Origin of the sequence: Pseudonocardia halophobica, assembly GCF_027922425.1 — a bacterium.
Classification (GTDB): domain Bacteria; phylum Actinomycetota; class Actinomycetes; order Mycobacteriales; family Pseudonocardiaceae; genus Pseudonocardia; species Pseudonocardia halophobica.
The window spans coordinates 1-87,396 of sequence record NZ_BSFQ01000032.1; the positions used below are offsets into that span (position 1 = coordinate 1).

Below are 87,396 nucleotides of genomic sequence, written 5' to 3' on the forward strand. Positions count from 1 at the left end.
CGGAACTCCGGCGGGTGAGGAGCGGGCACGGACGACATCCTTCCCGGCGGACGGCGTCCGCCTCAGGGCAGGTGTCCGGCGTCAGGGGCCAAGCTCAACCCGGTGTTGGTGTACGTGGTCTGGGCATGTGGGCACTGTCGGCCATGCGTGGAGGGACGGGACAACGTCTGCTCGACCGTCGGCGGCCGAAACGGCTACCCCACGACCCCGGGTCTCGGCCCGCAGGGCGGAATGGCAGAGTTCATCAAGGTGGAAGCTCGCTTCCTGGAGCCCCTTGGCGATCTTGCCCCGGTTCGCGTGGCCCCGCTAGCCGACGCCGGGCTCACCCCGATGCACGCGATCAACGGGGCGCGACACCGCCTCACACCCGGAGCAACCGCCGTCGTGATTGGCCTCGGCGGGCTCGGACACCTCGGACTGCAGATCCTCACTGCCACAACCGGGACTCGGATCATCGCCTTGGACACCGACGCGGAGAAGCTCAAATCCGCCTCCCGGTATGGCGCCGACGTGGTGCTGGCGAGCGACGCCACGGCGGCCGAGCAGATCCTCGAGCTCACCCAGGGATACGGTGCTGACGCGGTGTTCGACTTCGTTGGCGTGCAGCCGACAGTCGACCTGGCGGCTCAGGTGATAGCCCCGGACGGTGCGCTCCGCCTGGTTGGCCTGGGGGGCGGGTCACTTACTTACGCAGCAGAACCCTCCACAGTTCCTCTCCCCTGGGGGGTTGACGTGCGCCGCTCCTTTGCAGGCACTCGGTCCGACCAGCGACAGGTCATCGACCTCGCGCGTCACGGGAAGATCGATATCGAGGTGGTGCCGTACACCCTCGAAGACGGGGTGCAGGCGTTCGATGACCTAGAGGCAGGTCGGATCGTCGGTCGTATCGTCCTGACGCCGTAAGGTCCAGGGCTGCGCTCGTACTGCTTGAGGGTGGGCCGCAGATGGGTGGCTGCTGTGCTGTGCCTCGTCACCAGGCAGCCGTTCATCTCCGGCCTACACGGTCGAACGATCGACAGTTCGCTCGGCGTCTGCGCACGGACCCTGACCTGATTTCCTGGCGGGCACCCGGAATCGGGCAAGGGCTGGCAGCCGGGTGTGGGTTGCGTCCGATCCGGTAGAGCGCGCTCGCGCACCGTTCTTCCTGTGCAGGCGCGGGGCCCCGCGCAGCGCTCGCGGTCCTGGATCCGCGACGTCAGGAGGTGAAGCACGAGGCTAGGAGCGTTCCGAGCTACCGCTGAGCAGCGGTCAGCATTCCGCGACGCAGCGCGATGCAGCAGCAGGCGTCGTTGTGGCACCAGCTCGAACCGGCAGTGCCCGGACGTGCGTCAGCTTCGCCCCAGGCCCACGATGTTGAGAGCGAACTCGGTGTACTCGCGGGCGACTTGATCAGGGCCGATCGGGCCGTCGTCGTGGTACCAGCGTGCGATGCTGACGCACATCTCGCGGATTGCGAACGAGGCCAGGGCGGGGGAGTCGACGGTGAACCGGCCGGCCGCGACGCCGTCGCTGATGATCGCGCGGAGCGCGTGTTCGTGCTCGCGCCGCAGCGCCTGCATCTGTGAACGAAAGGGCTCGTCCAGGCTTGAGGTGTCCCGGTTGACCACGATCGCCTCCCGCCGGTGGGTGGCATGCCGCCGGGCGTAGACCAGTACGGCGTGGTAAAGCCGGTCAACGGGGTCGGTACGGCCCTCCGTGGCTGTGCGGAAGTCGTTCAGTACCCCGCGGACGGTGTCGGCGACGATCGTCTGCAGCAGCTCCTGCTTGGAGCGCATGTGGTTGTACAGGCTCGGGGTACGGACCTCGAGTGTGTCGGCGATCTGGCTTAGGGCTGTGCCGTGGTAGCCGCGTTCCGCGAACAGGGTCAGGGCGGTGTCGAGGACGGCGCGACTGGTCACTGTGTCACGGGTGGCGGCGCTGGTCACGGGCGATACCTCACGATTCGGAGAGCGAACTCGGCATACTCGTCGGCGACCTGCGTGGCGGTGCGGGGGCCGTCTTCTCGGAACCAGCGAGCAATGCTGACGCTCATCTCCAGGATGGCGAAGGAGGCGAGGGCGGCGTTGCCGACCGCAAAGGCTCCACACTCGATGCCTCGGGCGATGATCGAGCGGACGGCGCGCTCGTGGTCGCGCCGCAGCTGCCGCATGGCGGAAAGTGCGGGCTCCGGCAGGCTGGTGGTGTCCCGGTTGACGATCAGCGCCTCGCGGCGGTGGGTCGCATGGCGTAGCGCGTAGACCCTTGTGGCTTCGCGAAGCAGAACGACGGGGTCGTCCGCCCCCGCAGTCGCGGCGTGGAAGTCAGCCAAGACATGGTTGAGCGTCTGCTCGACGATGGTCTCGAGGAGCTCCTGTTTCGAGCGCATGTGGTTGTAGAGGCTGGGGGTGCGGATGCCGAGCCTCTCCGCGATCTGGCTCAGTGCCGTGCCGTGGTACCCGCGCTGGGCAAACAAGGTGAGCGCAGCGTCGAGCACGGCCTCACTTGTCACCGCGGGCCGGACCGCCGACTCGGCAGTGCGGACATCTGCTGACGGCATGCGATACAACCTCTATTTCAGCACGGCTCTGACAGCCTACCTGCACACCAGACGGTCAAGCCCGCTGGCGTCGGTCGACGCGAGCTCCGCGGTGGTGGCCAGGCGGTTGGAGGGGGCCGAGCGCAAGTCCGTGTTCGCGGCCCCTGCTGTCGATGACGGCCACCGGACGGTGCATCACCAGTCGGCCTCGGCGTAGCGGACGACGCCGCGCAGGTTCTTCCCGTCGCGCATGTCCTGGTAGCCCTGGTTGATCTCCTCCAGGGTGTACGTGCGGGTCACCAGCTCGTCGAGCTTGAGCCGGCCGGCGCGGTACTCGTCGAGCAGCCGGGGGATCTGGGTACGCGGACTGATCCCGCCGAAGATCGCGCCCTGGATCCGCTTCTGCAGCAGGGCCAGCTCGAACAGCCCGACCTTGGCGTCGACCTGCTGCATGTCCGCGATCGCCGTGACGACGACCTGACCGCCCTTCGCCGTGAGGTCCAGCGCCGGCTGGATCATGTCGCCCTCCAGCTCACCGACGGTGAGCGCCACGGTGTCGGCCATGGTGCCCCAGGTGAGGTCGCGCAGCGGCTCGAGCGCCTCGGACATGGAGGAGAAGGTGTGGGTGGCACCGAACTCCTGGGCCCACTCGCGCTTGTAGGCCACCGGGTCCACGGCGACGACCATCCGGGCGCCCGCCGCCGCGGCGCCCTGCACCGCGTTGATCCCGACGCCGCCCACGCCGACGACCACCACGACGTCGCCCGCCTTCGTGCCGCCGATCGAGGCCGTGGAGCCCCAGCCGGTGGATACGCCGCAGCCCAGCAGGGCCGCGGTGGCCAGGTCGACGTCCTTCTCGATCTTGATGACGGACGACTGGTTCACGCAGACGTACGGCGAGAACGTGCCGAGCAGGCACATCGGCGACACCGGGTTGCCGGATGCGGTGATCCGGAACGTGTCGTCGGCGATCGCCTTGCCGGTCAGCAGGTTCGCGCCCTGGTCGCACAGGTTCTGCATGCCCTTCGAACAGGGCTTGCAGACGCCGCAGGCGGGGATGAAACCGAGGACGACGTGGTCGCCCTCCTCCAGCCCGACGACGCCCGGGCCCACCCGGGTCACCACGCCGGCGCCCTCGTGCCCGCCCAGCACCGGGTAGACCGGCAGCTCATTGGCCCCGGTGCGGACGTGCTCGTCGGAGTGGCAGAGGCCGGTGGCGGCGAGCCGGACCTGCACCTCGCCCGCGACCGGATCCCCGATCTCGATCTCCTCGACCTTCCAGTCGGTGTTCGGCTCGTACAGCAGGGCACCCTTGGTCTTCATGAATCCTCTGACGTCGGAGTAGCGATGTTCCTGGTGAGCAGGGGCTGGTCCGAGGCCCGGGACCGCTCGCTAGGCCGTTAGCCAGCTCCATCGGCCCCGACCTCGCCAGCTGTTGCGCCGCTGATAGCAGACCCTGCCTCGGCAGCGAGCAGCGCGGTAGAACGGTTTCCTCGCCCCGGGGATCACCGGGAGGCCCCGGGTGCCGGTGCAGATGAGTGCGTGGCATGGCCGGGTAAGCGGGCCGGTGTCAGCCACAGGCGGTCCGAGTGGGCGCACCGGGCTGCAGTCGACGGACGACCGCAGCCCGGTGTCGCTCAGGAACCCGTGCCGCCTAGCCCTGGAGTCCAGGGGCGGCTGAGGCGAAGGAGAACCCGCGGAAGTCATCAGCGACGACCTCGCGCCAGATCTGCTCGTAGGTTCCGACGCCGCCCGCGTAAGGCATGAAGACGACCTTCTTGCCGGGCACGTTCCGACCGGTGTACCAGGCGTTGGCCTTCCATGCTTCGCGGTAGAGCGACCGTTGGGCGACCTCGGCGACGTGCTCCATCCACGACTTCTCAGCAGTGGAGTCCGCCTCGACAACCTGGTGACCGCTCAGCTCCGCGTGTCGAATGAGCGTGCTGATGAAGTCGACAGATTGCTCGCCGGTCACCACGGCGTTAGAGAGCACCGACGGGCCTCCGGGGCCGGTGACCAGGAACAGGTTCGGGTAGCCGGATACGAGTACGCCTAGGTAGGTGGACGGCCCCTCGCTCCAGGTCTCACGCAGGAGCCCAGATCGGCCGGTGATGTCGATCGAGGTGAGAGCACCGGTCATCGCGTCATAGCCCGTCGCAAAGATCAAGTCGTCCACCGCGTAATGGCCGCGCGAGGTCTGGAAGCCCTCAGGGGTGATCCCCACGATCGGCTCCTCGCGGGCGTCGACGAGGCTGACGTTGTCCCGGTTGAACGTCTCGTAGAAGTTTGTCCCAATGCAGAGCCTGTTGACCCCAATGGGGTAGCCGTGCGGAGTCAGCGTCTCCGCAGTGCGGGAATCCTTGACGATCTCGCGGATCTTTGCGCGAGCGAACTCGGCGAGGATGTCGTTCACGGCGGGGTTCATGATGCCGCTGTTCGACCGGTAGGACGTGACGAACAGAATGAACGTCCCGGCCTGCCAGTGCTCTTCGAGGATCGCGGTCCGCTCCTCCTCGGAGATCTTGTCCAGCTCGACCTCCGGAGAGTCCAGCGGAGTACCGAAGTCCGCGTACCGCGCCTTGGCTCGAAGAAGCGGGTAGTTGACCCTCGTGGTGAGCCACTCTTCCGCCGTCAGCGGGCGATTTGCCGCCGGCACCACAAATTTCGGAGTTCGCTGGACCACGGTAAGCGACTCGGCAGCGTCGGCGACCACCGGAATTGCCTGTACGGCCGTCGAGCCCGTGCCGATGATGGCGACCCGTCGACCGCGGAAGTCGACCTCCTCATGCGGCCAGCGTCCGGTGTGGAACCATCGTCCCTCGAACGTGTCGAGGCCCGGGACCTCCGGGGTCTTCGCCGCGGTGAGCGTTCCGGTCGCCATGACGACATACCGCGCGACAATGCGTTCCCCGCTGTCCGTTCGCACGGTCCAGCGGCCGGAGTCGTCGTCCCACTCCGCAGCTACCACGGAGGTGTTGAACGTGATCTGCGGGTACAGGTTCTCGCGCTCGGCGATATGCTCGAGGTATTCGAGAATCTTCGGCTGGCGCGGGTAGATCTCAGGCCATTTCCACTCTTGGTCGAGATCCGGGAGGTAGGACGCCGAGTAGAAGATGCTCGGCGTATCGCAGCGAGCGCCGGGATAGCGGTTCCAGTACCAGGTCCCCCCGACTCCGGAACCACGCTCGATCACTCGAGCTGACAGGCCGAGTTTCCGCGCCTTCGTGAGCTGGTAGAGGCCAGCGAAACCAGCGCCGACGATCAGGACGTCGACGTCGTTGGAATTGTCCACCTGTTCTTCCTTGAATGATAGTGGCCCCGACTGGGGTCGCGCGGTCAGTTGGAGAGCGCAGAGCGCAGGCGCCGGCCGATCTCAGCGGCGACACCGTGCGCTTCGGTGATGAGAGCAGGGAACCAGTAGAAACCGTGGATCAGCGACGGGTACGAAAGGTGCTCAGCCGGAACGCCCGATCCCTGCAGCGCGTCGACATAGGCAGCGCCTTCGTCACGCAACGGATCAAAGCCGGCTGTGATCACGGTCGCCGCCGGAAGGCCTGCGTGGCTCGTTGCCAGAAGCGGCGACGCGTACGCCTCGCCCGCTCTCGCTGGATCAGTGAGGTAGTGCGAGTAGAACCAGTCGATGTCCTCCTTCTCGAGCATGTACCCCTTGGCGTTCTCGACGTCCTTCGACGGATACTCGTTGTTCGTGAGGTCGACGTTGGGATACAGCAGGACCTGATGTGCGATCTCGGGGCCGCCGCGATCTCTCGCCATGATCGAGACGACTGCCGCCAGGTTGGCACCTGCGCTGTCGCCGGCGACCACGAGTCGCTGTGGATCTCCTGCAAGTTCCGGCGCGTGCGCCGCCACCCACTTCACCGCTGCGTAGCAGTCCTCGGGCGCTGCCGGGTACGGGTGCTCCGGGGCAAGGCGATACCCGACCGAGATGACGACGGCGCCTGCTTCCCGAGCAATTAGCCGACACCCCTGGTCAGCCGTCGCGATCGAACCGATCACGAAGCCCCCGCCGTGGAAGTAGACGACGAGGGGGAACGGACCGTCTCCCTCCGGGGTGTAGATCCGCACTGGGAGCTCGCCGGCCGGACCGGGGATTGCGCGGTCGACAACTGCGGCCAGCGGGAGAGGAGGACCCTGGGCAAAGCTCGGATCGGGAACCCTCAGCCGCGCGTCAGCGACACTTCCTTCGGCGAGCGGGGGGAGATTCTGCTCGGTGATCGCGGCCAGCAGAGCAGCTGCTTCATGATCCAACATCCTGATGGCTACTCCTCGTTGAGATTGACCTGAGCTGCCGAGATCGTCACCCTCAGGTCGGCGATGTCGTGAGGACACGGGGCTGCGCCGACCCTGCCGAGCTATTCCGACAGACGACAGGTGCTCGCCGGGTCTCCAGCCTTCGCGGCCGACGGGACGCAGTGCGGCTTGCCTGCCGTTTCGGGGCTCACTAGCGGTCGTTAGTAGCTTCCCGGTGAAGGAGTGAATCAGCACCTCGTATGGATGTCAACGTCTCGTTGCGCGCTGACGTGCAGCCAGGTGGTCGTACTGAACTCGTAGGCGCGACGCGACGGGTCGACCGTGCGTGAATCGGGGTTCCCGGCTCAGCCGCTCCCTGGCGGGAGGCTCCCGTAGTTGGGCCCGGAGCTGCGGCATCCCGAGCGTTCTCGCAGGTGGCCTGGTTTCAGGGCGCAGCCGCCGCCCGCGCCGGACACCTGTCCCTGCCTGGTCGGCTGGGCATCGCAAAGACATTCCTTCAGGTGGAGCGGCGCAACCCCTTGCCAGGGCTCGCAAGCGGCACTACGTTTCCGACCCAGACTTATGAGCGTTAGCTAGTCTAGCGTGGCCGTTCCAACGTCGGAGGACCTCGATGACGAGATCGCAGGAAGTCGACTGGACGACCCTCCGGGCGTCCGAGCCGTTCCAAGAACTGCTGGCACACCGGAGCCGGTTCGTTCGAGCAGCCAGCACTGTCCTGCTCTGCTGGTTCGTGGTGTTCCTCGCCGTCATCGGCGCAGCTCCCGACTTCGCGGGCACGGTGGTGTTCGCGGGGCTCAGCGTCGGGTTCCTGCTCGGCCTGAGCCAGTTCGTGCTGGCGTGGTTTTTGACTTGGCTCTACCTGCGCGCTGCCAACACCCGGTTCGCGCCGCTGGAGGACCAGGTGCGGGCCCTCACCGAGGCCGCGGCGACGGAGGGACCGGAGGTGGCGCGGTGAACGCCACCCGCCTGATTGCTTTCGCGGTGCTGGTCGGCGTCACGCTCGCGGTGACCGTCTGGGCGTCGCGGCGCACCCGCTCGGCGACCGAGTTCTTCGCCGCCGGCCGGAGCATCTCCGGGCCCCAGAACGGCCTGGCCATCGCGGGCGACCTGATGTCGGCGGCGACCTTCCTCGGGTTCACCGGGCTGATGTACCTGTCGGGCTTCGACGGCTGGATCATGCCGTCGGTCACCCTGGTCGCGTTCGTGCTGATCCTGTTGCTGTTCGCCGAGCGGATGCGCAACGCCGGCCGGTTCACCGTGGCCGACGTGCTGTCCTTCCGGCTGCGCGACCGCCCGGTGCGGGCGGCCACCGCGGCCTCGACCGTCCTGGTCGCGGTCATCTACCTCGTGGCGCAGCTCGTCGGTGCCGGCGTGCTGATCCGCGCGCTGACCGGGCTGTCCTTCGTCCCCGCGGTGATCCTGACCGGGCTGGCGATGCTCGCCTACGTGGTCTTCGGCGGAATGCTCGCCACGACCTGGGTACAGATCATCAAGGCTGTGCTGCTGCTGGTGGCGGGCGCGGCCCTGACGCTCGGCGTGCTGATGCGCACCGGGTTCGACCTCGGCTTGCTGTTCACGACCGCGGCGGCGAACAGCCCCGCCGGGGACGCCTTCCTCGCCCCGGGTGGTTCTGGGCGCTCGTTCCTGGACACCGTCTCCGTCGCCCTGGCCTTCGCCATTGGCACCGCGGCGCTGCCGCACATCCTGATCCGTTTCTTCACCGTCCCCGACGCCCGCCAGGCGCGCAGTTCGGCGGGCTGGGCCACCGGTCTGATCGGCGTCTTCTTCGTCATGACCGCCGTCATCGGGTTCGGCGCCCGCGCCCTGTTGCCGGCCGAGGCCGGCCCGGCGGTCGGCAAGAGCGGCAACCTCGCCGCGCCCCTGCTCGCGGAGTTCCTCGGCGGCGGGCCGGGCACCTTCGGCGGCGATCTGTTCGTCGCGTTCGTGTCCGCGGTGGCGTTCGCGACGATCCTCGCCGTGGTCGCCGGCCTGGTGCTCTCGGCCTCCGGCGCGGTCGCGCACGACCTGTGGGCCAACGTCGTGCGCCGCGGATCGGACACCGGTGGGGAGACGGCCGTGGCCCGTGTGGCCGCCGCCGGGATCGGGATCGTCGCGATCGTGATCACGCTGCTGATGGGCCCGAACTTCAACGTGGCATTCCTGGTCGGGCTGGCTTTGTCGGTCGCCGCCGGGGCCAACTTCCCCGCCCTGCTCCTGGCCCTGACCTGGCGGAGGTTCACCACGACCGGCGCGATCGCCGGGATTGTCGCCGGGCTCGTCACCTCAGTGGTGTGCATCGTGCTGGGCCCGTCGGTATGGCCGGGCGGCCCCGAGACGGCGCCCTACCCCGTCGAGTACCCGACGCTGCTCGCAATCCCGCTCGGCTTCCTGGCCTGCTGGATCGGCACGCTGCTGTCCTCGGAGCGCGGCGCACAGCGGACTTTCGACGAGTTGCAGGTCCGCGCCCAGACCGGGATCGGGTCCGAGCCGACTCCGACTACGCACTAGCCGCCCCGGGGCGACGGACATCCGAGACATCCACACCAACCCACTCGAGGAGGAACGGTGCTGCGCACGGAGTACATCGCCACCGTGCCCGAACTCCTGGCCGGCCATGCCGAGACCAGGCCCGACCAGATTGCTTACATCGACGACCAGCGCAGCCTCACCTACGGCGACCTCGCCGGGACCACCGCCCAGATCGCCGGGCATCTGCAACGCATGGGTGTCCGGCCCGGCGACCGCGTCCTGCTCTACCTGGACAACCGGGTCGAGGTCGCCGAGTCCTACCTGGCCGTCCCGCGGGCGGGCGCAGTGGCTGTGTGTGCCAACCCGCAGGCTGCCACCGCCGAGGTCGCGCACATCCTGACCGACAGCGGCTCCAGAGTCGTGATCACCGACGCGGCGCACCTGGCGATCGTGCGTGAGCTCGCACGGGGCGCGGACCTGCTCGCCGTGGTCGTCGTTGGCGACGCCGAGGGTGCACCAGGCCCGGTGGAGGAGGTCGCCTACGCGGATCTGCTCGCCGCCCTGCCGATCGAAGCTCCGCGGGACTGCCTCGGGCTCGACGACACTGCCTGGATGCTGTACACGTCCGGCACCACCGGCCGGCCGAAGGGTGTCTACCTCACCCAGCGCGGCTGCTTCTGGGTGGTCGCGGCCTGCTGGGCGCCCATCCTCGGACTCGGGCCCGACGACGTCGTGCTCAGCGCCCTGCCGCTGTTCCACTCCTACGCCCTGGTGCTCTGTGTGCTGGGGGTGTTCGCGGTCGGTGCGACGACGCGGCTCCTGTCGCGGTTCTCGGTGACCGACACCGCGTCGCGCTTCACGGGTGGACCGGAAGGCGACGTCACTGTCTTCCCCGGCGTCCCGACGATGTTCCACTATCTGCTCGACCGCGTCGGCGACCAGGGCTTCAGCGCGCCCGCCCTGCGTGCCTGTGTGTCCGCCGGGGCGATCCTGCCGGCCGCGGTCAACGAGAAGTTCGAGGCGGCCTTCGGCATCCGCCTGCTCGACGGCTACGGCATCACCGAGACTTCGACGATGGTCACGATGAACTGGCCCACCGGGACCCGGGTGATGGGGTCGTGCGGGCTGCCGCTGCCGGGGCTGTCGGTGCGGTTGGTCGACCCGCAGTCCGGCAAGGACGTCATGCCGGGGGAGGAGGGCGAGCTGTGGGTACAGGGCCCCAACGTCACCCCCGGCTACCACAACCTGCCTGAGGCCACCGCAGCGGTCCTGGTCGACGGCTGGTACCGCACCGGTGACCTCGCGCGCCGCGACGCCCACGGCTACCTGCGGATCAGCGGCCGCACCAAGGAGCTGATCATCCGCGGCGGGGAGAACATCTACCCGGCCGAGGTCGAGGACGCGCTCATCGCTTCCGATCAGGTCAAGGACGCTGCGGTCGTGGGCATGCCGCATCTGCACCTCGGCGAGATACCGGTCGCGTTCGTGGTGCCCATCACGCCGGGCCATCTCGACCACGAGGCAGTCCTGGCTGTCGCGCGGGCCCGCCTGTCGTCGTTCAAGCTGCCCGAGCGTCTGATCGAGTGCGAGGACATTCCTCGCACCGGCTCCGGAAAAATCCTGCGCTTCCGGCTCCAGGAGCAACTCGCCGAGGAAGACGGCACCACGAACGGGGAGATGGCCCGAGACTCGCACGCTCGTGAGCCGGCGCCAAGCTCGACAGCCGGGTGACCGAGCGCACCTGTCGTTTGGCTGGAGGCCCTCGTCGGCCTATAGTAACTAAGGAGCGTTAGTTAGTGAGGAGCGCGGAGAAGCAATGGAGCTGACGAACACGTTCAGCGTGGCCGAGCCGGTCGACCGCGCCTGGGCAGTCATCACCGACCTCGAGCGGGTGGCCCCGTGTCTGCCCGGTGCGGCCCTTCTGGGGATCGACGGCGAGGACTACAAGGGTGCGGTCAAGATCAAGGTCGGCCCGGTCACCGCCCAGTACGAGGGCGTGGCCAGGTTCGCCCAGCGCGACGACGACAAGCACCACGCCGTGCTGCGCGCCGAGGGTCGCGACGTGCGCGGCCAGGGCAACGCCGCGGCGACCATCGACCTGCAGCTCAACCCGCAGGGCAACGGTACCGAGGTCGTGGTGGTGACCGAGCTCGAGCTGGCCGGCAGGGTCGCCCAGTTCGGGCGCGGGGTCATCGCCGACGTCAGCGGCAAACTGATCGGGCAGTTCGCCCGTCGCCTCGAGGAGGAGATGGGTCGCGAGCCCGGCGAGGAGCCCGGGCAGGGATCCGCGGCGGCCGGAGGCGGCGCTGCACGGCCCGCTGCGCGGCCCGCGGCACCGGTCGCGACGCAGACGCCGACCGTGGCGCGACCCCGGTCGGTCGACGACGTCGAGCCGCTGGACCTGATGGCGACCGGCGGCGGTGCCGTACTCGGCCTGCTGAGGCAGCAGGCGCTGCCGCTCGGCGCGGGCCTGGTCGGGCTGCTGCTCGGCTGGCTGCTGGCGCGCGTGAGCCGGCGCTCGCCCGCGGGCGGCGTGCCGGTCGCCGGTGTTGGGCCGGCCGCGGCCGCCGGCGCGGCGCCCCTGGTGCTGCAGCTGGTGCTGCCGCCGACCCGCAACACGACCGTGCACGACGTGGAGGGAGACCGATGAGCGACGGGACCGTGGAGCTGATCCACGAGCCGAAGCTGTACATCGACGGCCGCTGGGCCCCGGGCGGCGGCGCCGACCTGGACGTGGAGAACCCGGTCACCGAGGAGGTGACCGGCCGGATCACGCAGGCCTCGACCGACGACGTCGAGGCGGCGGTGGCCGCGGCGAAGAAGGCGTTCCCCGCCTGGGCCGCGACGCCGGTGGCCGAGCGGGCCGCGTTCCTGCGCCGGTTCAGTGAGGTGCTCAAGGGGCGGGCGGACACGTTCGCAGACATCGTCAACCGCGAGCAGGGCTCGCCGCCCAGAGTCGCCAGGGCGCTGCACGTCGACACCCCGATCGCCGTCGTGGACGCCACCATCGACGCCCTCGAGCAGTTCCCGTTCACCGCCGAGCTCGGCAACTCGATCATCCGGCGCGAGCCGGTCGGCGTCGTCGCCGCGATCACGCCGTGGAACCTGCCCCTGCACCAGGTCGTGGTGAAGGTCGTGCCCGCCATCGCCGCGGGCGCCACCGTCGTCCTCAAGCCCGCGGGTCTGACCCCGCTCGCTGCGTTCGAGCTGGCCCGAGCCTTCGACGCCGCCAGGCTGCCCGCGGGCGTGTTCAACCTCGTCCCGGGAAGCGGCCGGGTGGTGGGGGACCTGCTCACCCGGCACCCGGACGTCGACCAGGTCTCGTTCACCGGGTCCACGCCCGTGGGCCGCACCATCGCTGCCACGGCGGCGCAGACCCTCAAGCGGGTCACCCTGGAGCTCGGCGGGAAGTCTCCGAGTGTGGTGCTGTCCGGGGCCTCCGACGACCAGCTGGCGACCGCGGTCAAGGTCACCGTGGCGAACTGTTTCCTCAACGGCGGCCAGACCTGCACCGCTCTGTCCCGGTTGATCGTGCCGGCGGACCGGCTCGCGCAGGTCGAGGAGCTCGCCGCCGCGGCCGCCGCGAAGTACGTCCCCGGCGCCCGGCTGGGCCCGCTGATCTCCGCGGAGCAGCGCAAGGAGGTCCAGTCGTTCCTGGAGCCGGGCGCCGGCGGAGCGCAAGCGGTGACCGTGACGTCACAGGTCGAGCTGCCGGAACGGGGCTACTACGTCAGCCCCACCGTGGTCTCCCGGGTCGACCCGAACTCCCGCCTCGCGCAGGAGGAGGTGTTCGGTCCGGTGCTGTCGATCCTCGCCGCCGGCTCCGACGATGACGCGGTCGCCCTGGCCAACAACAGCATCTACGGCCTGGGTGGAGCGGTGTGGGGTCCGGACGACGCGGCGTTGGACGTCGCGGCGCGGCTGCAGACCGGGCAGGTCGACGTGAACGGTGGCGCGTTCAACCCGGGCGCGCCGTTCGGCGGGTACAAGCAGTCCGGCACCGGGCGGGAGATCGGCGAGTACGGCATCGCCGACGTGTGCGAGATCAAGGCGGTGCAGCGATGAGCGTGGAAACCCAGCACACCACGGACACCGCGGGCGACTATCCCCACGAGGTCCGCGCCGCGGTGCTGCGCGAGGCCGGGGCGCCGATGTCGGTGGAGACGATCCGGCTCAAGGCCGTCGGGCCGACGGACGTGCGGGTGCGGATCGAACGCACCGGCGTGTGCCACTCCGATCTCTCGCTGGCCACCGGCAAGCTGGCCCAGCCGCTGCCCGCCGTGCTCGGGCACGAGGCCTGCGGCACCGTCGTCGAAACCGGCCCCAAGGTCACCGACCTCCAGGCCGGGCAGCGGGTGATCCTGTTGTGGATCACGCCCTGCCGCGGCTGCTACCCGTGCACCCACGGCCAGCCGCACTTGTGTGAGAACGGGTCGAGCCGCTCGACCGAGCCCTACGCTGTGACGGCCGACGGGGAGCCGGTCTACCCGGGTCTGACCGTCGGGTCCTTCGCCGAGGAGACGGTCGTGCCGCGCGGCGCGCTGGTCCCGGTGCCCGATGACATCGACACCGCCGACGCCGCGCTGCTCGGCTGCGCGGTCATGACCGGTGTCGGCGCGGTCACCCACACCGCGAAGGTCACCGAGGGCGCGTCCGTGCTCGTCGTCGGGCTGGGTGGTGTCGGGCTGTCGGTGCTGCAGGGCGCGCGGCTGGCCGGGGCCTCGACGGTCATCGCCGTGGACCGCAACGTGGACAAGGCCGCGCAGGCCACCGCGGCAGGGGCGACCCACTTCGTGCCCGCCGACGAGGGCACCAAGAAGGCCGTGCGAGGCCTGACCGGCGGCCGCGGAGCCGACTTCACCTTCGACTGCGTGGGCTCGTCGCGGACCATCCGCGACATCTGGGGCCTCACCCGGCGCGGCGGCACGGCCGTCGTCGTCGGCATCGGGGGCAAGGACGACACGGTCAGCTTCTCCGCGCTCGAGCTCTTCCACTTCGCCCGCACCCTGCAGGGCTGTGTGGCCGGCTCAGTCGACGCCGAGGCCGACATGCCCCGATTCTTCGACTGGGTCCGCTCCGGCGAACTCGACCTGCGCGGCCTGGTGACCGGACACGGCAGCCTTGCCGACGTCAATCACGCCCTCGACGAGCTCGCCGCGGGCCGCGGTGTTCGCACCCTACTCACCCCCGGCGGGCCGTCGTGAAGATCGGCGCCATCGAGATCGTGCCCCTGCTCGACGGGGTCGGCCGCGAAAAGGCCGACGAGGTCCTGACCCGCCCAGGGGTCCCTGACGCCTGGGCGTGCCATTCCGAGCATCTGGACGAGCACGGATCCCTGCATCTCGACCTGGGTGGGTTCCTCGTCGCCACCGGTCACCGGCTCGTGCTGGTCGACACAGGCGTCGGCACCATCAACAACGGCAAGTACTCCGGTGGGGCCTTCCTGGACTCGCTGCGCGCTGTGGGCGTGGGACCGGAGCAGGTGACCGACGTCGTGTTCACCCACCTGCACTTCGACCACGTCGGCTGGGCGACGAAGAAGGGCCAGGTCGTCTTCCCCAACGCGACCTACCGGGTGCACACAGCCGACTGGGCGCACTTCGTCGAGTCCGCCGATGCAGATCCCGGTGCGGTGCGCAAGCTGAGCCCCTTGGAGAGCCGGCTGGAGACCTTCGACGCCGACCGAGCGATCGCCCCCGGCCTGAGCACTCGGCACACCCCCGGCCACACGCCCGGCTCCACCGTCTACGTCGTCTCGGACGGCGACGAGCGGGCGTTGCTGCTCGGCGACGTTGTGCATTCGGTGGTGGAGTTGCACGAGCGGGACTGGGAGGCGGTCTTCGACGTCGACCCGGTCGCCGCGAGTGCGGTGCGCAACGCCCTCGCCGACGAGGTGGCCGACTCGACCGACCTCGTCGTCGGTGCCCACTTCCCCGGGCTGCGCTTCGGCCGGGTGATCACGACATTCGGCAACCGCCGCTTCCAGCAGATCGTCTAGGAGACACCACGTCATGGATCTTCAGCTTTCCGGAACGAACGTCCTGGTCACCGGTGCCGGGCAGGGCCTGGGCCGGGCGCTCGGGCTCGGTTTCGCCCGCGAGGGCGCCAACGTCGCGTTCCACTACAACTCCTCCGCCGACGGCGCCGAGAAGGCCGCCGCCGAAGCCGCCGAGCTGGGCGTCAAGGCCATCGCCGTCGGCGGTGACCTGCGCGATGTCGACGCCGTGGCCGGCATCGTCGAGCGCGTCGAGACCGAGCTCGGGCCGATCGAGGTGCTGGTCAACAACTCGGCGGTGACCAAGAAGCAGCGCTTTCTCGAGTCGACCCCCCAGGACTGGGCACCGCAGATCGACGTCACCGTCACCGGGACGCTGCAGCTGACCCACGCCGTCGCCACGCGGATGGCCGAGCGCAGGTCCGGGTCGATCGTGAACCTCATGGGCGACTCGGGCCGGGTGGGGGAGTCCGGTCTGCTGGTCACCGCCACCGCTCGCTCCACCACGGTGGGGCTCACCCGTTCGCTGGCCAAGGAGCTGGCCCGGTTCGGGATCCGCGCCAACGCCGTGTCCCTCGCGCTGGTCCGCACCGACAACTTCGACGCCCACGCCGGCACGCCCGAGGCCGAGCAGATGAAGAAGATCCTCGCCCAGTACCCCCTGCGGCGGGTCGGGCATCCGGACGACATCACCCCGATGGTGCTGCTGCTCGCCTCGCCGCTGTCGTCCTGGACCACCGGGCAGGTCGTCTCGGTCAACGGCGGCTACGCGATGCCCTGAGCAGTCCGGGTCGGCCACACTGCAGCAAGGAGGACAGATGAGCGTGGACAGGGCGGACGGCACCGCGGCCGCGCCGCAGGCGACAGCGGCGGCTCCGGCGGGCGCGACGGAAGACAAGTCCGGCTCGCTCGGCCGCAACGTCCGGCGCAAGGAGGACCGGCGGCTGATCACCGGGCACGGCCGCTACGTCACCGACATCGAGCTGCCGCGTATGCGGCACGTGGCGTTCCTGCGCAGTCCCTACGGCCACGCCCGGATCACCGGCGTGGACGTCACAGCGGCCCGCGATGCCGGGTACCGGGTGTTCACCGGCCAGGACTTTTCGCACGTCGTGCTGCGAGCCCAGTCGGCGCTGCCCTCCTACGTCGAGACCGACCAGCCCGTCCTCGCCCACGAGAAGGTCTGCTTCTCCGGGGAGCCGGTCGCCGCCGTCGTCGCGAAGGACCGCTACCGCGCCGAGGACGGACTGGAGTTCGTCGACATCGACTACGAGGCGCTACCGGCCACCGTCTGCGCCTGGCAGGAGCCCGAGGTACCGGTGCACCCGGAGGCCCCGGACAACGTGCTCCTGCAGCGCACCTTCGACGCCGGCTCGGTGACCGACGCCTTCACCGCGGCCGACCTGATCGTGGAGCGTGAGCTCGTCACCAACCGGCACGCCGGCAATCCCATGGAGTGCCGTGCCGGGGTGGCGCTGTGGGACGCCGCCGACGGGAAGCTGACCTTCTACAACGGCACCCAGGTGCCGCACATCGTGCGGAACATGATCGCCGAGCTGATGGGCGTGCCGGAGGGCAAGGTCCGGGTCGTCGCCCCGGACGTCGGCGGCGGGTTCGGGGTCAAGGCCGTGCTCTACCCCGAGGACGTCGCGCTGTGCCTGATGGCGCGGGAGATGCCGGGGATCCCGCTGAAGTGGGTGGAGGACCGGGCCGAGCACCTGCTCGCGGCCGCCCACGCCCGCGACCACCGCTACCTGATCAAGGCCGGGTTCGCCTCCGACGGCACGCTGCTGGCCCTGGAGGCCGACGTCACGTGCAACGTCGGCGCCTACTCGGTCTATCCGTGGACGGCCGGCATCGAGCCGCTGATGGCCGGTGGGCTGCTCTCGGGCCCCTACAAGCTCGACAACTACCGGTGCACCGTGCGCGGTGTCGCCACCAACACCGCCCCGGCCGGCCCGTACCGCGGCGTCGCCCGCCCGGCCAGCGTGTTCGCGATGGAGGCGATGTTCGACGACGCCGCCGCGCGACTCGGGATCGACGCCATCGAGATCCGCCGCCGAAACGTCATCACCCCCGAGGACATCCCGTACAAGATGCCCTCCCGTCTCGTGGACGACTCCGGTCACTACGGGGAGTGTCTCGACAAGGCCCTCGACGCCCTGGACTACCCCGCGTTCCGCACCGAGCAGGCCCGCCGCCGCGAGGCCGGGGACAACCCGATCGGGATCGGGGTGGCGCTCTACAACGAGCTCACCGGGCTCGGGCGCGCCGCCAGCGCCGGGCCCCGGATGCCCTTCCGCACCGGGCACGACGCCTGCACCGTGCGGATCAACCCGGACGGGCGGGTCACCGTGATCTCCGGCATCACCTCCCAGGGCCAGGGCTCGGAGACCATGATCGCGCAGATCGTGTCCGACGCGATCGGTGTCGGCTACGACGACGTCGACGTCCGCATCGGCGACACCGACGAGGCCCTCTGGGGCTTCGGCGCGTTCTCCTCCCGCCAAGCCGTCATCGGCGGGGGCGCGGCCCACAACACCGCGGTCGCGGTGAAGGAGAAGCTGGTCAAGCTGGCCGCCGAGCTCATCGAGGCGGCCGAGGCCGACCTGCGCGTCGTCGACGGCGAGGTCTACGTGGTCGGCGAGCCCAAGGCCCAGATCTCGGTCGCCGAGCTCGCTCGGGTCGCCTACCTGGAGTCCAACCGGCTACCCGACGGTATCGACCCCGGGCTGGACGCCACCACCTTCTTCGACCCCATCCGCGGCGCCTTCGCCGCCGGCGCCCAGGCCGCGGCCGTGGAGGTCGACCGGACCACCGGCGAGCTGCGCATCCTGAAGTACGTCTGCGTCGAGGACGCCGGCCGGGCCATGCACCCGCAGATCGTCGACGGACAGATCGCCGGCGCCATCGCCCAGGGCCTCGGCGGGGCGCTCTACGAGCACCTCGTCTATGACGACGCCGGGAACCTGTCCACCGGCACGCTGCTGGACTACCTGATGCCCACCAGCGCCGAGGTACCCGACATGGTCATCGGCCACGTCTCGCACCCGGCCGCGAACCCGATCGGGGTCCGCGGCGTGGGGGAGGGCGGCACACTCGGCCCGAACGCGGTCCTCGCCGGCGCGCTGCGCGACGCGCTCGGCATCGACGTGAACACCCTGCCGATCAGCCCGGCGAGCGTGTGGAAGGAGCTGCACCCGTGATCGAGCTGACCTGGCATGACCGCGTCGCGGTCATCACCCTCGACCGGCCGGAGAAGCACAACGCGCTCAACATCGAGCTCTGCCACCGCATCCGCACCACGCTCGGCGACGCCCGTGCGGCCCGTGCGATTGTCCTCACCGGCAACGGCCGCAGCTTCTGCTCCGGGGCGGACCTCGACGAGGTCTACACCGCGGACTTCCGGGATGCGCTGTACAGCATGCTGCACGCCGTCACCGACGCCCCGGTCCCCGTGGTGGCGGCAGTCAACGGCGCCGCCATCGGGGCGGGCACCCAGTTCGCCATCGCTGCCGACTTCCGCGTGGTCGCCGCGCCTGCCCGCTTCGCAGTGCCAACGGCACGGATCGGGCTGGCCGTCGATCCGTGGACCATCCGCCGGCTCGCGCTCCTGGCTGGCAACGGAGTGGCACGGCGGCTGCTGGTGGCCTGCGATCAGATCGACGCCGACACCGCTCTGGCATGCGGGTTAGCTGATCTGTCCGGCACGCTCGAACAGGCTCTGACCTGGGCGCAGGGAATGATCTCGTTGGCCCCACTCACGCAGGCCTACTCCAAGCGCGTGCTCAACGAGATCTTCGAGCCCGAGTTCGACGAGCTCCTGGGCAAGCAGTTGAACGCGGCGTTCGAGGGGTGCTGGGCGAGCGAGGACTTCGCCGAGGGCCGCCTCGCCCGCACCGAGAAGCGTCCGCCCGTCTTCCGAGGGAAGTGAGCGCATGAAGTGCGCCCCGTTCGACTACGTCTGCGCCAACAGTGTCGAGGAGGTCGTCAAGGTCCTCGGCGAGGCCGACGGCGACGGCAAGATCCTGGCGGGTGGGCAGAGCCTGGTGCCCGTGCTCGCCCTACGGATGGCCCGGCCCAGCGTGCTCGTCGACGTCAACCGGGTCCCGGGCATGGGCCGAATCCGCCCCGTGGAGGGCGCGGTCGAGGTCGGTGCCCTCGTGCGGCACAGCCAGCTCGTGGAGCAGACCCACCACCCGCTGCTCGCTGAGGCCGCGCGCTGGATCGGGCACACCGCGATCCGGACCCGCGGCACGACCGGCGGGAGCATCGCTCACGCTGACCCGTCCGCGGAGCTACCGGTCGTCGCAGTCGGTGTCGGGGCGAGCGCGACGGTGGCCGGCCCGACCGGAGAGCGCACAGTCGCCGCCGACGAGCTCTTCGTGAGCGCCCTGGTGACCTCGCTCGACGACGACGAGATGATCGTCGGGGTTCGCTTTCCGCTGCCGACGCGGTGGGGCTTTGCCGAGTTCTCCCGCCGGCACGGCGACTTTGCGCTGGTCACGGCAGTTGTCGCCGAGGTCGACGGCCGGGTGAGGATCACCCTCGGTGGCGTCGCGGCCGTTCCGCAGAGGGCCCTTGCTGCCGAGCAGGTCCTTGCCGATGAGGGCACTGCCCATGACGCCGCCCGCGCGGCCGCCGCCGAGATCGATCCGACCGCGGACCTGCACGGCTCGGCCCCCTTCCGTCGCGCAATCGCGGGAGAGATGGTGCGCCGCGCCCTCGTCCGCGCCGGAATCGAGTAGGAGACACTGATGGACATCAGCTTCAGCGTCAACGGCGAAATAACGTATCTGCAGGTCGAGCCCCGCCGGACCCTGGCCGACGCTCTCCGTGAGGACTGCGGTCTCACCGGCACGCACCTCGGCTGCGAACACGGGGTGTGCGGCGCCTGCACCGTCCTCGTCGATGGGGAGCCGGCCCGTGCCTGCCTGATGTTCGCCGTGCAGGCCGACGGGACCTCGGTCACCACGATCGAGGGCCTGGAGGGAACCGACGGCCAGCTGCATCCGCTGCAGGAGGCGTTCGTCGCCCACCACGGCCTGCAGTGCGGCTTCTGCACACCCGGCATGCTGATGAGCGCCCTGCACCTGCTCGACACCGACCCCGACGCCGACCGGGAGACCATCCGCGACGAGATGTCGGGCAACATCTGTCGCTGCACCGGCTACCAAGGCATTGTCGACGCGATCGAGGCGGCATCATCGGCGATGAAGCAACACTGACGAACGCACGCCCGCGCTCGACGTCGCGATCCGGCCAGGTGTCAGCGCTTACAGGGGACTGTTGCCTCGTCGGGGGAGGTCCGGGCTGGAGGACCGGCAAAGGTGACCCGAAGGCGTTCGGGCTTACTTCGCCGCGTTATGGACGGGCCCGGCCTTCCTCTGATGTAGCCGATCGCCCGCGGCGTGACCACCTAGCGGTCTGACAACATGCTCACACGCTGACGATCACTGATACGCGCCCAGGCAATGACGCCAGGAGGGCCTCATGACTGGACAGCAGGAACTCGACGAATCGGGCGGGTACGGGCGCGCCCCGTCGGTGTCGATCACCTCGCCGTTCCTGCTGACCGAGGACCCCACCATCGCTCAGCAAATCGCCGCGCTCGGTCAGCCGCGCAGGTACCGGGCGGGGCAGTTCGTCTACCGGCAGGGCTCCCTGTCCGACTATTTCTTCCAGGTGGTCAGGGGGCGCCTGCGGATCTATCTCACTCGTGCCGACGGGACCGAGCGTGTGCTCTCCTACGCCGAGCCCGGCGCGGGGATCGGGGAGTCGACCTGCTTCGACGGGCTGCCGCGCTACGCCTCATGTGTCGCGATGGTGGACAGCGAACTGCTGGCGGTCAGCAAGCGCGCGGTGCTCGACGCGGGCCGGCTCGAGCCGGAGATCCTCGTGGAGATGACCCGACGGATCTCCCGCAAGGCCCGACTCTTCGCCATGCACATCGCGGCTGACGGCCTCCCGGCCTGCGGCCGCGTCGCCCTCATACTCGACCACCTTGTCGAGGCCTACGGGATCCCCTGCCCGGAAGGCGTGCGCCTGCGGGTCCAGTACTCGCTCGACGAGCTCGCACTCATGATCGGCGTGACCCGGGTGACCATGAGTCGGGAGCTCGCTCGTCTGATCGACGACGGGCTGGTGATCCGCCGTGGACGGGAGATCGTCGTCCCGGACGTCGCGGCCCTGCGTGTTGTTGCCGGGGATTACCGGCCCTGAGCCGGTTGCTGCTGCACTTTCTCGGCGGTCCGTATCACGTGTTACCGACGGTGTGCGGCACTCCTTGCCAGGCTTCGCCGGTCATCACTGACGAGGACGTGGAGCATTCATGACGACAGTCGAAGCCCGGCGTGTCGAGGAGCCTCGCCCGGCGAGCACGGTCTCGCTCGGCGACCGGTTCCGGCTCGACGAGGGCCGGGTCTTCCTCACTGGGGTTCAGGCGCTCGTGCGGGCGCCCCTCGACCAGGTGCGCCGCGACCGTCGAGCCGGCCTGCGCACCGGTGGCTTCATCACCGGCTTCCCGGGCTCGCCGCTCGGCGGTTACGACCTTTCGCTCAAGCAGAACCGCACGCTGCTCGGCGAGCACGGCATCGTCCACCAGATGGGCCAGAACGAGGAGCTCGCCGCCTCCGCCCTGATGGGCACCCAGCTGCTGGAGCGCTACCCGCACAGCCGCTACGACGGCGTCACGGGCTTCTGGTACGGCAAGGGCCCCGGTCTCGACCGTGCGGGCGACTCGCTGCGGCACGGCAACTTCGCGGGCACCACCATGCACGGCGCGGTGGTCGTGCTCTCCGGCGAGGACCACGAGGCGAAGAGTTCGTCGTTGCCGTACGAGCAGGAGTACGCCTTCGCCCATGCCGGGATCCCGGTGTTGTACCCCTCGTCGGTCGAGGAGTTCCTGACCTACTCGGCGCACGCGATCGGTATGTCCCGCTACTCGGGGTGCTGGGTGGCGATGAAGCTGATCGGCCAGCTGTGCGACGGGGGCCAGACGATCGACCTCGATCCCGAGCGGCTGAAGATCGTGGTGCCCGAGTTCGAGATCGACGGGCGCCCGTTCCGTAAGTGGCAGGACCACGCGTTCTTCCCCGGCAAGGTCGTGGAGACCGAGCGGCACGTCTTCACCGAGCGGCACCCGGCGGCCGTGGCCTACGCGAAGGTCAACGGGCTCAATGAGATCAAGATCCGGGGCCCGCACGACACGCTCGGCCTGGTCACCGCGGGCAAGAGCTACGCCGACACCTTGCAGGCGCTGCGTGACCTCGGCATCGGAGAGGACGACCTGCGTGCGGCCGGGGTCCGGCTGGTCAAGATCGGCGCGATCTACCCGCTGGACGCGGAGTTCGTCCGTGAGTCCACCCGCGACCTCGACGAGGTCGTGGTCGTGGAGGAGAAGCGGCCGATCCTCGAGGACGCGATCAAGGTCGTCCTCTGCAACGTGGCCTCTGGTCCGCGGGTGCACGGCAAGCGCGACCTCGAGGGCCGGGTGCGCTTCGCCGAGTACGGCAGCCTCGACGCCGACGCGGTCGCGCGCGGGCTCGCTCCGGTGCTGCGCCCGCGACTGCGCGAGCAGATCATCCTGGACCGGCGCACCGAGCAGCTCGAAGCCGTCAAGGCCCGCGACTACTCATCGAACCTCAAGCGCTCACCGAACTATTGCTCCGGCTGCCCGCACAACGTGTCCACGATCGTGCCCGAGGGCCGGGTTGCCTGGGGCGCACCGGGTTGCCACATCTTCGCGGCGGTCATGGACCAGCCCGAGCGGCAGATCGACGCCACCTTCCCGCTCGGCGGCGAGGGCGTCGCGTGGATCGGGCTCAGCCCGTTCACCGACCTGGAGCACGTCATCCAGAACCAGGGTGACGGCAGCCTGTTCCACTCCAGCTACCTGAGCATCCGCTGGTCGGTCGCCGCCGGCGTGAAGATGACCTATCGGATCCTCTACAACGGCGCGGTCGCCAACACCGGTGCTCAGGAGCCGATCGGCCAGGCCGAGGTCCCGAAGCTGGCCAGCCTGCTCGCCCTCGAGGGCGTGAAGAAGATCGGCATCATCGCCGAGGACCCGGCGGTCTACCGCAGGGCGGACCTGCCCTCGATCGCCTCGGTGCACGGTGCTGGGGACGTGCAGAAGGTCCTGAAGGACCTCGAGCAGGTCGACGGCGTCACGGTTTTCCTCTACGACGGCGAGTGCGCCAACGAGCGCCGCCGCCGCCGCAAGCGGGGCACCGCGCCCAAGGCCACCACGTTCGTGGTGATCAACGAGGATGTCTGCGAGAACTGCGGGGACTGCGGCGAGGTCACGAACTGCATGTCGCTGCACAAGAACGACACCGAGTTCGGGCCCAAGACGGCGATCCACCAGTCGTCCTGCAACCAGGACCACTCGTGCCTCAAGGGCGATTGCCCGTCCTTCCTCACCGTGCACAGCGAGGAGGGCTTCGCGGCGCCGGTCTACACCCCGCTCGAGGTCGACGCGGTGGCCGAGCCGAAGCGCCCCTCGCTCGACCGGCCCTACCACGTGTTCGTGCCCGGCGTCGGTGGCACCGGCGTGCTCACCCTGAACTCGATGCTGGCCTGGGCCGCGCTCGTGGACGGGGCCGAGGCGGTCAGCTACGACCAGACCGGGGCCGCCCAGAAGTGGGGCGCCGTGCTGAGCAGCCTGGTGCTGAGCCCCCGCGGCGAGCGGGCGGACTCGAACAAGGTCGGCATCGGCTGCGCGGACCTCTACCTGGCCGTCGACGCGATGGCCGCTGCCGACCCGGTCAACCTGGACCGCTGCTCGCCCGAGCACACCACGGCGCTGGTGAACACCGGCCTGCTGCCCAGTGGCGAGATGATCCGCAACAGCCACCTCGACGTGTCGGTCGACCCGATGATCGACTCGATCTCCCGGTTCACCGCCCGCACGGTCGCCGTGGACGCCCGGGCGATCGCCGAGACCCTGTTCGGCGACTACATGGCGACGAACATGGTGGCCGTGGGCGCGGCGTACCAGGCGGGCCTGCTGCCGATCTCGTCGGCCGCGATCGAGGAAGCCATTCGCCTCAACGGCACGGCCAGGGTGCAGAACCAGCAGGCGTTCCGCTACGGGCGGCTCGCCGTGGCCGACCCGGCCCGGGTCGCCGCGCTGATCTCGCCGCCGCCGCGCGACGCCGAGCAGGAGCGCGAGCACGTCCGCGGCCAGCTGGCGGAGAAGGAGCGCGCCGGCTACGACGCGCTCGTCGCGAAGGTCGCGGACCTGGCCGCGGAGGACCGGCGCCTGCTGGCCGTCCGGATCGGCGAGCTGATCGCCTTCCAGGACGCCGAGTACGCCGGGCGCTACGTCGATGTCGTGCTGGACGTGGCCCGCTGCGAGCGGGCGCGCCTGGGGGACAAGGCGGGCCTGCCGATCACCCGCGAGGTGATCCGCAACCTCTACAAGCTCATGGCCTACAAGGACGAGTACGAGGTGGCCCGCCTGCACCTGCGCGCCAGCCGCGAGCACCGCGTGTCGAGCCAGTTCGCCGGCAAGGTGAAGGTCACCTACAACCTGCACCCGCCGATGCTGCGCTCGATGGGCATGAAGAACAAGCTCAAGCTGCCCGCGCGCGTGCTCGACCCGGTCTTCGCCGTGCTGAGCGGGATGAAGAAGGTCCGTGGCACCAAGCTGGACGTCTTCGGCCGCGACCGGATACGCGTCGAGGAGCGCCGCCTCATCGACTGGTACATCGACCTCGTCCGCACCTCGATGGACGAGCTCAAGCTGCAGAACAAGGCCGCTGTGCTGGACATCGCCCGGCTGCCCGACGGCATCCGCGGCTACGAGGACATCAAGCTGCGGTCGGCGGCCGAGGCCATCGAGCGCGCGGAGGTCCTGCGCGGCCGGCTCAAGAACACCCTTTCCCTGCCCCTGCTGACGACGACGGAGAGCTGACATGGTCGACACCTCTCACAGCCCGATCGAGCTGACCCGCGATTTCGACAAGGACGCCGCGCTCGTCTCGGAACTGTTCGCCGGCCTGGACGCCGAGCTGGCGAAGCTGCCCGCCAAGGCGGATCGCACCGAGGAGCAGGACGCGGCGGCGTCGGCGATCCTGGACCGTGGCCGCGCCGCCCGCGAGGACTTCCTCGCGGTGCACGTCGCGACCCTGTACGACACCCTGACCGAAAACCGCACCCGGCTGCTGCGGGTGGCCGAGCTGGCCTACGCCGCCGCAGGCCTGATTCCCGGCCTGGTGCCCACCCGGGAGCGGATCGCCGAGGAGCGCACGCACCCGCAGAAGCACAAGGAGGGCTGGGAGTACGACCAGGGCATCCTGATCTCCCGCGTCCTCGACAACCCGGTCGCCGGCTACCACCTCATGCACGCCATGGCGCAGCCGCTGCCGGAGGCCCTCGAGCTGCTCGACGAGCTGCGGCGCACCGACCGCGTGGACCTCGGCACCAGCCTGGTGGAGCGCAAGGGCAACGTCGGGCACCTGACCATCCAGCACCACAAGTACCTCAACGCCGAGGACGACGAGTCCACCCGGGCGATGGAGATCGCCACGGACCTCATCCTGCTCGACGACCGGATCGACGTCGGGCTGCTGCGCGGCGCGGAGGCGCAGCACCCGAAGTATCTGGGCCGCCGGGTATTCGACGCGGGCGTCAACCTCACCCGGCTCTACCACGGCGAGGTCTCGCTCATCGAGTTCTTCATCGAGCGGGAGCTGGGCCTGATCAACAAGTGGTTCCGCGGGCACTCGATCGGCAACGGCGAGGTGTCGGTCGTGGAGCGCCGCCACGAGAAGCCGTGGATCGCGGCGGTGGACTCCTTCGCCATCGGCGGCGGCTGCCAGTACCTGCTGGTCATGGACCGGGTCATCGCCCGCTCCGGCGCCTACGTCAACCTGCCGGCCCGCCGCGAGGGCTTCCTGCCCGGCTGCGGCAACATGCGCCTGCCGCGCTTCGTCGGCGAGAAGGTGGCCCGCCAGGGCATCTTCTTCAACCGCGACATCTACGTCGACTCGCCCGAGGGCCGCCAGATCGTCGACGACCTGGTCGTCGACGAGGCGGGCATGCAGGCGGCCATCGCCAATGCCGTGGACGCGCTGACCGCCACCGGTACGGTGGGCATCAACGCCAACCGCACCCAGGTCCGCGTCGGCGCCGAGCCGCTGGAGACCTTCCGCGCCTACATGGCGAACCTGTCCATCGGCCAGGCCAAGTGCATGTACTCGCCGGCGATCATCCGTAATCTCGAGCTGGCCTGGGACCCTAAGCGCCGCGGTGGTGTGAAGTGAGCGCCCCGAACACCACCGTGCCCGCCGCCCTCAAGCCCGGCACGATCGAACACCGAGTCGACGCCGGGGACTGCGTGCACCGCGGCGGGTACGACGTCCTCGCGACCCCATCGGTCGTACGGCTCCTCGAGGAGGCCGCGATGATCGCGATCGAGCCGCTGCTGGCGTCGGGTCAGAGCTCGGTCGGATCCACCGTCGACATCGTCCATGTTCGCCCGACACTGCGCGGCCAACTGGTCACGGCCACAGCGACCGTGGTCGAGGTCGACCGGCGCCGAGTCGCGACGAGAATTGAGGTGTTCGACGACGTCGAGCGCATCGCGCACGGCCGCCACGAGCGGTTCGTGGTGGACGAGGACGACTTCGGGGCCCGCCTGGCGCAGAAGGCCGGGCACGCAACCGCAGCCGGGGAGTGAGCCGGTGAACCTCCCCTCCTACGCCTGCGGCCGGGCGGACCTGCCACTGCTCGGCGAGACCATCGGTGAGAACCTGCGGCGGATCGTCGAGCGCTGCGGCGAGCGCACGGCGCTCGTCGACGTGACACTCGGCGTCCGCGCGACCTACGCCGAGCTGTGGGAACGCGCCGGGCGGATCGCGGGCGCGCTGCTGGCCCGGGGCGTCGCCAACGGCGACCGAGTCGGCGTGTGGGCGGCGAACCGGTACGAGTGGATCGTCCTGCAGTTCGCCACGGCGCGGATCGGCGCGGTGCTCGTCGCGCTCAACCCGACCTACGAGAGCGCGGAGCTCGCCTACACCCTGCGGCACTCGGGGACCTCGGTGTTGTTCCACTCCGCGTGGTACCGCAAGACCGACTGCGCCGCGGTCGTCGCCGAGATCGCGGGGGAGTGCCCGCAGCTGCGCGAGGCCGTTGTGTTCGAAGACGGCTGGGCGCAGTTCGAGGCCGGAGACCCCGGTCCGGTCGCCGAGGCCGAGCGCCGAGTCCACATCGACGACCCGGTGGCGATCCAGTACACCTCCGGCACCACGGGCCGCCCGAAGGGCGCCACCCTGACCCACCACAACCTGCTCAACAACGGCTACCTCATCGGCGCACAGGCCGGCTTCACCGAGCAGGACCGCATCTGCGTGCCGGTACCGCTGTTCCACTGCTTCGGGATGGTGCTCGGCACCCTCGGGGCCAGCACGCACGGGGCCACGCTCGTCCTCCCAGGAGGCGCTTTCGACGCGCTCTGCACCCTGGAGGCCGTCGCGAGCGAGCGGTGCACAGCCGTCTACGGAGTGCCGACGATGTACCTGGCGATGCTCGAGCACCCCGAACTGCAGCGCATCGACCTGAGCTCGCTGCGAGCCGGACTGATCGGCGGGGCGCCGTGCCCCCCGGACCTGCTCGAGTCGATCCGCACGCGCCTACACGTCCCGGACCTGTCCACGGTGTGCGGCATGACGGAGACCTCCCCGATCTCCACCCAGACGTTGCCCTCGGACCCTCCCGAAATCCGAGACCACACAGTCGGCAGGCCGACCCCACACGTCGAGGTCAAGATCGCCGACCCAGCGACGGGTCAGATCGTGCCCATCGGAACGCCCGGCGAGCAGTGCACCCGAGGCTACAGCGTCATGCGCGGCTACTGGGAGAACGCCGAGGCGACCGCCGAGGCCATCAGCTCCACGGGATGGATGCGCACCGGTGACCTGGCTGTGATGGACGAGCAGGGCACGGTCCGGATCGTCGGCCGCATCAAGGACGTGATCATCCGCGGGGGCGAAAACATCTACCCCCGAGAGGTCGAGGAGCTCCTGCGCAGCCACCCGAACGTCGGCGACGCCCACGTGATCGGGGTCCCGCACGAGCGCTACGGAGAGCAGGTGATGGCCTGGGTACGACCGAAGGACGGAACACAGCTCGACGCCACCGAGCTGACCTCGTTCTGCCGAGGGCGGATCAGCCGCTCCAAGATCCCGGCGCTATGGCGCTTCACGGACACCTTCCCCACCACCGCAAGCGGGAAGATCCAGAAGTTCCGCATGCGGCAGATCATCATCGAAGAGCTGACCGGCAGTGCCGGCCCGGAGGACGAGAACCGGCCGGAGATCGGCTTACCCGCGCCGGTGAAGGCCTGACGGCATGATCGAGACTGACAAGCCCTCGGCCAGGATGACCGTCACGAGTGTGATGCTCGACGACGACGGCATCGTGTTGAGCGGATATCTCTTGGTCCTCACCAACACGGCGACCATGGCGGTGCTGGCCCCAGGCGCGTCCAGCACCTCCCGGTATGTCATCGACGTTCTGGGGCCCCTACCCGGAGCCGGCGCCGTCCTGCTGGCTGAGTCCACCCTGACCGCCGACACAGATCACCAGGTCGTCTGCGACACAGTGATCCGCCACGAGAGTGCGGGCCTCCCGGTCGTCGCCGTAGTGCGGCACTACACCGACGTCGACTAGTCCGACCCCGCCGATCCGGGGCACGACGCCGCCGGGAACCCGCAGTCGGCTCCACCCACAGTCCAGCTCGACCCTCCTCGAAAGGGAACCATGACCTCGACAAGCGCAGCGCAGCGCAATCCCATGGCCCGTGTCGCGTTCGCGAGCATGACCGGCACGGTGATCGAGTTCTATGACTTCTTCGTCTACGGTACGGCCGCCGCGCTCGTGTTCAACAAGGTGTTCTTCCCGGAGCTCGGGGCCGCTCAGGGCACCCTTCTCGCGCTCGCGACGTTCGGTGTCGCGTTCGTGGCCCGACCGTTCGGCTCCATCGTGTTCGGGCACTACGGCGACCGGATCGGCCGCAAGCGCACCCTGGTCACGACCCTGCTCATGATGGGTCTGTCCACGGTCGCAATCGGGATCCTCCCCTCCACGGGCACGATCGGCGTCCTCGCGCCCATTCTGCTGGTCGCCCTGCGCATCGTGCAGGGTCTCGCCGTGGGCGGTGAGTGGGCCGGTGCGACGCTGCTCGCCGCCGAGAACGCCCCGAAGGCCAAGCGCGGCAAATACGCGCTCTACCCCCAGCTGGGTCCGTCAGTCGCGTTCGCACTGTCCAGTGCGACCTTCCTGGTCACCGCCCTCACAATGTCCAACGAGGCGTTCCTCGGCTGGGGCTGGCGGCTGCCCTTCATCGGCAGCATCCTGCTCGTCGGTCTGGGGCTGTTCGTCCGCCTGAAGATCGAGGAGACCGAGTCGTTCAGGGCGGCCAAGAACTCCGGCTCGATCGCCAAGCTGCCCGTGCTCGACGTGATCACCCGCCAGCCGCGCGAGATCCTCCTCGCCTCGTTCATGACGACCACGGTGTTCGGCTTCTTCTACATCGGAGTCACCTACCTGACCACCTACGGCACTTCCGTTTTGAAGCACCCGCGCACCACGGTCCTCGCCCTGGGCATCCTTGGCGGACTCGCCTTTGCGGCGACAACAATCGTCGGCGCGATCTGGTCGGACCGGGCAGGGCGCAAGAAGCTCGTGCTGTGGGGCAACCTGGCCTCGATCGTCGTCGGCGTCATCGCGTTCCCGGTGCTGGACATCGGCACGGCATGGGCCTTCGGCCTGGGCCTGTGCCTCGTCCTCGGCGTGGTGGGCTTCGCCTACGGCCCGGTCGGCGCGATGCTGCCCGAGCTGTTCAGCGCGCAGTACCGCTACACCGGTGCGGGCCTGTCGTACAACCTCGCCGGCGTGCTCGGCGGCGCGATCACGCCGCTGGTCGCTGGACTGCTCGTCGACGCATTCGGCAGCATCGCGCTCGGGTTCTACCTCGCGTTCCTGGCGCTGATCAGCACGCTGTGCACACTCGGGCTGGGCGACACCCGGAACGTCGAAATGGCCACGGTAGAGCCCCCAGCGGCCACCGGGGACCTGCACGGCGCGCCGCGGTGACCCTCCGCCCGCTCCCGATCACACGCCGAGCCGCGCGAGCCCGACCGCTCACGGTCAGTACGTCAGCTCGATGTGCTTTGTTTGACGAGTACCCGTTGAGGCCTTCGGCGCCGCCTACGCGTCCGGCGCTCCCGGTTACCCGGCGAGTGGTTGTCCGCCGCGACTTGGCTCGATACGCCGTCGAGTTGTTGTCTGAATCCGCTCCGGGTGCGACGGTCCGCGGCATCCCCGAGGGCCTGGAGATCATGCGGGGCCCCTGTGGTACTGGCTCCAGCGGACCGGCGCCGACCCCACGATCGCCGCGGACGGCACCCCTGCCCGTAGTCCGCTCACACCTCGCATACCGGGGTGAGAGCAGGCGGTCGTCGGGCCAGGGCGTGCAGAGACACTCGAGGATCGACGCCTCGTTCTGTTTCGAGGAGGGGGACCTCGTCGGCGGCGACTCGGTAGACCGCCCGTGCGAGCACATGGCCGTGCGCCGGTTGCTCGCCGCGGGCCGGAACCTGCCTCACGACCGGGCCGCGGCCCCCTCCGTCGACCTGTGCCACCCCGCCGTTGCCGGCTGATCGGCGGAGCGCGCTCATGCCCCGTACAGCTCCCGCGCCCGCGCGGTCTCCTTGTGCCGCAGGTAGTCCGGAAACATCTCCTTCGCGGGTTCGACGGCCTTGAGCACCTCGCGGGCGACGACGACCTTGTGCACCTCGGTGGGGCCGTCGGCGAGCCCGATGTGGAAGGAGTTGATGACCCACTCGGCGAAGGGCATCTCGTGGCTGATGCCCAGCGAGCCGTGGATCTGCAGGGCGCGGGAGGCGATGTCGTGGAGGACGCCGGGCATGGTGGCCTTGACAGCGGAGACGTTCTTGCGGATTGCCTTCCAGTCGTTGCCCTGGTCGGCGAGCCAGGCGGTCTCGAGGATGAGCAGCCGGAACTGGCGCAGCTGGACCCAGCTGTCGGCGATCTTCTCCTGGACCATCTGCTTGGCGGCGAGCTGTTCGCCCTTGGTGGTGCGGGAGACGGCGCGTTCGCACATCATCTCGAAGGCGCGGGTGGCCTGGGCGAGGGTGCGCATCGCGTGGTGCATGCGGCCGCCGCCGAGCCGGGTCTGGGCCACGACGAAGCCGTCACCGGGTTCGCCGAGCATGTTCTCGGCGGGCACCCGGACGTCGGTCAGGCGCAGGTGGGCGTGGGTGTCCTCGGGCTCGCCGTAGAAGCCGTACATGCGAAGGATCTCGATGCCAGGGGTGTCCGCGGGGACGATGAAGATCGACATCCGACGGTACGGGTTCTCCGCCTCGGCGTCGGTCTGCACCATCATGAGGTAAAACGCGGCGGTGGCGGCCTCGGAGGCGAACCACTTCTCGCCGTTGATCACCCAGTCGTCGCCGTCGCGCACGGCGGTGGAGCGGATCTGCAGGGGATCGGCGCCGCCCTGTGGCTCGGTCATCGCGAAGCAGGAGACGACGTCGTTGGCCAGCAGCGGCTCCAACCACAGCTTCTTCTGCTCCGGGGTGCCGTAGTGGGCGAGGATCTCGGAGTTGCCGGTGTCCGGGGCCTGGGCGCCGAAGACGATGGGCCCGAAGCGGGACATACCGAACTTCTCGTTCATCAGGGCCAGCTTGAGTTGCCCGTACCCGCGTCCGCCGAGCTCCGGGCCGAGATGGCAGGCCCAGAGCCCGCGGTCCTTGACCTCCTGCTGGAGCGGCCGGACGAGCCGGACGAACTCGGGATCGTGGATGTTCCATTGGCTGCCGAGCAGGTGGTCCAGCGGCTGGACGCGCTCGCGCACGAACGCGTCGATCCAGTCGAGCTCCTTCTGGAACTCAGCTTGATCTTTAACCTGCTGGCTTCTGGTCAGGGTCGTTTTGACTGGTGGTGCGGCGTGTCTTCGGGACATGGAACGGCCACCGCTTAATCCTCTTCGGGTTCCTCTCACAGAGCTCGAAGACGAAGGCGGTGGCCGTGGTGCTCAGTGTGGCCCATGTCCGGTCCGAGGGGTGGGTCGACACCCCGTCCCGGCGGGGGGATCTCGGCTGGTTCCGGCACGAGTTCTACCGCTCGTGCACGGCGCGAGCGGACGCGTTGTTCGAGCTGACCGATGCCGTGCTGTGCGCCGACGGTCCGGTCCGCTCGCTGGTGGAGTTGACCCTGGTGGCCGAGCACCGTCGCGGGCACGGCGCGATGTATGACGCGCTGGCCCAGGGCGGGATCGAGTCGCAGCGGCTGCGACGGGTACTGGCCGGGCTACCCGTCCCGCGGGCGCGTGACGGGCGGATTGTGCTGGCGGTTGATGTGTCGCCGTGGCTGCGTTCGGACGCCCCGACCAGCGCGGACCGGTCGTTCTGCCACGTCTATGGCCGCGGCAGAGGCAATGCGCAGATGGTCCCGGGCTGGCCGTACTCGTTCGTCGCCGCCCTCGAACCCGGCCGCAGCTCGTGGACCGCGCTACTCGACGCCGTCCGGATCGGCCCGGGACAGGACGCCACCGCGGTGACCGCCGCCCAGTTGCGTGAGGTCGTCGACCGGCTCGAGCAGGCGGGTCAGTGGCGGCCCTGGGACCCGCCGATCCTGATCGTGGCCGACGCCGGCTACGACATCACCCGCCTCGCCTACGTGCTGGCGGATCTGCCGGTCGAGCTGCTCGGCCGGATCCGCTCCGATCGGGTCCTACGCGGCCCGCACCCACTGCGGGCTGCCCGCGCCACCGGGCGCCCGCCGCGGCACGGCCCGGACTTCGCCCTGGCCGACCCCCGACACCTGGTGGACACCGGCGCAGCTCACCGCCACCGACACCAGCCGCTACGGCCGGGCGGTCGCCACCGCCTGGGATGGGCTCTACCCGCGGCTGACTCACCGCGGCGTGTGGGCCGAGCACCCCGGTGAGTTGCCGGTCGTCGCCGGCACCTTGATCTGTCTGCAGGTGCAGCGTCTTCCTGGTGATCACGCCCCAAAACCGGTGTGGCTGTGGTCCTCGGCCACCGGCGCCACGGCAGCGGATGTGGACCGGTGGCAGGGGTTCCTGCGCCGCTTCGACCTCGAGCACACCTTCCGGCTGTTCAAGCAGACCCTGGGCTGGACCGCGCCGAAGATCCGCACCCCGGCCGCGGCGGACCGCTGGACCTGGCTGATCATCAGCGCCTACACCCAGCTGCGTCTGGCCCGGCCCCTCGCGGTCGACCTGCGGCGTCCCTGGGAGAAACCCGTCGACCCGGGCCGGCTGACCCCCGCGCGGATCCGACGCGGGTTTCGCCACCTCCGCGCAACGACCACGCGTCCCGCCAGGGCACCGAAACAGGGCCGACCAGGCCCCGGACGCCCGCCCGGCTCCCGTAACCGAGCACGCGACCACCCGCCACGACGTCGGCAAACACCCCGCCAGCGCTACAGGCCCGACGGCAGCAGGTTAAAGATCAAGCTTAGCGGATGTCGCCGTCTACGCAGTGCCGCTACCGTCCTGCTCACCACGATGAGTCGCGCGGCCGCTGCCGTGATGTCGCAGGGTGCGTCGCTCGATACTGCAGGCACCGAACTCGTCGTCTCACCGCTGATGAACGAGGCTCGGGGCGAGGCGGAGTCGTGTGGTTGGGTCGTTCAGCGGGATCGAGACCACCTCACGGTGCAGGCCGAGATCCGGTCGAACGCGGGGCACCGGCTGGCAGGCGGAAGCTGTCGGTATGTGCTGGCCCTGCGCCGACCAGCCGGCGGAACCCGGCGGCGACCACGCGGTGCACCGCGCCGACCGAAGGCGAGGCCGCTCGAAGGTCGGTGAGCGCACCATGAGGCGCTCTCCGACTGGGGGTTTGTGCCGTTGGCGTCGTAGCGGCCCGACCGTCGGTGCTGCACCACTGCAGCCGCGTCTACTGGGCCGCACGTCGTCGCGCGCCCAGCGAGGGCAGAGCGCGACCGCAGGGTCTCGGCTCAGCCCCGCGAAGTCAAGACTTGTGCACCGGGCGGCGGCTGACGATAGTGGCCCCCGGGTGATGCTCAGTGTGCTGAGCATCCCGCGTACGCGGTCCCGTCAAGACGTGGACATCCCCTCGTCACGCCCAACGGAGAGCGACTTGACCGAGCATGCGCACAATGCCGCGGGTACCCAGGGCGATCGGCCCGTCCATCCGCGCGACCTCATCCTCGACTCGCCCATGTCGGGCGCCCAGAAGCGGGCCGTCGCGCTCGCGGCGGTGATCTCCGCGCTCGACGGGTTCGACCTGCTGTCCGTCACGTTCGTGGCCCCGGCGCTGGCGAGGGCCTTCCAGGTCGACAGCGCCGCGATCGGGATCCTGCTGTCGGCCGGCCTGGTCGGCGCCCTCCTCGGCTCGATCACCCTCGCGCCCCTGGCCGACATCGTCGGCCGCCGCCCGATCGTGCTGGCCAGCCTCACGGTCATGGTCGTGGGCATGCTTCTGTCCGCGTTGTGCGACTCGGTCTTCCTGCTGGCCATCGTGCGGGTCCTGACCGGCGTTGGCATCGGCGCGATGATGGTCGTGGTCAACCCGGCCGCGGTCGAGGTGGCGAACCGGCGCACGCGCTCGCTGGCCATCGCGATGTTGGCCGTCGGCTACCCGCTCGGCGGCGCACTCGGCGGCCTGGCTTCGGCGTTCCTGCTGCGACATGTCAGCTGGCACTCCGTGTTCCTGCTCGGCGCCGTGCTCACCCTCCTGGTCGTGCCCTTCGCTGCCAAGGCACTGCCCGAGTCGCTCGCCTTCCTGTTGGCCCGAAGGCGCGCGGACAGCCTCGGGCGCGTCAACTCCCTGCTGCGCAGGTTCGGGCACACCGCGCTCGCTGCCCTACCGCCGGTCGAGCAGCGGCGGCGAACCCCTTACCGGGAGATCGTCCGGGGCCGGCAGCTCCTGACGACCGTGCAGGTGTGCGTGATCAGCCTCCTGCTGTACATGACGATCTACTTCTTCCTGAGCTGGCAGCCAACGATGCTGGTGAGCGCGGGCTTCGACGCCTCCGCAGCCGCCTCGGTCGCGAGCGCGGGCAGCTTCCTGGGCGCCTTCGTCTGCGCGGTGTTCGGTCTGCTCTCCCGTCGGGTCGACGGGCGTCTGCTGGCGGCCGTCGGCATCTTCGGGCTCGGGATCCTCGTGATCGCGTTCGGCCTGGTGCCCTCGGTGCCCGTCCTCGTCATCCTGACGGGTGTGCTCGCCGCGAGCTCCGTCGCCGCAGGCACCCTGGGGCTCATGATCACCACGGCGGACGCATTCGCCGCGCCGATCCGGGCGACCGGCACCGGCGTGGTGCTCGGAATCGGCCGAATCGGCAGTGCCGCCGCGCCCGCGCTCGCCGGAGCGCTGTTCGCCGCCGGCGGTGGTCGGACGGAGATCGCCGTGGTGATGGGGTCCCTCGCCGTCGTCTCAGGGCTCGTGCTCCTGACGGTTCGCCGCGGCGCACGGCGAGACTCCTAGACGGCGCGGTACGCGGGGGACTGGTGAGCATTGGCCTGGAGACCTCGTCGTCGAGGTCCTCGGCGGCTTCGAGGGCGCCGGCGATGTGGACCAGCCGAGCGCGGCGTGCACCTCCGGGGCCATGAAGAGACGCCACACTGACGTCGCGATGAGCTCTCCGCCGTCACCCGCTACACGCGGATCGGCGGACGGCGACGGTTCACCCTGTGTCGACCTCGCCCGGGGCGCTGAGGGCGGCGAGGAGCCGCAGCTTCTCGGCGTCCTCAGCGCGCTCGCTCGGGTAGTAGAGCACCAGGAGGTGCTCACCCACCGGGAGCTTGTCCCGGTGCAGTCGTAGCGGCCCGACCAATGGGTGCTCCACCACCGCGGTTCCGCCTTCGAGGCGCCGCACGTCGTGGCGCGCCCAGAGGGACCGGAAGCGGGCGCTGGCGAGGGACAGCTCCCCGACGAGCTCCACGGCGCGGGCGTCCTCCACGTCGGTTCCGATGGCCTGGCGGAACCAGGCGACCGAGTCCGCGACCGCGGCCTCCCAGTCGCTGTGGAACTCGCGTTCCTCGGGATCGAGCAGAAGCGAGCGCAGCCGGTTCTCCCCGGGGCGCAGGCGTGGCGACAACGCCATGGCGAGGGGGTTCGACGCCAGCACGTCGAAGTATCGGCTCTCGACGAAGGCAGGGACGCCGACGGCGGCCAGCAGGTGGTGCAGGCGGGAGGACACGGGCTCGGTGCGCCGGCGGCGGGGTCGGCGGGGGCGCGGACTGGTGAAGCCGAGCAGGTACTCCGACTCCACCTCGTCCAGCCGGAGCACCCGGGCTAGCGCCTGCAGGACCTGCGGCGAAGGGTTCCTGTCGCGCCCGCGCTCCAGTCGCAGGTAGTAGTCGGAGCTGATCCCGGCCAGCATCGCGACCTCCTCGCGGCGCAGCCCCGGAGCCCGCCGCTTCGCCTGCACGGGCAGGCCCACTTGGTCCGGGGTGACCGCGTCTCGCCGGGCGCGGAGGTACTCGCCGAGGCTGTTCGCATCCCGATCACTGACCATCGGCTCAAGGTAGCCGCGGGCGGACGACCGATGGGGGGCCCTGCCACTCCTACGGATCGACGGGGTCTACCGACCCGATCGCGCTCCGGACGATCCTCGACATCGTCACTGAGGAGGAGACACAGATGGACATCAAGAACCGCACCGCGTTCGTCGTCGGCGGGACGTCGGGGATCGGCCTCGGGCTCGCCCGCCGCTTCGTCGAGGCGGGGGGCACGGTCGTCGTCGGCGGCCGGAGCACCGCCCGCGTCGAGGACCTGGAGACGGTCGCCGTCGACGTCACCGATGCGGAGTCGGTCGCCCGGGCCCGCGACGAGGTGCTCGCCCGCCACCCCGAGCTCGACACGGTGGTCACCATGTCCGGGGTCATGCTCGCCGAGGACCTGCGCGACCCCGCTCACATCGAGCAGGCGGAGACGACCGTCACGGTCAACCTGCTGGGCACGATCCGGGTGATCGACGCCTTCACTCCGCACCTCGTCGGCCGCGGAACAGGCACGATCATGACCGTCAGCTCGGGGATCGGGTTCCTGCCGTTCCCGCTGTGGCCGACCTACGGGGCGACCAAGGCCGGTGTGCACTCCTACACCGAGTCGCTGCGAGCCCAGCTCAAGGGCACTGGCGTCGAGGTCACGGAGCTGGTCCCGCCCGCGGTCGCCACGACCGAGGACGCCAAGCGGCTCAACCCGGCGGCGCTGGACCTGGGACCGTTCCTCGACGAGGCTCTCTCGCTCCTGTCCGCGGACCCGACCCCGCGCGAGGTCGTGGTCGAGGCCGCGCAGCGGCTGCGTTGGGCGGAGAAGAACGGCACCTACGCAGAGCTGCTCGAGGCCCGGTCGCAGGCCCTCGCGAACCTGCCGGGCCGCACCCCGGAGTAGCGGCGTCCGGAGTGCCGCGGCGTGACTCACCCGCGCTTGGGTCGTGCGCGGGTTGTCAGAAGCCCGAACCCCACCGCAGCCAGTGTCGGTACGGCCGCCGAGACGAGAGCCGCCCCGGGCAGCCCCCACAACGAGCCGACGACCCCCACCATGAGTGGGCCGAGGACGCCGCCGAGGTCCCCGCAGGTGCGGTACAGGCCGATCGCGGGCCCCCGTCGGACGTCCTGGGTGATCCGCGCGAGGTAGGCGGCGGGGATCGGGCCCCCGACCCCCGTCGCAACGCCGAACAGGAGACACAGTCCGACGAATGCCGGGGGCCCGACGGGGAGTACGAACAGGGCGATGACGACGGCCGCGCCGAGGGAGGAGCCGACGATCGTCCGCTGGTGCCCGAGGCGGTCGGTGAGCCTGCCCACCGTCAGGAGGCAGAGCACGTTGGCTACGGCGATCCCGAAGAAGACCAGCCCGAGCACCCCGACCGAAAGGCCCACCGTCTGCAGCGCGACGAGCGGGAGCAGCGCCTGCTGCACGCCGAACCGGCAGAAGAAGGCCGAGAAGCCGACGAGGCACGCCGCGACCAGACCCCCCGTCCGGCGCGGGGGCGCGGCGGCGGTCGCAGGCTCGGACGGCGCTACCGCGCCGGCGTCGACGAGGCGGCGGCGCAGCCGCGGGCTCAGCACAATCCACAGCACGAACACCGCGCACGCTGCGCCCGCCACGACGAACGGCGCGCGCAGACCGAGCAGGGACGCGGTGACCCCGCCAATCGCGGGGCCGACGGCCGCGCCGGTGAGCTGCAGGCCCTGCATGGTCGCCATCGCGCGGGTGAGCGACTCGCTGCGGACGGAGTCCGCGACCAGGGTCTGGCCGCTCGTCATCGCCACCCCGGCGGCGGCGCCGGTGAGGATGCGCAGGGCCAGGACCCCACCGAACGAGGTGGCCAGTCCGGTCATGGAGGAGAGGACGACGACGCCCGTCGCGCCGCCGACCAGGAGATGGAGCCGGTTGACCCTGGTCCCGGCGTACCCGGCCGGGATGTTGGCCACGATGCGGCCAAGCCCGAACCCGCCGACGAGCAGGCCGAGGCCGACCGGGTCGATCCCCAGCTCCTGAGCGAAGGCGGGCAGGACGGGTGTCAGGATGGACCACACGAGCTGGGTGGCGGTGACGAGACCGGCGATCGACACGACCAGCCGGTCCCGCTCGTCGACCTGCGGGATCACGGTGAGGGCTCCTCTGGCCTGGAGTTCGATGGGCGACCTGGCACCGCGGCGGGCCGTGACCCGACGGTAGGTTTCGACAGGCGTACCTGTCAATCTTGCGGTGTCGTCCTTGTAAACAGGCGGCCGATTGATTGCCAGGCGAGATTGTCGATTTCTACCGTTGCGGCGGTCGCTGACAGGGCTGTCGAACCACACGGCGACCACGAGTTCCGGATCGGCTGTCGCGCCACGAACGAGCGGCGGACCGGTCGGTCGACACCCCCCACCTCCACATGACCCGGATCCTCGGCGTGCGCTGCCGAGGGTCCGGTCGCCGACGACCGAGAACGGCACCGGGCATTGAGAACACCGATCAAGATCCTCCTGGCGCTCTGCGCGAAGACCTTGGCCGAGCGGCTCCGGGCCGGGGAACGGCTCCTCGGTTCCTTCCACGCGCTCGGCGACCCCGCCGTCGTGGAGATCGCCGTGGCGCAGGGGTTCGACCTCGTGGTGGTCGAGTACGAGCACGGCCTGCTCGACCTGGAGACCGTCGAGCGGATGATCCTCGCCGCGCGCGCCCGGGACGTCCCCACGCTGGTCCGGCTAAACGCCGCGGACGTGAACCTGCTGCCCCGCTTCCTCGACGCCGGCGCCACAGGTGCCGTCCTGGCCCACGTGACCGGCCCGGCCGACTTGGCGGCGGCGATCCGGACGGCCCACTACCCGCCCGGGGGCGAACGCGGCATCGGCTACGGCCGCTGGATCCACGCCGTCGGCCGCGGCGGGGCGATGGAGCACGTCCGCCGGGCGAACGACGAGGTTGTGCTGTTCGCGATCATCGAGCACCCGGCCGCCGTCGCCACGATCTCCGAGATCCTCGCGGTGCCCGGCCTGAGCGGGGTGCTGCCCGGGGCGGGCGACCTGGCACTGGTGCAGGGGCTGCGGCAGCCCTCCGGGCTGCACCCGGTCATCGCTGAGCAGCTCGGTCGGGTGCGGGCCGCGGCGGCGGCGGCCGGCCGGCCCGTCATGGAGCTCGTGTTCGACGAGCCGGGCGGGGTGGCGGTCGCCGCCGGACGCGGGTCGCAGGTCCTCGTCTTCGGCGTCGACGCGCTGCTCGTCATGAACACCTACCGCAGGATCGCAACCGCCGCGCGGGCCGAGCTCGCCCCGTCGGGCGCCGCGACGGGTGGCGTAGCGGCGGCCGGCACCAGGACTCCCGTCGAAAATACCGGCGTAACTCCAGCGCAACCCAAGACGGTCGACGAGCCCTCCAGGATTCCCCCTCGTCGGGCTGCGGCGCCGCCGCGGCAGGAAGGCACGACGAGCGAGGAGGAGACGTGACGCTCCCGGAGACCGTGGCGTCCGACCGGGCGACCCGGGCGGACGAGCAGGCTGGGCACCCCGTGCTCGCGGCACGCGACGTGGTGAAGTCCTACCCGGCGCGGGGCGGGGAGTCCGTGGTCCTCGACCACGTGGACCTCGACATGGCGGACGGTGACTTCCTCACGATCGTCGGCCCGTCCGGCTGCGGGAAGACGACGATGCTGCAGCTACTCGCGGGGCTCTCGCCGGTCACGTCCGGCGCCGTGCGATTCACCGGCACAGTGGTCGAGAGCCCACCGCCCGGTGTGGTGTACGTGTTCCAGCAGTTCGCGAAGTCGATCTTCCCCTGGCGCACGGTGCTCGACAACGTCGTATTCGGTCTCGAACGCGACCGCGGCATCGACCGCAGGCGGCGGACCGAGATCGGACGCGAGATGCTGGTGCGGGTCGGCCTGGAGGCCTACGAGCGCCACTACCCCAGCCAGCTCTCCGGCGGGATGCAGCAGCGGCTGGCCATCGCCCGCGCGCTCGCAACCAGCCCTCGCGTGCTGCTCATGGACGAGCCCTTCAGCGCGCTCGACGCGTTGACCAGGGCGAAGCTGCAGAAGCTGGTGCTCGACCTGTGGCGCAGCCTGGGGATCACCGTGGTGTTCGTGACCCACGACATCGAGGAGGCCCTGCTGCTGTCCACGCGTGTGGTCGCCCTGCGAAAGTCGCCGGCCACGGTGGACATCGACCTGCGCGTCGACTTCGCACATCCCCGCAACCCCGTGACCCTCGGCGAGGACCCGCGCTTTCTGGCGATGCGCCGGCAGCTGCTCGACAGCATCTACCGCCAGGAGGGCCTGAGCTACGAGGACGGCGCCCGGTGATCCGGCAGCTGAGCCTGCGGGCCACCGGCATCGGGCTGATCGTGCTTCTGGTGGTCGCCTGGGAGCTCGCCGTTCGGCTCCAGCTCGTGGACTCGCCGAGCATCCCGAGCTTCTCGGCGTCGGTCGCGGCCCTGGTCGGGGGGATCACCGACGGCACACTGCCGGTGGCGATGGGGGAAACGCTCTCCCGGGTGCTGGTCGGCTACGCCGTCGCGGTCGTCGCGGCCGTGGTCGTCGGGGCGCTGATGGGCACGAGCCGGTTCGTCTACTACCTGCTTGAGCCGGTCACGGAGCTGCTGCGGCCGATTCCGTCGGCCGCCTACATCCCGGTCGCCATCCTGCTGTTGGGGGTGGGCAGCGAGATGAAGATCGCCGTGATCGCCCTGACCAGCTTCTTCCCCGTGGTGCTGAGCACCTGCGGTGGGGTGCGCTCGGTGGACCCGATCCTCGTCGACACCGGGCGCACGCTGGGCTACGGGCCGCTCGGGCGGCTGCGGCGCATCGTGCTGCCCAGCGCCCTGCCGGAGACCCTCACCGGGATGCGGGTCGCGCTCGGCATCGCCCTGATCGTCGGCATCGTGTCCGAGATGTTGGCGGGTGACACCGGAATCGGCTACCTGATCCTGGAGAGCCAGCGGATCTTCCAGGTCCCGCTGATGTTCGCGGGCATCATCACGCTCGCCCTCGTGGGCTATCTGCTCAACCTCGCCTTCGGCCGCGTCGAGAGCCACCTCCTGCGGTGGCGGACCGCGTGACACACGAGAACAAGGAGTCGGACCGATGAGAAGGACGTTCGTGGCCGCGGTCGTCGCCGCGGCACTGGCGGTCGTCGCAGGGTGCGGCTCGGGCGGGTCGGAGGTGAACACCGGCCTGGACGGGCTCCGGATCGGCTTCTTCACCAACGGCGGCCAGACCCCGACGTACGTGGCCCTCACCGAGGGAATGTTCCGCGAGCACGGGCTCGACGTGGAGCGCGTGGAGTTCCAGGACCCGTCCGCGATGACGGCGGCGCTGCAGCGCGGGGACATCGACCTGATGTCCTCCATCCCCGGCCCGCCGCTCGCCGCCCGCGCCGCCGGGCTGGACGTCCAGGCCATCATTCAGAACGAGGCCGCCAAGTACGAGCCCCCCGACTCGGGCACCGTGATCGCGGCGCCGACGAGCGGGATCAGCACTCTGGGGGATCTGCCGGGCAAGCGGGTGGCGATCTTCGGCGGGGTCCGGAGCCAGATGAACGCCGGCGCGCTGTGGTTCATGCAGGGCCAGGGCATCGACACCTCCGGCATCGAGTTCGTCGAGGCCCCGTTCGCCAGTCACCTCGACCTGCTGCGCTCGGGCCAGGTCGACGCTGTGATGACCATCGACCCGTTCTCCACATCGATCGAGCAGTCCGGTTCGGGGACCGTCGTCGCCTACCCGAACCTGCTGGCCAACCCCGGGGCCCCGCTGTCCGCCTGGTGGGCGACCCGGGCGTGGGTGGAGGGCAACCCGGATCGCGTCGAGAAGTTCCAGCAGTCCCTGCGCGCCGCGATCGACTGGCTCTACCAGGACGAGGGGCGGGCCCGCCAGACCGTCGCGGCCTTCACGAAGCTGGACCCGGCGCTGCTGGCGAACATGCCGCTGAACAACTGGTCCTACAACGTGGACGAGAAGGCCTGGGCGCACAACGTGGAGATCCTGGTGTCGCAGCGCGCGCTGCCCGCCGTGGTCTCCTCCGACGAGTACTGGGCGCCGTCGATGAGGACTTTCGTCGCCGCGTCGGCGGTGGGGCGGTGAGCGGCGCGGAGTTCGCGGCATCCGTCGAGTGGGACACCCTGCGGCACGTCTGGGACGAGGTCGCTGACCCCGACATGCGGACGATCTACCAGGCTTACCGCCGCACGCTGGGGCTCAAGGGCCGCGTCGCCGTCGTCGCCGTCGATCTCTACAACAAGGCCTTCGAGGGCGGGCCGCTGCCGCCCAGCGAGCTCCAGAACACCTACCCCTCCAGCTGCGGGAAGTACGCGCACACGGCCGTCGAACCCATCGCGCGGGTCTTCGCGGCGGCCCGCCGCACCGCCGTCCCCGTCATCCACGTCACGGCGAACGCGGCGGCGGGCCCGATCACGGCGACGAACCGGCGAGTCGGTGGCCTGGACCCCGCGGGCCCCGCGGACCAGTGGGACTTCCACCCCGCCCTGGCCCCGGCACCTGGTGAGCTGATCGTGGTAAAGGAGCGGGCGAGCGCCTTCTACGGCACGCAGCTGGTGGCCGAGCTCGTCTCGCGGGGGATCTCGACCGTCCTCGTGGTCGGCGAGAGCACGTCCGGCTGCGTGCGGGCGACCGTCGTCGACGCTTGCTCGAACGGCTTTCACACCGTGGTGGTGGAGGACGGCGTGTTCGACCGTTCGTGGCTGAACCACCAGGTCAACCTGTTCGACCTCCACCACAAGTACGCCGACGTCCTCGACTCGGCCACGGTGATCGGCCTGCTGGAGCGGCTCTCCGCGGCGGCCCCGCGATGACCGCGGGGTCCGCCGCGACCGGGCCGGTCCCGTTCCGGTCCGCACGGGCTCGCACGGGCTGGACCCTGCCGGGCGGCGCGCGGCTCGCCGTGTGGGTCGTGCCCAACGTGGAGTTCTTCCCGCTGGACCGCCCGGTCCCGGGAGGCACCGGCGCCGCGCACGACACGCTCGCGTTCGCCGTCCGCGACTACGGGGCGCGCGTGGGCTTCTTCCGGGTGCTCGACGCGCTCACCGAGGTCGGAGTCCGGGGCACCGCCGCGGTCAACGCGTCGGTCGTCGAGGCGTACCCGGAGCTCGTCGCCGCGATGCGGGAGGCCTCCTGGGACGTGATGGGCCACTCGTGGACGAACGCGCGCCGGCTCGACCAGCTCTCCGAGCAGGAGGAGCGGGAGGAGATCGCCCGGGTCACCGACACCCTGGGCGCGGCTTTCGGCGCCCGGCCCGCGGGGTGGCTCGGCGCCGGACTCGCCGAGCGCTCGACGACGGAGGCCCGGCTCGTCGAGAACGGCTACAACTACGTGGCCGATTGGGCCACCGACGACCGCCCGGACCTCACCCGCTCCGGGCTCGTCACTGTGCCGTACACCCTCGAGGTGAACGACAAGCCCGCGTTCGACCAGCGCCTGCTCACTCCCGAGCAGTTCGCCGACCTGGCGATCCGTACTTTCGAGGTGCTCCACCGCGAGGGTGCGCAGGAACCGCGGGTGATGGCCATCGCGCTGCACCCCTACCTCATCGGCGTGCCGCACCGGATCGACGCGCTGCGCCGGCTGCTGGGGCACATCAGGGACCACGACGACGTGTGGTGGACCGACGGGGCGACCCTGGCCCGCCATTACCGGAAGGAGACACAGCGATGAAGACCGGCATCTACGTACCGATCCCGCACGTGACCGCGCACTCCGCGCGGCTCGGCGAGGTGGACGCGGCCGGGCGGCGGGGGCTCGACCCCGGCACGGTCGATCCTGGGTACCGGCTCGCGCTCGACAGCGTCACCGAGGCGGAATCGCTGGGGTTCGACATCGCGCTGTTCGCCGAGCGTCATCTGGGCACGGACCTGGAGTCCTGGGTGCTGGCCGCGGCGGTGGCCTCGCACACGCACCGCATCACGATCATGCCCGCGATGAACCCGGACTTCTGGCACCCGAACATCGCGGCCAAGATGGCCGCCACCTTGGACCGCGTCGCCCCCGGCCGGAGTGCGATCAACTTCGTCACCGGTTGGAACACCGCCGAGAACACCTTCTTCAGCACTGTGCGACCCACGGGGGAGGAGGAGAAGTACTCCCGTGCCGAGCGCTACATCGAGACGATGCGCGCCACGTGGGCCGCGGACGCCGACCTCGCTGCGCACCTCGAGGAGGGTGAGGAGTTCACAGCGGCGCCGATGCCGCTGGTCCCCGCGGGCGGGCCCCCGCCGTTCCACACGGTGAGCCGCTCCCCGCGCGGGCTCGAGATGGTCGCACGCTGTGCCGACCATTGGTTCGTCGACTATGGCACCGACCCCGAGCGCCCCTTCGCCGAGGTGCTGGAGACCGCGCGGGTCTCGGTGGAACGGATGCGGGAGCGCGCCGCGCGGTACAACCGGACCGTCGGGTTCGGGCTGAGCGCCTTCGTGGTGCCTGCGGAGACCGAGCGTGCCGGCTGGGACGAGGTGGCGCGGCTGCGAGCCGAGGCCACCGCCCGGTCGCCCGAGCTCGTCATCCCGAAGCTCGGCGCGGTGGGAGCGCAGCTTGTGGGTCCCGCCGAGCTGATCGGCGAGCGGGTCGCGGCGTATGCGGAGATCGGTGTGGACCTCGTGCTCTGCAAGTACGTGCCGGAGCCCGACGCGCTGCCCCGGCTGGCGTCGGTCCTGGCGCGCGACCCGGCGGTGGCCCGGCGATGAGCCCGGCCGACACCGTGGTCGTCACCGGGGCGGGTAAGGGCATCGGCACGGCGATCGCCCACCGTTTGGCCGCCGACGGGCGACACGTCTGGTGCGTGGACGTCCTGGCGGACCGGGCGGAGGAGACGGCCCGGGCCCTGCGCGAGGCCGGGGGCGAGGCCACGGGGGCCCACTGCGATGTCGGCGACCCGGGCTCGGTGACCGCGCTGTGGGACCGACTGGCCGTGGCAGGTCCGGTCTCCGGGCTGGTCAACAACGCCGCGGTCTTCCCACGCGGCGCCGCCCTGGAGATCGGCCTCGCGGAGTGGCAGCAGGTCCTCGCGGTGAATCTCACCGGCGCATTCCTGATGTGCCAGGCGTTCGCCCGGCAGGCCTCCGGCTCCGGCGCCGTGGTCAACGTGGCGTCGGGCCAGGCGTTTCGGCCCCTCGCGGGCGGCGCCCACTACGCCGCGGCCAAGGCCGGGCTCGTCAACCTCGGGCGGGTCCTCGCCCTCGAGTGGGGGCCGCTCGGGCTGCGGGTCAACACCCTCGTCCCCGGGCTCGTGCCGTCCGACCAGTCGCGGGCGGCGGTCGACGACGCCGGGTTCGCCGCACAAGCGACGATCACGCCGCTCGGCCGGCTGGCCACCCCGGCGGAGGTCGCGGAAGGGGCGGCGACGCTGCTCTCCGCGAGCTTCGTGACCGGCCAGGTCCTCGTCGTCGACGGTGGGGTGCTCCGGCTTTGAGGCGGTCCGCGACCGCGGCGCGCGCCACCGGACGCTCGTCGTCCGGCGTCCTCGTGGTCGAGACTGGCGCCATGGCCATCCCCGACGAGAGCCGCCGCCGACTGATCGCGCTCCGGCGGCGCCGGGCGCAGTCCCTCACCAGACGGGCGCGCGAGACCGCCGTGCGGCGGGTCGCGGACCTCGTCCGAGCGGCCCTGCTGACCGGCGACGGCGGACGGCTTCCGTCCGAGGACGATCTACAGCGCCACTTCGAGGTGAGCCGCAACGTCGTGCGGGACGCGCTCGACAGCCTCCGCGGCGAAGGGCTGATCCGCCGCAGCCCCGGGACCGGGACCTTCGTCGTCGGGGAGCGCTTCGACCATCGGGTCGACCGCCTCGGCGGCTTCCACCCTCAGGGTGCGCAGGTCCGCACCCGCCGCGAGGTGCTGAAGGCCAGGTCCATGACGGCCCCGCCGATCGTCCGCGAGCGGCTCGGCCTGCCGGGCGGCTCGGGCTGCGTGATGGTCGAGCACGTCACCGTCGTCAACGACGAGCCGACGGGCTTCTGGACCTCCTACCTCCCGCCCGACCTCGACGCCGTGCCGGGCCACATCGACACCTGCGGATCGCTGCACCAGGCGGTCGCGGCGATGGCCGGGTGCGAGGTCGGCGAGATCAGGACGGCGCTCGCGGCCGCGCTCGCCGGGCCGTCGGTCGCACTGAGCCTGGCCATCACCGAGGGCGACCCGGTCATCCGCCAGGAGCAGGTGACCGTGCTGGCCGACGGACGGACCTGCGAGTTCGCCATCGGCTGGACCCGCGCCGACCGGATGATCATGCAGACCGTGCGGCGTCCGGGCGCGGCGGTACCGACAGTCCCGCCTGCCGCCGTCCGGCTGCCTTATTGACAGGCAAGCCTGCGGAAATCTAGGGTCGGCAAGCCGGTTGGGAGCGCGGCGGCCGCAGGTCGGCGGCGCGCGGAACAGCCGAGGTGACTTCGCCGGGCCGGCTGTCCGAGCCCGGAACCCGTGTCTTGCACGCCAACGACGGAAAGGCAGACGATGGTCAACGAGAGCTTGCAGGCGAAGCTGGCGACGTACTCGAAGCCGGTCGACATGCTCCGGAACGCCCCGCTCAAGCTGTTCAGCCTCGCCTACGCCCCGCAGCACTCCAACTGGCGCGACGAGCAGGCGGCGTGGATGTCGAGCGCGGTGCTGTTCGACCAGTCCAACCACATGAACGACGCGTACTTCAAGGGTCCCGACGTCGTCCGGCTGATGTCGGACACCGGGATCAACAGCTTCAAGAACTTCGGTCGCAACAAGTCCAAGCAGTTCATGGTCTGCGGATACGACGGCAACCTGATCGGGACGTCGGTGCTGTTCGGCCTGGAGGACGACGAGATCAGCCTCGTCGGTCCCAGCGCCTGCGCCAACTGGGTCCAGTACCAGGCGGAGATCGGCGGGTACGACGTCGAGGTCACCTGGGACCGGCGGACCGCGGACAGTGACGCCCGCCGGCGGCTGTTCCGGTACGAGATCGAGGGCCCGCTCGCGAAGAGCATCCTCGAGAAGGCCACAGACGGGGCGCTGCCCGAAGTCCGCTTCTTCGGCATGACCGAGTTCGAGCTGGGCGGCGCGCAGGTGCGCGCGCTCAAGCACACGATGGCCGGCGCGCCCGGTGACGACAACATGGGCCTGGAGATCTGGGGTCCGTCCGAGGACGGCCCGCGGGTCCTCGACGCGCTCCTCTCCGCGGGCGAGGAGTTCGGCCTGGTGCGCGGCGGCGCGCTCGCCTACTACAGCTCCGGGATCGAGTCCGGCTATCTCTCGCAGCCGGTCCCGGGGATCTACACCGACGAGCGGATGCGCGCGTACCGGGAGTGGCTGCCGGCCGACGGGTACGAGGCCAAGATCTCGATCGCGGGCAGCTTCGCCTCTGAGGACATCGAGGACTACTTCCGGACCCCGTGGGACATGGACTACGGCCACATCATGAAGTTCGACCACGACTTCATCGGCCGGGAGGCGCTCGAGGCGACCAAGGACGAGCCGCGCAAGCGCAAGGTCTGGCTGCGGTGGAACGACGAGGACGCCACCCGGGTCATCACCAGCAGCCTGTTCTCCCCGCGGGGCACCGGGGCGAAGTTCCTCGACATGCCCCTGGGTCGGTACGCACGGGTGCAGTTCGACCAGGTCCGTGCGCAGGACGAGCTCGTCGGCATCTCGGCGATGTGCGGCTACACCGTCAACGTCGGCGGCTTCTTCTCCCTCGGCATGCTCGACGCCGACGCGGCGGTCGACGGCAAAAAGGTCAGCGTCGTCTGGGGCGAGGAGAACGGTGGGACCGCCAAGCTCGGGGTCGAGCGCCACGTCCAGACCGAGATCCGGGCTACGGTGCACACCTCCGCTCCGATCCGCTGACCGGTTCGTCGTCACGAGGAACGAGGAGAACGACATGGACGTCGCGACCCAGACTCAGACCCCGGCCGCGGCCGCGCAGCCGACCTCGGCGATGTACGGCGACAATGCGATGAAGCTCGGCATCTTCTGCCTCAACATCAGTGGCGGGATGGTGATGTCCGAGGCGGCACCCAACGTGCTGTCGTGGCCGGACACCGTGGCGGTCGCACAGGCCGCCGATGCCGCCGGGTGGGAGTTCCTGCTCTCGCTCGGGCGGTGGAGGGGGCACGGCGGGCGGATGAACGCCAACGCCGAGCAGTACGAGACCTTCACGTGGGCCGCGGGCATGGCCGCGGTGACGCAGCGGATCCACCTGTTCGTCACCTGCCACATCCCGGTCTTCCACCCGATGCTCGCCGCGAAGATGGCCGCCACCATCGACGCGATCAGCGCGGGCCGGGTTGGCCTCAACCTCGTGGCGGGGAACAACGCCCTCGAGTTCGGGATGTTCGGGATCGACCAGCGCGAGCACGAGGACCGGTACGCAGCCGCCGAGGAGTGGCTGATGCTGGTCGAGCGGTTATGGACAGAGCAGGACGAAGTGGACTGGGAGGGGAAGTACTACACGGTGCGGCGCGGCTACCTTCAGCCGAAGCCGGTGCAGCGTCCGCGTCCGCTCATCGTGTCCGCCGGAACCTCAGGCGCGGGTCTCGACTTCGCCCTCAAGCACTCCGACTACTCCTTCCAGGGCGGGCCGGACCTCGACATCGTCGGGGGCATCGCCCGGCGGACGGAGGCGAGGGCGCAAGAGCTCGGCGTGCGCGGCGGACGGATCACGTTCGCACCCGTCGTGCTGGCGGACACCGAGGCCGAGGCCTGGCGCTACTTCGAATGGTACGTCGACGAGCTCGGCGACCTCGAAGCCGCACAGAACCAGATCCGCGGGTCCATGGCCGGTGGTAGCCAGAGCTTCTCGCCCGAGGTGCACCTCCAGATGGCGCGCTACAAGGTGGCGGGCTGGGGCGGCATGCCGCTTGTCGGGACCGCCGAGCAGATCGTGGAGCGGCTCGTCGCGTACAAGGAGCTCGGCTACGACGGTATCGCCCTCGGCTGGGTCGACATGGCCCAGGGGCTGGCCGAGTTCAACGAGAAGGTCCTGCCGCTGATGGTCGAGGCCGGACTGCGGTCCGCGCCGTGAGCGCGCCGGAGTTCCTCGACGGCCGGATGCTGATCGACGGGAAACAGGCAGAGGCCTCGGACGGGGCGTTCCTCGACGCGGTCGACCCGGCGACCGAGGAGGTCATCGGGCGGGTGCCCGCCGGCACCACCGAGGACGTCCGGCTCGCCGCGGCCGCCGCGGAGCGAGCCGCCTCCGCGTGGGCCGGGCTGCCCCCGCGCGACCGCGCCACGGCGCTGGTCGAGGTGGCGGCCGCCCTGCGCGCCGAACGGGACCGGATCGTCGACCTCGAGGTCCGCGACTCGGGCAGCACGGTCCGCAAGCTACGCCTCGACATCGCCCGCGCCGCCGAGAGCCTGGAGTACTACGCCGGACTAGCCGGTGAGCTGAAGGGCGAGACCGTGCCGGCGACCGCCCGCGGCCTGCACTTCTCGACGCGGGAGCCCTACGGCGTCGTCGGTCGGATCACGCCCTTCAACCACCCGATCTTCTTCGCCGCGGGGAAGATGGCGGCACCGTTGGCCGCCGGCAACACGATGGTGATCAAGCCGAGCGAGCAGACCTCGCTCTCCGCGTGCGTTCTCGGGGAGATCTGCGGGCAGGTCCTGCCGAGCGGCGTGGTGAACATCGTGACCGGCGTGGGTGCGGTGGCGGGGGACGCCCTCGTGCGCGACCCGCGGATCCGCCGCATCGCGTTCACCGGCTCCGTCGCGACGGGGCTGGCCCTGCAGCGGGCGGCCGCCGAGGTGAACGTGAAGACGCTCAGCCTCGAGCTCGGCGGCAAGAACCCGATGGTCGTGTTCCCGGACGCGGACCTGGAGGCGGCCCTGCCCGCGGCGGTCGCGGGGATGAACTTCAGCTGGGCGGGGCAGTCCTGCGGCTCGCAGAGCAGGCTCTTCCTGCACGAGAGCATCTACGACGAGGGCGTCGCCCGGGTGGCGGAGCTCGTCGACGGGCTGACCGTGGGCGACCCGCGGGACCCGGCCTCGGACATGGGGCCGGTGAACTCGCGGGCGCAGTACGAGAAGGTGCTGCGCCACATCGACACCGCATTCGAGGACGGGGCGCGGCTGGTCGCGGGCGGCCGCAGCCTGCGCGGCGAGCGCTTCCCGACGGGCTACTGGGTCGCCCCCACCGTGTTTGCCGACGTCACACCCGGCATGCGGATCTTCCGTGAGGAGGTGTTCGGTCCCGTCCTGTCGATCGTGCGGTGGTCCACATCGGACGAGGTGGTCGCGATGGCGAACGACGTGGAGTATGGGCTGACCGCCTCGGTGTGGACGCGCGACCTCGCCACCGCGCTCAACACCGTCCACGCCATCGACGCCGGCTATGTCTGGGTGAATGGCGTGTCCGCACACTTCCCCGGGACGTCGTTCGGCGGCGTGAAGAACAGCGGGATCGGGCGCGAGGAAGGGATCGACGAGCTGTTCAGTTACACCCAGCCAAAGTTCGTGCACGTCAACGCCATGACCCGTTGAGAAGGGGTGGGGCTCCCCGGGCGGTACCGTCGTCCTGATCCGTGGTCCGATAGCGGTCGGAACGCCCGGCAGAAGAGGAAAGACGAAGGCGATGGCAACTCCTGACGCACTGGACGTCGCCGCCCGGCTGCGGGCCTGTCTCGGCCCGCTCGTCCGGAAGGTGAGGGGGCTGCGCGAGGACGGGGACCTGACTCTCGGCCAGGCCTCCATGCTGGCGCGCGTGGCGCAGAAAGGGCCGACGACGGTGGCGTCGCTGGCCGCCATCGAGATGATCCGGCCGCAGTCGGCGGCCCAGGTCGTCCAGGCCCTCGAGGCGAAAGGCTATGTCGACCGGAGGACCGACCCCAACGACTCTCGGCGCCTGATCGTGGAGGTCACGTCCAAGGGGAGCGACTGGGTCACCGACACGCGGGAGGCCTGGAACGGGCGCTTCGCCGCCGTCATCGCCACCGAGCTCTCGGCGGCGGAGCAGCGGCGCCTGGCCGCCGCCATCCCGCTGCTCGAACGGCTGCGCGAGGTGCTCTGACCGCCGGGCGGGGGGTCCGCCCCCCGCACGAGGCTTGTGCTGGCTCGTCCGTTCACGGAAACTGTTCACGCAAGATGCTCAGTACACTGAGCATCTGACAGATCGTCGGCTCGCCCGATGGGAAGGTTGGCTCTCAATGGCCGAGATAACGACCGACCAGGCCTACTCGCAGATCACGAAGCTCGGCGCAGAGCCGCTCTGGCGCCACTACGGCGACTTGTTCCACCCCGAGCCGCGCAGCGCGGCGGTTCCGCACCGGTGGTCCTTCTCCGACCTGCGGCCGTACATGCTGCACTTCACCGAGACGCTCTCCCTCGAGGAGGCGGAGCGCCGGGTGCTGATGCTGGTGAACCCGGGGTTGGCCGACCCGCCCGCCACCGTGAACAGCTTGTTCGCCGGGATCCAGATCATCATGCCGGGGGAGACCGCGCAGGCCCACCGGCACACCGCCAACGCCTTCCGCTTCATCATCGAGGGCGAGTCCGCCTACACGACGGTCAACGGCGAGCGCGTCCACATGCGCCCTGGTGACCTCCTGTTGACCCCTGGTTGGCACTGGCATGACCACTACCACGAGGGGTCGGGCCCCATGATGTGGCTCGACGGGCTCGACTTCCCGCTGACCAACAGCTTCGAGGCGGGCTTCTTCGAGCTGTTCGGCGACCGCACCCAGAAGAGCAGTGTCCCCGACGACTTCTCCAGCCGCGTCTATATCCACGGCCGGCTCAACCCGGTCTGGGAGACCCCGCAGACCGCGTCCTCCCCGGTGGGCAACTACCCGTGGTCGGAGACCGAGCGGGCCTTAGCGGCAATCGGTGACGACGTGGACGGCAGCGAGTCCGAGGGTGTCGTGCTCGAGTACACCAACCCGTGGACCGGCGGTCCGGTGATGCCGACGATCGACTGCCGGATCCTGCGGCTGCGACCCGGCTTCGTCGGTCGGCCCGCGAGGACGACCGCGAGCACGATCCTGCACGCGGTGCGGGGCCGGGCGACGGTCGAGGTCGGCGACACCACGTTCGACCTCGAACCGAAGGACATCCTCGCCGTGCCCGGCTGGGCGCGCTACCGGCTCGACTGCGCCTCGACGTCCGACGACGTCGTCCTCTTCGCCTACAGCAACCGCCCCGCTCTGCGGGCGCTGGAGCTGTTGCGCGAGGAAGCCCTGGCGGACTGACCCACATGATCGCGGCGAAAGGGAGAAGCGACGATGCCGGATAGCCGGGACGCAGTGATCGTCGGCGGGGGGATCGGGGGCGTGTCCGCAGCATTGGCGCTCTCACACTCCGCGGACTTCGAGACCATTCGAGTGCTCGAGAGGTCGGACGAGTTCGGCGAGATCGGAGCGGGGCTGCAGCTCGCGCCGAACGCCCAGCACGCCCTGGAGGCGTTGGGGATCGGCGCGGCCGAGCTCGACCGCTATGCCTTCCGCCCGGGCCGCCTGGTCATGTTGGACGCGTTGTCCGGTGAGGTGATCACCGCGCTGGACCTCGGTGCGGAGTACGAACGCCGGTACGGGAAGCCCTACATCGTGATGCACCGGCGGGACCTGCTCGACCTCCTCGTCGACGCGGCCAAGCAACGCGCGAACGTCGAGCTGTGCGTCGGACAGACGGTCTCCGGCGTCCAAGACGAGGGCACCCGTGCCGTCGCCCGCACCGAGCAGGGGGTCGACCACGTTGCCGACCTCGTGATCGGTGCCGACGGGCTGAGGTCCACCGTGCGCGAACAGGTGGTCGGCGACCCGGCCCCCGTCCCGTCCGGCTATGTGAGCTACCGCGGGACCCTGCCGTTCGACCACGTGGCGGAGCTGGCCGGCGGGCGCGACGTGCTCGTCTGGGCGGGGCCGGGCATGCACCTCGTGCAGTACCCGATCCGCCGCGGCGAGTTGTACAACCAGGTCGTCTGCTTCCGCAGCGACCGCTTCGACACGGGGCACTCGGACTGGGGCCTACCCGACGAGATCGACGAGCACTACGCCGAGGCCTGTGCGCCCGTGCGGGCGAGCGTCGAACTCATCTCCCGCGACCGGCACTGGAAGATGGTCGACCGGGACCCGGTCGAGAACTGGGTGCGGGGGCGGTTGGCCCTGCTCGGCGACGCGGCGCACCCGATGTTCCAGTACGTGGCCCAGGGTGCCTGTCAGGCGCTCGAGGACGCCCAGGTCCTGGGGAGCGTGCTGGGCGCGCAGCCCGACATCGACGCCGCCCTGGTGGAGTACCAGCGCCTGCGCGTCCCCCGGGCGGGCCGGGTGCAGCGGACCGCCCGGAGCTTCGGCGAGCTGCTGCACCTCGAGGGCATGGGCGCGACCGTGCGCAACCGCCTGCTCGAGGCGCGGGCACACGACGACTACTCGGAGTCGGACTGGCTGCACGGCCACCGCTGACGAGCACCAACCGAACCGCAACGCAGGAGACATTGTGCATCTCGCCACGTTCGACGACGACCGGCTGGGCGTCGTCCTCGACGACCGCATCGTGGACGTCAGCGATGTCGTGGACGGCACCGACGACACTCGGGGCACCGGTGGTGGTGGCCTCGGCGCCGGCCGCATGCGCCGCTACATCGCGGACCCGCGGCCCGAGGAGGTCGCGGTCGCGGCGAGGACGCGCCCCGGCCGCCCGCTGGCGGAGGTGACGCTGCGGGCCCCCGTGCCCGACCCCCGCGTCATCGTCGCGGCGCCGGTCAACTACCTCGACCACCAGCAGGAGATGCGAGAGTCGGCGGACGTGGGGGCGCTCGGCTTCTTCCTCAAGGCGCCATCGTCGCTGCTCGGGGACGGCGGGACCGTGCGCCTGCCCTATGGCGACCGCAGGTTCGACCATGAGGCGGAGATCGCCGTCGTGATCGGCAGGAAGACCCGGGACGTGTGCGAGGCGGACGCCCTCGACCACGTGTTCGGCTACACAGGCCTGCTCGACATCACGATGCGGGGCGGTGAGGACCGCTCGATCCGCAAGTCGTTCGACACGTTCACGCCTTGCGGCCCGTGGATCGCGACGCCCGACGAGCTCGCCGATCCCGCCGACGTCGCCTTCTCGCTCACCAACAACGGGGAACTGCGGCAGAAGGCGAGCACGAGCGGCCTGATCTGGGGCGTTGCCCGGTTCGTGGCCTACGTGTCGACCGTCCTGACCTTGCGCCCGGGCGACATCCTCAGCACGGGCACGCCCGCGGGCGTCAGTCCTCTGCTCGACGGCGACGTGGTCAGCATGCGCGCCGACGGGATCGGCACGCTGACCGTCCGGGTCGACGGCTCGTCGACGACGCCGAGCCCCACGCGGGGGCACCACTCCGGCCCGACCCCGCCGCCGGGGGACCGCGGCGGTGCTCGGTGACCGGGACCGCCCGGCCGGAGGAGCGGCCTGCGCCCGCCGGGCCGCTGGTCGGCCTGCGCGTCATCGAGCTCGGTTCCATCGTCGCCGGTCCGTTCGCCGCCCGGCTGCTGGCCGACTACGGCGCCGATGTGGTGAAGATCGAGTCGCCCGAGCGGCCAGACCCGTTGCGGGACTGGGGGCAGGCCGCCTACCGGGGCCACCGTCTCTGGTGGACGAGCCATGCGCGCAACAAGCGCTGCATCACCCTTGACCTCCGCAGCGAACGCGGGCGGGAGCTGCTCCTGCGCATGGTCGAGTCGGCCGACGTCGTGATCGAGAACTTCCGGCCGGGGACCCTCGAGCGGTGGAACCTCGGCTGGGAGGAGCTCAGCGCGCGGAACCCGCGGGTGATCCTGGCGCGGGTGTCGGGCTACGGGCAGACCGGGCCCTACGCGCACAAGCCCGGCTACGCCTCGGTCGCCGAGGCGCTCTCCGGGCTGCGCTCGATCAACGGCTACCCCGGGCAGGCACCACCACGCCAGGCCGTCAGCCTCGGTGACTCGCTGGCCGGGATGTTCGCGGCGCAGGGCGTGCTCGCGGCCCTGCACCACCGCCACCGCACCGGCGAGGGCCAGGTCGTCGACGTGGCGCTGACCGAGTCCTGCTTCGCGCTGCTGGAGTCGACGGTCGCCGAGTACGACCGGCTCGGCCGCGTGCGGCAGCCGGGCGGGACGCGCCTCGACGGGATCGCGCCCTCGAACGTCTACCGCACCGGGGACGGGCGGTGGCTGGTCGTGGCCGCGAATCAGGACACCGTGTTCCGCAGGCTCGCGATCGCGATGGGCACCCCCGAGCTCGCCGACGACCCTCGCTACGCCACCCACGTTGCGCGCGGCGAGCACCAGGACGAGCTCGACGAGCTGGTCGGGAAGTGGGTGTCCGAGCGTCCCGCGGCGGAGGTCGCCGCGATCCTCGACGCGGCGGGGGTCGTCTGCGGTCCGATCAGTACAGCCGCCGAGCTCGTCACCGACCCGCAGCTGCGGGCGCGGGGCATGCTCGTCCCGCATCACGACGAGCGGGTCGACGACGACGTGCTGGGACCGGGCGTGGTCCCCGTCTTCTCCGCGACCCCGGGACGCATCCGGTGGGCCGGTCCGCCGCGCCCCGGGCACCACAACGACGAGGTCTATGGCGAGCTCGGGCTCACCGCCGCCGACCTCGACGCGCTCGCGTCCGACCACGTGATCTGAGGAGCTCCGACCGTGCTGGGAATCGTCGAGGTGGGGCCGCGGGACGGCCTGCAGAACGAACGCGCACTGCTCGACACCGACGCGAAGGTCGAGCTGATCAGTTTGGCCCTCGCCGCGGGCGCTCGGCGCATCGAGGCGGTGTCGTTCGTGCGGCCCGACGCGGTGCCGGTGATGGCGGACGCCGAGGCCGTCATGGAGCGGGTGCCGCGTTCGCCCGGGGTGTCCTTCATCGGGCTGGTGCTCAACCCGCGCGGCTACCGGCGTGCGGTGGCGGCGGGGATCGACGAGGTCAACGTCGTCGTCCCGGCGTCGGACGGGTTCGCGAAGGCGAACCAGAACTCCACGACCGCCGCGCTGACCGCGGTCGCCGAGGAGGTGGTGGCCGAGGCGTCTGCGGCCGGGCTGTTCACCACCGTCACCGTAGCGACCGCGTTCGGGTGCCCGTTCGACGGCGAGGTCGACCCAGCCCGGGTGTTCGCGATCGCCGAGCGCGCCGCCCGAGCGGGCGCCCGCGAGATCGCCGTCGCGGACACCATCGGCGTGGGCGTGCCCACCCAGGTGCGCGAGCTGCTCGAGGGTGTGCGGTCGGCTGCGCCGGGGGTCGCGACCCGCGCGCACTTCCACAACACCCGCAACACCGGCTACGCCAACGCCGTCACCGCGTACGAGTGGGGCGTGGGCAGCCTGGACTCGTCGTTCGGCGGCATCGGGGGCTGCCCCTTCGCACCGAACGCGACGGGCAACATCGCGACCGAGGACCTGGTCGCCCTGCTCGACCGCATGGGCGTCGACACCGGCCTGGACCTCGATGCCCTGCTGCCGATCGCCGACCTCCTCTCCGGGCTGCTCGGCTACCGCGTCCCGGCGCTCCTCCCGCGAGCCGGCGCCTTCGGCGGAGCCTCGCGCACGAGCCGCACGTGATCTGACAAGCACGCGGGCGACGTCGCCGGACGCCGACCGATCCACGGCCTCAACGACGAGAGGGAACGATGAGAACCACAGGGGTTGTCCGTCTGGCGGTCAGCACAGCGATGGTGGCGGCGTTGACGCTCGCCTGCGGCTCGGGCGGTGGGCAGGGCTCGGGCGCGGAGGGACCGACGACCGTCGCCGAGGTCCTGGCCGCGGTCGACGGCCTGCAGGGCGAGCCCCGGCGGCAGAAGCTGGTCGAGCTGGCGGAAGCCGAGGACCGGCCGTTCCGGCTCTACAGCGCGAGCTCCGGCGACGTGGTCGACGCCGAGGTCGAGGCGTTCACCAAGGCCACCGGGGTGCGCGTGGAGAGCTACCGGGCCTCGGCGACCGACCTGACCCAGCGGGTGCTGACCGAGAACCAGGCCCGCTACGCCGACGGCGCGGACGTGCTGTTCAACGACTACAAGCAGATGCTGATCTACAGCGCGCAGGGCCTGCTGCAGCCGCTGCCCACGCCCGCCGCGGAGGGCATCGACCCCGCGTTCGTGCGGCCCGACTGGATCGGGGCGACGATGTACGCCTACGTCGCCGCATGGAACGTCGACCAGGTCCGCACCCCGCCTCGGTCGTGGCCCGAGCTGCTGACGCAGTACAAGGGCAGGCTCGCGATCTTCGACGTCGACTACGACTGGTTCGCGACACTGGTGCAGGACATGGTGCGCCAGGGGATGAGCGAGGACGCCGCCGTCGACCTCTTCCGGCAGGCCGCCCAGGGTTCGCAGCTGGTCGACCAGCACACACTCGGCGCCAACCTGCTCGCCGCGGGCCAGTACCCCTTCGTCACGTCGGCCTTCGGCTACCGCATCGACGTGCTGAAGAAGACCGGCGCGCCGGTCGACTGGCAGCCCGCGGTCACGCCCATCGTCGCCCTCCCGCTCGGCCTCGGGATCCCGCACACCACCGACAACCCGGCCTGCGCGGTCCTCTACGCGGAGTGGCGGCTCGGCGACACCCAGAAGCTCATGGCGGACGAGTTCGCGCTCAGCCCCACCAACCCGCAGTACGGCGGCGTGCTCGCGCAGTACCCGGGCCAGGTCCTCACCGTCGACGAGAAGACGCTGACGGTGGACGAGTCGCGCTGGAAGGACCTGTACGCGCAGGTCGTGCGCGGGACGAGCAGCAAGGTCACCGGCTGATGCCACAACCGACGCTCCTCGACGCCGGCCCCGCCCCCGGAGGCCCGCCGCCGACCGCACGGCGCTCCGACCTGGTGCTGCCCGGGGTCACGCTGCTGACGTTCGTCATCGTCGCGGTCCTGGTGCTTGTCCCGCTGGGCTTCCTGCTGGTTAAGACGTTCACCGTGGACGGCTCCTTCAGCCTGGCCGCGTTCGCCGACACCGTGAACTACCCCGGTTTCGGGGCCGCGCTGTGGACGACCGTCGTGTTCGCCGTACTGGCCACGGTCATCGCCCTGGTGACCGGCAGCACCACGGCGTTCGTCCTCGTGCGGACCGACGTCCCGGCGCGTCGGGCCCTCTCGCTCGTCGTGCTGGTGCCCCTGATCCTGCCGAGCGTGCTCTACGCGATGGCCTGGGTGTTCCTCGCCTCGCCCCGGATCGGCCTCCTCGAGCACTTCCTCGGCTGGACCGCGCTGGACGTCTACTCGGTCGGCGGGATGGCGCTCGTGCAGGGGCTGGCAATGGCCCCGCTCGCCCACCTCGCCTTCGCCGGGACGTTCACGTCGATGGACCCCTCGCTGGAGGAGGCGGCCCGGGTGGGCGGGGCCTCCGCGGTGCGGACCTTCCGCCGGGTCACGCTCCCGCTCGCCCGGCCCGCCCTGCTCTCCACGACGGTGCTGTGCTTCACGCTCGCCGTGGAGGGCTTCGAGATCCCGATCCTGCTCGGCCTGCCGAACAAGCAGTTCACCCTGACCACCCTCATCTACCAGGCCATCGGCGAGTACCCGCCGGACTACGGCGTGGCCGGCGCGATCTCGACGATGTTGGTGGTGGCGCTCGCGCTGGTCATCCTCGCGCAGAACCGCGCCATGCGGGCCACCCGCTCGTTCCAGACGATCTCCGCGAAGGGCCACAGCGCGCGGCGGCTCTCGCTCGGCGCATGGCGGTGGCCGGTGTGCGCGTTGACGTGGGCCTACGTCGGGGTGATCGTCGTGGCGCCGGTGGTGATGCTGGCGTACGCCTCGACCCAGACCTTCTACCGGCCGCCCTCCTGGGAGTCCCTCGCCACGGCGAGCCTGGACTCCTATCGAGCGGCGGCGGGCACCCGCGACTTCGCCGACGCGGCGATCAACTCCGTCCTGCTGTCGGTCGTGGTGGCGAGCGCACTGATGTTCCTGATGTCGGTCGTGGCCTGGATCCGGGTCCGGTCCGGTCTGCGGCTGGCGTGGGTGGTGGAGTCCATCGCCACCGTGCCGCTGGTGGTTCCGGGGCTGATCCTCGGCGTGGCGTTGCTGACCGTGTACGTGAACGCCGACATCGGTGTCTACGGCGGCCTCGGCATCCTCGTCATCGCCTACATGACGCGGTACATGCCCTTCGGGGTGCGGTACGCGCAGAACGCGATGTACCAGATCGACGACCACCTGGAGGAGTCGGCGCGGGTCAGCGGCGCATCGCGATGGCGGGCCTTCGTGCGGGTGCTCGTGCCCCTGATGAGGCCCGGTCTGGTCGCCGGCTGGATCTTCATCGCGATCGTCTCGTTCCGGGACCTGTCTACCCCGGTCCTGCTCTACTCGTCGGACAGCAAGGTGTTCCCGGTGCTGGTCCTCGAGAAGTGGCAGAACGGGGCGCTGAGCGAGGCGGCGACGATGGGCATGATGCTCGTCCTGTTCCTGCTGGTGGTCGGGGCCCTCGCGGCGGTGCCTCTGCGTCGCTCCGGCGGGGTGCGGCTGTGAGGCCGGCCCGCCCGCCCGTCCCGTCCCCCTCATCGCCGAGCTGGAGCCGTTCATGCTGACCATCACCGACCTCTACAAGACCTACCGGGGCGCGGCGAGCCCCGCCGTCCGCGGTGTGTCGTTCGAGGTGCCGCGCGGCGCGATGGTCAGCCTGCTGGGGCCCTCCGGCTGCGGCAAGACCACCACCCTGCGCTGCGTCGCCGGTCTCGAGACGCCGGACTCCGGCGAGATCGTGCTCGCCGACCGGGTCCTCGACTCGGTCAGCCGAGGGGTCTCCGTCCCGGTCCACCGGCGCGGGCTCGGCATGGTGTTCCAGTCCTACGCGATCTGGCCGCACATGTCGGTCCTCGACAACGTCCGCTTCCCGCTGCAGACGCTGCCCCGCTCGGAGCAGGTCTCGCGCGCGGAGCAGATCCGCCGGGTCGAGGAGGCCCTCGACCTCGTGCAGCTCGGGCGGTTCGCTGGGCGCCGTGCGACGGACCTGTCCGGCGGGCAGCAGCAGCGGCTCGCGCTGGCCCGGGCGCTGGTCGGCCGCCCGCCCCTGCTGCTGCTCGACGAGCCGCTGTCCAACCTGGACGCGCGGCTGCGGGACGAGATGCGGTTCGAGCTGCTCCGGCTGCAGTCCGAGCTCGGGATCACCACCGTGTTCGTGACTCACGACCAGGCCGAGGCGCTGGCGCTCAGCGACGCCATCGTGCTGATGAACGACGGCGTGATCGCCCAGGTGGGCCCCCCGACGGAGCTGTACCGGCGCCCGGCGTCGCGCTTCGTCGCGTCGTTCATCGGCCGGACCAACCTGTGGGACGGCGACGTGCTCGACGAGCCCGGCGTGGACGGGCTGGTGACGGTGGGCACGGCGCTCGGTCCGCTCCGCGGGGTCGTGGGTGCGGACGGCGTGCGGCGGGGCGGCCCGGCGGTACTGGCCTGTCGGCCCGAACAGATGGCGATCGAGGACATCGAGACCGCGGACCCGCGGTCGCCCAACGCCGTGGAGGCCGTGGTGAAGAGCAGCATCTTCACCGGCGACGCCGCCGAGTCCGTGCTGGAGGCCGGGCGGGTCGAGCTGCGTGTTCGACACGCCCCCGACAACCGACACGCGCCCGGGGACCGGGTCCTCGTCCGCTTCACCCCGGGGGACTGCATCGTCCTCCCGAGCGGTGCGGAAGCGGACTCGACCGACGGTGTGCCCGAACGCGAGCTCGTCGGCTGACCGCAGCCCCGTTCGGGAGCAAGAAGGAACGAAGGGACCACGATGAACACTCCACTCCGGCCCGGCGCGATGCGCGGTGACAACACGTTCAAGCTCGGCCTGTTCGGCATGAACTGCTCGGGCGGTCTCACGATGACCAAGGCCCCCGAGCGCTGGCACCCCTCCTGGGAGAACAACCTGACCGCCGCGCGGCTCGCCGACGAGGCCGGTCTCGAGTTCGTCCTGCCCATCGGGCGCTGGCTCGGCTACCGCGGGGAGACGGACACCGAGGGCACGTCGTTCGAGACACTGACCTGGGCGTCGGGCCTGCTCGCGGCCACCCGCGGGCTCAACGTCTTCGGCACCGTCCACGTCGGGCTGATCAACCCCGTGTTCGCGGCCAAGCAGATGGTCACCGCGCACCACATCGGGGCGGGCCGCTTCGGGCTCAACGTCGTGTCGGGCTGGAACGAGGGCGAGTACGGCATGTTCGACGTGCCGATGCTCGAGCACGACGAGCGCTACGCCTTCACCGAGGAATGGGTGAGGATCGCCCAGCGGATCTGGGGCGAGGAGGAGCCGTTCGACTTCGACGGCCGCTACTTCCGGCTCAAGGGCGTGCTCAGCAAGCCGAAGCCCTTCGGCGGGCGGCGGCCGCTGCTCATGAGCGCCGGGTCGAGCCCGGCGGGGCGGGACTTCGCCACCCGCAACGCCGACTGCCTGTTCATGGCGGTCGTCGACCAAAACAAGGTGGCGGGCGAGGTCGCGGGCCTGCGTGCGGCGGCGGCACCGCGGCCCATCGGCTGCTACACGAGCGCACACATGCTCACCCGGCCGACCGCGAAGGAGGCCGCGGAGTACTACCACTACATCGTCCACGAGAACGGCGACTGGGAGGGGGCCGAGCACATCGTGGCGATCCGGACGCAGGGCACGCGCTCCTTCCCGGCCGACCGCATGCAAGAGCTCAAGGAACGGCACATGGCGGGCATCGGCAGCCTTCCCCTGCTGGGCAGCTACGACGAGGTCGCCGACAAGCTCGCGGCGCTGCACGCGGCGGGCCTGGACGGGGTCGCCGTCGGGCTCGTCAACTACATCGACGAGTTCCCGGTGCTGCGCGACGAGATCCTCCCGCGCCTCGAACGGCTCGGCCTGCGCGCGCCGTTCGCCGGCCTGGCGGCGGAGGAGCGGGCATGACGATCCGGACGGTGGGCGTGCTCGGCCTCGGCGCGATGGGACGGCCGATGGGGCGCCACCTCGTGGCGGGCGGTTTCGACGTCGTCGGGTACGACCCGTCGGCGGAGAGCGTGCGGCGCGCCGAGGAGGTGGGTGTGCGCGGGCTGGCCTCCCCCAAGGAGGTGGCGCAGGAGAGCGACGTCGTCCTGATCGTCGTCGGGTTCGAGGAGCAGGTCGAGTCCGTCGTGTTCGGCGACGACGGCCTGCTGGCGGGTGCGCGGCCGGGCCTGGTGCTGGGCCTCGGGTCCACCGTCTCGCCCACCTACGCGCGCGATCTGGCCGCCCGGCTCGAGGGCAGCGGCGTCGACCTGCTCGACATGCCGGTGACCCGCAGCGACCGGGCGGTCGAGAGCGGGACCGCGCTCGTGCTCGCGGGCGGCGACCCGGCGGTCCTCGACGCCTGCCGGCCCGTGCTGGCCACCTTCGCCACCGACGTGTTCGCGCTCGGGGGGTTCGGCAGCGGCCAGGTCGCCAAGATGGTCAACAACATGATCCTCTGGGCGTGCGTCGCCGCGAACGACGAGGGACTGCGCCTCGCCGAGGAGCTCGGCGTCGACCCGGACCGCCTGCGGGAGGCGCTCGTGGTCAGCAGCGCGGCGAACTTCGCTCTGATCGAGCGCGCGGACGAGCGTCCGGTGCCGTGGGCGGAGAAGGACATGGTCATCGCGCAGCAGGAGGCCGACAAGCTGCGCTTCGCGATGCCGGTCGGCGGGCTGGTCAAGGAGGCCGTCAAGGCGTTCAAGCTCCGCAAGGGCTACCCGACGCCGGGGACGGGGCCGCGGTGACGGGGGGTCGGCGCTCGCTGCAGGACGTCGTCGACGCCGTCCCGGACCTCGTCGAGCACCTCCGCAACGACACCCCCGGGCCGGCGATCCGGACCCGCACCGACCAGATCCCCGTCCCCGCCGAGTTCTCGAACTGGCGGTCCGAGCAGCGGGCCTGGCACGAGACGGCGATCCTGTTCGACCAGTCCCACCACATGCCTGAGCTGTTCCTCTCCGGACCGGACGCCCTCGCCCTGCTGTCCCGGGTCGGGGTCAACCGACTGGCGAACCTGGCGCCCGGTCGGGCCAAGCAGTTCATCGGCTGCGCTCCCGACGGGAGCATCATCGGCGACTGCATCCTCTGCCCGCTGCCCGGCGGGGTCTACGAGCTGGTCAGCAGCATGCCCCTGCTGAACTGGGTCGAGTACCAGGCCCACGTCGGCGGGTGGGATGTGACGGTCGTGCGGGACCACAACACCGCCGACAACCCCACCGGTCGGCGGGTCCGCTTCCGCTTCCAGCTCGATGGCCCGGAGGCCGGCGCGATCTTCGACGAGGTCGTCGAGGGGGAGACCCCGGACATCCCGTTCTTCCGGACGGCGACGGCGGTGGTTGCCGGCGTCGAGGTCCTCGTGCTGCGGCACGGCATGGCAGGGCGCAATCGGGGGGTCGAGATCTCCGGGCCCTATGAGCACCGGGAGGCGGTGCGGGCCGCGATCCTTGCGGCGGGCGCCCCGCGCGGCCTGCGCCGGGGCGGCCTCAAGGCCTACTTCACCACGGTCTACGAAACCGGATGGATCGCCTATCCGCTGCCTGCGATCTACACGGGGGAGGAGTTGCGCGGCTACCGGGAGTGGCTCCCCGCCGACGGCTGGGAGGGCCGGTTCCAGCTCGCGGGCAGCCTGCGTCGGGACCGGATCGAGGACTACTACCTCACGCCCTACGACCTCGGCTACGGCCACCTCGTGTCCTTCGACCACGACTTCGTCGGGCGGGCGGCGCTGGAGGCCGTGGCGGCCGCCCCGCCCAAGAAGCGCGTGACGCTCGTGTGGGACACCGAGGACGTGCTCCGCGTCATGCGGTCGCTCTTCGAGCCGGGGCTGCCGTACAAGTTCCTCGATCTGCCGATCGCCGACTACGGCGTGCTCATGCAACGCGACGAGGTGCGCGGTGCGGACGGCAGGCTCGTCGGGCAGTCGACGTTCTGCGGCTACACGGCGAACACGCGGGCGGTGCTGTCGCTGGCCGTGGTCGACGCCGAGCACGCCGAGCCCGGCACCGAGGTGACGATCACGTGGGGCGAGCCCGACGGCGGCTCGCGCAAGCTGCGCGTCGAGGAACACCGACAGTGCACCGTCCGGGCCGTCGTCGCCCCGGCACCATACGGCGCGGTCCCACGATTATTGACAGGTGCGCCTGTCTAAATTATGGTCGGGTGGTCCGCTCGGGACCGCCGCTCACCCGCGCGCCGGCCGGACCCTCTTCGACACGCAGCTGTGCCGGCCTCGTTCTTCCGGCAGCGCGCATCCGACGGAAAGGAAGACGATGGCCGACGAGAGTGGCCGGGGCGGCGCCGTGGTCGGCACCGGGCGCAGGCCTCGGGCCCGACGGTCCGACGACGCGCTCGCGCAAGCGCTGACCGACGCGAGCTACGAGATCCTTCCGTTCAAGGGCACCGAGGAGCAGGTGCTCGAGCACGTCCCGACGAGCGTGCGACTGACGGTGACCGCCACCGAGGCCAAAGGCCTCGAACCGACCATCGAGCTGGCGGCGCGCCTCGCGGCCCGCGGCTACCGCACGGCGCCGCACCTGGTGGCGCGCCTGGTGGAGGATGGCACCCACCTCGACGCGATCGTGGGCCGGCTCGCCGAGGCCGGGGTGGAGGGCGTGTTCGTCGTCGGTGGCGACGCCGACCGGCCGACCAGCACCTACCCCGACGCCCTCGCCCTGCTCGAGGCCCTGGAGGCGCGCGACCACCCGTTCACCCGGATCGGGATCGGCGGTTACCCGGAGGGCCACGGGCACATTCCCGCGGAGGCGATCGAGCGAGCGCTGGGGGACAAGGCCCGCCACGCGAACCTCCTGATCTCACAGCTGTGCTTCGCACCCGCGACGACCGTCCGCTGGGCGCGGTCGCTGCACGAGCGCGGCATCGAGCTGCCGATCCGGGTCGGCGTGCCGGGTCCGGTGAGCCGGCAGAAGCTCGTCCGGATCTCCGCCGGGCTCGGCCTCGGGCAGTCCGCCCGCTTCCTGCGCAAGCAGCAGAGCATGCTGTGGCGCTTCTTCCTGCCGGGCGGCTACTCGCCGGACCGGCTCGTGTCGGGTCTCGCGCCCGCCATCGGGCGGTCGGACAACGGGATCAAGGGCTTCCACTTCTTCACCTTCAATGAGCTCGCGAAGACCGAGGCATGGCGGCAGGCCCGCCTGGCGGAGCTGCCCCCGGCCACCGCGTCCGTCCGCCACCGACCGTCCGAGGGGATCCAGTGAACCCGTCCACCACCGATCGGCCGACCGGGCCGTGCGTGCTGACCCTGTCCTGCCCTGACGTCCCGGGCATCGTCCGCTCGGTCTCAGGGTTCCTGTTCGAGCAGGGTCATACGATTCTCGAGAGCCAGCAGTTCAGCGACCCCGAGAGCGGGACGTTCTTCCTGCGCGTCGGGTTCGCGCCCGCGGACGGCGGGGGAGCCGAGGTCGAGCCGCTGCGGGCCGCGTTCGCCGACGTGGCGACCGAGTACGCGATGACCTGGAAGATCGTGTCGGCGGACGAGCCGACGCGCGTTCTGGTCATGGTCAGCCGCGAGGCGCACTGCCTCAACGAGCTGTTGTTCCGCAACAGCGTCGGCGATCTCAACCTGGACGTCGCGGCGGTCGTGTCGAATCACACCGACCTGCGCCACGTCGCTGAGCGCTTCGAGGTGCCGTTCCACCACATCCCCGTCACGGCCGCGACCAAGCGGGAGGCCGAGGCGGCCCTGCTCGAGCTGGTGGCGGACCTGGGCGTCGAGCTGGTCGTCCTCGCCCGCTACATGCAGATCCTCAGCGACGAGCTGTGCAAGGAGCTCGAGGGGCGGGCCATCAACATCCACCACTCGATGCTGCCGAGCTTCAAGGGCGCCCGGCCCTACCACCAGGCCCACCAGCGGGGGGTCAAGGTCATCGGGGCGACCGCGCACTACGTGACCTCCGACCTCGACGAGGGCCCCATCATCGAGCAGCAGATCGCCGAGGTGAACCACGCGATGAGCCCGGCGGCGCTCGTCGCGCGGGGCCGGGGGACCGAGGCGCGGGCGCTCCTGCACGCCGTCCGCTGGCACACCGAGAACCGGGTCCTGCTCAACGGCGGCCGCACGGTCGTGCTCCGGTGAGCCCCGCCCCACGACCGCAGGGAGGCCGCACATGACCAGCCCGCACGGCACCACCGGCGCCGTCGTCATCGACGGCAAGGCCTCCGCAGCCCGGGTGCGCGAGGAGGTGGCGCGCGACGTCGCGGCCCTGGTCGCCGAGACCGGCCAACGACCGGGGCTCGCCACGGTGCTGATCGGCGCGGACCCCGCGTCCGAGGTCTACGTGCGCAACAAGCGCACCGCCTGCCGGGCCGCAGGGATGGAGGACCTCCACCGCTACCTGCCCGCCGACGTCTCGCAGGAGGTGGCGGAGAAGGTCCTCGACGAGCTCGCCGCCGACGACTTCGTGAGCGGGATCCTCCTGCAGCTGCCGCTGCCCGAACACCTCGACCGCCGGGCGCTGCTCGACCGGATCCCGGCCGAGAAGGACGTCGACGGGCTGACCGTGCAGAGCGCGGGCCTGCTCGCCCTGGGGCGCGACGGGCTGCGCCCCTGCACCCCCGCCGGCGTGCTCCGGCTGCTCGACGACCACGCGATCCCGCTGCGCGGCGCCGAGGTGGTCGTCGTCGGCCGATCGGAGCTGGTCGGGCGCCCCTTGGCGCAGCTGCTGACGGCCCGGGACGCCACCGTCACCCTCTGCCACTCCCGCACCGCGGACCTGGCGGCGACGTGCCGCCGGGCGGACGTGGTCGTCGCGGCCGCGGGGGTGCCGCGGCTGATCGGGGCCGACGCCGTGCGGCCTGGTTCGGTCGTCATCGACGTCGGCATCCACCGCGAGGCGGGCGGCCTGTGCGGGGACGTCGACTTCGGTCCCGTCGCGGAGCGGGCGGGCCACATCTCGCCCGTGCCCGGCGGCGTCGGGCCGATGACCATCGCGATGCTGCTGGCCAACACCGCGCTCGCCGCCCGCCGACAGTTCGGCGGCTGAGCCGTGCGCGCCAACGCCGGCTGCCGGGTCATGGGGATCCTCAACGTCACGCCGGACTCCTTCTCCGACGGCGGCCGCTTCGCCACCGCGGAACAGGCCATCGCCTCCGGCATCGCGTTGGCCGAGCAGGGCGCCGACGTCGTCGACGTCGGGGGCGAGTCCACCCGGCCGGGCGCCGAGCGCGTGTCGCCCGAGGAGGAGCTTCGCCGCGTCCTGCCGGTGATCGCCGGCCTGACCGCGGCCGGGGTGCCCACGAGCATCGACACCACACGAGCGAGCGTCGCGCGGGCGGCGGTCGACGCCGGGGCGCGGCTGGTCAACGACGTCAGCGGCGGGCTCGCGGACCCGGCGATGGCCCGGGTCGTCGCCGAGACCGGGGTGCGTTGGGTGCTGATGCACTGGCGCGGGCCGAGCCGGACCATGGCCGCCCGCGCCCGCTACTCCGCCGACGTCGTCGGCGACGTCCTCGGCGAGCTCTCCGCCCGCCTCGACGCGGCGAGCGCCGCGGGCGTGGCGGCCGAGCAGCTGCTCGTCGATCCCGGCCTCGGGTTCGCCAAGCGCACCGAGCACGACCTGGCCGTGCTGCGCGGCCTGGACCGGATCGTCGCGCTCGGTCCGCCGGTGCTGCTCGGCGCCTCGCGCAAGCGCTTCCTGGGCAGCGTGCTGGCCGAGCCGGACCGGGAGCCGCCCCCACCCACCGCCCGGGACGCGGCGACGCTCGCGACCTCCGTGCTCGCCGCGCGGGCGGGAGTCTGGGGTGTGCGGGTCCACGACACCGGCGCCACCGCCGACGCCCTCCGGCTGGTGTCCGCGCTGGAGCGACACCACGACGCGCTCGACCCCGGTCGGCGCACGACGCAAGGAGCATCCCGATGACCCGACTGCGCCTGACGATGGCGATCGGCGCCTACGACCACGTCCGCGACCTCGCCACCGGGGCCGTGCGCTGCGAGGGCGTGGACCTCAACGTCCTGGAGATGCCGGTGGAGGAGATCTTCCACCGCTTCATCGCCCACCGGCAGTTCGACGTGTCCGAGGTGTCGATGGGCAAGTTCTCGGCGCTGCGCGCGGCCGGTGACGACAGCCTGGTCGGACTGCCGGTGTTCCCGTCGCGGATGTTCCGGCACTCGTCGATCTACGTGCGGCGCGACTCCGGGCTCACCGACCCGACCCGGCTCGCCGGCCTGCGGGTTGGCATCCCGGAGTGGGCGCAGACGGCCGCGGTGTACAGCCGCGGGCTCCTGCAGCACCGCTACGGCGTGGACCTGTCGTCGATCACGTGGGTGCAGGCCGGGGTGAACCAGCCCGGGCGCCGCGAGAAGGTGGCGCTGTCCCTGCCCGGGGGCATCGTCGTCGAGCGCCGCCCAGGCGACACGCTCACCGGCCTGCTGGTCGACGGCGAGGTCGACGCTGTGCTCTCCGCGCACGCCCCGGACTGCTTCTTCGACCGGCCCGACGTGATCACCCGGATGTTCGAGGACTCCCGCGAGGTGGAGCAGGAGTACTTCGCGGGCACCGGAATCTTCCCGATCATGCACGCCGTGGCCGTGCGACGCGACCTGGTCGAGGCGAACCCGTGGCTGCTGAGCTCGCTGTACAAGGCGTTCATCGAGGCCCGCGACCGGAGCCTCGCACGGGCGCGGGAGAGCTCGGTGTCGTTCTGGCCGCTCCCGTGGGCGGCCTCGCACGTCCGCGAGGTCGAGCGCGTCATGAGCACCGAGGAGCTGTGGCCCTACGGAATCGAGGCCAACCGCCGGACCCTGGACGCCTTCCTACAGTTCGGTCTCGAGCAGGGGGTGCTCAGCGCGCCCCTCGACGCAGCGGACATGTTCGCGTCGGCCGTCGACGACCTGTTCCGGATCTGAGCAACACGATGCTCGACGGGACTGGCGGGGTCCCGGCGGCAGGCGGCACCCGCACGGACGACACGGCGCAGCGCTACCGCGACGCCGTTCGCTACCTCTACGCCCTCACCCCCGCAGCACCCGCCGGCGGCCCGCGCAGGCCGGTGGGCACCGCCCGGGCCCGCCTGCTCCTGCGCCTGCTCGGCGACCCCCAGGACGCCGCCCCGACGGTCCACGTGGCGGGCACGGCGGGCAAGGGGTCGGTGTGCACCTTCGTCGCGGAGCTCCTGCGCGCTCACGGATTCACGGTCGGCAGCCACCTGTCCCCCCACGCCTACAGCCTGCGGGAACGCTTCCGCATCGACGGCCGACCGGCCTCGCCCGAGCTCCTCGTCGCCGAGCTCGACCGGGTCCGCCCCGCGGTCGCGGCGCTGGAGCGGTCGAGCCACGGGCGGCCGAGCTTCTTCGAGATCACCAACGCGGTCGCGTTCGGGCTGTTCGCGGACCGCGTCGACTACAGCGTCATCGAGACCGGCATCGGCGGGCGGCACGACTCGACGAACGTCATCGGACGCCGGGACAAGCTCGCCGTCCTCACCGCGATCGGCCTCGATCACACCGAGGTGCTGGGGGAGGGCCTGCTGGGGATCGCGGCGCAGAAGGCGGGCATCATCGCCCACGGCGGCCGGGTCGTCAGCGCGAGCAACGGGCCCGAGATCGACGCGGTCATCGCCGGTGCCGCGGCCCGGCGGCGGGCGAGCCTCGCGGTCGTCGACACCGCGGCCGCCGTGAGCGCGGCCGTGACCGAGCGGCACACGACCGTCCTGCGGACCGCGGACGGCGGCCGCCTCCCGCTCGGCCTGACCGGCCGACACCAGGCCGGAAACGCCCTGCTCGCGCTGCGGGCGGTGGAGGAGCTCGCCTGCCGCGACGGGTGGTGGATCGATGCCGACGCCGTGCGCCAGGGCCTGGCGCGCGCTGCGCTACCGGGCCGGTTCGAGCGCCGCAGCTACGCCGGCCGGACGATCGTCGTCGACGGCGCCCACAACGCGATGAAGCTCGCCGCGGTCGCCGCGACTCTGGCGCAGGTGCACCCGGGGCGGCGTGCGACCTGGGTGCTCGCGCTCAAACCGGACAAGCGGCTCGACGAGGCGGTGCGGGCGATGGCGCCTGCCGCCGGTCTCGTGGTCGCGACCGAGTTCGCGACCGAGGGCGGCGACCACCCGGCCGTCCGCTCCCGCCCGGCCGACGAGGTCGCGGCCGCGGCCCGGGCCGCCGGTCTGCGCGCCGTCGTGGAGCGGGACCCGGTCGTCGCTCTTGCTCGGGCGTGCGCCGCGACCGCGCCCGAGGTGCCGCTGGTGGCGGGCGGGTCGTTCCACCTGCTCTCGGCGCTCCACGACGTCACGGAGCCTGCCGCGGCGAGCACCGGGTGACCGGCGCGCGGTTCGACGACCTGCAGGCGGGCCGCGGGCTGCGGTTCGGCGCACCCGAGCGGTGCCTGGTCGCCCGGAGGCCTGAGGAGGTCGTGCCGGTGCTGGCCGCCGTCGCCGAGGCGACGGAGCGCGGGGCCTGGGCCTACGGGTACGTCGCCTACGAGGCGGCGGCGGGGCTGGGTACCGGGCTGGCGGTGACCCCGCCGGATCCCGCAGGACCGCCGCTGGTGTTCTTCGGCGTAACCGGGCCCCCGGAGTCCGTCCCGGTCATCGCGGGCCGCCTGGGCGACGGGTACCGCGCGGCCTGGACCCCGGACTGGACCTCGGCCGGCCACCGCCGGGCGGTCGACGTCGTCCGCAGCCGCATCGCCGCGGGCGAGACCTACCAGACCAATCTCACCGTACGGATGCGCGGACAGGTCGCCGGGGACCCGGCGGCGCTCTACCGCGACCTCGCGCTCGCCCAGCGCGGCTCCTACAACGCCCACCTCGACCTCGGGCGCTTCGCCGTGGTGAGCGCGAGCCCTGAGCTGTTCTTCGAGCGCCGCGGCGACAACGTGCTGATGCGCCCGATGAAGGGCACGGCGGCTCGCGGCCAGAGCGCCGCGGAGGACCTGGCCCGGGCCCGTTGGCTACGGGCGGACCCCAAGGAGCGTGCCGAGAACGTCATGATCGTCGACCTGCTGCGCAACGACATTTCGCAGGTCGCCGAGGTGGGTACCGTCCGGGCCCCGCGGCTGCTCACGGTCGAGCGGTACGGGACCGTGCTGCAGATGACCTCGGACGTCACCGCCACCGTGCGCCCCGGTACCGGGCTGGTCGAGCTGTTCACCGCCCTATTCCCCTGCGGCTCCGTGACGGGCGCGCCGAAGCCGTCGACCATGGCCCTGATCGCCGAACTCGAGGACACCCCGCGCGGGGTCTACTGTGGCGCGATCGGCTGGCTCGGCCCCGCGTCGGAGCCCGTCACGGCGCGTTTCGGCGTCGCGATCCGCACCGCCGTCGTCGACACCCTGACCGGAGCGGCCGAGTACGGCACGGGCAGCGGTGTCACCTGGAGCTCGAGCCCCGCAGCCGAACACCGCGAGGTGCTCACCAAGACCTCCATCCTGTCCGGGCGCGGAGAGCTGCACCTGATCGAGACGATGCGACTGGTACCCGGCCGCGGGTTGCGCAACCGGGAGCTGCACCTGCGGCGGCTGGCCGCCTCGGCTGAGGAGCTCGGCTTCGCCTTCGACCGCGAGCACGTCGAGACCCGGCTGGTCGAGGGCCTGCGCGGCGAGGGTGACGACCCGCGGCGTGTGCGGCTGCGGCTGTTCCGGGACGGCCATGTCGGCATCGACCTCGCCCCGGCGCCGACCTGGGGGATGCCGCTCACCGTGGCCGTCGACGACGACCCGGTGGACCCGACGGCCTGGTGGTTCCGTCACTCGACCTCGTGGCGCGAGGAGTACCGGCGCCGACGTCTGTGCCGGCCCGACGTCGACGACGTCGTCGTCGTCGACCGCGCCGGGGAGGTCGTCGGCGCGACCCGCGCGACGGTCGCCGTGCGCTGCGACGGGCGGTGGTGGACGCCCCCGCTGCGCAGCGGGTGCCTGCCCGGCACGGAGCGGGCCCGGCGGATCGACGCCGGCCTGCTGCACGAACGGGTCCTGACTCCCGCGGACCTCAGGTCCGCCGAAGCGGTGGTCCTGCTCAGCTCGCTGCGCGGCGCGTGCCCGGCGCGGGTCGAGCCCCGGCGGGCCCCGGTCAGGGATCGACGGGGTCGTGGTGCGCCCGCACGAGGATGTTAAGGATCCTGAGCAGCTCCCGGCGGTCCCGCTCGTCGAGGTCCGCGATGAGCTGCTCGCTCACCGTCGAGGCGGCGGGGAGTGTGGCGAAGAGCAGGTCGCGACCGCGCGGGCTGAGCCGCAGGACGTTCCGCCGGGTGTCCTCGAAGTCCCGAATCTTCACCACGAGCCCGGCACGGACGAGCCGGTTCACGATCTGGCCGATCGTGGTGCGATCCATCCCGACGTGGTCGCCGAGGGTCTTCTGGTCGATGTTCGGCCGCAGCTGCAGGACATTGAGCACCGCGAACTGCGAGGACGTCAGGTCCGCCTCGACGTTCTTCGACCAGAGGAGCTTGTGGGCCTGCTGGAGCCTGCGGATGAGGTGGCCCGGGTGGTCGCCCAGCTGCAGCGGTTCGGCCCGACCGTCTTCTCGAGCGGTCCCCGCAGCATCCCCCAGCACACTGCGCAGTGTAGGAGGCCGCGGCATGGACGGGGGTGCCGCACCGCGACCGTACAGCCGTCAGACGGCCGTCGAGCGCCGCCGCAGGGCCGGGAACTCGCCGTCGAGGAAGATCAGGGGCTCGGTCGCGAGGTCGTGGCCAACCTCGATGAGCTCCAGCACCACCACGGCGTGGTCGCCGACCTCCATCTCCGCCGAGATCCGACAGTCCAGCCAGGTCATCGCGTACTTGACGAACAGCGCACCCTCGGCGGTCTCGTACAGGTCCAGACCGCGGAACCGATCGGCCGCGGGCCCGGCGATCCGGGTGCACACCGCCGCCTGCCCCTGCCCGAGCACGGATACCCCGATCCGGGGCGCCGTCCGCAGCATCGGCCAGGTGGTCGACTCCTTCCGGCACGAGAACGTGATCATCGGCGGGTCAAAGGACGCCCCCACCGCCAGCGACGTCGCCACCAGGCCGATCGGCCGTCCGTCGACCACGGCACAGAGGGCGCCGACGGCCGCCGCGTAGCGGCCGAAGACGGTGCGCACCTCCGCCGATCCCGGTAGCGCGGGAGCGAGCGCGTGCACCCCCTTGCCGAATCCGTTGCTCGTCGTCGTCATCTGCTCACCTCGGGGCACTCGTGGCGGTGGTGGGACCGCGCGGGGGACGTTCGGTGCACGGCGAAGAAGGTGCGTGCCGGGGCCGTGGTGGCGCGCGGACCCGCTCTCGCACCGCGGCCGCCGGAGAACCTTGACAGACAGGCTTACCTGTCGCAAGTCTCTTCCCGTGCCGGTCGAAGCGACTCGATGACGACAACTGAGGAGGCGCCCGCGTGGGAGGCTGCGCGCTGCCCGACGACCTGGGTCCAGAGCAGACGACCGCCTCAGACCACTGCTGCGCAGCCCCTGGCGGTCGACCGGGCCTGGGCGGGCGAACCGGGGCGTCGACACCTCGGCCCGCCCACGGGCGTCCGGGCGCTGCCGGCGATGTTCCATTCCGCTCTTTCCCTTTCGAGCGATCTGAGGCACAATTCATCGGGAAGATGCTCAGTGTACTGAGCACCTGGCGGAGAGTGATCACCGTATGACGCCGGAGTGGGCGTCGGTCACGGGTTCGGCGGATCGAGCTCGCCGAAGGAAGATGGCCCGCTGGGCCTGTCTTGACCGATCAAAGGAGATTCGATGGACACCGTTTCCGGCTCGGCGGGTGAGACGCGGGCGGCCGACGCCGCCGACTCCGCCAAGGCATCGAAGGTGGCATTCGCCGGTCTCATCGGCACCTCGATCGAGTGGTACGACTTCTTCATCTACGGGACCGCCGCCGGCCTGGTGTTCGCGCCGCAGTTCTTTCCGAGCGTGTCGCCGACGGTCGGCACCCTGGCCGCCTTCTCCACCTTCGCCGTCGGCTTCGTCGCCCGTCCCATCGGAGCGGCGGTGATGGGTCACGTCGGCGACCGCATCGGGCGCAAGCGGATCCTGCTGCTGTCCGTGCTGATGATGGGGCTGGCCACCTTCGCGATCGGCTTGCTGCCCACCTACGCCACGATCGGCATCGCCGCCCCGCTCATCCTGGTCGTGCTGCGCTTCCTGCAGGGCTTCGCGGTGGGCGGCGAGTGGGGCGGTGCGGTCCTCATGTCGCTGGAGCACGCGCCGCCGAACCGCCGGACGCTCTACGCCGCCTTCCCCCAGATCGGGCTGCCGATCGGCATCTTCCTCTCGAGCGGGGTCTTCCTCATCGTCCGACTCCTGACGAGCGCCGAGGCGTTCGCCGACTGGGCGTGGCGGATTCCCTTCCTGCTCAGCGTGGTGCTCGTCGGGGTGGGCCTGTTCATCCGCGTTCGCATCGGGGAGAGCCCGGAGTTCGCGGAGGTCAAGGAGCGTGGCGAGGTACGCAAGATGCCGCTGGTCGACGTGGTGCGCAGGCACCCGGGCTCGCTGCTGCTCGCCACCGGCGTCAACATCGGCTGCTCGGGGCTCGGCAACATCCTGCTCGTCTTCAGCGTGAGCTACGTGGCCCTCAAGAAGCTGGCCTCGCCGAGCGCGATGCTCGCCATCGTCGTGATCACCTCCGTCGCCTGGGCGGCGGCGGTCTACGCGGGTGCGTCACTGGCCGAGCGGGTCGGGCGCAAGCGCGTGGTGATGACCGCGAGCGCCATCTGGGTCGTCTGGGCGTTCGTCTTCTACGCCCTGATCGACACGGGCTCGGTGGTGCTCATCGGCGTGTCCTGCGTGGTTCTCGGAATCCTCATCGGCGTGGGCAACGGGCCCGTTCCCGCGCTCGTCGCCGAGGCCTTTCCGGCCGCGGTCCGCTTCAGTGGCGCCTCCGTCACCTACGGGCTCGGCGGAATCTTCGGCGGCGCTTTCGCGCCGATCATCGCGACGGCCCTCTACGGCGGTTTCACGACCTCCATCCCATTGTCGATCTATGCAGCTGTACTCGCGTTGTTCACCCTTGTCTCCGCGGCGCTCATCCGCAGTTTGCGAGCCGATTCCCCGGCTGGTTCCGTGTAGCTCGGCCGCAGGGAGGGCAGCGCAGTGACTTTCGAAGGAATGCACGTCGGATTCGTCGGTCTCGGCGACCAGGGGCTGCCGATGGCCGTTGCCGTCGCCGAGGCCGGGTTCACGCTCCATACCTGGGACCGGCGGCCGGAGGCGCTCGACGGGCTTCGCGATGTCCCCCACGTCCGACACGGCTCGGCGGGCGAGCTCGCTGCCGCGTCGGAGGTGGTCGGAATGTGCGTCAACACCGACGAGGACGTGCTCGAGGTGGCAAGCCTCCTCCTGCCGGGCCTGCGGGCGGGGTCGGTGCTGGTGAACCACGGCACCGGGACGCCCGCCAATGCCGTCCGACTCACCGAGTTCTGTGCGGCGGCCGGTGTGCACGTACTCGACGCCCCGGTGAGCGGCGGCCGTCCCGCCGCCCGCGAGCACCGGCTCACGACGATGGTCGGCGGGTCCCCGGATGTCGCGGCGCGCTGCGAACCGGTCTTCAGGTCCTTCTCCCGGCATGTGGTCCACCTGGGCGGGGCCGGGGCCGGACAGACTGCCAAGTTGTTCAACAACATCCTTCTGATGATGAATCAGGCGAACATCGCCGAGCTCGTCGAGATCGCGGACGGAATGGGGCTGCAGCCACGGCGCCTCGTCGAGGTGCTGAAGCTCGGCAGCGCGTCGAGCGTCGCGCTGACTCTGCTGAACACCATGGTGACCCCGGAGACCGTCGAGCACCTCGCGGCCGTCGAGGCCTTCGACATGGAGATCTTCGACGAGGCGATGCGCGACGCCGGGGTGGCGGCCGACGACGTCACCCGGCGCGCGAGCGCGGGCGCCCGCGAGCTGCCGGCCCTGGTGAAGCGGCTCGCCCCGTGATCTGGGCGCTCGAGTACGCGGTGACCCGCGCGCACTCCGACACGTCCATCCTCTACGGGGCCGAGGGCGGCGCGCGCGAGTTCCCGTTCTGCTACTTCGTCGTCCGGGACGGGGACCGTGTGGTCATGGTCGACTGCGGGTTCGACGACAACGCCTACACCCGGGGCCTCATGGCCGACCTGGGGATCAGCGACTTCCAGCCCCTGGACGTCGTGCTTGCCCGGATTGGCCTCGCCCCGTCCGACGTCACCGACGTCGTTCTCACCCACCACCACTTCGACCACGCAGGCGCCGTCGAGATGCTGCCTTCGGCCACGGTGTGGATCCAGGAGCGGGAGGTCGAGGACTGGACGGTGAAGTGGACCGCTTCCCCGCGCCTCGAATGGCTGCGCGCGGGTCTCGACCCCGACACCGGGCCCACCTTGGCCCGCCTACGCGCCGCGGGCAGGCTTCGGCTGGTCGACGGCGCCGCGCAGGTCACCCCGCGCGTCGCCGTGCGCCCCGCGTTCACCAGTCACACTGAGGGATCGCAGTACGTCGTCCTGACCGGCGCAGACGGGCGCCCGTGGGTCGTCGCGGGCGACGTCGCCTATGTGTACGAGAACCTCGGCGGGCTCGACGGCACGCAACCCCTGGTGCCGATCGGTCGCGTCCAGGGCAGCGTCGAGCGCTGCCTCCGAGTGACCGAGGAGATGCTCGAGCTCGTCGGCGAGAACGTCAGCCGGGTTCTCCCGATGCACGAGGCGCGGCTGTGGGACCAGTTCCCCGCCACGAGGCACGACGACGGCCTGCACGTCGCGGAGATCGAGAAGTGCTGACCGTTGCAGCCGCCACCATGGTTCGGGGGATCTGCGCGGCGGACGCACGACCCTGACGACTCGCTGCCGCCGAGCGCGACGCGGGCCCCCGCGACAGCCGGGACCCGGACGGCGAAGGGTCTCAGAGGGGGAGCAGACGGGAGAGTCGACCGGCGGCCCGCACGAGGGACGCGGCGATATCGGGAATCTGGTGCTCGTCGAAGCGGGCCAGAGGGGCGGCGATGGCGATCGCACTCACGATCTTCCCGGTGCTGCTGCGTACGGGGGCGGCCACGGTGGCGACCTCTGGCTCGCTCTCTCCCATGCTCGCGGCGTACCCCGCAGTCCGCGCGGCGGCGAGCAACTCGTCGAGCTGTGCGCGTGTGGAGACCGTCCGGGGGGTCAACGGTTCCAGTCGCGTGTGTGGGTAGAGGCGGTGGACCTCCTCGAGATCGACCTCGGAGAGCAGGACACGCCCGGCCGCGGTGGCGTAGGCCGGGCGCGTCATGCCGGCACGCCCCCCGACACGCACCGCCCGCTCGGTGACCACCGACTCGAGGAAGACGATGTCGGTACCGCGCAGGACGCTGAGGTGGACGGTCTCGCCCAGCTCAGCGACCAGGTCGGTCATGACGGGCCTGGCCAAGGTCGCGAGATCGTGACCCCGGGCGAGCGAGATCGACAGGGCCACGAGCGCAGGTCCGACCCGGTACGTACGCGTCTCCCTGTCCTGCTCGACGAAGCCATGGGCCTGCAGGATCTGGAGGAGGCGATGAGCGGTCGATCGTGCGACGCCGAGGTGCCGACTGACATCGGTCACCCGGAGTTGCTGCTGGTCTCCCAGCATCGATACGAGCTTGAGGGCGTTGTCCGCCGATCCGTTGGTGGAGCCGGCGACGGGGGAGTCGGCTTCGGCCACTTCAGCAATTCTCCCGTCCATCATGGTGAAGCTAGTCCATGGTCACTCAGGTGCTCAGACGAACTCGGTCCCTCCGTCGACGACGACCGTTTGGCCGGTGATCATTCGAGACGCATCGGACGCGAGGAAGACCGCTGAGCCGCAGATGTCTGCTGAGGTGATCCTTCGTGGGATGGATTGGCTCGCGATGGTCTTCTCGACCGCCTCCGGGCGTGCCGAGTCTCGTGGAATCCCCGTCTCGACCGAGCCGGGCATGATCGCGTTGACCGTCACCCCGGACGAGCCGAGCTCGCGCGCCAGCGAGCGCGTCATGCCGACCAGGGCGGCCTTCGACGTGACGTAGTGGAGGTAGTTCGGTCGCCCACCTAGGACCGTCGCCGAGGAGATGTTGATGATCCTTCCGGCCTGCTGTCGGCGCATGACCGGGGCGACGGCCTGACAGCACAGGAACGCCCCGGTCACGTTCACGTCCATGACGGTCCTCCATTCCGCGGAGTCGATTTCCTCGAACGGTCGCATGATGAGCGAAGAGAACACGGCCGCGCCGTTGACCAGTACGTCGATGCGACCGAACTCGCCCACGGCGGCCTCCAGCATGCTCTGCACGGCGCCCTCGTCCGTGACGTCCACCCCGACGCCTAGTGCGACTCCGCCCCCATCGCAGAGCTCGGTCGCGACGTTCTTCGCGTTCGCCTCGTTCAGGTCGGCGACCACCACCTGAGCGCCTGCCTCGGCGAACGAGCGGGCGAACTCGCTGCCGATGCCCTGGCCCGACCCCGTGATGATCGCGGTCTTGCCCGTCAGAACCTCACTCGCCATGAATGGTGCCTTCCTTGATGTCTGTCGGCGGGGCTCTGTTGACCTGCCCCGCTCGGGTGCCTACTGTGCCATCTGTTCGACAGGATGGACAAGAGTTCCGCAAGTCCGAACAGTCAGTTCACTGAGGGAGTGTGGCGATGCCGACTAGCTACGACGGTGTGATCGTCGGAGCGGGACACCACGGTTTGATCCTGGGGACCTATCTCGCCAAGCTCGGTCTCCGGATCGCGATCGTCGAGCGGCGGCTCCAGTACGGCGGGGGGCTGAGCACGACCGAGCCCGGGCCGCCCGGCTTCTACCAGAACCCGCATTCGATCAACCACTTCAACATCACCGAGTCGCCGTGGTATCGCGATCTGGGCCTGTCGGAATCGGTGCGTTACGTGACGCCGCAGTACGAGTTCGCGCAGCCTCACCTGGACGGCACTTCGCTCGTCATCTCCCGCGACGTGGAGGAGACGATCGCGTCGATCGCGAGGTTCTCGAATAAGGACGCGGAGACGTTCCGGGAGTGGAACCTCCGCGCCGAGCGGATCAGCGACGCCATCTTTCTGGCGGAGCGCTACTCGGAGCCGCTCCCGGAGAAGGAGCGGGATGCGCTGCTGTCACAGAGTGCGCTCGGCCGGGACTTCTTGGAGATCATCGAGCGTCAGCCGCTCGAGCTGGTCAAGGACCTGTTCGAGCACGAGAAGGTACAGCTGCTCATGCTGTTCAAGCTCTCGCTGTTCGGCACCGTCCTTTACGACGCGGTGACGAAGCGGAGCCCGATGGGCGCCGCGGTGCGCGGCTTCGACCTCTCGGCGGGCTACCAGGTCTGCGTCGGCGGGAGCTGGAACCTCGCCCGAGGGTTGATGGAGGAGTTCATCCGCTCCGGTGGCCACTTCGTGAACAAGGCCGAGGTCGAGCGCATCATCGTCGACGGCGGTCGGGCCACGGGTGTCCAGCTGGCCGATGGTACGACGGTCGGTGCTGGGCAGTTCGTCGCGAGCTGTGTCGACGTCCCGCAGACCTGGAACAAGCTCGTGGGACGGGAGCAGCTGCCCGCCGAGTTCCTCCGCAAGGTCGACGGCTTCAAGCACACGGCCTGGGGGCTCTTCGGGGTCCACCTCGCGCTGACCGAGGCGCCGCGGTACGTGGGATCAGAGTTCAACCCCAACATCAACCACGCACTGAAGTACAACATCGGTGCGGAGACGATGGAGGAGCTGTTCACGCTGCACCAGCAGGTCGCGGAGGGACGAGTCCCGGACCTGGTGTCGTTCGGCTCCGGAAGCATCACGCAGTTCGACCCCTCCCAGGCGCCGAAAGGTGGCAGCACCGCCTACGCCTGGTACGCGGTTCCCTACGCCCCGGGCGGCGATCCCGAGAACATCGAGCCGCTCAAGGCCGAGATCACGCAGAAGATCATCGCCAAGTGGCGCGAGTACGCGCCCAACCTCACCGACGACACCATCGTCGACGCATGGTGCTACACGCCGAACGACTACACCAAGGAAATCGTCAATATGGTCGACGGTGACATCTTCGTCGGCTCACTCGCCGGCGACCAGACCATGTGGAACCACTTCGGGTACCGGACCCCCATCCCCAACCTCTACATGGCGGGTTCGGCGACGCATCCCGGCGGCGGGATCTCCGGTGGTGCCTCCTACATCGTGTCCGGGATCATCGCCGAGGACCTCGGCCTCATGCCCTGGTGGACGCCGGTCGAGGTCCGCAAGGCGATGGAGGCGGCTCAGTGAGTCGGCTGGGTGTCACGTTCGCGTGCCAGCAGTACGACCGGATGCAGGCCCTGGCGGACGGCACCGTGGAGGTGCGCGGCGTCGACCTGAACTTCCTGCCGCTGCCGGTCGAGGAGACCTTCTACCGGATGATGCGTTTCCGCGAGTTCGACGCCGCGGAGATGTCCCTCTCCAGCTTCCTCATGACGGCACCCGACGGGCCGTTCGTCGCGATCCCGGTGTTCCCGTCACGCTCCTTCCGCCACAGCGGCGTGTACGTCCGCGAGGACTCGACGGCGCGGACCCCGGGTGACCTGACGGGCGGCCGGATCGGTGTCCCGGAGTTCCAGATGACGGCCGCGGTCTGGATCCGCGGCATCTTCGAGGAACGCCACGGCTTGCCCATGACGAAGGTGAGCTACCGGACCGGGGGTTTGGAGAGCCCCGGCCGCACCGAGAAGGTGGAGCTCTCGCTACCGGCCGAGTTCGACGTCGTTCCGCTCGCGGCGGACCGTACCCTCACCCAGGCGCTGATCGACGGTGAGATCGACGCGCTGTACTCAGCGCGGACACCGAGCGCGATGGGGCCCGCCGGTCCGCTGCGCAGGCTGTTCGACGACCCGGAGAGCGTCGAACAGCAGTATCTGGCCGGCACGGGGATCTTCCCGATCATGCATGTCGTGGTGATCCGGCGCGACGTGTACGAGCGCCAGCCGTGGCTCGCGCAAGAGCTCTACCGGGCGTGTTCTCTGAGCAAGGAGATCGCCCGCGCGAAGCTGTCCGAGCTGGCCGCACTCACCTCGATGCTGCCCTGGCCCTACCCGCAGGACGCCTTCATGCAGCAGCATCTGGGCGCCGACTGGTGGTCCTACGGCTACGAGGCCAACGCCGCGACGCTCGAGACGTTCACGCGCTACTCCCGCAGCCAGGGGCTCGCCGTCCAAGCCCCCGAGCCTGCACATCTCTTCGCCCCCGAGACGCTCGAGACGTTCGTCATCTGATGCCGGCGGGTCCGTCCCGCTCACACGACCGCCTCCGGGCGGCCCCACCTCACAAAGGAGTCAGCAGTGGCCAACGGCTTGTCCACTCGCGCAGACGAACTGCGCGACGCCCGGCACCCGGTATTCAGCGAACGGAAAGTACGCCTGGGAACGTTCGGGACGAACGTCAGCGGCGGCTGTGCGATGTCCACGGTCGACGGTGTGTTCGACGGCAGCTGGGATGCCGGCCTCAGCCTGGCTCGGCTCGCCGACGATATGGACTTCGAAGCCATCGTGCCCGTCGGCCGCTGGCGCGGGTTCGGAGGCGAGACCAACTTCAACGGAGAGCAGCAGGAGCCCTACGCCTGGGCCGCCGGAGTGGGCGCAGCGACGGAGAAGGCGGGGGTCTTCGTCACCTCGCACGTGCCTACTGTGCACCCGCTCTTCGCCGCGAAGCAGCTCACGACCATCGACCACATCTCCCACGGTCGTGCCGCGCTCAACATCGTCGCCGGATGGAACTCCGACGAGATGGCTATGTTCGGCATCGAGCAGCGCCCCCACGACGAGCGGTACGACGTCGCCCAGGAGTGGGTCGACGTGATGATCAAGCTGTGGGAGCACGACGGACCGATCGACTTCCAGGGCAAGTACTTCGACCTGAAGAAGGCCGAGATCTCTCCCGGCCCCGTTCAGCGACCCCGCCCGGTGCTCATGAACGCCGGAGGCTCGGGCGCAGGGATGCACTTCGGCGCCCGCAACTGCGACGTGATCTTCGTGCAGCCCGGCCTCGGTGAACAGCCGATCGAGGAGGTGAAGGCGAAGATCGACACGTTCAAGAAGCTCGCGCGCGACGAGTACGGCCGCGAGATCCTCGTCTGGACACTCGCCTACGTCGTCCAGGAGGACACGGAAACGGAGGCCAGACGCTTCCTCGACCACTACGTCCAGGAGAAGGGTGACTGGACCGGGGCGGAGAACCTCGTGCGCAGCATGGGCATCGGCGACAACCAGTCGATCCCTGCCGAAGTCATGGAGGCGATGAAGTACCACTTCATCGCCGGTTGGTCAGGACGTCCCATCGTGGGCACGAGCGAGATCGTCGCGGAGAAGCTGATCGAGCTCGCCGACATCGGCGCCGACGGCGTCCTCCTCTCCTGGCCCCGATACCTGGAGGACATGGCCAAGTTCCAAGAACAGACCCTTCCACTCCTCGTCGAGGCAGGTGCTCGCTGATGCGAACCGAGGCAGAAAACCAGAAGCGCGTCTCCGAGCTGCTCGCCCGAGAGTGGCGCATGCTCGTCAACGGCGAGCTCGTCCCGGCACCCGAGGGGCGCACCCTCGAAGTGACCAGCCCGTTCACCGAGCAGGTCATCGCCTCCGTGCCGGACGCGACGACCGACCAGGTCGAAGAGGCCGTACAGCACGCCGACGCTGCATTCCCGGAGTGGCGTGACCGCGGCCCCGTCGCACGCGCCGAGCTCGTCCGCAAGCTCGCAGACGTCGTCGAAGAGCACCTCGACGACCTCGCCCTGCTCGACGCGATCGACGGCGGCGCTCAGATTCGGGTGATGGCGGGCGACGTTCGCGCTGCGGCAACGATCGCGCGGTACTTCGCAGGCCTGGCCCTGGAGATCAAGGGCGAGTCGGTGCCTGCGACACCCACCGGCGTCCACTTCACCTCCCGCATGCCCTGGGGCGTGGTAGCCAAGATCATTCCCTTCAACCACCCGCTCCTGTTTGCCGTAAGGAACATCGCGGCCCCCCTGGTGGCGGGTAACTGCGTCATCCTCAAGCCTTCCGAGATCACGCCGCTGTCCGCGCTTCTCCTCGCGGAGCTGGCGAAGGACGTCTTCCCGCCCGGTGTGTTCCAGATCGTGCTCGGGAACGGACCTGACGTGCCCCGCACCCTCGTCCGGCACCCGCTGATCAACCGCATCGGCTTCACCGGGAGCGAGCCGACCGGGCAGAGCATCCTGCGCGACACCGCCGACACCGGTTTCAAGGAGGTGACGGTCGAGCTCGGTGGCAAGAACGCGCTCATCGCCTTCCCTGACGCGGACCCGGCCAAGGTCGCGGCGGGCGCGGTCAAGGGCATGAACTTCACCTGGTCCGGGCAGTCCTGTGGGTCCACCTCACGACTGCTGGTGCACGAGTCCATCGCGGACCAGGTGCTCAAGGAGATCGGAGCGCTACTGGCCCGCCACACGATCGGCAGCCCCCTCGATCCGGAGATGGACCAGGGCCCGCTGGTCAGCAAGAGGCAGTACGAGAAGGTCCTGGACTTCATTGCCCGGGCCACCGACGACGGCGCTGTCGTTGCCGCCGGAGGCGGACGGCCCGCCGAGTACGACACCGGCTACTTCATCGAGCCGACCATCCTCGACAACGTCGACCCGGCGTCGCACGTCGCGACCGAGGAGATCTTCGGCCCGGTCCTCTCGGTCATCAGATGGGGTGACGCGGACGACCCGGTGGCGATCGCGAACTCCGTCCGGTTCGGGCTCACCGGCAGTGTCTACACCAACGACCTGCGGGTCGCGCACCGCACCGCCCAGCGGCTCGAGACGGGGACGGTGTGGATCAACGACGCCGGCCCGCACTACCTCGGCATGCCGTTCGGCGGATTCAAGTCCTCCGGCCTCGGTCGCGAGGAGTCGCTCGACGAGCTGCTGAGCTACACGCAGCTCAAGTCGATTCACGTCCTGACCTGAGGAGGACCACAACGATGGCAGGCGAGAGCCTCGAAGCCAAGATCGCTCGACTGGGTGGCCCCGTCCGCATGCTGCGGCATGCTCCGCACGGGCCGTTCAAGTCCAAGTACCCGCTCGTGCACTCGAACTGGCAGGAGGAGCAGGAGGCCATCTCGAAGACGGCCGTCCTGTTCGACCAGTCCCACCACATGACCGATGTCCGCTTCCGCGGCCCCGACGTCACCAGGCTGTTGACAGACACTGGGACCAACAGCTTCGCCACCTACGGCCCTGGTAAGGCGAAGCATCTCGTGGTGTGTACCGAGGACGGCCTCATGGTCGGCACGACCGTGCTGTTCGGCCTCGGCAAAGAGGAAGCGAGCCTGGTCGGACCTGCAGGAGCCGCCAACTGGGTGCAGTTCCAGGCAGAGACCGGAGGCTATAACGTCGAGGTCCTACGCGACGAGCGCACCGAGGACAACGTCACCGGCCGTCGGCTCTACCGGTACGAGATCGGTGGCCCCGAAGCATGGAACATCCTCGAGAAGGTGAACGGGGGAGCTCTGCCCTTCCCCAAGTTCTTCACCATGACGGAGCTGACGATCGCCGGCCGCCGCGTGCAGGGCCTGTTCCACACCGTCATCGGGAAGCCTGGCTCCGACTCGAAGGGCATGGAGATCTTCGGGCCGGCCGAGGACGGGCCTGCCGTGCTGGACGCGCTGCTCACGGCGGGCGCGGAGTTCGGACTGGTCCGCGCAGGTGGCATCGCCTACTACACAGGAGCCACAGAAACGGGCTACCCGGCCCAGCCTCTGCCCGCCATCTACACCAGCGAACGCACGAAGGCGTTCCGGGAGTGGCTGCCTGGTGACTGGTACGAGGGGAAGCTGTCGATCGGCGGCAGCTACGCATCCGAGGACGTCGAGGACTACTACGTCTCCCCGTACGACTTCGGATACGGACACCTCGTGCGGTTCGACCACGACTTCATCGGCCGCGAGGCGCTCGAGAGAGACGTGGACCGCCCGCACCGCAAGAAGGTGTGGCTCATCTGGAACGACGACGACGTCGTCGATACCTACCGCAGCTCACTGTTCGACGGGGAGAACCGAGCGAAGTCGCTGGAGACGCCGCTCCCGAGATACGCCCGTGTGCCAGCCGATGCCGTGATGATCGGCGATCGCCGGGTCGGAATGTCGACCATGGCCGCCTACACCGTGAACTTCGGCTGCTGGTTCTCCGTCGCCTTCCTCGACGAGGCCGAGGCCCGCGACGGCGCCGAGGTCACCCTGCTGTGGGGCGAGGAGGACGGAGGTACCGGCAAGCGGAACGTCGAATACCACCGGCAGCGGCCCATCCGGTGCACGGTCCGGACCGAACGCCGCTGACTTGACAGGTATGACTGCCTAAAGAACAGTGCCACGTAAGGAAACCGGATCGATGGAGGAGGCGGTTCATGGGGGTGTCGGCGCTGCCGTCGGAGCTGGCGGCAGACCTGGTAGCGGCCAATAGAATCCTGGCCATGGAGGGAGTGGTCGACGCGTTCGGGCACGTCAGTGTCCGTCATCCGGACGACGCGAACGTCTACGTGATCGGTCGCTCGCTCAGTCCGGAGCAGATGACCGCGGGTGACCTGCAGGCGTTCTTCCTCGACGGCGAACGCGCCGATGACGACGACCGCGTGCCCTACGCGGAGCGGGCGATTCACGGGGCGGTATACGAGGCTCGCCCGGACGTCGCGGCGATCTGCCACAACCATTCGCCCTCGGTGATCCCGTTCGGTGTCACCGGTGTCCCGCTGAGGCCCATACTGCACACGGCCGCACTGCTCGGGGCGGATGTTCCGGTTTGGGACATCCGCGACGGCGACGGGGACACGGACATGCTGGTGCGCTCGATGGCGTCCGGGCGCTCACTGGCGACGGCGCTGGGCACTGCTCGGGTGGCCTTGATGCGTGGACACGGGAGCGTGGTAGCGGGGCGGAGCCTGCGGGAGATCGTCACGACCGCGATCTACATGGAGCAGAACGCTGCCCTACAGCTGCAGGCCATGGCGCTGGGGCAGGTCACGTACCTGACCGATGGTGAGATCGAGCGCGCGGGCGAGATGCTGCGCAGTCCGGTGGCGATCGATCGAGCTTGGGCCTGCTGGGCCGGTCGGGCGGCGATGGCGAACCAAGCAGGATAGCCGGCGCCCGGGCCGACACTCGGCCTTCCGCTTCGGCAGCATCTGAGGCACGCTCCCGAGGCCCGATGCTCAGCACGCTGAGCATCGGGCCTGGAGAGGGTTGTCGGGAAGTGCGCGACGAGGCGCGACGACAGGCTGCTCGAGCTGCTCTAATGCCTCTCGGCCCGCGCCGCCGCGGCCGCCGGCGACCGGGTGGCCGGCGCCCAGGCCGCCGCCGCGCTCGCCCCCGCGGCCGGCGCACCGGCCGCGGGGAGTGGAATGGTCGGTCTTGGTTCGGTGGCCGACCACCTGACCATGGCCGAGACTGTTAACGGGGCCGGGAGCTGGCGCTGAGCGAGTCGTGCTTTGAAGGTGCTTTGCCTGAAGCGACAGTCCGGTCGGATTCGCGTGGCCGCCGGGCGGCCGCCGTGGGGGCTGACTCCAGCCTGAGTCCGACCGGCCCCCGGAACCTCAGGCGGGGCGGCGCCGGATCGGGGTGGTCGCCGAGCTGGTGGGCGAACCGGATCGCCGACACCGCCTGCTCAGGGTGAACCGCCCCGGGTTCAGTGGAGGCTCGGTTGTCCCGCTCCGAGGTGTTCGGGCGGGGGTGTGCGAGCGTAGTAGGTGGCTTCGGCCTCGTCCGGGGTGCTCATCCCGAGTTGGCCGTGCAGGCGGCGGTGGTTGAACCAGTCGAGGTACTCCAGCGTCGCCAGCTCGAGGTCGTCGAGCCCGCGCCAGGGGCCACCCGGCCGAACCAGTTCGGTCTTGAACAGCCCGTGGAAGCTTTCGGCGAGCGCGTTGTCGTAGGAGTCGCCACGGCTGCCGACCGAGCAGACCGCGC

78 protein-coding genes are annotated in these 87,396 nt (G+C 70.5%); 65 read left to right on the forward strand and 13 right to left on the reverse strand.

The genetic code is table 11. The annotated features are described in order from the left end of the window. The first annotated feature begins 114 nt into the window (after positions 1-114). Positions 115-903 (forward strand): zinc-binding dehydrogenase, encoded by a 789-nt coding sequence (locus PKE99_RS27775; RefSeq protein WP_269323043.1) that lies wholly within the window; start codon positions 115-117, stop codon positions 901-903. A gap of 425 nt (positions 904-1,328) precedes the next feature. Here PKE99_RS27775 and PKE99_RS27780 read toward each other — a convergent pair whose 3' ends face one another. From PKE99_RS27780 to lipP1, 5 genes are all read right to left on the reverse strand, one after another. After that, positions 1,329-1,925 (reverse strand): TetR/AcrR family transcriptional regulator, encoded by a 597-nt coding sequence (locus PKE99_RS27780; RefSeq protein WP_037050693.1) that lies wholly within the window; start codon positions 1,923-1,925, stop codon positions 1,329-1,331. After that, positions 1,922-2,473: a TetR/AcrR family transcriptional regulator gene (locus tag PKE99_RS27785; protein WP_231498365.1), complete on the reverse strand. Its 552-nt coding sequence runs from the start codon at positions 2,471-2,473 to the stop codon at positions 1,922-1,924. The genes PKE99_RS27780 and PKE99_RS27785 overlap by 4 nt, the downstream gene beginning before the upstream one ends. A 237-nt stretch (positions 2,474-2,710) precedes the next feature. Next, positions 2,711-3,838, reverse strand: coding sequence for an NDMA-dependent alcohol dehydrogenase (locus PKE99_RS27790; protein ID WP_037050687.1), 1,128 nt, complete (start codon positions 3,836-3,838; stop codon positions 2,711-2,713). Between the two features lie 331 nt (positions 3,839-4,169). Continuing rightward, the gene (locus PKE99_RS27795; RefSeq protein WP_037050685.1) at positions 4,170-5,807 is read right to left on the reverse strand and encodes a flavin-containing monooxygenase; all 1,638 of its coding nucleotides are present in this window, start codon (positions 5,805-5,807) and stop codon (positions 4,170-4,172) included. 44 nt (positions 5,808-5,851) lie between these two features. Next, positions 5,852-6,787 (reverse strand): LipP1 family hormone-sensitive lipase, encoded by a 936-nt coding sequence (gene lipP1, locus PKE99_RS27800; protein ID WP_081924567.1) that lies wholly within the window; start codon positions 6,785-6,787, stop codon positions 5,852-5,854. A gap of 610 nt (positions 6,788-7,397) precedes the next feature. Between lipP1 and PKE99_RS27805 the strand changes: the two genes are divergently transcribed. The 20 genes from PKE99_RS27805 (at position 7,398) to PKE99_RS39095 (ending at position 30,919) form a co-directional block, all read left to right on the forward strand. After that, the gene (locus tag PKE99_RS27805; protein ID WP_037050682.1) at positions 7,398-7,742 is read left to right on the forward strand and encodes a DUF485 domain-containing protein; all 345 of its coding nucleotides are present in this window, start codon (positions 7,398-7,400) and stop codon (positions 7,740-7,742) included. Then, entirely contained in the window at positions 7,739-9,295 is a 1,557-nt protein-coding gene (locus tag PKE99_RS27810) for a solute symporter family protein (RefSeq protein ID WP_037050679.1), read from the forward strand. The genes PKE99_RS27805 and PKE99_RS27810 overlap by 4 nt, the downstream gene beginning before the upstream one ends. A 57-nt stretch (positions 9,296-9,352) precedes the next feature. After that, entirely contained in the window at positions 9,353-10,987 is a 1,635-nt protein-coding gene (locus PKE99_RS27815) for a class I adenylate-forming enzyme family protein (RefSeq protein ID WP_081924566.1), read from the forward strand. An 85-nt stretch (positions 10,988-11,072) separates the two neighbouring features. After that, the gene (locus PKE99_RS27820; protein WP_051737998.1) at positions 11,073-11,906 is read left to right on the forward strand and encodes an SRPBCC family protein; all 834 of its coding nucleotides are present in this window, start codon (positions 11,073-11,075) and stop codon (positions 11,904-11,906) included. Next, positions 11,903-13,321 (forward strand): aldehyde dehydrogenase family protein, encoded by a 1,419-nt coding sequence (locus PKE99_RS27825; RefSeq protein ID WP_051737997.1) that lies wholly within the window; start codon positions 11,903-11,905, stop codon positions 13,319-13,321. The genes PKE99_RS27820 and PKE99_RS27825 overlap by 4 nt, the downstream gene beginning before the upstream one ends. After that, the gene (locus tag PKE99_RS27830) at positions 13,318-14,460 is read left to right on the forward strand and encodes a zinc-binding dehydrogenase (protein ID WP_051737996.1); all 1,143 of its coding nucleotides are present in this window, start codon (positions 13,318-13,320) and stop codon (positions 14,458-14,460) included. Before PKE99_RS27825 ends, PKE99_RS27830 begins: the two co-directional genes overlap by 4 nt. Next, the gene (locus PKE99_RS27835; protein ID WP_037050677.1) at positions 14,457-15,254 is read left to right on the forward strand and encodes an MBL fold metallo-hydrolase; all 798 of its coding nucleotides are present in this window, start codon (positions 14,457-14,459) and stop codon (positions 15,252-15,254) included. Before PKE99_RS27830 ends, PKE99_RS27835 begins: the two co-directional genes overlap by 4 nt. Positions 15,255-15,267: 13 nt before the next feature. After that, on the forward strand, positions 15,268-16,032 hold the full coding sequence (locus tag PKE99_RS27840; protein ID WP_037050674.1) for an SDR family NAD(P)-dependent oxidoreductase: 765 nt from the start codon (positions 15,268-15,270) through the stop codon (positions 16,030-16,032). A 37-nt stretch (positions 16,033-16,069) separates the two neighbouring features. After that, positions 16,070-18,457 (forward strand): xanthine dehydrogenase family protein molybdopterin-binding subunit, encoded by a 2,388-nt coding sequence (locus tag PKE99_RS27845; RefSeq protein WP_063739842.1) that lies wholly within the window; start codon positions 16,070-16,072, stop codon positions 18,455-18,457. Beyond that, the gene (locus tag PKE99_RS27850; protein ID WP_037050671.1) at positions 18,454-19,185 is read left to right on the forward strand and encodes an enoyl-CoA hydratase; all 732 of its coding nucleotides are present in this window, start codon (positions 18,454-18,456) and stop codon (positions 19,183-19,185) included. Before PKE99_RS27845 ends, PKE99_RS27850 begins: the two co-directional genes overlap by 4 nt. A gap of 4 nt (positions 19,186-19,189) precedes the next feature. After that, positions 19,190-19,999, forward strand: a complete 810-nt coding sequence (locus PKE99_RS27855) for an FAD binding domain-containing protein (protein ID WP_037050668.1) — start codon at positions 19,190-19,192, stop codon at positions 19,997-19,999. Positions 20,000-20,008: 9 nt separating this feature from the next. Beyond that, positions 20,009-20,479, forward strand: coding sequence for a (2Fe-2S)-binding protein (locus tag PKE99_RS27860; protein ID WP_037050666.1), 471 nt, complete (start codon positions 20,009-20,011; stop codon positions 20,477-20,479). Positions 20,480-20,744: 265 nt separating this feature from the next. Further along, positions 20,745-21,473 carry a Crp/Fnr family transcriptional regulator gene (locus PKE99_RS27865; protein WP_037050663.1) on the forward strand — a complete coding sequence of 243 codons (729 nt, stop codon included), beginning with the start codon at positions 20,745-20,747 and terminating at the stop codon, positions 21,471-21,473. Between the two features lie 109 nt (positions 21,474-21,582). Then, positions 21,583-25,170 carry an indolepyruvate ferredoxin oxidoreductase family protein gene (locus PKE99_RS27870; RefSeq protein ID WP_051737995.1) on the forward strand — a complete coding sequence of 1,196 codons (3,588 nt, stop codon included), beginning with the start codon at positions 21,583-21,585 and terminating at the stop codon, positions 25,168-25,170. Between the two features lies 1 nt (position 25,171). After that, complete coding sequence (locus tag PKE99_RS27875) at positions 25,172-26,521, forward strand: enoyl-CoA hydratase/isomerase family protein (protein WP_037050660.1); 1,350 nt, start codon at positions 25,172-25,174, stop codon at positions 26,519-26,521. Then, positions 26,518-26,937 carry a thioesterase family protein gene (locus PKE99_RS27880; RefSeq protein ID WP_051737994.1) on the forward strand — a complete coding sequence of 140 codons (420 nt, stop codon included), beginning with the start codon at positions 26,518-26,520 and terminating at the stop codon, positions 26,935-26,937. The genes PKE99_RS27875 and PKE99_RS27880 overlap by 4 nt, the downstream gene beginning before the upstream one ends. A gap of 4 nt (positions 26,938-26,941) precedes the next feature. Further along, positions 26,942-28,603 (forward strand): AMP-binding protein, encoded by a 1,662-nt coding sequence (locus tag PKE99_RS27885; protein WP_051737993.1) that lies wholly within the window; start codon positions 26,942-26,944, stop codon positions 28,601-28,603. A 4-nt stretch (positions 28,604-28,607) separates the two neighbouring features. After that, positions 28,608-28,928, forward strand: a complete 321-nt coding sequence (locus PKE99_RS27890) for a hypothetical protein (protein ID WP_037050657.1) — start codon at positions 28,608-28,610, stop codon at positions 28,926-28,928. A gap of 123 nt (positions 28,929-29,051) precedes the next feature. Then, positions 29,052-30,353, forward strand: a complete 1,302-nt coding sequence (locus PKE99_RS27895) for an MFS transporter (RefSeq protein ID WP_231498364.1) — start codon at positions 29,052-29,054, stop codon at positions 30,351-30,353. 245 nt (positions 30,354-30,598) lie between these two features. Next, positions 30,599-30,919 carry an oxidoreductase C-terminal domain-containing protein gene (locus PKE99_RS39095; protein ID WP_369075881.1) on the forward strand — a complete coding sequence of 107 codons (321 nt, stop codon included), beginning with the start codon at positions 30,599-30,601 and terminating at the stop codon, positions 30,917-30,919. Positions 30,920-30,933: 14 nt separating this feature from the next. On the opposite strand, the gene PKE99_RS27900 is transcribed toward PKE99_RS39095, so the two are convergent. Continuing rightward, positions 30,934-32,247, reverse strand: a complete 1,314-nt coding sequence (locus PKE99_RS27900) for an acyl-CoA dehydrogenase family protein (RefSeq protein ID WP_081924563.1) — start codon at positions 32,245-32,247, stop codon at positions 30,934-30,936. Between PKE99_RS27900 and PKE99_RS27905 the strand changes: the two genes are divergently transcribed. The 3 genes from PKE99_RS27905 to PKE99_RS27915 all read left to right on the forward strand — a co-directional run bounded on the left by PKE99_RS27905 (position 32,223) and on the right by PKE99_RS27915 (position 35,758). Beyond that, positions 32,223-33,233 (forward strand): transposase, encoded by a 1,011-nt coding sequence (locus PKE99_RS27905; RefSeq protein WP_231498363.1) that lies wholly within the window; start codon positions 32,223-32,225, stop codon positions 33,231-33,233. The two genes, PKE99_RS27900 and PKE99_RS27905, sit on opposite strands and share 25 nt — an antisense overlap. Continuing rightward, positions 33,211-34,119, forward strand: coding sequence for a hypothetical protein (locus tag PKE99_RS27910; RefSeq protein WP_231498362.1), 909 nt, complete (start codon positions 33,211-33,213; stop codon positions 34,117-34,119). Before PKE99_RS27905 ends, PKE99_RS27910 begins: the two co-directional genes overlap by 23 nt. Positions 34,120-34,330: 211 nt before the next feature. Beyond that, on the forward strand, positions 34,331-35,758 hold the full coding sequence (locus PKE99_RS27915; RefSeq protein ID WP_197040801.1) for an MFS transporter: 1,428 nt from the start codon (positions 34,331-34,333) through the stop codon (positions 35,756-35,758). A 199-nt stretch (positions 35,759-35,957) separates the two neighbouring features. On the opposite strand, the gene PKE99_RS27920 is transcribed toward PKE99_RS27915, so the two are convergent. Further along, positions 35,958-36,791 carry a helix-turn-helix domain-containing protein gene (locus PKE99_RS27920; protein WP_037050649.1) on the reverse strand — a complete coding sequence of 278 codons (834 nt, stop codon included), beginning with the start codon at positions 36,789-36,791 and terminating at the stop codon, positions 35,958-35,960. A 125-nt stretch (positions 36,792-36,916) separates the two neighbouring features. Here PKE99_RS27920 and PKE99_RS27925 point away from each other — a divergent pair, with 125 nt between their 5' ends. After that, the gene (locus PKE99_RS27925) at positions 36,917-37,669 is read left to right on the forward strand and encodes an SDR family oxidoreductase (RefSeq protein ID WP_037050647.1); all 753 of its coding nucleotides are present in this window, start codon (positions 36,917-36,919) and stop codon (positions 37,667-37,669) included. A 26-nt stretch (positions 37,670-37,695) separates the two neighbouring features. Here the strand turns inward: PKE99_RS27925 and PKE99_RS27930 are convergent, their stop codons facing one another. Further along, positions 37,696-38,892: an MFS transporter gene (locus tag PKE99_RS27930; protein WP_037050645.1), complete on the reverse strand. Its 1,197-nt coding sequence runs from the start codon at positions 38,890-38,892 to the stop codon at positions 37,696-37,698. A 339-nt stretch (positions 38,893-39,231) separates the two neighbouring features. Between PKE99_RS27930 and PKE99_RS27935 the strand changes: the two genes are divergently transcribed. From PKE99_RS27935 to PKE99_RS28085, 31 genes are all read left to right on the forward strand, one after another. Continuing rightward, positions 39,232-40,212: an HpcH/HpaI aldolase family protein gene (locus PKE99_RS27935; RefSeq protein ID WP_051737991.1), complete on the forward strand. Its 981-nt coding sequence runs from the start codon at positions 39,232-39,234 to the stop codon at positions 40,210-40,212. Continuing rightward, entirely contained in the window at positions 40,209-41,066 is an 858-nt protein-coding gene (locus tag PKE99_RS27940; RefSeq protein WP_197040800.1) for an ABC transporter ATP-binding protein, read from the forward strand. Before PKE99_RS27935 ends, PKE99_RS27940 begins: the two co-directional genes overlap by 4 nt. After that, a complete protein-coding gene (locus PKE99_RS27945; RefSeq protein WP_051737990.1) occupies positions 41,063-41,821 on the forward strand; it encodes an ABC transporter permease in 759 nt (252 codons plus the stop codon). The genes PKE99_RS27940 and PKE99_RS27945 overlap by 4 nt, the downstream gene beginning before the upstream one ends. A 25-nt stretch (positions 41,822-41,846) precedes the next feature. After that, positions 41,847-42,842, forward strand: a complete 996-nt coding sequence (locus tag PKE99_RS27950; RefSeq protein ID WP_081924560.1) for an ABC transporter substrate-binding protein — start codon at positions 41,847-41,849, stop codon at positions 42,840-42,842. Further along, positions 42,839-43,570, forward strand: coding sequence for an isochorismatase family protein (locus PKE99_RS27955; RefSeq protein ID WP_051737989.1), 732 nt, complete (start codon positions 42,839-42,841; stop codon positions 43,568-43,570). The genes PKE99_RS27950 and PKE99_RS27955 overlap by 4 nt, the downstream gene beginning before the upstream one ends. Beyond that, the gene (locus PKE99_RS27960) at positions 43,567-44,430 is read left to right on the forward strand and encodes a polysaccharide deacetylase family protein (protein WP_051737988.1); all 864 of its coding nucleotides are present in this window, start codon (positions 43,567-43,569) and stop codon (positions 44,428-44,430) included. The genes PKE99_RS27955 and PKE99_RS27960 overlap by 4 nt, the downstream gene beginning before the upstream one ends. Continuing rightward, positions 44,427-45,455, forward strand: a complete 1,029-nt coding sequence (locus PKE99_RS27965; protein ID WP_037050640.1) for an LLM class flavin-dependent oxidoreductase — start codon at positions 44,427-44,429, stop codon at positions 45,453-45,455. The genes PKE99_RS27960 and PKE99_RS27965 overlap by 4 nt, the downstream gene beginning before the upstream one ends. Next, on the forward strand, positions 45,452-46,180 hold the full coding sequence (locus tag PKE99_RS27970; protein WP_037050638.1) for an SDR family NAD(P)-dependent oxidoreductase: 729 nt from the start codon (positions 45,452-45,454) through the stop codon (positions 46,178-46,180). The genes PKE99_RS27965 and PKE99_RS27970 overlap by 4 nt, the downstream gene beginning before the upstream one ends. Positions 46,181-46,251: 71 nt before the next feature. Then, a complete protein-coding gene (locus PKE99_RS27975) occupies positions 46,252-47,067 on the forward strand; it encodes a GntR family transcriptional regulator (RefSeq protein ID WP_051737987.1) in 816 nt (271 codons plus the stop codon). Positions 47,068-47,220: 153 nt separating this feature from the next. Continuing rightward, positions 47,221-48,582: an aminomethyltransferase family protein gene (locus PKE99_RS27980; protein WP_037050636.1), complete on the forward strand. Its 1,362-nt coding sequence runs from the start codon at positions 47,221-47,223 to the stop codon at positions 48,580-48,582. A 34-nt stretch (positions 48,583-48,616) separates the two neighbouring features. Next, the gene (locus PKE99_RS27985; protein ID WP_051737986.1) at positions 48,617-49,759 is read left to right on the forward strand and encodes an LLM class flavin-dependent oxidoreductase; all 1,143 of its coding nucleotides are present in this window, start codon (positions 48,617-48,619) and stop codon (positions 49,757-49,759) included. After that, a complete protein-coding gene (locus PKE99_RS27990; protein WP_197040799.1) occupies positions 49,756-51,219 on the forward strand; it encodes an aldehyde dehydrogenase family protein in 1,464 nt (487 codons plus the stop codon). Before PKE99_RS27985 ends, PKE99_RS27990 begins: the two co-directional genes overlap by 4 nt. 91 nt (positions 51,220-51,310) lie before the next feature. Further along, positions 51,311-51,745, forward strand: a complete 435-nt coding sequence (locus PKE99_RS27995; protein WP_037050634.1) for a MarR family winged helix-turn-helix transcriptional regulator — start codon at positions 51,311-51,313, stop codon at positions 51,743-51,745. Between the two features lie 136 nt (positions 51,746-51,881). After that, complete coding sequence (locus tag PKE99_RS28000) at positions 51,882-52,922, forward strand: cupin domain-containing protein (RefSeq protein WP_037050630.1); 1,041 nt, start codon at positions 51,882-51,884, stop codon at positions 52,920-52,922. 33 nt (positions 52,923-52,955) lie between these two features. Then, entirely contained in the window at positions 52,956-54,131 is a 1,176-nt protein-coding gene (locus PKE99_RS28005; RefSeq protein WP_037050628.1) for an FAD-dependent monooxygenase, read from the forward strand. Between the two features lie 34 nt (positions 54,132-54,165). After that, positions 54,166-55,083 carry a fumarylacetoacetate hydrolase family protein gene (locus tag PKE99_RS28010; RefSeq protein WP_063739840.1) on the forward strand — a complete coding sequence of 306 codons (918 nt, stop codon included), beginning with the start codon at positions 54,166-54,168 and terminating at the stop codon, positions 55,081-55,083. After that, positions 55,080-56,312 (forward strand): CaiB/BaiF CoA transferase family protein, encoded by a 1,233-nt coding sequence (locus tag PKE99_RS28015; RefSeq protein WP_051737985.1) that lies wholly within the window; start codon positions 55,080-55,082, stop codon positions 56,310-56,312. The genes PKE99_RS28010 and PKE99_RS28015 overlap by 4 nt, the downstream gene beginning before the upstream one ends. 12 nt (positions 56,313-56,324) lie before the next feature. After that, the gene (locus PKE99_RS28020) at positions 56,325-57,233 is read left to right on the forward strand and encodes a hydroxymethylglutaryl-CoA lyase (RefSeq protein WP_037050624.1); all 909 of its coding nucleotides are present in this window, start codon (positions 56,325-56,327) and stop codon (positions 57,231-57,233) included. A 122-nt stretch (positions 57,234-57,355) separates the two neighbouring features. Further along, entirely contained in the window at positions 57,356-58,417 is a 1,062-nt protein-coding gene (locus PKE99_RS28025) for an ABC transporter substrate-binding protein (RefSeq protein ID WP_156067943.1), read from the forward strand. Further along, a complete protein-coding gene (locus PKE99_RS28030; protein ID WP_037050619.1) occupies positions 58,417-60,135 on the forward strand; it encodes an ABC transporter permease in 1,719 nt (572 codons plus the stop codon). The genes PKE99_RS28025 and PKE99_RS28030 overlap by 1 nt, the downstream gene beginning before the upstream one ends. Before the next feature lie 52 nt (positions 60,136-60,187). Further along, positions 60,188-61,345 (forward strand): ABC transporter ATP-binding protein, encoded by a 1,158-nt coding sequence (locus PKE99_RS28035; protein ID WP_051737984.1) that lies wholly within the window; start codon positions 60,188-60,190, stop codon positions 61,343-61,345. Between the two features lie 42 nt (positions 61,346-61,387). Beyond that, the gene (locus tag PKE99_RS28040) at positions 61,388-62,521 is read left to right on the forward strand and encodes an LLM class flavin-dependent oxidoreductase (RefSeq protein ID WP_081924559.1); all 1,134 of its coding nucleotides are present in this window, start codon (positions 61,388-61,390) and stop codon (positions 62,519-62,521) included. Next, a complete protein-coding gene (locus PKE99_RS28045) occupies positions 62,518-63,345 on the forward strand; it encodes an NAD(P)-dependent oxidoreductase (protein ID WP_051737983.1) in 828 nt (275 codons plus the stop codon). The genes PKE99_RS28040 and PKE99_RS28045 overlap by 4 nt, the downstream gene beginning before the upstream one ends. Then, positions 63,342-64,748: an aminomethyltransferase family protein gene (locus PKE99_RS28050; RefSeq protein WP_037050616.1), complete on the forward strand. Its 1,407-nt coding sequence runs from the start codon at positions 63,342-63,344 to the stop codon at positions 64,746-64,748. Before PKE99_RS28045 ends, PKE99_RS28050 begins: the two co-directional genes overlap by 4 nt. Before the next feature lie 121 nt (positions 64,749-64,869). Then, positions 64,870-65,811, forward strand: coding sequence for a methylenetetrahydrofolate reductase (locus PKE99_RS28055; protein WP_081924558.1), 942 nt, complete (start codon positions 64,870-64,872; stop codon positions 65,809-65,811). Next, positions 65,808-66,689: a formyltetrahydrofolate deformylase gene (gene purU / locus PKE99_RS28060; protein WP_231498361.1), complete on the forward strand. Its 882-nt coding sequence runs from the start codon at positions 65,808-65,810 to the stop codon at positions 66,687-66,689. The genes PKE99_RS28055 and purU overlap by 4 nt, the downstream gene beginning before the upstream one ends. Positions 66,690-66,720: 31 nt before the next feature. Then, entirely contained in the window at positions 66,721-67,596 is an 876-nt protein-coding gene (folD, locus tag PKE99_RS28065) for a bifunctional methylenetetrahydrofolate dehydrogenase/methenyltetrahydrofolate cyclohydrolase FolD (protein WP_037050613.1), read from the forward strand. A gap of 30 nt (positions 67,597-67,626) precedes the next feature. Beyond that, complete coding sequence (folP, locus tag PKE99_RS28070; RefSeq protein ID WP_051738003.1) at positions 67,627-68,472, forward strand: dihydropteroate synthase; 846 nt, start codon at positions 67,627-67,629, stop codon at positions 68,470-68,472. Then, positions 68,469-69,461 (forward strand): substrate-binding domain-containing protein, encoded by a 993-nt coding sequence (locus PKE99_RS28075; RefSeq protein ID WP_037050611.1) that lies wholly within the window; start codon positions 68,469-68,471, stop codon positions 69,459-69,461. The genes folP and PKE99_RS28075 overlap by 4 nt, the downstream gene beginning before the upstream one ends. 8 nt (positions 69,462-69,469) lie before the next feature. Next, positions 69,470-70,873, forward strand: coding sequence for a bifunctional folylpolyglutamate synthase/dihydrofolate synthase (locus tag PKE99_RS28080; protein ID WP_051737982.1), 1,404 nt, complete (start codon positions 69,470-69,472; stop codon positions 70,871-70,873). Next, complete coding sequence (locus PKE99_RS28085) at positions 70,870-72,666, forward strand: chorismate-binding protein (RefSeq protein WP_037050608.1); 1,797 nt, start codon at positions 70,870-70,872, stop codon at positions 72,664-72,666. The genes PKE99_RS28080 and PKE99_RS28085 overlap by 4 nt, the downstream gene beginning before the upstream one ends. On the opposite strand, the gene PKE99_RS28090 is transcribed toward PKE99_RS28085, so the two are convergent. Both PKE99_RS28090 and PKE99_RS28095 read right to left on the reverse strand, forming a co-directional pair. Then, on the reverse strand, positions 72,623-73,105 hold the full coding sequence (locus tag PKE99_RS28090) for a MarR family winged helix-turn-helix transcriptional regulator (protein ID WP_051737981.1): 483 nt from the start codon (positions 73,103-73,105) through the stop codon (positions 72,623-72,625). The genes PKE99_RS28085 and PKE99_RS28090 overlap by 44 nt on opposite strands. A gap of 60 nt (positions 73,106-73,165) precedes the next feature. Continuing rightward, positions 73,166-73,711, reverse strand: coding sequence for a flavin reductase family protein (locus PKE99_RS28095; RefSeq protein ID WP_051737980.1), 546 nt, complete (start codon positions 73,709-73,711; stop codon positions 73,166-73,168). A 561-nt stretch (positions 73,712-74,272) separates the two neighbouring features. On the opposite strand from PKE99_RS28095, the gene PKE99_RS28100 reads away from it, so the two are divergent. From PKE99_RS28100 to PKE99_RS28110, 3 genes are read left to right on the forward strand one after another with little or no spacing between them, the layout of a single operon-like run. Then, positions 74,273-75,601 (forward strand): MFS transporter, encoded by a 1,329-nt coding sequence (locus PKE99_RS28100; protein ID WP_051737979.1) that lies wholly within the window; start codon positions 74,273-74,275, stop codon positions 75,599-75,601. A 39-nt stretch (positions 75,602-75,640) separates the two neighbouring features. After that, the gene (locus PKE99_RS28105) at positions 75,641-76,459 is read left to right on the forward strand and encodes an NAD(P)-dependent oxidoreductase (RefSeq protein ID WP_051737978.1); all 819 of its coding nucleotides are present in this window, start codon (positions 75,641-75,643) and stop codon (positions 76,457-76,459) included. Further along, a complete protein-coding gene (locus tag PKE99_RS28110; RefSeq protein WP_037050606.1) occupies positions 76,456-77,277 on the forward strand; it encodes an N-acyl homoserine lactonase family protein in 822 nt (273 codons plus the stop codon). Before PKE99_RS28105 ends, PKE99_RS28110 begins: the two co-directional genes overlap by 4 nt. Positions 77,278-77,398: 121 nt before the next feature. On the opposite strand, the gene PKE99_RS28115 is transcribed toward PKE99_RS28110, so the two are convergent. Then, the gene (locus PKE99_RS28115; protein ID WP_197040797.1) at positions 77,399-78,175 is read right to left on the reverse strand and encodes an IclR family transcriptional regulator; all 777 of its coding nucleotides are present in this window, start codon (positions 78,173-78,175) and stop codon (positions 77,399-77,401) included. Positions 78,176-78,229: 54 nt separating this feature from the next. Next, positions 78,230-78,994 carry an SDR family NAD(P)-dependent oxidoreductase gene (locus PKE99_RS28120; RefSeq protein WP_037050604.1) on the reverse strand — a complete coding sequence of 255 codons (765 nt, stop codon included), beginning with the start codon at positions 78,992-78,994 and terminating at the stop codon, positions 78,230-78,232. A gap of 137 nt (positions 78,995-79,131) precedes the next feature. Here PKE99_RS28120 and PKE99_RS28125 point away from each other — a divergent pair, with 137 nt between their 5' ends. From PKE99_RS28125 to PKE99_RS28150, 6 genes are all read left to right on the forward strand, one after another. Further along, positions 79,132-80,736, forward strand: a complete 1,605-nt coding sequence (locus tag PKE99_RS28125) for a phytoene desaturase family protein (RefSeq protein ID WP_156067941.1) — start codon at positions 79,132-79,134, stop codon at positions 80,734-80,736. Further along, positions 80,733-81,716 carry a substrate-binding domain-containing protein gene (locus tag PKE99_RS28130; protein WP_037050600.1) on the forward strand — a complete coding sequence of 328 codons (984 nt, stop codon included), beginning with the start codon at positions 80,733-80,735 and terminating at the stop codon, positions 81,714-81,716. Before PKE99_RS28125 ends, PKE99_RS28130 begins: the two co-directional genes overlap by 4 nt. Before the next feature lie 66 nt (positions 81,717-81,782). Next, complete coding sequence (locus tag PKE99_RS28135) at positions 81,783-82,931, forward strand: LLM class flavin-dependent oxidoreductase (RefSeq protein WP_156067939.1); 1,149 nt, start codon at positions 81,783-81,785, stop codon at positions 82,929-82,931. Then, positions 82,931-84,409, forward strand: coding sequence for an aldehyde dehydrogenase family protein (locus PKE99_RS28140; RefSeq protein WP_037050599.1), 1,479 nt, complete (start codon positions 82,931-82,933; stop codon positions 84,407-84,409). Before PKE99_RS28135 ends, PKE99_RS28140 begins: the two co-directional genes overlap by 1 nt. 14 nt (positions 84,410-84,423) lie before the next feature. Next, entirely contained in the window at positions 84,424-85,776 is a 1,353-nt protein-coding gene (locus PKE99_RS28145) for an aminomethyltransferase family protein (protein WP_037050598.1), read from the forward strand. 68 nt (positions 85,777-85,844) lie between these two features. Continuing rightward, a complete protein-coding gene (locus tag PKE99_RS28150; protein WP_037050597.1) occupies positions 85,845-86,576 on the forward strand; it encodes a class II aldolase/adducin family protein in 732 nt (243 codons plus the stop codon). A 542-nt stretch (positions 86,577-87,118) separates the two neighbouring features. Here the strand turns inward: PKE99_RS28150 and PKE99_RS28155 are convergent. Next, positions 87,119-87,396, reverse strand: a 278-nt coding sequence (locus tag PKE99_RS28155) for an integrase core domain-containing protein (protein ID WP_271214933.1), incomplete at its 5' end; no start/stop codon positions are given.

Bases quoted from the DNA above. Each gene is read 5' to 3' on its own strand.
- PKE99_RS28095 (WP_051737980.1), bottom strand. From the start codon at position 73,711: ATGACGACGACGAGCAACGGATTCGGCAAGGGGGTGCACGCGCTCGCT.
- PKE99_RS27970 (WP_037050638.1), top strand. From the start codon at position 45,452: ATGAGCCCGGCCGACACCGTGGTCGTCACCGGGGCGGGTAAGGGCATC.
- PKE99_RS27950 (WP_081924560.1), top strand. From the start codon at position 41,847: ATGAGAAGGACGTTCGTGGCCGCGGTCGTCGCCGCGGCACTGGCGGTC.
- PKE99_RS27865 (WP_037050663.1), top strand. From the start codon at position 20,745: ATGACTGGACAGCAGGAACTCGACGAATCGGGCGGGTACGGGCGCGCC.
- PKE99_RS28125 (WP_156067941.1), top strand. From the start codon at position 79,132: ATGCCGACTAGCTACGACGGTGTGATCGTCGGAGCGGGACACCACGGT.
- PKE99_RS27965 (WP_037050640.1), top strand. From the start codon at position 44,427: ATGAAGACCGGCATCTACGTACCGATCCCGCACGTGACCGCGCACTCC.
- PKE99_RS27925 (WP_037050647.1), top strand. From the start codon at position 36,917: ATGGACATCAAGAACCGCACCGCGTTCGTCGTCGGCGGGACGTCGGGG.
- PKE99_RS27975 (WP_051737987.1), top strand. From the start codon at position 46,252: ATGGCCATCCCCGACGAGAGCCGCCGCCGACTGATCGCGCTCCGGCGG.
- PKE99_RS27790 (WP_037050687.1), bottom strand. From the start codon at position 3,838: ATGAAGACCAAGGGTGCCCTGCTGTACGAGCCGAACACCGACTGGAAG.
- PKE99_RS27855 (WP_037050668.1), top strand. From the start codon at position 19,190: ATGAAGTGCGCCCCGTTCGACTACGTCTGCGCCAACAGTGTCGAGGAG.
- PKE99_RS28150 (WP_037050597.1), top strand. From the start codon at position 85,845: ATGGGGGTGTCGGCGCTGCCGTCGGAGCTGGCGGCAGACCTGGTAGCG.
- PKE99_RS28045 (WP_051737983.1), top strand. From the start codon at position 62,518: ATGACGATCCGGACGGTGGGCGTGCTCGGCCTCGGCGCGATGGGACGG.
- PKE99_RS28100 (WP_051737979.1), top strand. From the start codon at position 74,273: ATGGACACCGTTTCCGGCTCGGCGGGTGAGACGCGGGCGGCCGACGCC.
- PKE99_RS27870 (WP_051737995.1), top strand. From the start codon at position 21,583: ATGACGACAGTCGAAGCCCGGCGTGTCGAGGAGCCTCGCCCGGCGAGC.
- PKE99_RS27995 (WP_037050634.1), top strand. From the start codon at position 51,311: ATGGCAACTCCTGACGCACTGGACGTCGCCGCCCGGCTGCGGGCCTGT.
- PKE99_RS28120 (WP_037050604.1), bottom strand. From the start codon at position 78,994: ATGGCGAGTGAGGTTCTGACGGGCAAGACCGCGATCATCACGGGGTCG.
- PKE99_RS27875 (WP_037050660.1), top strand. From the start codon at position 25,172: ATGGTCGACACCTCTCACAGCCCGATCGAGCTGACCCGCGATTTCGAC.
- PKE99_RS28030 (WP_037050619.1), top strand. From the start codon at position 58,417: ATGCCACAACCGACGCTCCTCGACGCCGGCCCCGCCCCCGGAGGCCCG.
- PKE99_RS28055 (WP_081924558.1), top strand. From the start codon at position 64,870: ATGGCCGACGAGAGTGGCCGGGGCGGCGCCGTGGTCGGCACCGGGCGC.
- PKE99_RS27890 (WP_037050657.1), top strand. From the start codon at position 28,608: ATGATCGAGACTGACAAGCCCTCGGCCAGGATGACCGTCACGAGTGTG.
- PKE99_RS27985 (WP_051737986.1), top strand. From the start codon at position 48,617: ATGGACGTCGCGACCCAGACTCAGACCCCGGCCGCGGCCGCGCAGCCG.
- lipP1 (WP_081924567.1), bottom strand. From the start codon at position 6,787: ATGTTGGATCATGAAGCAGCTGCTCTGCTGGCCGCGATCACCGAGCAG.
- PKE99_RS28035 (WP_051737984.1), top strand. From the start codon at position 60,188: ATGCTGACCATCACCGACCTCTACAAGACCTACCGGGGCGCGGCGAGC.
- PKE99_RS28105 (WP_051737978.1), top strand. From the start codon at position 75,641: ATGCACGTCGGATTCGTCGGTCTCGGCGACCAGGGGCTGCCGATGGCC.
- folP (WP_051738003.1), top strand. From the start codon at position 67,627: ATGGGGATCCTCAACGTCACGCCGGACTCCTTCTCCGACGGCGGCCGC.
- PKE99_RS27805 (WP_037050682.1), top strand. From the start codon at position 7,398: ATGACGAGATCGCAGGAAGTCGACTGGACGACCCTCCGGGCGTCCGAG.
- PKE99_RS27960 (WP_051737988.1), top strand. From the start codon at position 43,567: ATGACCGCGGGGTCCGCCGCGACCGGGCCGGTCCCGTTCCGGTCCGCA.
- PKE99_RS28080 (WP_051737982.1), top strand. From the start codon at position 69,470: ATGCTCGACGGGACTGGCGGGGTCCCGGCGGCAGGCGGCACCCGCACG.
- PKE99_RS27845 (WP_063739842.1), top strand. From the start codon at position 16,070: ATGAGCGTGGACAGGGCGGACGGCACCGCGGCCGCGCCGCAGGCGACA.
- PKE99_RS28040 (WP_081924559.1), top strand. From the start codon at position 61,388: ATGAACACTCCACTCCGGCCCGGCGCGATGCGCGGTGACAACACGTTC.
- PKE99_RS39095 (WP_369075881.1), top strand. From the start codon at position 30,599: ATGCGGGGCCCCTGTGGTACTGGCTCCAGCGGACCGGCGCCGACCCCA.
- PKE99_RS27920 (WP_037050649.1), bottom strand. From the start codon at position 36,791: ATGGTCAGTGATCGGGATGCGAACAGCCTCGGCGAGTACCTCCGCGCC.
- PKE99_RS27820 (WP_051737998.1), top strand. From the start codon at position 11,073: ATGGAGCTGACGAACACGTTCAGCGTGGCCGAGCCGGTCGACCGCGCC.
- PKE99_RS28145 (WP_037050598.1), top strand. From the start codon at position 84,424: ATGGCAGGCGAGAGCCTCGAAGCCAAGATCGCTCGACTGGGTGGCCCC.
- PKE99_RS27980 (WP_037050636.1), top strand. From the start codon at position 47,221: ATGGTCAACGAGAGCTTGCAGGCGAAGCTGGCGACGTACTCGAAGCCG.
- PKE99_RS28000 (WP_037050630.1), top strand. From the start codon at position 51,882: ATGGCCGAGATAACGACCGACCAGGCCTACTCGCAGATCACGAAGCTC.
- PKE99_RS28005 (WP_037050628.1), top strand. From the start codon at position 52,956: ATGCCGGATAGCCGGGACGCAGTGATCGTCGGCGGGGGGATCGGGGGC.
- PKE99_RS27900 (WP_081924563.1), bottom strand. From the start codon at position 32,247: ATGTCCCGAAGACACGCCGCACCACCAGTCAAAACGACCCTGACCAGA.
- PKE99_RS28140 (WP_037050599.1), top strand. From the start codon at position 82,931: ATGCGAACCGAGGCAGAAAACCAGAAGCGCGTCTCCGAGCTGCTCGCC.
- PKE99_RS27840 (WP_037050674.1), top strand. From the start codon at position 15,268: ATGGATCTTCAGCTTTCCGGAACGAACGTCCTGGTCACCGGTGCCGGG.
- PKE99_RS28075 (WP_037050611.1), top strand. From the start codon at position 68,469: ATGACCCGACTGCGCCTGACGATGGCGATCGGCGCCTACGACCACGTC.
- PKE99_RS27830 (WP_051737996.1), top strand. From the start codon at position 13,318: ATGAGCGTGGAAACCCAGCACACCACGGACACCGCGGGCGACTATCCC.
- folD (WP_037050613.1), top strand. From the start codon at position 66,721: ATGACCAGCCCGCACGGCACCACCGGCGCCGTCGTCATCGACGGCAAG.
- PKE99_RS27860 (WP_037050666.1), top strand. From the start codon at position 20,009: ATGGACATCAGCTTCAGCGTCAACGGCGAAATAACGTATCTGCAGGTC.
- PKE99_RS27915 (WP_197040801.1), top strand. From the start codon at position 34,331: ATGCTCAGTGTGCTGAGCATCCCGCGTACGCGGTCCCGTCAAGACGTG.
- PKE99_RS27825 (WP_051737997.1), top strand. From the start codon at position 11,903: ATGAGCGACGGGACCGTGGAGCTGATCCACGAGCCGAAGCTGTACATC.
- PKE99_RS27895 (WP_231498364.1), top strand. From the start codon at position 29,052: ATGGCCCGTGTCGCGTTCGCGAGCATGACCGGCACGGTGATCGAGTTC.